Consider the following 113,261-nt stretch of genomic DNA (forward strand, 5'->3'; position numbering starts at 1 on the left):
TTTCCTTAGGTTTCTTTGGCGAAGCAAAGAAAAGTAAGTCGCCCGCCGGGGCGAGTCCCGGCTTGTGGGCAAACCAGATGATCAGAATCCACCCCATAAGCCCAAAAAAACACTTCCCTCTAGAATCACAAGGTGACCCCCGCCGCCCCCCTCTTCCCTTTGCGGCCGCCCCGCCGCCCCATCCGCGAACTTCCCGACGAGCTGATCAGCCAGATTGCAGCCGGCGAGGTCGTGGAACGTCCGGCTTCCGTCGTGCGGGAGCTGGTCGACAACGCGCTGGACGCCGGCGCCAGGCAGGTCACGGTGCGCTTGCTGGCCGGCGGTGTGCGGCTGATTTCGGTTGAGGACGACGGCCTGGGCATCGCGCGCGAGGAACTGGCGATTGCGCTGCGTCGCCACGCCACCAGCAAGATCGCCTCGCTGCAGGACCTCGAATCCGTGGGCACCATGGGTTTTCGCGGTGAGGCACTGGCTGCCATCAATTCGATTGCCGACATGAGCCTGCTGTCGCGCAGCTCCGAAGCCTCGGCCAGCGGCGACGCGGCGCACGCCTGGCAGCTCGACGGCCGCTCCGGCGAGCTGACACCGGCCGCGCGCGCGCGCGGCACCACGGTGGAGGTGCGTGAGCTGTTTTATGCCACGCCGGCGCGCCGCAAGTTCCTGAAAACCGACGCCACCGAGCTGGCGCACTGCATCGAAGCCGTGCGCCGCCACGCGCTGGTGCGGCCCGACGTGGGTTTTGCGATCTGGCACGAGGGCAAACTCGTTGAACAGTGGCGCGCCTGCAGTGGCGAGAGCGCACACGACCAGCGCCTGGCCGATGTACTCGGCAGCGAACTGCTGGCGCATAGCGTGGCGGTGGACTACAGCGCCGGCGCACTGCGCGTGACCGGTCGCGCCGGCATTCCGGATGCCGCGCGTTCGCGGGCCGACCAGCAGTTTGCCTACGTCAACGGCCGTTATGTGCGCGACAAGGTGATGACCCACGCCGCGCGCAGCGCCTACGAAGATGTGCTGCACGGCCACCGCCAGCCGGTTTATGCGCTCTACGTCACCATGGACCCGACGCGGGTGGACGTCAATGTGCACCCGACCAAGATCGAGGTGCGTTTTCGTGACAGCCGCGAAGTGCACCAGGCGGTGCGGCACGCGGTCGAAAACGCCCTGGCGGCACCGCGTGCAGCCGCGGCCGCATTGGCAGCAGCCAGCGGCACATCAGCACCAAACTTCGAATCAAATCAGCCTCCGGCCCTTTCCCCCTGGGCGCAGCCAGCTATCAATTTCGGAGCGACTCAGGCTTACCGCCAGGACCCGCGTGTCTCCGACTTCGAGGCGATGTGGCCTTCGCCGACTGCCGGCCTTTCCACCGTTCGCCCTGAGCCTGTCGAAGGGCCTTATGCGGCCACGGCTTCGACAGGCTCAGCACGAACGGGAAATACGGGCACGGACAACACCGACCTGCCGCCCGGCGACTGGCCGCTGGGCCGCGCCGTTGCCCAGCTGCAGGGCATTTACATCCTGGCCGAAAACATCCAGGGCCTGGTGATTGTGGACATGCACGCCGCCCACGAACGCATCGTCTACGAGCGGCTGAAAAGCCAGCTCGACAGCGCCAGCATCGCCAGCCAGCCCCTGCTGATTCCGGCCACCTTCGCCGCCACGCCACAGGAAGTCGCCGCTTCCGAGGCGCACACCGACACGCTGAAGGCACTGGGCCTGGAGATCACGCCGTTCTCGCCGCGCACCCTGGCCGTGCGCGCGGTGCCGACCAGCCTGGCCCAGGGCGATGCGGTGGAACTGGCGCGCAGCGTGCTGGCCGAGCTGGCGCAACACGACGCCAGCACGGTGATCCAGCGCGCGCAAAACGAATTGTTATCGACCATGGCCTGCCACGGCGCGGTGCGTGCCAACCGCAAACTCACCATCGACGAGATGAACGGCCTGCTGCGCCAGATGGAAGCCACCGAACGCTCCGACCAGTGCAACCACGGGCGTCCGACCTGGCGTCAAATCACAGTCCAGGAACTGGACAACCTGTTTTTGCGCGGACGCTGAGCCGCCGGCACTCAGCCGGCACGCAGCGCCAGCGCTCCTGCCAGGCAACAAGGCAGGGCCACCGCGCTGAGTTGCAGGCGCAAACCCAGCCAGGCCGCAGCACCGGCCGCCGGGTAAAGCCAGCAGTCCACCGCCAAACAGGCGGCAATCAGACCGGCCAGCAGGGCCAGCCCCGCATCGGGCGCCAGCAGGAGGCCGGCCCACCCCGCCAGGCTGGGCAGCACGCCCCAAACGAGGTGGCGCGAGCGCAGCGGCGAACCGCGCATGGCCAGCCCCCAGTGGATGCCACCCAGAAAACTGGCGATCAGCGCCGCGTAGGCCACCAGCGCCGTGCCCGCCAGCGGGCGCCAGCCCGGATCGCCCCACCAGAGCATGCCGGCGCCCGCCAGAAACGGCAGCAAACCGGCCAGACCCAGCGCGCGGGCCACGGTGTCGGGGGCTGCCAGGGTGGGCAGGGGCGTGGGAATTGTCATGGGCAGCGAGTGTACGGCGCCTGTGGCAGGCCCGCAACGCGAGGGACATCGCGGCAGGGCGTTGAACTTTTCAGGCGCCCGGCGACTCATTCATGGCTATGAAACGCTGGACCCTGCTTGCCGCCACCGCCCTGTCACTGCTGATTGCCGTTCTTGCCGGCTGCAGCACACTGGACGAGAGACAGCGCGCCTGGATCTTCCAGCCCAGCGACCGCAGCTGGAGCGGCGGCCTGGCCGCTGCCGAAGGCATGGACGACGTCTGGATTGGCTTCCAGGCCAAAGCCAGCGGCGAGCCGGCCACCCTGCACGGGCTCTGGCTGCCCTCCGACCGGCCCGGTGGCCCCATTCTTCTTTACCTGCACGGCGCCCGCTTCAATGTGACCGGTTCCGCCCCACGCATGCGCCGCATGCAGGAACTGGGCTTTTCGGTGCTGGGTGTGGACTACCGGGGCTTCGGCAAAAGCACAGCCGCCCTGCCCTCGGAAGAGTCGGCCTACGAGGACGCGCGTGCCGCCTGGGACTGGCTCGCCCGGAAATACCCGGACCGGCCCCGTTATGTCTTCGGCCACTCGCTGGGCGGTCCGATAGCCATCAACCTCGCCACCGAGGTCAGCGACGAAAGCGGCACGATTGTCGAAGGCACCTTCACCTCGATTGCCGACGTGGTCAGCACCTCCAAATGGGGCTGGATGCCGGTGTCGCTGCTGATCACCCAGCGTTTCGAGGCCGCCCGCAAGGTCGGCAAGATCGGTTCGCCGCTGCTGGTAGTGCACGGCGGCGAAGACCGGCTGATTGCCCCCGACCTCGGGCGCAAGCTGTTCGAGGCCGCCGCGCAGCCCAAGCTGTTCATGCTGGTCGAGGGCGGCTCGCACCACAACACCAACTCCGTCGGCCAGGCCCAGTACCGCCAGGCGCTGGCGCAGCTGTTCAGCCTGAAGTAGGCCGGCGCCGGCGCGGCCTGCGCCCCTGGCCGCCACCGGGCGGCGGCTATCTGATACGCTCAGATCAATGTCCGCCACGCCCCCTGCTCCTGCCTCGGTTGCCCCCGCGGTGACCGCCGAACCGCCTGCCATGTCACCCGCCTTGATTGTCCTGCTGCTGTCGCTGCTGCTGGGCATCCAGCCCATCACCACCGACCTGTACCTGCCGGCGCTGCCGGCGCTCACCGAGGGTTTTGCCGCACCCATGGCCCAGGCCCAGCTGACCCTCACCGGGCTGCTGCTGGCCTTCGGCGTGTCGCAGCTTTTCTGGGGTCCACTGTCAGACCGGTTCGGGCGCCGGCCCATCCTGCTGTGGGGCCTGGGGGCCTACGTGCTGGCGGCCATAGGCGCTGCGCTCGCGCCGTCCATGGCACTCCTGATCACCTGGCGCATCGTGCAGGGTGCGGCCATGGGGGCGGCCGTCATGTGCGCGCGTGCCATCGTGCGCGACCTCTACACCCCGCTGGCCGGCGCACGTGCCATGTCCCGGGGCCTGAGCGGGCTGGGCCTGATTGCCTGCCTGAGCGCGCCGCTGGGCGGCCTGCTGTCCGACGTTTTCAACTGGCGCGTGGCGCTGCTGGCGCTGGCCGTGTTCGGCGCGGCGGCGCTGGCCATGATTGCCCTGCGCTTCGAGGAAAGCATCCAGCGCAAAAACCCGCGCGCGCTGGAGCCCGCCACGCTGATACGCACCTGGTGGACGATTGTGCGCAACCCGACCTTTGTCGCCTTCTCGGCGCTGTCCACGGCTTCCTACGGCGGGCTGTTCACTTTTCTGGCCGCCTCGTCCTTTGTTTTCATCAAGGTGCTGGGCCTGTCCAAAACCCAGTACGGCCTGGTGATGTTCTCGATGTCCTTTGTGTATGTGCTGGGCACCTTCTGGTGTCGCCGGCTGCTGCCGCGCTTCGGCGTGCGCCGTTCAGTGGCGATGGCCGGCGGGCTCACGCTCAGCGGCGGCTTGTTGATCAGTACCCTGGCCTGGGCCGGAATCCATAACGTCTGGGCCCTGCTGTTGCCGTACTACCTTTTTGTATTTGCGCACGGTGTGCACCAGCCCTGCAGCCAGAGCGGCGCCGTCGGGCCGTTTCCGGGGGCAGCGGGCGCGGCCTCGGCGCTGAACGGCTTTCTGATGATGCTGGCGGCCTTTGCCATGGGCGGCTGGCTGGGCAGCCACCTCGACGGCACGGTGTACCCCCTGGCCTACGGCGTGTTGTTCTGGAGTGTGTGTATCGCGCTGATAGCCTGGACGCTGGTGCAGCGCCATGGCGAGCCGACGGCGCTGGCGGTGCCCGCACGCCCATGACAACTTCACGCTGGATCGGCCTCGCCGGCCCCACCGCGTCGGGAAAAACGGCGGCTGCCTTCGCCATTGCCAGGCATCACCCGGTGGAAATCATCAGCGTGGATTCCGCCCTGGTCTACCGCGGCATGGACATCGGCACGGCCAAGCCGACACCGGCCGAACTCGCCCTTGTTCCGCACCACCTGATCAACATCCGCGACCCGCTGCAGGCTTACAGCGCCGCCGGGTTTATGGCCGACGCCACGCGCCTGATCGACGAGATCACGGCGCGCGGCAGGCTGCCGCTGCTGGTCGGCGGCACCATGCTTTATTTCAAGGCGCTGTTCGACGGCCTCGACGACATGCCCAAGGCTGACCCGGCGATTCGCGCCACCCTGCTGGCCGAGGCGGGCGCGAAAGGCTGGCCCGCGCTGCACGCCGAGCTGGCCACGGTGGATGCGGTGACCGCCGCACGGCTGGCGCCCAATGACTCGCAGCGCATCTCCCGCGCGCTGGAGGTGTTTCGCCTGACCGGGCTGCCGTTGTCGTTTTTCCAGAAGAAGATTGCTATCGAAAAAGTAGCTGGTGGCGCAGGCTCCATAAGGGCTGGAGCCCTGATTTCCCTTGAACCCCAAGACCGCGCCTGGCTGCACGAACGCATTGCCCAGCGCTTTGACGCCATGCTCGCGACCGGTTTTCTGGACGAGGTGAAGGCCCTGCGCGCGCGCGGCGACCTGCACCCCGAGCTGCCGTCCATGCGCTGCGTCGGTTACCGCCAGGCCTGGGAAGCGCTTGACGGCGTCTTCCCCCTGAGCGAACTGCGTGAACGCGGCATTGCCGCCACGCGCCAGCTCGCCAAACGCCAGATCACGTGGTTGCGCTCCATGCCGGACCGCCAGGTGGTGGCCTGCGACCATCCCGGCGCCGTACAGCAGGTGCTGGACCTGGTGAAGCAGGCCCTATGAGCCTCATCGTCCAGAACCTCGGCAAACACTACGGCGACCTTGCCGTGTTCAGCCACGTCTCGCTGCAGGTCGCGCCCGGCGAATTTGTCGCCATCGTCGGCGAGTCGGGTGTCGGCAAGTCGACGCTGCTCAACTGCATGGCCGGGCTGGACAGCTGGGACGCGGGTTCGGTCAGCCTGGACGGTGTGGACCTGGGCACGCTCAGCGACGACCAGCGCGCCCTGCTGCGCCGCGAAAAAGTCGGCTTCGTCTTCCAGGCTTTTCACGTGTTGCCGCACCTGGACGTGGCGCAAAACGTCGCCCTGCCGCTGTTGCTGCTCGGCCAGCACGACGATGCACGGGTGCAGGCCATGCTGGCCGCCGTCGGCCTGGCAGGCCTGGGCGCGCGCCTGCCGCAGCAGCTTTCGGGCGGGCAGTTGCAGCGCGTGGCGATCGCGCGCGCCCTGATCCACCGTCCCAGCCTGCTGCTGGCCGACGAGCCGACCGGCAACCTCGACCCCACCACCGCCGCCAGGGTCATGGACGCGCTGGTGGCGCAAACCCGTGAGCACGGCGCCGCGCTGGTGCTGGTCACCCATTCGGAAACTGCGGCCGCGCGTGCCGACCGGGTGCTGCACCTGAGCAGCGAAGGCATCACGGGCTGACGCCAGGCAGGCCTTCCCGAAGACAATGACTTGTCAAAGCCTCCATCAGCCCCAACTGAATCCTGATGAACGCCTCATCCTTTGAAACCCTTGAATTGCTCCCCGCAACGGCGCCGCGCCAGTTGTTTGTGCTGCTGCACGACGCTGGCGGTTCGGCCATGGACATGATGGCGCTGGCCACACTGATCGGCGAGTCCTTCAGTGAAGCGGCCATCGTGATGCCGGAAGGCGTCGAAGCCATCCACCTGGGCAAAACCGAGCGGCAGTGGTTTCCGACCTTTGAACTGACCGATGCCAACCACCCGGAACGCGTGGCTCGCGCGGTGCCGCCCCTGGCGGCATTCATTCGCCAGCAGCAGGAGCGTTTTGGCATTTTGCAGTCCGACACGGCGCTTGCCGGTTTTTCGCAGGGCGCCACCATGGCGCTGGCGCTTTGCGACCGGCATGACGGCCTGGTCGGCCGCGTGCTGGCCTTTTCGGGGCCTTACGCGGCCTGGCCCGACAAGGCCCCCGCGCTCACCACCATCCACCTGCTGCACGGCCAGCTCGATGAGGTCGTGCCGGCGCGCTTGGCACAGCAGGGTTATGCCGAGCTGATGGCGCTGGGGGCTGATGCCACCTGCGACATCGCTTCCAGCATCGGCCACGAGCTGCACCCGGCATTGATGGCGCAGGCGGTGCACCGGCTGCAGACCTGTGTGCCGCTGCGTTTCTGGCGCTCCGCCTGAAGCTGTTCAGCGAGTAGCCAGCAGCTCGGCGTAACGCGCCAGGTCCACATTGCCGCCGCTGATGATCACGCCGACGCGAGCACCCTTGATCGCCGCCGCGTCCGTGCAGGCGCCGGCAAACGCCAGGCAGCCGGTCGGCTCCACCACCATCTTCATGCGCTCCGCAAAAAAGCGCATCGCCTCGACCAGCTGCGCATCCGTGGCGGTGAGGATGTCGTCCACATCGCGGCGGATGATGCCGAAGGTGTACGCACCCAGGTGCTGGGTCTGCGCGCCGTCGGCAATGGTCTTGGGCACCGGAATATGCACAATGCGCCCGGCACGCAGCGACTGCTGGCCGTCGTTGCCGGCTTCGGGCTCGACGCCGTACACCTTGCACTGCGGCGCCAGCGCGCGGGCGGCCAGTGCCGAGCCGCTGGTCAGCCCGCCGCCGCCGGTGCACATGTAGAGGCGGTCCAACGGGCCGGTTTCCTCGAACAGCTCCTTCGCGGCCGTGCCCTGGCCGGCGATGACGTCGGGGTGGTCGTAGGGCGGAATCAGCGTCATGCCTCGCTCGACCGCCAGTCTCAGGGTCAGCGCCTCGCGGTCTTCGGTGAAGCGGTCGTACAGCACCACCTCGGCGCCGTAGCCGCGCGTGGCGGCCAGCTTGGCGGCGGGCGCGTCCTGCGGCATCACGATCAACGCCGGCATGCCCAGCAGCCGCGCCGACAGGGCCACCGCCTGCGCATGATTGCCCGATGAAAACGCGATGGCGCCGGCCTGGCGCTGCGTCGCATCAAACTTCGACAGCGCATTGAAGGCCCCGCGGAACTTGAAAGCACCCATGCGCTGGAAGTTCTCGCACTTGAAGAAAAACTGCGCGTCCCAGCGCGCGTCGGCGGTGGCGGAGCGCAGCACCGGCGTGTGGTGCGCATGGCCTTGGATGCGCGCGGCGGCGGCAACAACATCGTCGTAGGTAGGAAGCTGCATGGCGAGTGGGCTTTCGTTGAATGACTGAGGAACAACGATAGCCCAGAACCTGACCGCCATCACCGCCGGCAATGTGAAAGGCACAATCAGCCCATGCTCGCCCTTCTTTCCACCTTCTCCTGGCAGGAGCTGCTGCACCACAAGTGGCGCAACGCGGCGGCCGTGGTGGCCGTCATGCTGGGGGTGGCGCTGGCGTTTTCGGTGCAGCTGATCAATGCCTCGGCTCTCACAGAGTTTTCGCAGGCCGTGCGTTCGGTCAACGGCCAGCCCGACCTGGAGCTGCGCGCGGTGCGCGGCGGGTTTGACGAAGCGGTCTACGCGCGGGTCGCGAATCACCCGCAGGTGGCGCTGGCCAGCCCGGTGCTGGAGTTCAGCACCTACGCCGTCGCCCCCGGCGGCCAGCGGGTGGCCCTGCGCGTGGTCGGTGTCGATGCGCTGGTGGTGGCTTCGCTGGCCCCGGCGCTGATGCCGGTACCCTCGGCCGGCGCCGAACGCCTGGCCCTGCTCGCCCCCGGCGCGGTTTTTCTCAACGCGGCAGCGCGGCAAAACCTGCCCGGCGACCGGCTGCAGCTGCAAAGCGGCCTGCAGCTGCTGGACGCCCGGGTGGCCGGCAGCATCAGCGCCGGGGGTGCCGCGCTGGCGGTGATGGACATAGGCGCAGCGCAGGACCTGTTCGGCCGGCTCGGCCAGCTCTCGCGCATCGACATCCGCCTGCAGGCCGGTGCCGACCGCGCCGCCTTCATCAGCGCGCTGCAACTGCCGCCCGGCATCACCGCCACCGAACCAGGCGACGACGCGCAGCGCGTCAGCAACCTGTCGCGCGCCTACCGTGTCAACCTCACCGTGCTGGCGCTGGTGGCACTGTTCACCGGCGCCTTCCTGGTCTTTTCGGTGCTGTCGCTGAGCGTGGCCAAACGCGCGCAGCAGTTCGCCCTGCTCGGGGTGCTGGGCCTGACCGGCCGCGAGCGCCTGCGCCTGGTGCTCTGGGAGTCGGCGCTGCTGGGCATGGTCGGCAGCGCCGCCGGCATCGCGCTGGGCACGGCGCTGGCCGCGCTGGCGCTGCGGGTGCTGGGCGGCGACCTGGGCGGCGGCTACTTTTCCGGCGTGGCCCCGGCCCTGCAATGGAATGCGGGCGCGGCCGCGGTCTACGGCCTGCTCGGTGTGGCCGCGGCGCTGGTGGGCGGCTGGTGGCCGGCGCGCGCCGCACAAAAACTGCCGCCGGCGCAGACCCTCAAGGGCCTGGGCGCACCGCCGGCCGGCGGCACGCCGTACCGGCTCAGCCTGCTGCTGGTGGCCGCGAGCGGCTTGCTGGCCTTGACGCCACCGGTGGCCGGCATCGCGCTGGGCGCCTACCTGTCGGTCGGGCTGCTGCTGGTGGGCGGCATCAGTGCGCTGCCCTGGCTGATCGCCCTGCTGTACGACCGCATCGCGCCGCATGTGTCGCGCCGCCTGTTGCCGCTGCTGGCGGTGGAGCGCGCGCGCCGTGTGCGCGGCAGCGCGGCGGTGGCCGTCAGCGGCGTGGTCGCTTCGCTGAGCCTCGCGGTGGCACTGACGGTGATGGTGGCGAGTTTTCGCGACTCGGTCACCCACTGGCTGGACGTGGTGCTGCCGGCCGACCTGTACGTGCGCACCGCCGGCAGCACCGCTGCCAGCGACACGGTGTTTTTCTCGCCCGCGTTTGTGCAGGCGCTGGCGCAGCTGCCCGGCGTGGCGCGCCTGAGCACCTTGCGCGTGAGCTCCCTGCTGCTGGACGCCAACCAGCCCGCGGTGGCGCTGATAGCGCGCGACCTGCAGGACCCGGCCGGCAGCCTGCCGCTGGTGGGCAGCGCGCTGCCGGTGCCGGCCGGTCACGTGGCGATTTATGTGAGTGAACCCATGGTCGACCTGTACGGTGCCCGTCCCGGCGCTGTGTTTTCCCAGCTTTCGGCGTCTTTTGGGGCTCTAGCCCTTGATACACCGGCGCCAGCAGCTATGAATTCAGGAGCACCCCAGGCGAGCCCCAAGTTCTATGTCGCCGGCGTCTGGCGAGACTACGCGCGCCAGTTCGGCGCCATCGCCATGGACAGGCGCGACTTTGAAGCCCTCACCGGCGACCGGCGCGTGAACGACCTCGCCTTGTGGCGCGCCCCCGGCGCGGGCGACGCGCAACTGCAGCAGGCGGTGCGCGCGCTGGCGCAGGCGCAGGCGCAGACGGGCTCGGGCGAGCTGATCGAGTTTGCGTCCAGCGGCCAGATCCGCGCCACCTCGCTGCGCATTTTCGACCGCAGCTTTGCCGTTACCTACTGGCTGCAGGCGGTGGCGATTGCGATCGGCCTGTTCGGTGTGGCAGCCAGCTTCAGCGCGCAGGTGCTGGCGAGGCGCAAGGAGTTTGGCCTGCTGGCCCACCTGGGCCTGACGCGCCGGCAGATCCTCACGCTGGTCGCCGGCGAAGGTGCCGCCTGGACGCTGGCCGGCGCGCTGGCCGGGCTGGGCCTGGGGTTGGCCGTATCGCTGGTGCTGGTGCATGTGGTCAACCCGCAAAGCTTCCACTGGACCATGGACCTGGCGCTTCCCTGGGCGCGGCTCCTGGGCCTGTGCGCGGCCGTCATCCTGGCCGGCACCGTCACCGCCTGGCTGGCCGGGCGCGCAGCGGCGGGCAAGGACGCGGTGCTGGCCGTCAAGGAAGACTGGTAGGCCGATACGCCGGCCTGCTCCCCGCTATCCAGCCGCAGCGGGCGATGCGCGCTTTCGTTTGCTTACCAACATGACGCTTTGAAGGCGGCATTGTCATCACAACGCCGCATGAGCGGCCTACGATGGGCACATCACTTACACAAGGCATTCACCATGGCGCCCGCTCAATACCGCATTGAAAGCCGGAACACGCTAAGGGGCAGCCTGCTGCCACCCAACGCCCTCCGGCAACTCTACACAGACCGCTCGCTGGCCGTGGCCGTGGCGGTCAAAAGCCTGGCCGACCCGACCTGCCAGGACATCCGCGTGGTGCACGTGCCCAGCGGCGAAATTGTTTTCCAGACGGCGCCGACGCACTAAGGAAGCGCTGGAGGAGTCCTTGCGGAGGCGCGGCAGCCGGATCGGGACGGGATGCAAGGCGGATTTCGCAGCCAATAGCCGACTATTGGCAAGAAATTCAACGCCGCAGACCGCCCGAGCCCGGCTGATCGCGCGCCGCAGGGGACTTGTTCAGCGCTTCCCTAAGCCCCGTCACACCTGACGGAACTGCGCCAGCGTCAGCAGCAGGTTGCGCGTGGCGCCATCCACCGCTTCAAGCGGCCTGTGCACCACCGCCGTGTGGCGCGTCAAGGCGGGCCTGAGCGGCACCACCTGCACGCCCTGGTGCAGCTGCTCGCCGGCATGCTCCAGCGGCAGCACCGCAGCGCCGTAACCCGCGGCCACCAGGCTTTTCATGGCCTCGTTGTAGTTGAGCTCGATGCGTGTGCGCGGGCTCAGGCCGGCATCGGCAAACCACTCCATGGTCAGGCGGTACATCTGCGTGGTCGAGTCGTTGAAGATCAGCGGCCGCGCGGCCAGCCACTGCGGCGTGATGCGTTTGGGCACAGTCCATGCCCGGGGCACAAAGGCCATCATCGGGTCGCTGCGCCAGTGCGTCAGGACAATGCCGGGCCGGGCCGGTTGCGGCAAGGCCACCAGCCCGACATCCAGCGTGCCCTGGGCGAGCCGCTCCATGGCCTCTGCCGAGCCCAGGATGCTGACCTCGACATCGATGTCCGGGTGGGCGCGCTCCATGGCCTTGAGCACCTCGGGCAGCAGGTAGACCAGCACGCCGGTCGAGCTGCCCAGCCGCACGCGGCCGATGCGGCCCTCGACGTGGCGCTGCACGGCGTCCACCGCATCGTCGGCATCGCGCAGCAGGCGCCGGGCGCGCTCGACCAGCACCGCGCCGGCCGCCGTGGGCTCCACCTTTCTGCCACCACGCAGCACCAGCGTTGCCCCAAGCCGGCTTTCCAGCTCGCTGATGTGCAGGCTCACGGTGGGCTGGGCCAGGTGCAGTGCACGCGCCGCCGCCGAAAAGGTGCCCAGGTCGGTGATGGCCACCAGGGTGCGGAGTTGGTCAAGGTTCAGTTCACGCATCAGGGTTCGCGCATCAGGATTCACGCATCAGATATCCTGATAATTTCGATCAGAAAACTCAACTTCCACAATACCACGATCCATCGCACCATCGGGGACTTCCACTTCAGGAGTACCCCGCCATGCCGCACAAGACCCTCGTCATTCCCTTCGCCGCCCTGGCGCGCGGACTCGCACAATGGCTGCAGCCCGGGCCACACGGGCCGGTGCCAGACAAGGGCTTGCAACAAAGCCGCGCCGAGCTGGCGCAGATGAGCACGCGGGAGCTGAACGACCTGGGCATCAGCCGTGGCGACATTCCCGCCCTGCTCGACGATCCGGTGGGCTGGCGCAGGGACAGGCCCGGTTGATGGCCGACGGCCGGTCACTGGGTGATGGCCACCAGCACGCTGCAGGGTGCGTGTTCAATCAGCGACTTGGACACCGAACCGCGCCACCAGCGCGCCGCCCAGCCATCCAGATGTTTGTGACCCACAACGATCAAGTCGGCGTTGATCTTCTTCGCGTACTTGGTGATTTCGTCGACGGTTTCACCGACCACCACCTCGCCTTTGGCCTGGCGGCCCGCCCCGGCGAGCTGGCTCAAACCCTCGTCCAGAATGGCGGTGTATTTTTCCTTCTCGTGTTCGGCCAGGCTTCTGTCGTACACGCCGCCTTCCACACCTATCAAATCCATGTAAAGCGGCGTCACGGCAATCAGGGTAAGCGAGGCCTGGCTCCACTGCGCAATCTCCTGGCAGTCCAGCAGCGCCTTCTGCCCCGCCTTGGAGCCGTCATACGCCAACAAAATTTGCTTGTACATGGGTGCATCTCCTGCAGAAAGTCAAAGAAAGAAAAGGGTTTCAGCAACGGTTCAAGGATAGACCTTACACCCCGGCCTCGCAACCCGGAGTTGTCCGGCACAACCGGCGCGCTTGCTGCGAGAATGATTCGATGCGCCCACCCACCCCACCGTTCCAGTTGCCGCAGAGCCCCGCGCGTCGCCGCCTGTTGCAGGCACTGGCCGCGGGCATGGTTGCCGGCACCGGCCCGGCGCTTGCGCTGCCCGCACGGACGCTGCAGTTTCCGCGCGACTTTGGTGCACACCCCGACTTTCGCACCGAGTGGTGGTACATCACCGGCCATGCCAACGCGGGCCCACGCGAGTTTGGTTTCCAGCTCACCTTTTTCCGCTCGCGCGTGGATGGCACGCAGGGCATGGCCTCGAAGTTTGCCGCCAGACAATTGATTTTTGCGCACGCCGCCGTGACCGACGTGGCGGGCAACAAACTCTGGCACGACCAGCGTATTGCGCGCGAAGGTTTTGACATTGCCAGCGCCGGCACACAGGGCATGGCCCTGAAGCTGCGCGACTGGTCGCTGCAAAGCCAGGGCCGCACCCACAGCGCCCGCCTGCCCGCCACCGACTTTGCGCTGAACCTGCAGTTCACCGAAACCCAGCCCCTGTTGCTGCAGGGCAAGCAGGGGTTATCGCGCAAGGGTCCGGAAGAAAAGCAGGCCAGCTACTACTACAGCCTGCCGCAACTGGCCACCCGCGGTAGCTTGCAGGTCAAGGGCCAGAACTTTGAAGTGAGCGGCAAGGCCTGGCTGGATCACGAGTGGAGCGAAGAGATATTGCACCCCAGCGCCGCAGGCTGGGACTGGATAGGCATGAACCTCGACGACGGCAGCGCCCTGACCGCCTTCCGCCTGCGCGACAAGGCCGGCAACGCCCTGTGGGACGGCGGCTCCTTTCGATCCGCCAAGGGCGATCTCTTTCCGTTCAGCCCCGGCGAAGTGATCTTCAAACCCGTGCGCCGCTGGAAAAGCCCGCTGAGCCAGGCCAGCTACCCGGTTGAATGGATAGTGCGCACGCCGGCGGATTTCTACACCGTCAAGGCCGTCATCGACAACCAGGAACTCGACAGCCGCCAGTCCACCGGCGCGATTTACTGGGAAGGGCTGAGTGAACTGATTGACAGCAATGGCAAACGCGTCGGGCGCGGGTATCTGGAGATGACGGGGTATGCGCAGCCGTTACGAATGTAGCGTTGAGTGGGATTGGCTGGTTAACGGCACTCTGTACTTCTCGACAGCTACCGAATTGAATAGCAATCGCCAAAGAAGGGGCTGAATCGTTTAGGCCTCCAGCCCTTCACTGGCGGGCGCAAGCTACTGGCGCGCGACAGCGCTGTGCAGGACATGCGGCGCCAGACCCGGGCCAGAACGCACCCGATCAACGCGAGCCGGCGCGCCACCATGCTGAGGTGCAGCGCAGGACCCGTTCAAGCACCACCAGGGCCAGACATGCTGAGGCCAGCAGAAACACCGCGAAGAAATAGTCGAGCACGCCCATCAGGGTGGCCTCCTGCGCGACCCACAGTCCGACGTGTGTCGCCGCCAGGCGCGGCGCGCTGACTGCGTCATGCGTTGTGGCAAAGTAGCGCGTCAACTGCTCCAGTGTCTGCTGCAGGGCCGGGTTCCACGGCGACAGGCTTTCGCTTAAACGCGTGAAGTGAAGGCTGCTACGCCACTGCAGGCACAGCGTCGCCAGCGCCATGCCCGCGGCCAGACCGAACTGGGCCAGCATGTTCTTCACCTGGTTGGCGTGCGAAAACGTGCTGTCATCCTGCGGCAGGGTCTGGAAGGTCTGCATGGCCGTGGCAGACAGCACCGTGATCACGAACACGCCATTGCACAGCAGGGCGGGCACGACACTTTGCATCGGGTTGGCCGATTCACTGAGCCCGGAGAGCTGATAACCACACAGCAGCAGCGCACCGAAGCCCGCGATGTAGTAGCGCGTTGGCCCCGGATACCGGGGCATCAGTCTCGCCAGCACGATCCAGCTGGCCACGCTGGCCAGAGCGCCCATTCCCAGGTAGCGACCAACCACCTCCAGGGGCAAATCGAGAGTCCTTTGCAGCAACACGGGAAGCATGGTGTTGTTCGCGCCGAGGACCACATAACACACGCCAAAGATACCCAGACCCAGAAGGTAGCGTCGCCGCGCCAGACGATGGAATCCGATCAGCGGTCGTGCGCGCCGGCCGTTCAGATGCACAAACAGCCACAAAGCCGGAAGGGAAAGAGCCAACCCCGCGTACAGGGTCGTGGGATCGCTGAAAAAGTCAAAGCCGGAACGCTGCAGCACGTACAGCAGCAAAAAACTGCCGCCCATCAGGACGAACAGGCCCGTTGGATGCGACTGGGAGCGGATTTCGCGCGTCGGCAACTCATCGCTCAGCGCGAAAGACGAAAGGACGATGATCAGCAAGGCGGGGACGAGCATGGCAAGGAAAGCCGCGCGCCAGCTCTCCGACGACAGCGCCATCGAAGCCAACAGCGGCCCCGCGACGCCGCCCCACGCCAGTCCGGCAGCAAGAAACTTGATGCCGGTGAAGCGCTGGGGCGAAGGGGGTATGTGATTCACCAGCAGACGGCCCGAGGTCAGAAACGATGCGCAGCCTGTAGCCATGAGAATCCTTCCCAGGGCGAAGCTGGTCAAGCTGCCACTGAACCCACATACCAGCGCGCCGAGAGCGAACAGCACGCCGGAGACCTGAACAAAACGCCGCCAGCCCAAGCGCTCGACCAGCCAGCGATGCATCGAGATCATGCCAATGGCGACCACGGCATAAAGTGTGGCCACCAGGCTGTATTCCTCCGGGCTCGCAGCGAGCTCACCCATGACCGGCGTGGCATTGAAAGCCACGATGCCGACCTGCAGGAAGTCGCTGAACGGCAGGCTCGCGATCAATAAGTACAGCAGGAGCTGCCGCCGTCGGGTGTCGGCCTGGAATGCTTGTGTTGTCGGCATGCTCATCTTGGTTGCTCCTGGGGCTGTTACTTCGGCAGAGGCTCCTTGACCTTGCCGCCTTCATCCATCACCAGCCAGGCCAGCAGTCTGGCGGGCCGGGTGCTACTGGCATTGCGCGAGACCAGGTGCGCGGCGCGCGGCGGCTCGTACCAGGACTCGCCGGCCTTGTAAGTGACCGGCGGCCGACCGCCCAGTTGGGACACCACTTCGCCTTCGAGGACATAGGCGAACACCGACCCTGCATGCAGATGCGGCAGCGAGGCTTGCCCCGGCGCGTAGCTGACGATGGCCATCACCACTTGCTTGCCCGGGACGTCGGGCAGGTTCTGCAGTTGCATCGGGCTGACTTTTTCCTCGCCGGCGCCCACGTCATGGGCGAAGACCCAGGGATGGACCAGCGCCGCGGCGGCCAGCATGGCGATGACGGGTTTTCTGACATTCATGGCCCGCTCCTCAGGCTGTGAGCGTCTTGCGGAAACCCACCGACAGGCGATTCCAGCTGTTGATCAGGCCGATGACCAGCGTCAGGTTGACGCATTCAGCTTCGGTGAAGTGTGCAAGCAGCCCTTCGTAGTCCGCATCTGGCACGTGGGTGTCGGCTACGCGGGTAACCGCCTCGGTCCAGGCCAGGGCAGCCCGTTCGCGTGGCGTGAAAAACGGTGTGTCGCTCCAGACCGACACGGTCTGGATGCGGCGCTCGCTGTCGCCCTTCTTGCGCAAGTCGCTGGCATGCAGCTCGATACAGAAGGCGCAGCCGTTGATCTGCGATGCGCGCAGCTTCACAAGATCGAGCAGGGCCGGCTCGAGGCCGAGTTTTCCAACGGCGACATCAAGCGCGATCAGCGCCTTCATGGCATCGGGGGAAGCTTTGTAAAAATCCAGTCTCTGTGTCATGTCAACTCCTTCGGGTGGTTAAATGGTGCCTCTATGCTAGGGACGGATGCCCCGGCCTTTGGCGGCCAATCCGGACCTTTTTCAGGAGTCCAATTGATGGAACTGCACGTGGTGATCGACGGCAACAAGGACCTGACGGGGCAGTTGTACCGGCAGCTCAAGGAGGCCATCCGCTCAGGACGGCTGGCCCCGGGCGAGAAGCTGCCACCGTCGCGGCTGCTCGCCGAGCAGCTCAGCCTGTCGCGCAAAACCGTGGCAGAGGCCTATGCGAGGCTCACCTATGACAAGCTGCTGGTTGGACGTGTCGGTAGCGGCACCTTCGTCGGCGAAGGCGTGCAAGCCAAAACGCCGCCGGGCCCCGGCCCGGGCCTGGCCGGCCCGGCGGTGACCGAGCATTGGCGCAGCATGAAGACGCCGCTGCGCCACCCGGCCCCGGCGGGCAGTTCGCGCTATGAGTACATCGGTGGCGCGCCGGCCAGCGGCCTGTTCCCGCATGCTGACTGGCGTCGCTGCGTCCTGTATGCGTTGCGCCAGGGCACACGCTCGCGCGGACTGTACGGTGACGCCGAGGGCCTGCCGGCGCTGCGCGATGCCACCGCCCGGCACGTGGCCTTTTCACGAGGGGTTCGATGCACCATGAGCGACATCATCGTCACCAACGGTGCGCAGCAGGCCTTGGACCTGGTGGCCCGGGTGTTGATCGAACCCGGCTGCACCGTGGCCGTCGAGGAGCCTGGTTATCCACCCGCACGGCAGCTGCTGGCAGCGCAGGGCGCGCGTGTCGTCGGCATACCGGTTGATGCCGAGGGGCTGCTGGTGGAGCAAATTCCTGACGGCACGCGACTCATCTATGTGACGCCGGCCCACCAGTTTCCACTCGGCATGCCGATGAGTGTGCGTCGCCGCGAGGCGCTTCTTGCGCGTGCGCAGGCGCTCGGCGCCATCATCCTCGAGGACGACTACGACAGCGAGTTCCGTTACGAGGGGCGACCCACCGACTCCCTCCAGAGCATGGACAGCCACGGCACCGTGGCCTTCGTGGGGACCTTCTCAAAAACACTGTCGCCCGAACTGCGCCTGGGCTACCTGATCGCGCCTCCGGCGATCTTGCAGGCGGTCAGTACCGCCAAACACCTGAGCGACTGGCATACCGCCACGCCGGCCCAATGGGCCCTCGCAAAATTCATCGGGGATGGCGACCTTCTCAAGCACATCCGTCGCTGCCACGCAATTTACGCAGAGCGGCGTGAGCGCATCATGCACCGCTTCGGGAGCGAACTGTCGGCCTGGTTTGACCTGGTTCCGGCCAGCGCGGGCATTCACATGGCCGCACTGGCCAAGCGGCCCATCGACATGGACACGCTCCTCAAGCTGGCGCGTCGGGTGGACGTCGGGCTTTATACGCTGGAAGGCTTCTACCACGATTGTGTTCCGCTGCAGGGGCTGATGCTCGGCTATGGCGCCATTGACAGCGCCGATATCGACCCGTCGCTGGACCGGCTGCGCGACATCCTGACGCAGATGGGGTGAGCGGGCGCCATCTGCCCCGTCTTTTTCCTACAGCTTTCGTCAAAACGTGCGGACAGGGCCAGCGGTCCGCATCCACCACGATCAATCTCTTGCGGCACGGCTCATGCGCGACTCATGCAGGCTCATGCAGTCCGCGGCCATGGTTCGTGGTTGTTTCTGTCAGAAGAGGATTTCAGATGAAGGCTTATCTCAAATTCGGCGCGATGATTGCTACCTCGACCATCGTGATGTTCGGGCTCATGTACCTGAACACCTACGCGCTGGATCACATTTTCTTCAGCCAGACGCGGGCCTGGATGGCCCTGCTGATGGGCGCCGCCATGGCCATGGTCATGCTGGTGTTCATGTGGCCCATGTACCCGAACCGGCGCGTCAACACGGGCGTGCTGCTGGGCAGCGTGCTGGTGTTCGCGCTGTCGCTGTGGCTGGTTCGCAGCCAGCAGACAGTTGACGAGGTCTCCTGGATGCGGGCCATGATTCCGCATCACTCGATTGCCATCCTGACGAGCGAGCGCGCCCACATTTTCGATCCCCGTGTCAGGCGGCTCGCGGACGGCATCATCGAGACCCAGCGCCGGGAGATTGCCGAAATGAAACAACTCATCGAGGAACTCAGGCCGGCCCGCTGAGCGCGGGCAGCCCCATCGCATGCCGAATGATGGGCGGTGCGGGGCCTGCCAGCACCTTGCGTTTATCAACGATTTTGGCCTCCAGCCCTTATGTGGCGGGCGCCAGCAGCTATCAAATCAGCAGCAACTGTGGACTGACTGCCTCAGTCGCCCTGCAGCCGCTGGCCCGTCAGGTCCTTGAGCGCGACACCGGATCGTTGTTGCTTGCGCATCTGATCCAGCAGCCAGGCGATTTTGGCCGCCGCCGCTTCAGGCGCCAGGCCTTGCGGCCGGATATTGGAGACGCAGTTACGGTCGGCGTCGGACGTACCGGGGCCGGGTGCCCAAGTGATGTAGGCGCCCAGGCTGTCGGGGGAGGACAGGCCCGGCCGCTCGCCAATCAGCACCAGCACCGCCTCGGCCTGCAGCGCGCGCGCCACCTTGTCGCCGGCGGCGACGCGGCCGTTGTGCAGCAGCACCACAGGCGCGACCGCCCAGCCCTGCGCCACCAGCAGCGGCAGCAAGGCCTGCAGCAGCGGCAGCGTGTGGCTTTGTGTGGCTTGCGCCGACAAACCATCGGCCAGCACGATAGCCAGGCCTCCGCGCGATGCACTGGCCTGCAGCAGGGCCAGCGAAGCTTGGTCGAGCTGACGCCCCTGGTCGGGCCGCATCAGGTAAGTGCGTCTGTCGTTGGTAGCGCTGCGGCACACCAGCGCGGGCAGATCAAGCGCGGCCAATGCCGCCTTCAAGGCATCGCTGTCGAGCGCAGCGCCGACCGCGTCACGCGCCCGCGCATGCGCCAGCCGGAAGTCCAGCAGCGCCGGCGTCGCGAGCGAGGCGCCGGTGCGCGGCAGGCCGATGCGCGCCGCGGTCAGCGGTCGCAGCGCGGCCCACATCTCGTTGACCAGGACCGCGGTATCCCGCGCCGCGGCGGAAGGTGGGGTATCTATCATGACGGCCTGCCCAGCAGTTGCCGCATCGGCCCGGGCACACCCTCAGGCCGCACCCGGCCCTGCGCATCCACCAGCCCCTGCGTCGCCAGCCATGCCTCGAACTCGGGCGCAGCCCGTTTGCCGAAGAGATCGCGCATGGCCAGCGCATCATGAAAAGATGTGCTCTGGTAACCCAACATGATGTCGTCGGCGCCGGGCACACCCATGACGAAGTTGACGCCCGAGGCCACCAGCAGGGCCAGCAGCGCGTCCATGTCATCCTGGTCGGCCTCGGCGTGGTTGGTGTAGCAGACGTCGCAGCCCATGGGCAGGCCCAGCAGCTTGCCGCAGAACTGGTCTTCCAGCGCGGCGCGTGTGATCTGTTTGCCGTCGTACAGGTATTCGGGGCCGATGAAACCGACCACGGTGTTGACCAGAAAGGGCTTGAAGTGGCGCGCCACGGCGTAGGCGCGTGCTTCCATGGTCTGCTGGTCCACGCCGTGGTGCTGGCCGGCCGACAGCGCGCTGCCCTGCCCGGTCTCGAAATACATCGCGTTGCTGCCGACGGTGCCACGCGCCAGCGACTGCGCGGCGTCGTGCGCCTCCTTGAGCAGCGCCAGGTTGATGCCGAAGCTGCGGTTGGCGCCCTCGCTGCCGGCGATGGACTGGAAGACGAGGTCCACCGGCGTGCCGCGCGCGATCAGGTCCAGCGTGGTGGTGACATGCGCCAGCACACAGCTTTGCGTGGGAATGGCGAGCTTGCTGCGCACTTCGTCGAGCAGGCACAGCAGCGCGTGCGCGCTGCCCGGGCTGTCGGTGGCGGGGTTGATGCCTATCATCGCGTCGCCGGCGCCCAGCAGCAGGCCGTCGAGGATGCTGGCCGCGATGCCGCGCAAGTCATCGGTCGGGTGGTTCGGCTGCAGCCGCACCGAAAAGCGCCCGGGCAGGCCGACGGTGTTGCGAAAACGCGTGATCACGCTGCATTTGGCGGCCACGATCATCAGGTCCTGCAGGCGCATGAGTTTGCTGACGGCGGCCACCATCTCGGGCGTCAGGCCGGGCGCCAGGGCGCTCAAGACGGCGGTGTCGGCGGTGTCACTCAGCAGCCAATCGCGCAGGCCGCCCACTGTGAGGTGCGCCACGGGCGCAAAGGCTGCCGCATCACGCGTGTCGATGATGAGCCGGGTGACCTCGTCGGTTTCATAGGGCACGAGGGCGTGGGTGAGAAAGTCTTTCAGCGGCACGTCGGCCAGCGCAAACTGCGCCGCCACCCGCTGCTCGGCCGAAGTGGCGGCCAGCCCGGCCAGCACGTCGCCGCTGCGCAGCGGCGAGGCGCACGCCATCAAGGTGGCGAGGTCGCTGAAGACATGGATTTCTTGACCAACCGGCATACGGTACATCGCTGTGGGCCCAGGTTGCGGCGGCCGCACCGGAACGGGGGTGCGTTTGTCGCCAGCCTCTATCGTAGGGGAAGCGCGATGGATGCACAGCCGCGCGCGGTCTTGCGGGATCCGCAGCACCCCCCAAAGACACGCCGGAGCAAAGTTCATGCATGTTTTAGCCCCCCAGCCCTTGCTGTATATGCGCAAGCAGCTATCAAATACATAGCTTTTCCCTGCACTCCTTTGTGTGGGAACCTTCAAATCTGCACACGGGTCCCCAGTTCGATCACGCAGTTGTTGGGCAGACGGAAAAAGGTGGCCACGCTGCCTGCGTTGCGGGACATGATGGCAAACAGGGCTTCACGCCAGTGCGCCATGCCGGCGCCCCGGGTCGGCACCACAATCTCCCGGCTCAGAAAGTAGGACGTTTCGAACAGGTTGATGGGCAAACCCTGGGCCTGACAAAGCGCCAACGCCTTGGGGATATCGGGTGTGTTGATGAAGCCGTAGTTCACCTGCAGCCGCCAGAAGCCCGGCACCAGCGTCGTGACCTGGACCCGCTCCTCGAAAGGGATCCACGGTACATCGTGGAACACCACGGTGAGGATCAGGTTGCGCTCGTGCAGCACCTGGTTGTGTTTCAGATTGTGCATCAGCGCCTGCGGCACCGTGTCGGGGTTGGCCACGGCATAAACGGCGGTGCGCGGGATGCGGCGACCCTTGTCTGCAGCGAGAGCCGTGATGAAGGGCAGCAGTTCGGGGTCGTCGCGGCGCATGCTTTCGATCAGCAGCTCCCGGCCACGCCGCCAGGTCGCCATGACAACGAAGATGGCCGCGCCCAGCACCAGGGGGAACCAGCCGCCCTGCCAGAACTTGAGCGAGCAGGAAATCACCAGCAGCAGGTCGAGCGCCAGAAACGCGCCGGTGGCCGCAAGCGCCACCGGAAGCGGGTAGCCCCAGGCATGGCGCACCACAAAAAACGTCAGCACGGTGGTGACCAGCATGGTCACCGTCACCGCGATGCCATAGGCCGAGGCCAGCGCCGACGAGCTGCCAAAGCCCACGACGGCCAGCAGCACCGCCACCAGCAACAGCCAGTTGACCTCGGGCATGTAGATCTGGCCCGCCTCTTTGGCCGAGGTGTGCTGCACCTGCATGCGCGGCAACAGCCCCAGCTGCATGGCCTGCTTGGTCATGGAATAGGCGCCCGAGATCACCGCCTGGGAGGCGATCACCGTGGCCAGGGTGGCCAGTACCACGGCCGGGATCAGCCAGCTTTGCGGGAACAGGTGATAAAACGGGTTCTCCAGCGCGGACGGGTCGCGCATCAGCAGCGCGCCCTGCCCCATGTAGTTGATGGTCAGGGCCGGTAGCACCAGGCCCATCCATGCGAACTGGATGGGCCGCTTGCCGAAGTGCCCCATGTCGGCGTACAGCGCCTCGGCGCCGGTGAAGGCCAGCACGATGGCGCCAAACGCCACAAACATGTGCCAGCCCTGCGCACGCAGGAAAGCGAACGCCTGCAGGGGGTTGAGCGCGGCCAGAATGGCGGGTTGCTGGATGATCTGCAACAGGCCGGTGAAGGCCAGCACACCAAACCACACCACGATGATGGGCCCGAACAGCTTGCCCACCGTGCCCGTGCCGTAACGCTGCATGGCAAACAGGCTGATGAGCACCGCGATGGAAACGGGCAGCACATAAGGCTTGAGCACCGGCGTCACCACCTCCAGCCCTTCGACCGCGCTGAGCACCGAAATGGCCGGCGTGATCACGCTGTCGCCGTAAAACAGGGCCGCCCCCAACACACCGGCCAGCAGCAGGATCACGCGCCGCTGCGGCGTCTTGCCGGCGGCCTTGGCGGCCAGTGCCGTCAAGGCCATGATGCCGCCCTCGCCACGGTTGTCGGCGCGCAGGATCAGCAGCACGTATTTGAGCGTGACGACCAGCATCAGGCCCCAGAAGATCACCGACGTGGCGCCGATGAGATGCGCCGCGTCCAGCGTTATGCCGGTGGCGGGGCTGAAAATTTCCTTCATGGTGTACAGCGGGCTGGTACCGATGTCGCCGTACACCACACCCATGGCGCCCAGGGTGAGCGCCGCCATGCTTTCGCGGCCGGAAGTCTTGGTCATAACCATCCATCAACAGTGAACAAGGCTTCACTGTCGCCGCCGGGGCATCAGGAACGCATAAGTGCGCAGCGGGTCAGGCAGTCGCCAGGCGGTAACCAACCCCGGTTTCGGTCAGCAGATGGCGCGGCTCGGCCGAGTCGCGTTCTATCTTGGCGCGCAGCTGGCCCATGTAGAGCCGCAGGTAGTGCGTGTGCTCGGTGAACTCGGGCCCCCAGACATCGGTCAGCAACTGCCGGTGCGTGACCACCCGGCCGGCGCTGCGCACCAGCCGCGCCAGCAACTTGTATTCGGTCGGCGTCAGGTGCACGGGCTGGCCGTCGCGCAGCACCACATGCGACTGCAGGTCGATGTGCAGGTCGTCCAGGGCATGCTCGGTCACCGCGGCGGCCAGGGCCGTGCCGCGATGCCGCAGCGCCACCCGGATGCGCGCCAGCAGTTCGCCGACGCTGAAGGGTTTGGTCAGGTAGTCATCGGCGCCGGCATCGAGCAGCAGGATCTTCTGCGCCTCCTGGTGGCGCGCCGACACCACGATGACGGGGATGGCCCTGTGCCTGCGCACCTCGCGCACCAGCTCGACCCCGTCGCCGTCGGGCAGGCCGAGATCAAGCACGATCACATCGGGCGGGTGGTGGCGGAACATGGCCCCTGCTTCGCTCAGTGACACGGCGGTCTGCACCTCGAAGCCCTCCACCGACAGCGACGACTGCATCAGCGCGCGTATTTCACGGTCGTCCTCGACCACCAGCACACGAAGCGTCATGGCCCCTCTCCCTGAGAGGGCTGCACCTCGATCGGCAGGGCCAGCGAAAAACTGCTGCCGCCGCCCTGGCGGCGCCTGAGCGTCAGGCGCCCGCCGTGCGCCTGGGCAATCGCGCGGCACACCGCCAGGCCCAACCCGGCGCCACGCGGGCCTGCCTGGTCGCCCCGGGCATAGGGTTCAAAAACGGTGGCCTGTTCGGCGTCGGGAATGCCCGCACCGCGGTCCTTCACAGAGACCACGAGCTCCCTGCCCTCGACGCTCACCGTCAGGTCAATCGCACCTTCGCTGTACTTGAGGGCGTTGTCGAGCAGGTTGCCGAGCAGCTGCGCGAGCAGTACCGGATCGGCCTTGACCAGCGGCAGCCCTTCGGGCACCCTGGACCGGATGCGGCGGCCCGGGTCGCGCTGGCGCACCCGCGCCAGCACCGCGCCGACAATTTCTTCCATGGACTCCCAGTCGCGCCTAAGCTCCTGCGCCGAACTGCCCAGGCGCACGAGTTGGAGGGTGTTCTCGGTCACCGCGGACAGGTAGGCGGCCTCGCCGGCAATGCTGCCCAGCAGGCGGTCCTGCTCGGCCGGGCTGAGCTTGTCGCGCTGGGTCTGCAATGACGAGGCTGCACCCACAATCGCGGCCAGCGGCGTGCGCAAGTCATGCGATATCGCCGCCAGAAAGGTGCTCTGCAATTGCTGCTGCTGCGCCTCGCCTTGCGCAGCGAGCATGGACGCGGTCAGGCGCAGGCGCCACACCGCCTGTGCCAGCAGCGAACACAGCGCCTGCGCATGCTGGCGGCCGTCTTCGTCCCTGGCCAGGGCCGGCTGCACACAGGCGGCCCCTGTCACACGGCCTTTTTCACCCAGAGGCAGGTACCAGGCATTCAGGCCCGGCCAGCGCCCGGTGCCAGGCCCCAGCAGCGCCGCGTCGGCCACGCATTGCCGCATGCCATCGCGCACCGAAGCATCCAGCCCCTCGGCGTGCTCCAGCTCGTTGTCGGCAGTTGTGAGCACCAGGAAGCAGGGTCCGGCAAAGGCGGCGTCGAGGGTCGCCCGACCCACCGTCAGCACTTCTTCCCGGGAGTTGGCCCTGGCAAGCGCCGCGGCCAGAGCCTGCAACTGGCGCGCGCGCTCCTCGTTGAGGCGGGCGAGCGCCGTCTCGCGGCGCAGGCCCGTGGCCAGCCGGCTGATGACCAGGGCAAGCACCAGCATGGTGGCCAGTGCAATCAGGTTCTCCCGGTTGTCAACCTCGAAGGTCCAGCGCGGCGGGATAAAAAAGAAATTCAGCGCCGTGACCGCCCCCACTGCGCACACCGTCGATTCGATCCAGCCCAGCCGATAGGCCGCAATCACCACCGCCAGCACGTACACCATGGCCAGGCTGGTCAGCGTCACATAACTGTCCAGCAAAAGCCCAACCGCTGTGGCCGCCGCCAGCAGCAAAACCACGGCGAGCCAGCTGCGGGCTGAAGGGCTCCCACTTTGCGATGTTCCCAGAGTATTCATGCTGAAGCCAGCGTACCACCTGCCGCATCAGGATCGCATCAGGATGGCGCCAGCCGCTGCGCAGGGGTGAGGTCGATATTCAGTTCACGACCAGCCAGGCTGCCCGCACGGCAATTCAGGAAAGAAAGAACTAAAAAGCATTCATATCCTGAGATCCTCATGCTGCTAGTGGATTACGATGGTCCGCACTGCCCTGCTTTCTGAACCGCCCGTCTGGAATCCTCATCGCCCTCACTTCCCTTCTGAGCCCCCTGCCGACCGGTGCAGGCCAGGTTTTGCGCAAACGTTCCCTTCTGCTGTTGGTTCCATGTTCCGTGTTGCCCTGGGGTCATGCCTGGGCTTTGTGCAACGGTGGGGTCACGGTGACGTCAACACTCACCATCAGCACAAGCTGTTCCAACGGCGGCGTCAAACCGCTGGGAATGGACACCGGCGCCAACCTGACAGTCAATGCCGGCGTGACTGTTTCCAACGACGCTGGCAGCGGAAGAAACGGGGATCCCATCTCGATTCTGGTGTCGGCCACCACGTCCAACCTGACCAACAACGGCACGATTTCCACTGGTCAGCAAATTGGCGTCATCGTCAACGGCACTCTCAACAGCCTGGTCAATACCGGCAGGATTTCGTCGAATGTCAGACGGGGCATTGTCATCAATGGCGTCACCGGCAAGATCGGTGTCCTGACCAACACCGGTGCCATTGTGGGTCCCTTTGCCGGCATCACCAACAACTCCGGCGGCCTTCTCCAGACCTTCAACAACCTGCAGGGCGCGGGCCATGCCAATGGCGCCGTCACCTACACGGGTGAGCTGCCCACCAGCTACAACATCATCATCAACAGCCCCGGCACCTACGGCAAACTCAGCGGCGCCGGTGTGACCGGCAGCATGGGTTTCGGCATCTACGGCACGTCCACCGTGGCCCTCGGGTCCTACACCGGGGTGTTGAGCGGGTTGACAGCCAGCAATCTCTCAGGCGCAACCTCCGGAAGCTTCGGCGGACTGAACTGGGTATTGAGCCTGGCGTCGGGAAGCACCACGCTCTGGGACCTCATTTTTTCTGCGGGCAGCGCCAACATGACTGCGGGCAACAGCTACACCCTGGCGAATGTGGGCGGCTCCGCCAACCCGGTGTTTGACGGCGGAACACTGACCTTGCTGGCCGGCGCCAACTCCACCCAGGCGTTTACGCTGAATGCGTCGGGCGGCACGTTCACCAGCCCCGGCAACGGCTCGGCCCAGCTCTCCGGGCCCGTTTCCGGCGTGGGCGGGTTGACCGTCAATGGCACAGGGACGCTGGTGCTGACCGGCAACAACAGCTACTCGGGCGGCACCACCGTCAGCTCGGGAACACTGACGGTCGGCGGCAGTTCGCCGCTGGGCACCGGGCCGGTTTTTGTGGCCGCTGCCGGCACCCTGATGGGCACCGGCACCATCCGCGGGCCACTCACGGTGGCAGGCACGCTGAAACCCGGCAACTCGCCGGGTTTCCTGGCGGTGAACGCCACGACCACGATGAACGCCGGCAGCACCTACCAGCAGGACATTGCAGGCACCGTGCAAGCCAGTGCGGCCAGCCCGGTGGGCGCGGCCGGTTACTACTCCTTCATGAATATCACGGGTGGGCAGTTCGTGATCCAGCCCAACGCCACCCTGAGGCCGCGTCTTTCGGGACTCTTCACCCCCGGCGAATCAGGTTACGGCAGCACGCCCTACACGCCGGTGCTTGGCGACCGGTTCCGCCTGGTGACAGCCGACGGCGGCATCTCCGGCCGCTTCAGCACCCTGACGCAGCCGGCAGAACTGGCTGCCGACACCCAGTTCGTGCAGTTCTACAACGTCGCCGGCAGCAAGAGCCTGGACCTGGCGGTGATCCCCACGTCGTACACCACCACCCTGGGCGCCCAGAACGGCAACACCCGCTCCGTGGCCGGCGCCCTGGACAGCATCGTGCGGGCCAACCAGGGCGGCTCGGCCACCAGCCTGCAGGATCAGCTGCTGTATGCCGCGTCGGGCCAGAGCGCCGCGAGCCTGCCTTCCTTCACACGTGCGCTGGCCGGCGAGGTCTATGGCGCAACCCTGGCCACCGTTCCCCGGACCACGCTGCGTCTGCAACAGGCGGTCATAACGCACCTGGCAGGCGCGAGTCCTTCCGCGATGGACAGCGCCTCCAGGCTGGCCAGCGGCACGCGCGGCGTACTGCTGGCCAGCGCGGGTGGCGACCAGAACCCCGGTATCCCCATCGGCCACGCTGCCGGCAGCACCAACAACGCAGCAACCGCGCAAGGCGCGGCCTGGGGCGAGATCGCCTACCAGCGCGGTCGCCGCCCCGGCGACGGCCAGGCCAGCGGCTTGAGCACCCGCCTGTACCAACTGGTGCTTGGCGCCGACACCCATGCCGCGCACGGCATCACGACAGGTGGAGGAATGGCGCTGTCAGCCACCGAGGTCAGCGCCGCTCAGGGACAAGGCACCGTGCAGCAAGGCGCCCTTTTCGCGTACGCCCGGCTGCCTGCCGGCGCCTGGGAAATCGACGCCATGGGCAGCGTGGGCCTGCACGCCGCAGACCCCACCCGCACGGACCCGACGGGTTTCACCGCGGGTCTGGGTGCCAAGGTGCGCGGCAGGGACGCCCTGCTCAGCGCGGGCGTGAGCCGACCCATGGAGGCAGAAGGCACCCGCTTCACGCCATATGCCCGCCTCAGCTGGCAACAGGTGCACCAGTCCTCGTTGAACGAAGGCCCCTCTGCGGCTGCACTGAACGTCAGCCGCTTTGACGGGCAGGGATTGCGCGCGGTGATCGGACTGACCGTCGCCTCCCGCACCATGGACCCCGTGAAAGACCAGAACACTTACCGCTTCAATGTCGCGGTCGGCGCCGATTCCCCGAAGCTGATCAACCCCGTGCTCGACGCCTCGCTGGCCGGCCTGCCGACCACCCTCCGCACACCGCGTGCCGGCTCCGGCTTTGTACAGGCCGGCTTCGAGGGTACGACCCGGCTTGCCCACCAGGCGTATGCCTATCTAGGCGTGTCGGGCGAGGCACGTCGCGGGTCGGTGCAAGGCAGTGTCAACGCCGGGGTGCGGCTGGAGTTCTGACCGGGTCATCTGCCCGCAGCGGCAATCAGCCGGCTATTGGAGACGATGCCGTTGCCGGCGGCTGATGTCAGGGTCGCGGCTTGAATCCGCAACCGGGGCATGCCCCGATCAGCGTGGGGACACAGCAGGGGCCTGCCTGTACCGCGCAGCTACCGAGGCCGGCCGCAAGCACATGGGCTGTGCTCCAGCGTCCAGATTGTCGCGCCGATACTCAGCAGCAATCTGACTTCGCCTTCGTAGTAAAGGCTCGTCTTGTCCAGGCGGTCGATCAGGGTTGCAAGATGGGAGACGGCATCTTCAGGCGAGGCCGCCCCGCCTATGCGCGCCATCTCGATGATCGCCAGCATCGCGTCAGTGCGGGTCATGCCGGGGAGCTTTCTGGGGAAATCGGCAGGATTGAGGTGTGTCATTCTTCTGGACGGATCAAGCAGGCGTTCACCGGCGCGCCTTGGGCGCAAGGCGTCGCAGGCCAGGTAAATTTTCTACAGAAGGGATCGCTGGAAATAGTGGCGAACCCGGCTCGGTTCACTGCCCACGGTATACACGGCCGCACGCAGCTCGCGTTCGGTGCACTTCAGTTCGGAGCGCCAGGCAAGCACAACGTGCGGATCGACCAGGCAAATACGGTCGATGGTGGTGGCTCCGGCAGAAAATGGATGGGTCATGAATACTCCCCTTTCAAGTGGGACATTTCATTGTGACCAATCGAAGCGCAGCAAGACAGCGCCTTGAAGCGTAACCGGCGTAAGGAATTGCGCCGTACCGTCCGGGTATCTTCCCCGACATGGCGGGGTGCAGGGCGGCTTCGGTGTCGTGCAGATGCCGCGTTTACGCACGCAAGCTTCCACATTTCCCTGAACACCGGCCCAAACGGGAAGGACGTGGCTATATTGCTGCCATGACCACTGCAAGCCGAAACCACGGCAACCTCATCAGCCGCATCCTCCGGCGCGGCCGGGAAGAACGCCTTGCCCAAGCGGCGGGTGGCCTCACCTTCACGATGGCGGTGTCCATGGTGCCGCTGCTGGCGGTGAGTTTTGCCCTGTTCGCGCGGACCCCTGCCTTGCGTTCGACCGGAGAAGCGATTCGCGAGCACCTGCTGCGCGGCCTGCTGCCGGCTGACATCGCCAGGACGGTTCTGAAACACCTGGCGCAGTTCGCGGGCAATGCCGGCGGTCTCACCCAGGTGGGCTTCGCGGTGCTGCTGGTGTCGGCCCTGAGCCTGCTCCTGAGCGTGGAGAACACGCTCAACCGGATATGGCGGGTGAAGAAGCCGCGCACGGTGCTGCGCCGGCTGGCCCTGTACCTTGCCATGCTGCTCACCGGCCCGGTGATCATCGGTGCGAGCCTGTGGGCCGCGTCCTATCTTCTGGCTGCCTCCAGCGGGCTGGTGGGAACACGACCGGCCTGGCTGCCGCATGCCCTGAACCTGGGACCGGTGGTTCTGAGTGTCGCCGGCTTCGCCTGCCTGTTCCGCTTTGTGCCGCATACCGTGGTGCGCTGGCGCGATGCAGTCGCGGGCGGCCTGCTGGCCGGCATGGCGTTTGAACTGGGCAAACACGGTTTCGCGATTTACCTCGCCAACGTGCCGACCTACCGCACGGTTTACGGCGCCTTCGCGCCTTTGCTGGCTTTCCTGGTGTGGGTGTATTACTCGTGGCTCGTCACCCTGGCCGCGGCGCTGGTCAGCGCCAACTTGCCGGGTGCCAAGGCGCCAACGGCACGGCGGCTGTCACGGGCATAGCCGGCCCGGCCAACCGGCCAGGCCGGACAACAGGCGAAGGCGACACTATGTTCCGAGCATGTCCACGGCCATATCCAGCAAGGCCTTCAGTCTCGCTAGGCGTCGCAGGTCGCGGTGATACCCCACCCACACATCGCGGCCGGGTGGCGCTTCGCCCAGGTCCAGCAACTTGAGGCCGGGGGTCGCGTCGCCCAGGGGGCGGGGAAGCACGGCCAAACCGATGCCGGCAGCGCACATCCGCGCCTGAGCCTCGCGATTGTTGCTGCCGAATACCGTGTGGGCGTGCGGCAGCACACGCTGCAGCCAGGTGACGTCCGGCAAGCCGCCGAAGGCGGTATCCATGGTCACCAGCGCAAGGCCCCGGCCCTGAGCGTTGCGCGGAATCCTGGCACCGCGCGCCGCGTACAGGCCATAGGGCATGTGCATCAGCTTGCGTTGCACGATGTCCGCCTCCTCAAACGGCCGGATGCGAAACACCATGTCAGCCTCTCTTCGTGACAGGCTGAAGAGGCGGGCGTCCGTGATGAGTTCAATCGTGACCCCGGGATGCTTTTTGCTGAAGCTCGCGAAGACAGGCGTCAACATGTGGACACCGAACCAGTCCGACGAGGAAATCCGTATCAAGCCCTCCAGGCCGGCATCGCGTCCTGACAGTTTCCTCTCAAGTCCCAGCACTTCCTCCTCGATACGCTCCGCGTGGACCAGCATCACGGCCCCTTCGGGCGTCAACACAAAACCTTCCTGGGTCCGCTGAAACAGGGCATCGCCCACCGCCGCCTCCAGGGTCTTCAGCCTGCGCCCCATGGTGGGCTGCGTCTGGCCAATGCGCTTGGCTGCACCCGCGAGCGTACCGGCGCGTGCGATCGCCAGAAAGATCTTGAGGTCACTCCATTCCATGCGGCACTATACAAAATTGCATGAACAAATGTCAAAGTTGTTGTTTGCAATTCATTGCTGCACGTACCAATATTCGCTCCTGGCCTGCCCATTGCGCAGTCCATTCATTTGCTCATCAACTTGTTTACTCATTCAGGAGTGCGACCATGACAACGACCATGCAGGCTCTGGTACTCGAAACCCACCAGGCGCCCTTCAAACTGACAGAGATTGCCAAGCCTCTGGCTGGCCCCGGCGAGGTGCTGGTGCGGATCATGGCCAGCGGCGTCAACCCGCTGGACACGAAGATTCGTTCGGGCAACGCGGCGCATGCCCGGCACCCCCTGCCGGCGGTCCTGGGAATGGATCTGGCCGGCACGGTCGAGGCGGTCGGCGCCGGTGTGACGGCGTTCAGGGTGGGCGACGAGGTGTACGGACTGACGGGAGGCGTGGGCGGCCTGCAGGGATCGCTCGCGGAATACGCAGCGGTTGACGCCAGGCTGCTCGCAAAAAAACCCCACAACCTGACCATGCGCGAGGCAGCCGCCCTCCCGCTCAGTGTGATCACGGCGTGGGAAGGGCTTGTCGACAGGGCCCAGGTCCAGCCTGGCCAGACGGTTCTGGTTCAAGGCGGTGCCGGTGGTGTCGGGCACGTCGTCGTTCAGCTGGCGGTAGCCAAAGGCGCCGAGGTTTTCGCTACCGGAGCGGCAGCCCAGAAAGAAGTGATCGAAGTCTATGGGGCCGTGGCGATCGACTATGAAAAAACCGGGCCGGCGGACTATCTGGCCCTGCACACGGCCGGACAGGGTTTCGACGTGGTGTACGACACCGTCGGCGGCCCGGTGCTGGACGCGTCTTTCGAAGTCGTGCGCATGTACGGCGGGCATGTGGTGAGCTGCCTGGGATGGGGCACCCACAAACTGGCTCCGCTTTCTTTCCGCGCGGGCACCTACTCCGGCGTATTCACGCTGATACCGATGATCACCGGGCAAGGCCGGGCCCACCATGGCCGGATTCTGGCCGAAGCGACGGCCCTGGTGGAGGCCGGCAAGCTCGTGCCGCGGCTGGACCCGCATCGTTTCGGGTTAGCCACCGCTGGCGAGGCGCACGCGCTGGTGGCGTCCGGGCGTCCAGCGGGCAAGGTGGTGATTGAGGTTCAGTCTGCCTGAGGGGGAAAAGCAGGCTGTCACAGCCCGGCCGAGGCCGCTCTCGGCTTGCCTGCATCGGGTTCGAAGAAGGACCAGCGCAGACCCGGAAAACGGACCTGCATCCGCTCTTCCACGTCGTCGATGGCCGCAACCAGCGCCTCGGCGCTGGGCATCGCGACCATTTTTGCCTTGACCGCGACGGCGACCTCGTCACCCAGCTGGAAAGTGATCAGGTTGACGATGCGCTCCACCTCCGGCTGGGCGGCGACGAACTCGGTGATGGCTGTGCGCATCTCGGGCGATGCGGACTCGCCGGTGATGAGGCTTTTGACCTCGATGGTGACGGCGAACGAGACGCCGATCAGCAGCAACCCGACAGCGATCGAGCCCAGGGCATCAAAAATCGGGTTTCCCGTGAGGGCGGTCAGCAACAGCGCGACAAAAGCCAGGCTCAGGCCGGCGAGGGCCGCGATGTCCTCACCGGCAATCACCAGCAGTTCAGATTGCCGCGTCTCGCGAAACCAGCGCCACAGGCTCTTGTCGCCGCGTTCCGGCGCCAGAGCCTGCAAGGCGCCGCGCAGGCTCACGGCTTCAAGGGCCATGGCCACCAGCAGCACGCCCAGGGAGGGCAGCAGGTACTTGACGGGCTCCGGGTGCAGCAGCGCCCGGCTCCCGTGCCAGACCGAAAACAGGCCGCCGATACTGAACAGCAGGACGCCGACCATCATGGACCAGAAGTAGACGACGCGGCCGTAACCCATGGGGTGGTCGGGCGTCGGTGCCTGCTTCGCCTGCCTCATGCCGACCAGCAACAGGACCTGGTTGGCGCAATCTGCAAAGCTGTGCAGGGCCTCGGCCAGCATCGCCCCGCTGCCGGTGAAGAAGGCAGCCACGGCCTTGGCCAGCGCAATGCCGCCGTTGGCGCCCAGCGCATAGAGAACGGCCTTGAGTGAGCCGGCGTTTTTGGGCATGTGATTTTTCCTGTGAAGCGGCGCCTTGCAGGCATGGAGCCCGGCGTCAACGTTCGAGGATAACAAGACCGGCTACCCGGCGTGAGCCGCCCGCGGAGTCGCGCACGGAATGGCCAGGCGGCTGCGGGCGCATACCCGGCGTCACGCCGGAACTTCAAGCCTTTCAGGCCTGCAGCCCTTTCCCGTCAAGCGCGGACAGCTATCGAATAAATAGCAAAGCGTCGATGGTTTCAGCGCGCCAGGTAGCCGCCGTCAACCGGATAGTAGGAACCGGTCACAAAAGAAGCCTTGTCCGAAGACAACCAGGCCACCAGTTCGGCCACTTCCTCGGCGCGGCCCAGGCGCCCTATCGGATGGGCGCCGACCAGCATGGCGTTGATGGCGGGGTCTTCTTCCAGGCCGCTGATCATGGGGGTGTGGATGAAACCCGGCCCGACGGCGTTGACACGCACGCCGTGTGCGCTGTATTCGAGCGCGGCCGCTTTGGTCAGCCCCAGCACGCCGTGTTTGGCGGCGGTGTAGGCCGGGGCGCCGGCAAAACCGACGGCGCCGAGGATGGAGGCCACGTTGATGATGGAGCCCCCACCGGTCTTGAGCATGGCGGCAATCTGGTACTTCATGCCGTAGAACACACCCGACAGGTTGATGTTGATGACCTGGGCCCAGCCGTCCAGCGGGTAGTCGGCGGTGGGGGCCTGCGGGCCGCCTATGCCGGCGTTGTTGCAGGCGATGTCGAGCCGGCCGTGCAGCGCCAGGGTGCGCGCCACCAGCGCCTCGCCGTCCTGGGGCTTGCCGACGTCGGCCGCCACAAACACGGCGTCACCGCCCAGCGCCCGCACCAGCGAGGCGGTTTCCTCGCCGGCCTGTTCGTTGATGTCCGACACCACCACCCGGGCACGCTCACGCGCCCAGACCAGCGCAATGGCGCGGCCAATGCCCGACGACGCACCGGTCACGAGTGCTACCTTGTTTTTCAGCATGTGTTTTTCCTTCAAGTGTTGCGCGGCCCGGTGCCGCTTCCCTGCAGCCCGACAACCCGGACGCTGCGCCCGGTGAAACTGCGTCGTTCATTGTGAGCCGATCAGGGTCGGAAGGCTTGATTTAAAACAAGCTGGAGAAATGGGCGGCGGCGCCGGCGGCGCCACATAAGCCTTAATGCGCGCCGGCCGCCGCGTCCAGTCCGCCGGTCACGGCCTTTTGCGGATGGGTGAGCCAGACCAGCGGAATCAGGGCCAGGAAAAGCATGGACGAGATCCAGAAGATGTCGTTGGCGGCCAGCATGAAGGCCTGCTGGTCCACCAGCCGGTTGATCTGCGCCAGGGCCTGTTCGGTCGTCATGCCCGACGCGGTGAGCCCCGACAGCGCCGCCTGCGCCGCGGTGCTGCCGGCATTGACGGTTTCCGCCAGTTGCGCGTGGTGCAGCGCGGCACGGCTTTCCCACAGCGTGGTGGCGATCGAGGTGCCCATGGCGCCGGCCGTGATACGCACGAAGTTGGTCAGGCCCGAGGCCGCCGGCATGCGGTCCGGCGACAGGCCGGACATGGTGATGGTCATCAGCGGAATGAAGAAGAAGGCCATCGCCACGCCCTGGATAAGGGTCGGGATCAAAATCGTTCCGAAGTCGGCCTGGGTGTTGAAGTTCGAGCGCATCCACAGCACCAGCCCGAACACCATGAAGGCGAAGGTGGCATAACGGCGCGGGTCCACCCGGCCCACGGTTTTCCCCACCACCGGCGAGAGCACCAGCGCCAGCAGGCCCACCGGCGCCATGATCATGCCGGCGTCGGTGGCGGTGTAGCCCATGAACTGCTGCAGCCACAGCGGCAGCAGCACCACGTTGCCGAAAAAGAGACCATAAGCCACCGAGGTGGTGATGGTGCCGGCCCAGAAATTGCGGCGTGCAAACAGGCGCAACTCGACCACCGGGTGCTCGTCGGTCAGTTCCCAGATCAGGAAGAAGGCAAAACCCACGGCGGCCGTCACCGCCAGCCCGATGATCAGCGGCGAGTGGAACCAGTCGTTTTCCTTGCCCAGGTCCAGCATGATCTGCAGCGCGCCTATCCAGAGCACCAGCAGCGCCAGCCCCACGGTGTCAATCGGCAGCTTGCGGGTGACGCTTTCGCGCTTGTGGTACAGCGCCCACGAGGCCAGCGCCGCAGCAATGCCGACGGGAATGTTGATGTAGAAGATCCAGGGCCAGGAGATGTTGTCGGTGATCCAGCCGCCCAGCAGTGGCCCCATGACGGGCGCGACCAGCGTGGTCATGGCCCACATGGCCATCGCCAGCCCCGCCAGCGCGCGCGGGTAACTGGCCAGCAGCAGCGACTGCGACAGCGGAATCATGGGCCCGGCGACAAACCCCTGCAGCGCGCGAAAGGCGATCAGCGTGGTCATGTTGGGCGCCAGGCCGCACAGCCACGAGGCAATGACAAACAGGATGACGCTGCCGACAAACAGGCGCACCTGGCCAAAACGCTGCGACAGCCAGCCGGTCAGCGGGACGGCAATCGCGTTGGCGACGGCGAAGCTGGTGATGACCCAGGTGCCCTGGTTCGGGCTGACCCCCAGGTCACCGGCGATGGCGGGCAGCGAGACGTTGGCGATCGAGGTGTCCAGCACGTTCATGAAGGTGGCGGCGGACAGGGCAATCGTGCCCCAGGTCCGCGCGGACCCCGTGAGCGGCTCGTGCGCTACATGCGTGGCGGCGCTGGCCATGCTCAGTGCGCGATGGCGGCTGCAGGCGCCGCGGCCAGGGCCGGCGCGGCGCTCACCGGGGCGTCCGCCGCCGGCTTGCCTGCGGCGGCGCGGCTGCGGCCGATGTTGGCGGCAATCACCCGGCGCACCTCTGCGTTGGCGCCGCTGTCCAGCGAGGCATAGACCTGGGTCTGGGAAGTGGCAGCCGTGCGCGGTGCGTCGGCCAGCATCTTGCCGTCCTTGTTGCTGATGTCGATCTCGGCGTCCATGGACAGGCCCACGCGCAGCGGGCTGGCGGCAAGCTGCTGTTGGTCAAGCGCGATGCGCACCGGCACACGCTGAACCACCTTGATCCAGTTGCCGGTGGCGTTTTGGGCAGGCAGCAGCGCAAAGGCGGCGCCCGTGCCCACGCCGAGTCCGGCCACTGAGCCCTTGTATTCCACTTTCTTGCCGTACAGGTCAGCGGTCAGTTTGACGGGCTGGCCGATGCGGATGTTGCGCAGCTGCACTTCCTTGAAGTTGGCGTCGACCCAGACCTGCTTGAGCGGAATGATGGACATCATGGGTGTGCCGGCGGCCACGCGCTGGCCCAGTTGCACCGTGCGTTTGGCCACATAACCATCGACCGGCGCGGGCATGGCGGCGCGCTGCGTGGCGAGCCAGGCCTCGCGCACCTTGGCGGCGGCCAGTTGCACGCTGGGGTGCTGCTCGACGCTGGTGCCTTCGGTCAGCGCCTGGTTGCTGGTGAGCTGTTCACGCGCGGCCAGCACACCGGCCTGGGCCGCAGCCAGGGTGCTTTTGGCGTTGGCCAGCTGCGTCTGGGCGTGGTTGAGCTCTTCGCGCGACACTGCACCGTTGCCACTCAAGGCCTGGCGCCGGTTCAGGTCGTCGTTAGCGCGCGCGATCTCGCTTTGCGCGCGGGCGACGTCCGACTGGCGCAAGGTGATCTGCGCGGCGAGCGAACCGTTGTTGGCGTACAGCGTGCGCACCTGGCGCACGGCCTGCGCCAGCGCGGCCTCGGCCTGCTCCAGCGCGACCTTCGCATCGGCCGGATCGAGCTGCACCAGCGGTTGGCCGGCTTTCACAAAATCGGTGTCGTCGGCCATGATGGCCATGACGGTGCCGCCGATCTGCGGCGTGATCTGGATCACGTTGCCCTGCACGTAGGCGTTGTCGGTGGATTCATAGTGGCTGGCCACCAGGAATTCGTAGGCGGCCCAGCCCAGGCCGGCCACCACGACGACGCTGGCCAGCGCGGTCAGCGCTTTCCTGCGGGTCGCATGGCCCGCAGGACGGAAGGACGAGGCACTCGCCGGCGCCGGGACGGCGGCCGCTGCAGGCGAAAGCTGGGGTTGAGGCTGGTTTTGATCTGCGTTCATGTTGTTGCTCTTGAAAAGAATCGGCGATGCGGGATGTCGGTGCGGGACCTGGTTCAGCGGATGGCAACGGCCGTGGCGGGCGCGGCATAACCGCCACCCAGTGCGCGCGCCAGGCCCACCTGGGTGTCGAGCGCGCGCGCGGCCAGATCCACCGCCAGGCGGCGCTGGTTCAGCACGCTGCTCTCCGCCGTCAGCACATGCAGGTAGTTGCCCAGACCGGCCTTGTAACGCTGCACGGCAATCTCATAGGCGCCCTCGGCGGCCTCCTGCGCGGCGCGCTGCTCGGTCTGCTGGCGCGTGATGGACTGGGATGAGGCCACCTGGTCGGCGACGTCACGCACGGCATCGATCACGGCGGCGTTGTAACTTTCGACGGCACCATCGAGGTCGGCGGTCTTGCCGCGCAGGTTGGCGCGCAGGCGGCCGGCGTCAAAAATCGGCAGGCGCAGCGCCGGGCCGACGCCCCACTGCTGGCTGCCCGCCTCGAACAGGCGCCCCAGGCCGATGCTGGAAAAGCCGGCGAAGGCGACCAGGTTGACGTTGGGGTAGAACTGGGTTTTGGCGTTGGCCACGTCCCTGGAGGCGGCCTCGACACGCCAGCGCGCCGCGGCGATGTCAGCCCGGCGGCCCAGCAGGTCGGCCGGCAGTTGTGCCGGCATTGCTACTTTTTTTATAGCTGGCAGCGCAGACGGAACAAGGGCCAGAGCCCCATCGGGCTGCCCAATCAGCGCGCCCAGCGCGTTGCGGCCCAGCGCCAGCTGCTCCTGCAGGGTTTCGATCTGCAGGCGCGCCTCGGGCAGACCGCCTTCGCTCTGGCGCAGCTCGAGCTGGGTGTCCAGCCCGGCGTTGACGCGGTCCTGCACCAGTGCCAGGGTTTCCTGGCGCTGTGCCAGCGTGCGGCGTGCCACCGTCAATTGCGCCTGGGTACGCGCGAGCTGGAAATAGCTGCGCGCCACATGGCTGGCAAGCAACACGCGGGCAGCGTCGGCGTCGGCCTGGGCGGCGCGGGCACTGCCCAGGGCGGCTTCGAGGGCGGAGCTGTATTTGCCGAAAAAGTCGATCTCCCAGCTGGCGCTGAGCTGGGCCATGCCGCTTTCGCGGATGGAGCCAGCCAGAGGCGGCGGCACGGCGCCGTTGGCGCTGTACTTCTGGCGCGTCAGGTCGAGCTGGCCATTGAGCTGCGGCAAGGTGGCCGCATCGGCCACCTCGGTCACGGCCTGCGCGCGTGCCAGCCGCGCCTGAGCCAGCTTCAGGCTGGGGTTGTTCTGCAGCGCCTGCGCGACCAGGGCATTGAGTTGCTCGTCGCCGAAGTCGCGCCACCATTCGGTCGCCACGCCGGCCGGTGCGGCAATGGCGGACGTGGCAGGCGCAACAGGTGCGGCGGCCAGCCCCAGCGTGGAGGCATCACGCAGGCTGGCCTGCGGGTGGATGCCGGACATGTCGGCGCAACCGCTGAGGCCGGTCGCCATCAGCCCGGCGGCAATCAGGCCGGCCGCGCTGACCACGGCCATGCGAAACGAGGCTTGCCATACCGGCAGCGGGTTCGGGGCAGACGCAGCGCGCTCCTCGAGCGTATTGAGTTTATCTGTCATTTTTTTCAGCCGATGCATGCAGGGTTTGGGCGGTGTCGAGAATGCGGCGCAGGTAACCCTTGAGGGTTTCCCACTCTTCCTTGGTGAACCCGGCCAGACACTCGTTCTGGATGTTGCTGAGCACGACGGGAATGGCCTTGGCGGCCTCGCCGCCCTCTTCCGTCAGCTCCAGGTTGACGACCCGGCGGTCTTCGCTGGACCGCACGCGGCGGCACAGGCCCTTGGCTTCAAGACGGTCGAGCAGGCGTGTCATGGCGCCGGCGTCAAGGTCGCAGGTGCGGGCGAGTTCGGCCACAGAGCTGGCCTGTCCCTGCTGCAACTTCAGGAGCGGGACCCATTGGGCATTGGTCAGGCCATTGGGCTCCATGCGGCGTTCAACTTCCTGCGCCAGGTGGTTGACGATGCGGCGCATCAGGTAGCCCACACTTTCCTGCGCGAGGTAACCCTGCGCACGGTAAAACGATGCTGGCGCAGCCGCTGTTGGTGCAGGAATGTTGTCGGATTTCATAGCTTCAAATATTACATGCCTAGACAAATAATGTCAAGGCTTTGTTTGTGCAGGCAGCTTATTGAGGCTTTATTGACTAAACTACCCGCATGGCTACTTCCCCTCCTTCTGACGCGCCCAAGGGCTCGCCGCGCTCCCTCTCCGGCCTGCTGCCCTTTTTGCGTCCTTACCGCGGCCGCATTGGCCTGGCCATCTTTTTTTTGGTGATGGCGGCGGTCGCCACGCTGGTGTTTCCGCTGGCCTTGCGCGGCCTGATCGACGGCGGCCTGGGCGCGGGCGACAAAGGCGCGCAGCTGATGGCACTGCGTACCCATTTCTTCGAGCTGTTTGCAGTGGCGGCAGCGCTGGGCCTGTTTTCGGCCGGCCGCTTCTACATGGTCAGCTGGCTGGGAGAACGCGTCACGGCCGACCTGCGCAACGCGGTTTATGCCCACGTGGTGCGGCAAAGCCCGGAGTTTTTTGAAACCACGCAGACCGGCGAAGTGCTCTCGCGCCTGACCGGCGACACCACGCTGGTGCAGACGGTGGTGGGCTCGTCGCTCAGCATGGGCCTGCGCAACGCCGTGATGGGCATAGGTGCGCTGGGCATGCTGGTGGTGACCAACCCCTACCTGATGGTGCAGGTGCTGGGCGGGCTGGTGCTGATCGTCGTGCCCTCGGCCTGGTTCGGCCGGCGCGTGCGCAAGCTTTCGCGCGCCAGCCAGGACCGGGTGGCCGACTCCAGCGCGATTGCGGCCGAGGTGCTCAATGCCATCCCGGTGGTGCAAAGCTACACCGCCGAAGCACGCGAGGCCGCACGGTTTGACCAGTCCACCACCGACGCGTTCAACACCGCCGTGCGCCGCACCGCCGCACGTTCGGTGCTGGTGGCCTTCATCATCATCGCCACCTCGGCGGCGCTGCTGTGGGGCCTGTACAGCGGCACGCAGGCGGTGATGCGCGGCGACATCACGGCCGGCCACCTGGGCCAGACGGTGGTGTACGTGATCATCCTGGCCAGCGCCACCGCGGTGCTGGGCGAGGTGTATGGCGACCTGCTGCGCGCCGCCGGCGCCACCGAGCGGCTGATGGAGCTGCTGGAAACCCGCTCCCCCGTGACATCACCATCAAATCCGGTGCCAGCCCCCGTGGTGCGGGCGGGAAGTGCTATCAAATTCGAAGCAGTGAATTTTCACTATCCGTCGCGCCCCTTGCAGGCGGCGCTGAGCGACTTCTCGCTGAACGTGGCGCCCGGCGAAACCGTGGCCATCGTGGGACCCAGCGGCGCGGGCAAAAGCACGGTGTTCCAGCTGCTGCTGCGTTTTTACGACCCGGCCTCGGGCCGCATCGAGCTCGACGGCGTGGCCACCCGTGACCTGGCGCTGCATGACCTGCGCCAGCGCATCGGCATCGTTCCGCAGGACGCGGTGATTTTCTCGACCAGCGCGCTGGAAAACATCCGCTACGGCAAACCCGGCGCGAGTGACAACGAAGTCCGGGCGGCGGCGCAGGCGGCCTTTGCGCACGAGTTCATCATGGCGCTGCCGCAAGCGTATGACACCTTTCTGGGCGAACGCGGCGTGCGCCTGTCGGGCGGGCAACGTCAGCGCATTGCGATTGCACGCGCCATGCTCAAGAACCCGCCGCTGCTGCTGCTGGACGAAGCCACCAGTGCCCTCGATGCAGAAAGCGAACGCATGGTGCAGGCCGCGCTGGAGTCGGCCATGCAGGGCCGCACCACGCTGGTGGTGGCGCACCGCCTGGCCACCGTGCAGAAGGCTGACCGCATCCTGGTGCTGGACCACGGCCGCCTGGTGGAGCAAGGCACGCACGCTGAGCTGGTGAGCCGCGGCGGGATCTATGCGCGACTGGCCGCGCTCCAGTTCAACGCCTGAGGCCGTGCATTTCCCCGGGGGCCTGGCGCAGATGGCCTGCGCTGCGGAACCAGGGCTTTCAAACCGAGAATCTCAGTTATGCGCTTTATGCATAACAACCCATCAACCCGGCCTTGGACAGTTGGACACGGCGAGCCTAAGCTCTGCGCATTGATCTTCCACCAGGAGTTTTTCATGTCGCAAGCTTCCAGCCCCGCCGCCCCCCCCGGCGCCCCCGCCCTGTTGCACCCCCTGCCCTCCTATCTGCAGGCCGACAAGCTCGGCCCCTGGGGCAATTACCTGCAACAGGTCGACCGCGTGATTCCGCACCTGGGCAGCCTGGCGCGCTGGGCCGAGACGCTCAAGCGTCCCAAGCGCATCCTGATTGTGGATGTGCCCATCCACATGGACGACGGCACGGTGGCGCATTTTGAAGGTTACCGCGTGCAGCATAACGTCTCGCGCGGTCCGGGCAAGGGCGGCGTGCGTTTTCACCAGGACGTGACGCTGTCGGAAGTGATGGCGCTGTCGGCCTGGATGTCGATCAAGAACGCCGCGGTCAACGTACCCTACGGCGGCGCCAAGGGCGGCATCCGCGTGGACCCGAAGAAACTCTCGCACGGCGAACTCGAGCGCATGACGCGCCGCTACACCAGCGAGATCGGCATCATCATCGGCCCGAACAAGGACATTCCGGCGCCCGACGTCAACACCAACGAGCAGATCATGGCGTGGATGATGGACACCTACTCGATGAACACCGGCTCGACGGCCACCGGCGTGGTCACCGGCAAGCCGGTGGACCTGGGCGGCTCGCTGGGCCGGCGCGAAGCCACCGGCCGCGGCGTGTTCACCGTGGGCGCGGAAGCCGCCAGACACATCGGCCTGGACATCGCGACCGCCCGCGTGGCGGTGCAGGGTTTTGGCAATGTGGGCGGCGTGGCCGGCAAGCTGTTTGCCGAAGCCGGCGCACGCATTGTGGCCGTGCAGGACCATGGCGGAACGATTTACCGTGAAGCCGGGCTTGATGTGCCTTCCCTGCTCAAACACGTGGCCGAGACCGGCAGCGTGGGCGGGTTCGCCGGCGCCGAAACCCTGGCCGATGACAAGTTCTGGGAGGTCGACTGCGAGATCCTGATCCCGGCCGCGCTGGAGCAGCAGATCACCAGAGACAACGCCGGGCGTATCAAGGCGCGCATGATCATCGAAGGCGCCAATGGGCCCACCACCCCCGAAGCCGACGACATCCTGCAGGAACGCAATGTGCTGGTGCTGCCCGACGTGATTGCCAACGCCGGCGGCGTGACCGTCAGCTACTTCGAATGGGTGCAGGATTTCTCGAGCTTCTTCTGGGACGAAGCCGAAATCAACGCCCGCCTGGTGCGCATCATGAAGGAGGCCTTCGCCGGCGTCTGGCAGGTGGCGCAGGACCACAAGGTCAGCCTGCGCACGGCGACCTTCATCGTGGCCTGCAAACGCATTCTGCACACGCGTGAATTGCGGGGTTTGTACCCCTGATCGAACGGGCCTTTGAGCCCTGACGGTTACAGTACCGAATGCTCGCCTGTCGCCGTCCCATCACTGCACTCGTTCTGGGTGCCTTGCTCGCAAGTCTTGCCGCCTGGGTCGGGCCGCTACTCGATGCGCCGGCGATTGCACGCTGGACAGTCCAGACCTATGAGGAAAATCATTTCCGCGCCGCGTATGCGCTGGTGGCCATCCGCCACCTGCCGGTGTTCCTGCTCGCGGTTGCCGCGGGCAATGGGATCTTCCGCGTACTCAGGAACCCGTCGCCCGGCCTGCTGACGGCCTGTGCCCTGCCCTGGCTGCTTTATGTCGTGGTGACCGGCGTGGTGGAATCCGTCGCCGTCGGCGACGGCCCGTTCAGCTGGGTGATTTACGAGCCGGCCTATTTCATCTGGCCGCATTTCATCGCCGTTCCGGCCGGACTTTATGCTTCCAGCCGAATGGTGAAGCGACGCCGCCGCTCACAGGAAATACGAGCAGGGTTGCCGAGCGCGCGATGACGCGGGCTTTACTGCAGCGTTTCCTTGAGCGCCGCGGGCAGGGGTAAAGGCATCACGTCGATGCCCTCTTCCAGCAACTCGACCGCTTCGGCCCGGCTGGCCTGTCCGCGGATGCTGCGCTGCTCGGCGTCGCCGTAAAACATGGCGCGCGCCTCGTCGGCGAACCGTTCACCCACGTCTTCGGTGTTGGCCATCACGTGGCGCAGGGCCTTCAGGAACTCGGCCTGCACGGCCGGGCTGCCGCCGGCGGCCATCACCTCATGCGACGGACTGCCGGCCGGCGCGGCCGCTGGCACCGACAGTTCGCGGGAAGCTCCTGCCGGCGCCGCGGCCGCGGTCCCCAGATTGAGCCGCGGGGCACTGGGCATTTTCCGCACGGCCGGGTCGGCGCACAGCGGACAGCTCACCAGACCGCGTGCCAGCTGGCTCTGAAAATCATCTTCCGACGCAAACCAGCCTTCAAAGGCATGCTGGTGCGAACACTGGAGGTTGAGGACTTTCATGGGGCGATTATCGGCCTGACGCCCAGTGCGCCGCAGTCTGCCAGTCCAAAGTCCATGCACCGGACAGCACGTTCTGCAGCCACAAGGCACCGGTCAATGTCTTGCCGTCGGTGACACGGCCGTCGCGGCACCACTGCAGCAGTTCGACCGGCGCGGCCGTGAACACGTCGAGAAACTCGCCCGCGTCGAGCTTGCGCGCCCCGAGGGTCAGGTCTCTGGCGAACCAGATGTCGATGAACTCGGTCGAGTAGGAGATCACCGGATGCATCACACCGGCGTGGGCCCAGGAAGCCGCGCTGTAACCGGTCTCCTCGCGCAACTCGCGTTGCGCACAGGCCAGCGGTTGCTCGCCGGCATCGAGTTTGCCGGCCGGAAACTCCAGCATCACGGCCTGCACCGGGTAGCGGTATTGGCGCTCCAGCACCAGGCGGCCGTCATCGAGCTGGGCAATGATCATTACCGCGCCCGGATGGCGCACATATTCACGCGACGCTTCGCGCCCGTCCGGCAGGCGGACCGTGTCGCGAAAAGCGTGGAGGAAATGGCCGTGCAACAGCTCCTGGCTGTGGACCTTGTGCTCGATCAGATGGCTGTCAGCCGGATCATTCGGCTCGGCGGGATGCTCAGGCATGTCGGAGGACCGGACGGACGCCGCGTTTCAACGATGTTTGAACAGGTAACGAAACACGAAGCCCGGAAAGGCAAAGGTGATGAACAGGGTGGCAGTGATCGCGTAGAACTCCCAGCCTTGCGGCGCAATCTGTCCGGCGCGCTGTTCCAGCAGCAGCGCGATACCACCCACCGCGAAGTACCAGAACACCATCTCGCCAAAACGCACCGCCAGGTTCTTGGGGTTCTTCAGCCGGTACACCAGCAGCACGCGGTTGCTGATGAAAGGCAGGTTGGCGGCCAGCAGCGCCAGCGCCACCACCAGCCATACCGAGACAGTCTGGTTCATGCCCCGAGGGACTTCACAACGCTGGCAATCGCCTGCTGGCAAAGCGTCATCAGGCCGCCGGGCATGACGCCCAGCAGCAGCACCAGCGCGCCGTTGACCGACAGCACCACGCGGGCATCGGCCGAGGCCACGATGGCCGTGGGCATGCCGACGTTGGGCGCATCAAAATACATCACCTTGACGACACGCAGGTAATAAAAGGCGCCCACCAGCGACATCAACACCGCAAACACCGCCAGCACGATGTAGCTGGTCTGCTGCGACGCCACCAGCGCCTGCAGCACCCCGAGTTTGGCGTAGAAACCAACCACAGGCGGCACACCGGCCAGCGAGAACATGCTGATGGCCATGACGCCGGCAAACAGGGGACTGCGCTGATTCAGCCCGGCCAGGTCGGCGATTTCCTCGGACTCGTGGCCAGCGCGCGCGAGCAGCAGGATGATGCCGAACACCGCGAGTGTGGTCAGCACATAGGTGACAACGTAGAACATGGCCGCGCCGTAGGCGTACTCGGCATTGAGCGGCCTGCCGGGAACCACAGCGGCCAGCAGCGCCAGCAGCAGGAAACCCATTTGCGAGATGGTGGAGAACGCCAGCATGCGCTTGAGGTTGGTCTGTGCCACCGCCGCGAGATTTCCCACCAGCAGCGAACCGATTGCCATCAGCGCCAGCATCTGCTGCCAGTCGATGGCCAGCGGCAGCAGGCCCTGCACCAGCAGGCGGATGCAGATGGCAAAGGCGGCAAACTGCGGTGCCGCACCAATCAGCAGCGTGATGGCCGTGGGCGCTCCCTGGTACACGTCGGGCAGCCACATGTGAAACGGCACGGCACCGAGCTTGAAAGCCAGGCCCGCCACGATGAACACCAGGCCGAACACCAGCACCTGGTGGTTTACCTGGCGGCTGGCAATGGCCCGGTAAACCTCATTGACGTCCAGCGAGCCGGTGGCCCCGTACATCATGGACAGGCCGTAAAGCAGGAAGCCCGAGGCCATGGCACTGAGTACAAAGTATTTCATCGCGGCCTCGGTCGCCGTTGCATTGTCGCGGCGCAGCGCCACCAGGGCGTAGCTGGAGAGCGTCATCAGTTCCAGGCCCATGTAGAGCACCAGGAAGTTGTTGCCGGAGACCATCACGAAAATGCCGAGCAGCGCAAACAGGCCCAGCGTGAACAGCTCGCCGCCGCGCAGCATGTCGCGGTCTGCCGCATATCCACGGCCATACACCAGGGTGACCATCATCGCGATCGAGGCGAAACACTTGAGCCAGTTGCCCATGGGGTCGCTCACCACCATGTTGCCGAAGCCGTAAAACGTGTTGCCCTTGACGGCGTAAACGGCCTCCAGTGCAGCCACGGCAGCCAGCGTCAGCAGGGTCAGCACATATGTCAGGGTACGCTGCGGGCTTTTCACACCGAGGTCGACCAGCGCGATCACGCAGGCCATGACCAGGAGCACGATTTCCGGGTACACCGATAGCCAACTGAGTTTGTCAATCATCTGGATTCTTTGAAAGGGTTGCTTATTGCAGTTTGGAAGCCGCGACGTGTTTGAGCAGGTCGATGACCGAGCTGTCCATCACATCGGTGAAGGGCTTGGGATAGACACCCATGAACAACACGGCAATGGCGAGCAGGGCCAGCATCAGGAATTCGCGGCTGTTGATGTCGGACAGGCCTTTGACGTCGTCGTTGGCGACCGGTCCAAGGTAGACGCGCTTGAACATCCACAGGGTGTAGGCCGCGCCGAAAATCAGCGCCGACGCCGCCGCCGCGCCAATCCAGAAGTTGAACTTGACCGCGCCCAGGATCACCATCCATTCGCCGACAAATCCGGCCGTGGCGGGCAGCCCGCAGTTGGCCATCGCAAACAGCAGCGCAAAGGCCGTGAACTTGGGCATGGTGTTGACCACGCCGCCGTAGCTGGCGATCTCGCGCGAATGCACGCGGTCGTACAACACGCCAATACACAGGAACATGGCGGCGGAGACAAAGCCGTGCGCAATCATCTGCACAATGCCACCGGACACGCCAATGTCGTTGAAGATGAAAAAACCCAGAGTGACAAAACCCATGTGCGCCACCGACGAATATGCCACCAGCTTTTTCATGTCCCGCTGGACCATGGCCACCAGGCCGACGTAAATCACGGCGATCAGCGACAGGGCAATCATGAGGCCAGCCCATTCACGCGCAGCGTCGGGCGCAATCGGCAGCGAAAACCGCAGGAAACCATAAGCGCCAAGCTTGAGCATGATGGCTGCCAGCACCGCCGAGCCGCCGGTAGGTGCCTCGACGTGCACGTCGGGCAACCAGGTGTGAACCGGCCACATCGGCACCTTCACGGCAAACGCCGCCAGGAAAGCGAAGAACAGCAAGGTCTGCGCGGTGGCGCCCAAAGGCAGCTTGTACCAGACAGCGAGGTCAAAACTGCCACCCGATTTGACGTACAGGAAGATCAGCGCGATCAACATGAGCAATGAGCCAAGCAGCGTGTACAGAAAAAACTTGAAGGCGGCGTAAATCTTCCTTGGCCCACCCCAGACGCCGATGATCAGATACATCGGGATCAGCGTGGCTTCAAAGAACACGTAAAACAGCATGCCGTCGAGCGCTGCGAACACACCAATCATCAGGCCGCTGAGGATCAGGAAGGCGGCCATGTACTGGTTGACGCGGGTGGTGATCGACTCCCAGCTGGCAATGACAACCACGACGTTGATGAAAGCCGTCAGCAACACAAACCACAGGGAGATGCCGTCCACGCCAAGGTGGTAGTTGACGTTGAAACGCTCAATCCACGAGCCCTTCTCGACAAACTGCATGGCCGAGGTTCCGATTTCGAAACCGCCGTAGAGGGGAAGGGTCACAAGGAAACTGACGACGGCACCGATCAGGGCGATCCAGCGCACGCTGCGCGCCTGATCGTCACGTCCGAGGGCCAGCAGGATGACGCCGAAAAAGATCGGCGTCCAGATGGCAAGGCTCAACAATCCCATTTTTATTCTTCTCCTAGTACGCTGGTTACGCTTATTTGCCGAGCAGGTTCTTGATCAGGGGCCAGGTCGAGAAATAGCTGACCAGGATGAAGATACCGACGATCATGGCCAGCGCGTAGTGGTAGATGTAGCCGGTCTGCACCTTGCGCACCACACCCGAGACCCAGCCGACCAGCTTCCAGGAGCCGTTGACCAGCGCGCCGTCGATCAGCTTCTCATCGCCGCCCTTCCACAGGCCAACGCCCAGGGCGCGTGCACCACGTGCAAGAACGTTCTCATTGAACCAGTCCATGTAGTACTTGTTCTCGAGCAGCGTGTAAAGGGGCTCGACACGGCGCTTGATGGCCGCCGGCAGGGCCGGGTTGACCATGTACATGTAATACGCCATGGCCACACCGGCAAGTGCCAGCCAGAACGGTGCGGTCTTGAGTCCATGCAGGGCCATTTGCGCCGGGCCATGGAACATTTCCGCGAGTTCGGCCATGGCCGGGTGCTTCTCGGCGTTGACGATGATGGCGTCTTTCAGGAAGTCGCCAAACAGCATGGCGTCAATGCTCATGAAACCGATCACCACAGAAGGGATGGCGAGTAGAACCAGCGGTGCGGTCACCACCCAGGGCGACTCGTGCGGTGCGTGCGATCCGTGATGCGCGTCATCACCATGGTGGCCGTCATGGTGCGCATCGGGGTTCTGGTCAAACCGTTCCTTGCCGTGGAACACCAGGAAATACATGCGGAAGGAATAAAAGGCCGTCACGAACACGCCGGCGAGCACCGCAAAATAGGCAAACCCCGCGCCGGGCAAATGGCTTGCATGCACTGCCTCGATGATGCTGTCCTTGGAGTAGAAACCGGCAAACAGCGGCGTACCGATCAGGGCCAGCGAACCAAGCAGCGCGGTGATCCAGGTGATGGGCATGTACTTGCGCAACCCGCCCATCCAGCGAATGTCCTGGTTGTGGTGCACACCCATGATGACGGAGCCCGCCGCCAGGAACAGCAGCGCCTTGAAAAAGGCGTGGGTCATCAGGTGGAAGACGGCCACCGAGTAGGCCGAGGCGCCCAGCGCCACCGTCATGTAGCCGAGTTGCGACAGGGTGGAATAGGCCACCACGCGCTTGATGTCGTTCTGGATGATGCCCAGAAAACCCATGAACAGCGCCGTGATGGCGCCTATCACCATGATGAAGCTCAGCGCGGTATCGCTCAGCTCGAACAGCGGCGACATGCGGGCCACCATGAAGATGCCGGCCGTGACCATGGTGGCGGCGTGGATCAGCGCGGAAATCGGCGTCGGGCCTTCCATGGAATCCGGCAGCCAGACATGCAGCGGGAACTGGGCCGACTTGCCCATGGCACCGATGAACAGGCAGATGCAGATCACGGTGATCAGCATCCAGTCGGTGCCAGGGAACCCGAGCTTGGCGATGTCGCCCGACTTGGCGAACACCTCGGAGTAATTGAGCGTGCCGGCATAGGCTGCCAGCAGGCCGATGCCGAGGATGAACCCGAAATCGCCGACGCGGTTGACCAGGAAGGCCTTCATGTTGGCGAAGATGGCGGTCGGCTTGTTGAACCAGAATCCGATCAGGAGGTAAGACACCAGGCCCACGGCCTCCCAGCCGAAGAACAGCTGCAGCAGGTTGTTGCTCATCACCAGCATCAGCATGGAGAAGGTGAACAGCGAGATGTAGGCGAAGAAGCGGTTGTAGCCTTCGTCTTCTTCCATGTAGCCGATGGTGTAGATGTGCACCATCAGCGAGACAAAGGTCACGACACACATCATCATGGCCGTCAGGCCGTCCACGAGGAAGCCGATTTCCATCTTCAGGCCGCCAACGACCATCCAGGTGTAAAGCGTTTCATTGAAACGCGCACCGTCGATCGCGACACTCTTGAGTGTCATGGCCGAGACGATGAAGGCCACCAGCACGCCGACGATGGTCAGCGTGTGCGACAGGCGCCGGCCTATCCAGTTGCCCCCGAAGGTGGTGCCGAAAATGCCGGCCAGCAAGGCGCCAGCCAGGGGTGCCAGAGGAACAGCCAGCAGGGTTGAAGCGTTGAGGGTGGATGCCATATCAGAGTACTTTCGCCAGGCGAGTTGCGCAGGCAAACAAGGAAACCATGCCAAGGCCGCCACGGAACCGGCTGTGCCGGGCCGTCAGCGGCGCCCCCTTGAGGGGGAGACGGCCGACGGCCGTTTCGGGGGGGAGCGTCATCTTCATCCCTTGAGCGTGTTGAGTTCGTCCACGTTGATGCTGGCCTTGTTGCGGAACAGCAGAACGAGAATGGCCAGTCCGATGGCCGATTCGGCGGCCGCGACGGTCAGGATGAAAAACACGAACACCTGGCCTGCGAGGTCGTTGAGGTAGTACGAGAAGGCCACAAAGTTCATGTTGACAGCCAGCAGCATGAGCTCGATCGCCATCAAAATGATGATCAGGTTCTTCCGGTTCAGGAAAATGCCAATGACCGACAGCGCAAACAGCATCGCGCCCAGTGTCAGGAAGTGTCCGAGCGAGAGCATCATGCCTTTTCCTCCGGTGCAGCAACCACGGGTGCCGCCTGCGTTGCCTTCATCTTGACCAGACTGACGCGATCGCCGCGCTTGACGCGGATCTGGTCGGCCGGGTTGGTGTTCTTGGAATCCTTGCGCGCGCGCAGGGTCAGAGCAATAGCAGCAATGATGGCCACCAGCAGAATGACTGCCGCGATTTCAAGCGGATACAGGTACTCTGAATACAGCACCTTGCCGATCTCTTTGGTGTTCGAATACTGCGCGATGACCTGCCCTGCCTGCACCGCAGACTTCGGCGCCTCGCTCAGGCGGAAACCGCCCATCAGCACGGCAGACATCTCCAGCGTGATCAACGCACCCACGCTGGCAGCCAGCGGGAAATGTTTCCAGAACCCCTTGCGCACCCCTTCCATGTTGATGTCCAGCATCATCACGACAAAGAGGAAAAGCACCATGACGGCGCCGACATACACCAGCACCAGCGTGATGGCCAGGAATTCGGCCTTGAGCAGAATCCACAGGGCAGACGCCTGGAAGAAGGCCAGCACCAGGTACAGGGCGGCATGCACGGGATTGCGCGCCGTGATCACCCGGAATGCGGCAAACAGCAGCACCAGGGCGAAGAGATAAAAGAGACCTGTTTTAGCGTCCATGTTCTGCGAATCTTTCTTGAGCCAACAGCCGTGAGGCGGTGTCAGCGGTACTTGGCATCCGCGGCGCGGTTGGCAGCGATTTCTTTTTCGTAACGGTCACCCACAGCCAGCAGCATGTCCTTGGTGAAATACAGGTCACCGCGTTTTTCGCCGTGGTATTCGAAGATGTGGGTCTCGACGATGGAGTCCACCGGACAGCTTTCCTCGCAGAAGCCGCAGAAGATGCACTTGGTCAGGTCGATGTCGTAACGCGAGGTGCGGCGGCTGCCGTCTTCGCGCACGTCCGATTCGATCGTGATGGCCATGGCCGGGCAGACAGCCTCGCACAGCTTGCAGGCAATGCAACGCTCTTCGCCGTTTTCATAACGGCGCAGCGCATGCAGGCCGCGGAAACGCGGGCTCAGCGGCGTTTTTTCTTCCGGAAACTGGACCGTGATCTTGCGCTTGAACATGTACTTGCCGGTCAGGGCCATGCCCTTGAACAGCTCGGTCAGCATGAAGCTGGATACGAAGTCTTTGACGGAGGCAACTGCACTCATGATGATGTCCTGAGAGCTGGGCTAAGTGAGCGAACGTGGGGGCCAGGTTTTTCCGACGGGCCGCCCCTAGGAAAAACGCGTCCCCTCGGGGGGCAGAGAGCTACACGAAGTGAGCGAACGTGGGGGCTCATATTCATTTCCAGAGGCTGTACGGGGTCTGCATCCAGGCACCGATAACCACCAGCCATACGAGGGTGACAGGAATGAAGATCTTCCAGCCCAGACGCATGATCTGGTCATAACGGAAGCGCGGGAAGGTGGCGCGCACCCACAGGAACAGGGTGACGACCACAAAGGTCTTCAAGCCCAGCCAGATCCAGCCCGGCACCCAGTTGAAGAGCGCGCTGTCGATAGGCGACAGCCAGCCGCCGAGGAACAGGATCACGGTCAGGATGGACACCAGAATCATGTTGGCGTATTCGGCCAGGAAGAACATGGCAAAGGCCATGCCCGAGTACTCGACCATATGGCCAGCCACAATTTCGGACTCGCCCTCGACCACGTCAAACGGGTGACGGTTGGTTTCGGCCAGGCCGGCAATGAAAAACACCACAAAAATCGGCAGCAGCGGCAGCCAGTTCCAGGACAGGAAGTTCAGGCCCTTGCTGGCCGCCATGCCGACGGACTGGCCCATCACGATGTCGGTCATGTTCAGGCTGGCCGACACCATCAGCACCACCACCAGGCAAAAACCCATGGCGATTTCGTAGCTGACCATCTGCGCCGACGCCCGCATGGCGCCCAGGAAAGCGTATTTGGAATTCGACGCCCAGCCGGCGATGATGACGCCGTACACCTCGAGCGAGGTGATGGCCATCAGGAACAGCAGGCCGGCGTTGATGTTGGCCAGTGCCACGTCGGGACCGAAAGGCACCACCGCCCAGGCCGCCAGCGCCGGCATGATGGTCATGATGGGGCCAAGCACAAACAGTCCCTTGCTGGCCGCCGTCGGGATGATGATCTCCTTGGTCAGCAGCTTGAGCGCATCGGCAATCGGCTGCAACAGGCCAAAGGGGCCGACGCGGTTCGGGCCCAGTCGGATCTGGGTAAAACCGATCGCCTTGCGCTCCCACAGCGTGAGGTAGGCCACGCAAAGCATCAGCGGCACCAGCACCACGACAATCTTGATCAGGGCCCAGAGCACCGGCCAGATCGTGCCGGGCCAGATGCCGCCCATCAACCCCTGGCCAAAGCCGAAAATGGTGTCAATCATGCGGTGGCTCCTTCTTCGTGCGCGGCCTGGCGCGCATCGGCCGTCAGCTGCAGCGAGGTGGCGCGCCGGACCAGGCTGTCGAGCTGGTAAATACTGGCGACAACAGGCGCCGCGCCAGCCGCCGCGAGCTTCACCGCCGCCTGCGTCGCATTGCCAAGCCGCTGCGCGGGCACCATCGCGCCGTCGGCGCCGGGAATTTGCCGCAGCACATCCTGCGCGGACTCAAAGTCAAAGCCGGACAGGCCGAGCAGGTTGGCCAATACGCGCAGCACCTTCCAGGCGGGGCGTGTTTCACCGAGCGGTTTGACCACGGCGTGAAAACTCTGCAAGCGGCCTTCGGCGTTGACGAAGGTGCCGGGTGTTTCAGTGAACGGTGCAATCGGCAGCAACACGTCGCTGAAATCCATGTTCGCCTTGAAGGGGCTCAGCGTCACCACCATGTGCGCGCCGCCCAGTGCGGCCCTGGCCGAAGCGCCGGTCGCCGAATCGAACTCCGGCTCGTTGTTGAGCAAAATGACTGCCTTGAGCTTGCCCGCCAGCATCTGGCCGGCGTCCAGACCGTTGCCCGCCGGGAACGCCCCCGCGAGCTGGGCGCCCACGGTGTTGGCCGCTTCCGTGAGGTAACCGACGCTGGCACCGGTCTGCTCGCCGATCCAGTTGGCCAGGCCCAGGAGACTGGCGGCGTTGGCGTGGTGCGCGGCGGCGTTGCCCAGCAGGATGGCCTTGCGCTCGCCGCCCTGCAAAGACTTGGCCACCGCTTTGGCAGCGTCCGTGGCCTGACCGGCGGCAGGCGCCGCCATACCCTTGTCCGCTGCAATCGCCGCGGCCACATCGGCCAGGGCCTGCGCCCAGGCCCCCGGCTCGGCCAGGACAGCATGGGCCACCGGCATGGCCCAGGCGCCGGCCGAGGTCAGTTCCGCTTCGGAATTGATAGCACTCAGCGCACAGCCTTTGCGGACAGACTGCCGAATCCGCTGTGCAAACAGCGGGTGGTCCTTGCGCAGATTGGAACCCACGACCAGCACACGCTGCAGGTTCGACAGTGAGGCGATCGAGGTGCCCAGCCAGCGCACGGCGGGCGATGGCGAAAATTCAGCATGGCGCAGGCGGTAATCGATGTTGTCGCTGCCCAGGCCGCGCATCAGCGAGGCCGCCAGGAACAGTTCTTCGAGCGTGCTGTGCGGGCTGGCCAGAGTGCCCACGCTGTCGGCACCGTGGTCCGCCTTGATCTGCTTGAGCCCGTTGGCGACATATTCGAGCGCGGTCTGCCAGTCCACAGCCTTCCACTGTCCGCCCTGCTTGAGCATGGGCGTGGTCAGGCGCTCGTCGCTGTTCAGGGCTTCGTACGAGAAACGGTCACGGTCGGCAATCCAGCATTCGTTGACGTCTTCGTTTTCGAGCGGCACGACACGCATGACCCGGTTGTTCTTGACCTGGACAATCAGGTTGGCACCGGTCGAATCGTGCGGGCTGACCGACTTGCGGCGAGACAGCTCCCAGGTACGGGCGCTGTACCGGAAAGGCTTGCTGGTCAGCGCGCCGACCGGGCAGATATCGATCATGTTGCCCGACAGTTCGGAGTCCACCGACATGCCGACAAAAGTCTCGATCTCGGCGTGTTCGCCGCGGTTCGACATGCCGAGTTCCATCACGCCGGCGACTTCCTGGCCAAAACGCACGCAGCGCGTGCAGTGGATGCAGCGGCTCATCTCTTCCATCGAGATCAGCGGGCCCACGTCCTTGTGGAAAACCACGCGCTTTTCTTCCTCGTAGCGCGAACCGCTGCTGCCGTAGCCGACCGCCAGATCCTGCAGTTGGCATTCGCCCCCCTGGTCGCAGATCGGGCAATCGAGCGGGTGGTTGATCAGCAGGAACTCCATCACGCCCTTCTGGGCCTTGATGGCTTTTTCGCTCTTGGTGTGCACGATCATGCCCTGCGTCACGGGCGTGGCGCAGGCTGGCATCGGCTTGGGCGCCTTTTCCACATCGACCAGGCACATGCGGCAGTTGGCCGCAATGCTGAGCTTCTTGTGGTAGCAGAAATGGGGAATGTAGGTACCGGCTTTTTCGGCTGCATGCATCACCGTGCTGCCTTCGAGCACTTCCACTTTCTGACCGTCGAGTTGGATTTCAACCATGGTGATATTGCTTTGAGGGAGGCGCTGTTATGCGTAAACCGGGACCAGGCAGGTCTTGTGGGTGATGTGGTGTTCGAACTCTGCGCGAAAATGCTTGATCATGGCGCGCACCGGCATGGCCGCGGCGTCGCCGAGCGCGCAAATGGTGCGACCCTGGATGTTGTCGGAGATCGAATTGAGCATGTCCAGGTCGCTCTCGCGGCCGTGGCCGTGTTCGATACGGTCCACCATGCGCCAGAGCCAGCCCGTACCCTCGCGGCAAGGGGTGCACTGGCCACAGCTTTCGTGCATGTAGAAGTAGGACAGGCGCAGCAGGCTCTTGACCATGCAGCGGGTCTCGTCCATCACGATCACCGCGCCGGAGCCGAGCATGGAGCCGGCCTTGGCAATCGAGTCGTAGTCCATGTCGGTGGCCATCATGATGTCGGCCGGCAGCACCGGCATCGACGAGCCCCCGGGAATCACCGCCTTGAGCTTGCGCCCGCCGCGCATGCCGCCCGCGAGCTCGAGCAGTTTGGCAAACGGCGTGCCCATCGGGATTTCGTAGTTGCCCGGGCGTTCGACGTCACCACTGATGGTGAAAATCTTGGTGCCGCCGTTGTTGGGTTTGCCGCAGTCCAGATAGGCCTGGCCCCCGTTTCGGATGATCCAGGGCACGGCCGCAAAGGTTTCCGTGTTGTTGATGGTGGTTGGCTTGCCATACAGGCCAAAACTCGCGGGAAACGGCGGCTTGAACCGCGGCTGGCCTTTTTTGCCCTCCAGCGATTCCAGCAAGGCGGTTTCCTCGCCGCAGATGTAGGCGCCGAATCCATGGGCGGCATGCAGCTCGAAGCTGTAGTTGCTGCCCAGGATGTTGTCGCCCAGCAGACCGGCGGCGCGCGCTTCTTCCAGCGCCTCTTCAAACCGCCTGTAAGTGGTGAAAATCTCGCCGTGGATGTAGTTGTAGCCCACGCTGATGCCCATCGCATAGGCGGCAATCGCCATGCCTTCGATCACGATGTGCGGGTTGTACTGCATGATGTCGCGGTCTTTGGCCGTGCCCGGCTCACCTTCGTCCGAGTTGCAGACCAGGTATTTCTGGCCTGGAAACTGGCGCGGCATGAAACTCCATTTCAGGCCGGTCGGGAAACCCGCGCCGCCACGGCCGCGCAGGCCGCTGCCCTTGACCTCGGCGATCACCTGGTCTTGCGTCAGGCCTTCGCCGCCGTCCTTGCCCAGAATCCTGCGCAGGGCCTGATAGCCGCCGCGCGCTTCGTAGTCTTTCAGGCGCCAGTTGGCACCATCGAGGCCCGCCATGATTTGCGGGTCGATATGGCGGCCGTGGAACGAGGTCTGGACGCCGGTGGCCTCGAACTGGGAAAGGATACTGGAAGCTGACATGGTTACTTTGCCTCGGCAGATTTAAGGCCATCGATCAGCTGGTCGAGCTTGTCGTTGCTCATGAAGCTGCACATGTGCAGATCGTTAACCAGCATGACCGGCGAGTCGGCGCAGGCGCCCAGACACTCGGACTGCTGCAGGGTGAACAGACCATCTTCCGTCGTGCCACCCATGGTCACACCCAGTTTGTGCTCGAGATAGGCCAGCGCCTGGGCGCCCTCGCGCAGCTGGCACGGCAGGTTGGTACAGACGTTGATCTTGTACTTGCCTACCGGCTTCTGGTTGTACATGTTGTAGAAGGTCGTGACCTCATGCACGGCAATCGGTGCCATGCCGAGGTAGGCGGCGACCAGCTTTTCGCTCTCCGCGCTCACGTAGCCCTGCTCTTCCTGCACGATGGCCAGGCAGGCCATGACGGCCGACTGCTTCTGGTCGGCCGGGTACTTGGCGACCTCGCGGGAAAAACGGTCGAGGGCCTGTGCTAACAGCGCAGACGTGCGGGTGGGGTTGGATTCAGAAGTCATGGTTCTTCAGCGGTCAATTTCGCCAAACACAATGTCCATCGTGCCAATGACGGCGACCGCATCGGCAATCATGTGGCCTCGCGACATTTCGTCCATGGCCGCCAGGTGCGAAAAACCCGGAGGACGGATCTTCAGGCGGTACGGCTTGTTGGCCCCGTCACTGACGATGTAGATGCCGAACTCGCCCTTTGGATGCTCGACCGCGGCATAGGCTTCGCCTTCGGGCACGTGGAAACCTTCGGTGAAGAGCTTGAAATGGTGAATCAGCTCTTCCATGTTGGACTTCATGGACTCGCGGTCGGGGGGAGCCACCTTGTGGTTGCTGGTGATCACCGGGCCGGGGTTCACGCGCAGCCAGTCGACACACTGCTTGATGATGCGGTTGGACTGGCGCATCTCCTCGATGCGGACCAGGTAACGGTCATAACAGTCGCCGGTTTTGCCGACGGGGACGTCGAAGTCCATCTGGGCGTAGACGTCGTACGGCTGCTGCTTGCGCAGGTCCCAGGCAAAACCGGAGCCCCTGAGCATCGGGCCGGTGAAGCCCAGGTTCAGCGCGCGCTCGGGTGAGACCACGCCGATGCCGACCGTGCGCTGCTTCCATATCCGGTTGTCGGTCAGCAGGGTTTCGTACTCATCCACGTAACCCGGAAACTTGTTGGCGAAGTCCTCAATGAAGTCCAGCAGGGAACCCTGGCGATTTTCGTTGAGCGCCTCGATGGCCTTGGCGTTCTTGATCTTGCTGACCTTGTACTGGGACATGGTCTCGGGCAGGTCGCGGTAAACACCGCCCGGCCGGAAATAGGCCGCATGCATGCGCGCACCGGAGACGGCCTCGTACATATCGAACAGCGCCTCGCGCTCGCGGAAGCAGTAAATCAGGATGTTCATCGCGCCGCAGTCGAAACCGTGGGCGCCCAGCCAGAGCAGGTGGTTGAGCAGGCGTGTGATCTCGGAGAACATCACGCGGATGTACTGCGCGCGCACCGGCACGTCCACACCGATGAGTTTCTCGATGGCCAGGCAGTAGGCATGCTCGTTGGACATCATCGACACGTAGTCGAGGCGGTCCATGTAGGGCAGCGACTGGATGTAGGTCTTGCTCTCGGCGAGTTTCTCAGTGGCACGGTGCAGCAGGCCGATGTGCGGGTCGGCGCGCTGGATCACCTCGCCGTCGAGTTCGAGGACGAGGCGCAGCACACCGTGGGCGGCAGGATGCTGCGGCCCAAAATTGAGCGTGTAGTTTTTGATTTCAGCCATGGGATATCTCTTGCTCGCTGCTTACTGCAGTCCGCCGTAGTTGTCTTCACGGATCACGCGGGGGGTGGTTTCTCGCGGCTCGATCGTCACCGGCTGGTAAATCACACGTTTCTGCTCGGGGTCGTAACGCATCTCGACATGGCCGGTGGTCGGGAAGTCCTTGCGGAAAGGATGGCCGATGAAGCCGTAGTCGGTCAGGATGCGGCGCAGGTCGTTGTGACCTTCAAAGATGATGCCGAACAGGTCGAACGCCTCGCGCTCGAACCAGTTGGCAGAATTCCACACCTCGGTGAGCGATGCCACCACCGGGAAATCGTCGTCGTCGCAGAAAACCTTGAGCCGCACGCGCTGGTTCAGGCTGACCGACAGCAGGTGCGTCGCCACACAGAAGCGGCGGCCGTCGTAGCGGCCATCAGCGTATTCAGAGTAGTCAATGCCGCACAGGTCGATCAGCTGTTCGAACTGGCAGCCCGGGGCGTCGCGCAGGATCATCGCAGCGGCTGCATAGTCGGGCGCGGCCACAACGACCGTCAGTTCGCCCAGCGCAACGCTCACGCGCCCGGCTTTTTCACCGAGGGCGGCAGCAACAGTAACTGCGAGTTGTTCAGCAGTAGCAGGATGCAGAGGACCCATCAAGCCCTCGCAATGGTGTTGGTGCGGCGGATCTTCTGCTGCAACTGGATGATGCCGTAGAGCAGCGCTTCGGCCGTTGGCGGGCAGCCCGGTACATAAACATCGACCGGCACAATGCGATCACAGCCGCGCACGACTGAATAACTGTAGTGGTAATAACCGCCGCCGTTGGCGCACGACCCCATGGACAGCACCCAGCGCGGCTCCGACATCTGGTCGTAAACCTTGCGCAGCGCCGGCCCCATCTTGTTGCACAGCGTGCCGGCCACAATCATCAGGTCGGACTGGCGCGGGCTGGGACGGAACAACATGCCAAAGCGGTCGATGTCGTAACGCGCGGCGCCGGCGTGCATCATCTCGACGGCGCAGCAGGCCAGGCCAAAGGTCATGGGCCAGAGCGACCCGGTCTTGGCCCAGTTGACCACCGAGTCGTAACTCGTGGTCATGAAGCCTTCATTGAAAACACCTTCTAGTGACATACCCGTCCCTTTGTGGCGGCTGCGCGGGCAGCCGCTGAGTCTTGGTGAGCTATTCCCAGTCCAGGGCGCCTTTTTTCCACTCGTAGGCAAAACCGACGACCAGAATGCCGAGGAAAATCATCATGGACCAGAAACCGACCGGTCCGATTTCCTTGAGCGCCACGGCCCACGGAAACAGGAATGCGATTTCGAGGTCGAAAAGAATGAACAGGATGGCGACGAGGTAATAACGCACATCGAACTTCATGCGGGCATCTTCAAACGCCTCGAAGCCGCATTCATAGGGGGAGTTTTTTTCGCTGTCCGGCTTGTTCGGACCGAGCAGACGGCCCAGCACCTGGGGCACCACGCCGACAGCCACGCCCACCAGGATAAACAACAGGACGGGGAGGTATTGGTCGAGGTTCATCGTCGATTCAACTTCTGCAAGCCGCTTGTGCTCAATGCCGGTTTTGCCGTTCAAGGCCCTGAGCCCTGCCTGTGCAGTACTGACCAGTGCCCGTAGGTGGTGCGGACGGCGAGACTCGAACTCGCACAGCTTTCGCCACTACCCCCTCAAGATAGCGTGTCTACCAATTTCACCACGTCCGCGGTTTTTATCTGTCCGGATTGCATGAGGAACCTTGCGGTTTTTGGCTTTCCGGTCAGTCTCAGAGTTTACCCTGAATTTGTACCGTTCCCTGAGGAGAACGGCACCTTTGTCCTGCTATTTCGTCGGGATCTGACCTGCGCCAGAAGCTGCTGGCGCAGGCGGCACCGCCACTGCACCGGCTGTCGGTGCAGGGCTTGCCGTGCCGGGGATCTGACCGGCGCCCGAAGGAACCGGCGCTGGCGCGGTGATGGCTGCACCTTCCAGCACGCTGGTGCCGGTCTGCGGGCGCGCGTTGCCGAAGTAGGCCAGCAACAGGGTACACGCAAAAAACACGGCCGCCAGTACGGCCGTCGTGCGCGACAGGAAGTTGGCACTGCCGCTGGCGCCAAACAGGCTGCCGGAACCGCCGCTGCCAAAAGCCGCGCCCATGTCGGCACCCTTGCCGTGCTGCACGAGGATCAGGCCGATCATGCCCAGCGCGGTGAGCATCTGGACCGCCAGGACAATGGTTAACAAAACGTTCATGTTTACTCCTAATTAAATAGCATGCGCCGACCGTCAAACGGCGGCTGCAGCAATAATCGTCAAAAAATCGGGGGCCTTGAGCGACGCGCCGCCGATCAAGCCGCCGTCGATGTCAGGCTGGCTCAGCAGCGTTGCGGCATTGGCCGCATTCATGCTTCCGCCGTACAGGATTTTCACGCGCGCGGACTGGTCCGTCGCCGCCTTGAGCTGAGCCCTGAGCACTGCATGCACGGCCTGCGCCTGCTCGGGCGTCGCGGTCCTGCCGGTGCCTATCGCCCAGACGGGTTCATAGGCCACGACGATCTCGCTGATGCAATGGCCGTTGGCATGAATCACCGCTGCCAGCTGGCGTTTGACGACGCTCTCGGTCTGCCCTGCTTCGCGTTCAGCCAGCGTCTCGCCGACACAGACAATCGGCGTGATGCCCACGGCCAGCGCCTGCTGTGCCTTCTCGGCCACCAGCGCATCGGTCTCAAAGTGGTATTGGCGGCGCTCCGAATGGCCAACGATGGCGTAACGGCAGCCGAAGTCCTTCAGCATGGACGCGCTGACTTCACCGGTGTAGGCCCCGGAGGCCTTGGCCGAGACGTCCTGCGCCCCCAGATCAATGGCAGCCAATGCCGGCAAGGCCTGGGCCAGCGCCTGGAACTGCGCCAGAAACGGCGCCGGGACACACACCGCCACCGCACACGCCGGCTGCGCCGGCAAACCGGCCGCCAGCGCCTGCAGCAAGGCTTCGTTGGCAGCCAGGCTGCCGTTCATCTTCCAGTTTCCTGCGATGAGTTTTTTCATGTTGCGGGCGCCTGCCAGGTCAGGACGATTTTGCCGATGTGCTGGTTGGACTCCATCAGCGCATGGGCCTGGGCGGCATCGGCCGCGGCAAAGGTGCTGTGGATCACGGGCTTGATTGCACCACTGGCAATCAGCGGCCAGACCTTGTCCCGCAGGGCCGCGGCAATCGCGGCCTTGAACTCGATCGAACGCGGCCGCAGGGTCGAACCGGTGATGGTCAGGCGCTTGCGCAGCACGAGACCGGCATTGAACTCGGCCTTGAGGCCGCCCTGCACGGCAATGATCACCAGACGGCCGTCTTCGGCGAGGCACTCGACCTCACGCGCCACGTAGCTGCCGGCCACCATGTCCAGAATGACGTTGACGCCCTTCCCGTTCGTGAGCTTCTTCACTTCTTCCGCGAAGTCACTGGTCTTGTAGTTGATCGCGTGGTCGGCACCGAGGGCCAGACAGGCGGCGCACTTGTCGTCGCTGCCGGCCGTGACCAGCACCGTGGCGCCCAGCGCCTTGGCCATCTGGATAGCCGTCACGCCGATGCCGCTGGAGCCGCCCTGGATCAGCAGGGTCTCGCCCTTCTGCAGACGCGCCCGGTCGAAGACATTGCTCCAGACCGTGAAAAAGGTTTCGGGCAAGGACGCCGCCTCGACATCGCTGAAGCCGTGCGGCACGGGCAGGCACTGACCCACCGGTGCAACACACAACTCGGCATAACCGCCGCCAGCGACGAGTGCGCAGACCCGATCACCGACCTTCAGGCCGGCCTGCGCCATGGCCGCGGCGTCGCCGCCCACGACCACGCCGGCGACTTCCAACCCCGGAATATCCGACGCCCCGGGCGGCACCGGGTAGTTGCCGGTGCGCTGCAGGACATCGGGGCGGTTCACGCCCGACGCAGCAACACGGATCAGCAATTCGCCGCTACCCGCAACCGGTTCGGGCCGTTCGCCCAGGCGCAGAACCTCAGGCGCCCCAAAAGTGGTGATTTCGACTGCTTTCATGGATTTCTCAGATCATTTGTGGCTGCAGCCCACGCCGGACGTGCGCAAGCAGCTACAAAATCAATAGCAGATCAGCCCTGATCCTGACCCTGGGCCGGACGATCCAGCAGCGCCTTCATGGACAGCTTGACGCGGCCTTTTTCGTCGGTTTCCAGAACCTTGACCTTGACGATCTGGCCTTCGCTCAGGTAGTCGCTCACACGCTCGACACGCTCGTGAGCGATCTGGCTGATATGCAGCAGGCCGTCCTTGCCGGGCAGCAGGTTGACCAGCGCACCGAAGTCGAGGATCTTGGTGATCGCGCCTTCATAGACCTTGCCGATTTCGACTTCGGCGGTGATCTCGGCGATGCGGCGCTTGGCTTCGTCGGCCTTGGCGCTGTCGTTCGACGCAATGGTGATGGTGCCGTCTTCCTCGATATTGATCTGCGTGCCGGTTTCTTCGGTCAGCGCGCGGATGACGGCGCCGCCCTTGCCGATCACGTCACGGATTTTCTCGGGGTTGATCTTCATGACATACAGGCGCGGTGCGAAGTCAGAAACCTCGGTCTTGGCTTCGCCCATGGCTTCCTGCATCTTGCCCAGGATGTGCATGCGGGCTTCCTTGGCCTGGGCCAGCGCGACCTGCATGATTTCTTTCGTGATGCCCTGGATCTTGATGTCCATCTGCAGCGCGGTGATGCCGGCGGTGGTACCGGCCACCTTGAAGTCCATGTCGCCCAGGTGATCTTCGTCACCCAGGATGTCGGTCAGCACGGCAAAACGGTTGTCTTCCTTGATCAGGCCCATGGCGATGCCGGCCACGTGGGCTTTCATCGGCACGCCGGCGTCCATCAGCGACAGGCAGCCGCCGCAGACGGATGCCATCGACGAGGAGCCGTTGGACTCGGTGATCTCGCTGACCACACGCATGGTGTACGGGAATTCTTCCTTGGTCGGCAGCACGGCGATCAGCGCGCGCTTGGCCAGGCGGCCGTGACCGATTTCGCGTCGTTTCGGGCTGCCCACACGGCCGGTTTCGCCGGTGGCGAACGGAGGCATGTTGTAGTGCAGCATGAAGCGGTCTTCGTAGTCGCCCGACAAGGCATCGATGCGCTGTGCATCGCGCTCGGTGCCCAGCGTGGTGATCACCAGTGCCTGGGTCTCGCCGCGCGTGAACAGGGCCGAGCCGTGGGTGCGAGGCAACACGCTGTTGCGGATTTCGATGGGGCGCACGGTGCGCGTGTCGCGGCCGTCGATACGCGGGTCGCCGGCCAGGATCTGGCTGCGCACGATTTTGGCTTCGATGTCGAACAGCATGCCGTCTACAGCCACGCCGTCGAATTCGACGCCTTCGGCTTTCAGGCCCATCTTGGTCCAGGTGGTCACTTCACGGGTGGCGTGGGTGCGGGCCTGCTTGTTGCGGATCTGGTAGGCAGCCACCAGCTTTTCTTCGGCTAGCGCAACCACCTTGGCAATCAGCACTTCGTCCTTGGCAGGCGCGCGCCAGTCCCAGACCGGCTTGCCGGCATCACGAACGAGTTCGTGGATGGCGTTGATGGCGATGTTGCCCTGCTCATGGCCAAACACGATGGCGCCGAGCATGATTTCTTCGGACAGTTGTTTGGCTTCGGACTCGACCATCAGCACGGCGGCCTCGGTACCAGCCACGACCAGGTCCATGCTGGAGTCCTTCAGCTGGGTCTTGCCGGGGTTCAGCACGTACTGGCCGTCGATGTAGGCCACGCGGGCCGCGCCGATCGGGCCGTTGAACGGAATGCCGGAAATGGCCAGCGCGGCGCTGGAAGCGATCAGCGCAGGAATGTCGCCTTCGATTTCAGGATTGAGCGACAGCACATGGATCACGACCTGCACTTCGTTGAAGAAACTTTCAGGAAACAGCGGACGGATCGGGCGATCGATCAGACGCGAGGTCAGCGTCTCGAACTCGCTGGGACGGCCTTCACGCTTGAAAAAGCTGCCCGGAATACGGCCGGCGGCATAGGTTTTTTCAAGGTAGTCAACGGTCAGGGGGAAAAAGTCCTGGCCCGGCTTGGCGTCAGCCTTGGCGACCACGGTGGCCAGCACCACAGTGCCATCCATATCCAGCAGCACGGCGCCGCCGGACTGGCGTGCGACTTCGCCGGTTTCCATCGTGACCTTGTGCTGGCCCCACTGGAAGGATTTGGTGACTTTGTTGAAAATGCTCATGGTTTATCTCCACTAGTTTCAAGCACTTGAGGCAGTGCAGGAGCCCGGAGGGGTGGCTGGCAGAACACGATGCCATTCCACAAAATGCCTGCGACAACAGGTCTTTTCTTGTGGAATGACACAGCGCGTGATCGTTTTGCCTTGCTCCGAAGTCAATCATCGGCGCCGATGGCGCTTCTGAAATTGTTTTTTTCCGCTATTTAAAGTGCAAAACGCCTGAGCTAGTGAACTAACTCAGGCGCTTTCTGTTGGGTTTACCGCTTATTTGCGCAGGCCAAGTTTCGCGATCAGTGCAACATAACGGGCCGCGTCCCTGGACTTCAGGTAGTCCAGCAGCTTGCGACGGCGGCTCACCATGCGCAGCAGGCCACGGCGACCGTGGTGGTCCTTGGCGTGGGTCTTGAAATGGGGCATCAGTTCATTGATGCGGCCGGTCAGCAGGGCCACTTGAACTTCAGGGCTGCCGGTGTCGCCGGCGGCGCGTGCGTTGGCCTGAACGATGTCGGCCTTGATGGATTTCGCGATCATGGGTTTTCCTTGAAATGACTTGCGAGCGGTACAGTGTTCCCGACGTGGGAGTTGACCGTGGCCGCCGTGTTCTGCAAGGTGCTGCTTCATGAATGAAAAGCACGCCTTTGGGCAGAGCCTTGGATTATAGCCCAGTCTCCGGGCCCGCTCAGGCGCCCGGCAGCCAGCGGGCCAGGCGCTCCACGCCCTGCCCCAGCCTGGCGACGTCCCGGCTCGCAAAACACCAGCGCAGCCAGCCCTGGGCCTCGGGCGCCGGATTGACCATGAAGGCATTGCCGGGAGCCAGCCCGAGCCCAGCCTCCACCACCAGGCGTTTGGCAGTGGCCAGCGAATCACCGAAGCGCGTCTGGTCCGACAGCCGGAAAAATGCATACATGCCGCCCCGGGCCGGGGCCACTTCCACGCCCGGCAGCGCCTGCAGCAGCGGCACCAGCGTGTCGCGGCAGGTTTTCAGGTGCGCCACCAGCTGCGGCGTGACGTCATCGGTCCTTGCCAGCGCCACCAGGGCGGCCCGCTGGACGAACACCGGGGCGCACGAGGTATTGAACTCCACCAGCTTGCCCATGTGCGGCGTCATGCCGGGCGGCATCACCAGCCAACCCAAACGCCAGCCGGTCATCAAAAAGCTCTTGGAAAAACTGTGCACGACCACCAGCCGGTCGTCCGGGGCCGCGATGTCCAGGAAGCTCGGCGCGCAGCCGTTCTCGGCAGGCTCGTAATAAAGCCGCTCGTACACCTCGTCGGCCAGAATCCAGGTGCCGGTGCGGCGGCAGTGCACAAGCAGGGCTTCCTGCTCGGCGCGGCTCAGGGTCCAGCCGGTCGGGTTGTTCGGTGCATTGACGATCAGGAGCCTGGTCTGCGGTGTGATCGCGGCCAGCAACTCGTCCATGTCGAGTTGCCACTGGCCGGCCACCGGCCGCAGGCTCACGCAGCGAAGCCTGGCACCCATGATCAGCGGCTGCGCGGTCAGGTTGGGCCAGACCGGCGTGACCGCCACCACTTCATCGCCGGCATCGATCAGCGCCTGCATCGCCAGCATCAGCGCGTTCACGCCGCCCGAGGTGACGGCAATCCGGTCCGCATCAATCGCTGCCGCGCCGGGGCAGCGCAAGCCCGTGGCGTAACGCGCAATCGCTTCGCGCAGCTCCGGCAGGCCCAGGTTGTGCGCGTAAAAAGTCTCGCCCTCTTGCAGCGAGGCGATGGCGGCGTCGCGGATGAAGGCGGGGGTGACCTCGTCACTTTCACCAAACCAGAACTTGAGCACATCGCTGCGCCCCATGCCGGCATTGGCCACCTGACGGATCATTGATTCTTCAAGGTCTAGAACGGCTTGTCTCATGCGTGTCTTTCAGCGTTGTGGGCGGGATGGGTGACGGCCTGCGGTTCAGGGCCGCTGCATCCTGCAGTTATGCGGCTGGCTGGAGCGCGCCGCATCAATGACCTTGATCACGCGAAAGCCGTAACCAGAGCCCTCCACGTCGAACCGCACGCCGGGCGCACCCTGCTTGTCCATCACGGCCACCAGCAGCGGCTGCTGGAACTGGTGGTCGGCGCCGCGCATCACGCCTTTGTGCCCGGCAAACAGCACTGTCGCCTTTTCCAGCTGCGCGGCAAGCGCGCCGGACTCCACGGTGCGGGCTTTTTCAATGCTCTGCGCCAGGGCCTCGACCATCAGCTGCATGCGCATGTGCACATAGTCGTCCTGGGGTTTCGGAAAACGCTGGCGGAACGACTGGTAAAACGCCTCCGACGCGGCACCCGCCTCGTTGGGAAACCAGTCGGCCACGGCGATGACCTTGCCGACGCCGGCATCACCCAGCGCGGCGGGCACGCCCAGCGCATTGCCGTAAAACGTGTAGAAGCTGCCTTCAAAACCCACTTCCCTCGCGGCCTTGACCAGCAGGGTCAGGTCGTTCCCCCAGTTGCCGGTCAGCACAGCCTGTGCGCCGCTGGCCTTGATCTTGGCGGCGTAGGGCAGAAAGTCCTTGACGCGGCCCATCGGGTGCAACTCGTCACCGACGATCTGCACATCGGGGCGTTGGGCACCCAACTGCCTGCGAGCTTCACGCAGCACAGCCTGGCCGAAACTGTAGTCCTGGCCAATCAGGTAAATGCTCTTGACCGCCTTGTCGTCCTTGAGCACATCCATCAGCGCGGCCATGCGCATGTCGGCGTGGGCATCGAAGCGAAAGTGCCAGTAGCTGCATTTTTCATTGGTCAGCACCGGATCCACTGCGGAATAATTCAGGTACAACACGCGCCGGGCCGGCTGGCGCTCATTGTGTTTGTTGATCGCATCAATCAGCACTGCGGCCGTCGACGACGAATTGCCCTGGGTCACCAGTGTGATCCCGTCGTCCAGGGCAGAGCGCAGGGCCGAGAGGGCCTCCTCGTTCTGACCCTTGCTGTCGTAGCGCTCGAAAACCAGCGGGCGATTGCCGCCGGGCAGCTTGAGGCCGCCGCGTGCATTGACACGCTCGGCCGCCCACACCAGGTTGCGGAACACGGCTTCGCCGGTATTGGCAAACGGCCCGGACAGGCTCTCGATCAGCGCGACGCGGACCGGGGCGGGCGCCGCCACGGGCTGCTGTGCGGACACACCGGCCGACCACAGGCAGGCGCCCGCGCCTAGGGCCAGTACGGCACGTTTCAAGATCCGATAACTGAAAAAATACATTCTGGAGTTTCCTTGAAATACGCCCTGGCACGCTTACCTGCTGTGCATGCGGCGCTCACGATTGGGAGCCGCGAAGTGTAAGGGGAAAATTTTCCCCGCCCAACCCAAAGGAGTCCTCATGTTTTATTCACTTGCCAGCCGTCCTGCACGCAGCCTGCAGCGCCCCGCCTCCTCGCTGGTCAGCAATGGCGCACTCGACCAATTCCTGAACGACACCCTGGTCTCCCTGTCCGACAGCCGTCCCGCCCAATCGGCGTCGGTGGAAGACGGTGACAAGGCCTATTCACTGCAACTGGACGTTCCGGGTCTGGCCAGGGAACAGCTGGACATCGGTATCGAAGGCGACGTGGTGCGTATTGCCAGCAAGGCCGACGCCGCGCGCAAGGTCAAGGCGGCCTACCGCTTTCCGGTGGAAATCGACGCCTCGGCCAGCACCGCGAAACTGGAAAACGGCGTGTTGACCCTGACGCTGGGCAAAAAGGTCCCGGTCAGCAACGTGGTCAAGTTGACGATCCAGTAGAACCGGCCCCCACGCTCGCTCACGGCGTGTAGCTCTCTGCCCCCCCCGAGGGGGCGCATTTTTCCTTGGGGCGGCCCGGCGGAAAAACAGGGCCCCAGTTTGCTCACCGCCCTTGCGACAAACAAGAATCAGGCGGTGATTTCGGCCAGACCCCAGCGCGGCTTCACGTCAAAGGTGTAGCCGCGCTGCAGGCTTTCCAGCCCTGCCTGCAGCCGCATGCCGGCCGCCAGCGCGATCATGGCGCCGTTGTCGGTGCACAAATGCATTTCGGGGTAATGCACCCGTATCCCCTTTTTCGCGCCGGCGGCATTGAGCTGTTCACGCAGCAAGGCATTGGCCCCCACGCCGCCGGCCACCACCAGCCGGGTCAGGCCGGTCTGCTCCAGCGCTTTCAACGATTTTTTGACCAGCACCTCCACAATGGCCGCCTGCGTCGAGGCCGCCAGGTCGGCTCGGGCCTGCTCATCCATGAGGTCGCCGAGTTTTTTGGCCTGCGTCAGCACCGCGGTTTTCAGGCCGGAAAAAGAAAAATCAAGGTCGCCGCTGTGCAGCAGCGGCCGCGGCAACTTGAAGGCCTGGGCGTTACCCCCCTGCGCCAGCTTCGCCAGGTGCGGCCCACCGGGGTATGGCAGGCCCAGCAACTTGGCCGATTTGTCAAAGGCCTCGCCGGCCGCGTCGTCGATGGTTTCACCCAGCAGTTCGTAGCTGCCCACACGGTCGACACGCATCAGCTGGGTGTGCCCGCCCGATACCAGCAGCGCCACAAAGGAAAATTGGGGCGGATCAGAACTCAAAAAGGGCGAGAGCAAATGCCCCTCGAGATGATGCACGCCCATCACCGGCTTGCCCAGCGCCGCTGCCAGCGAGCAGGCCACGCCGGCACCCACCAGCAGCGCGCCCGCCAGGCCGGGGCCGCGCGTGTAGGCCACCACGTCCAAGTCGGCCAGCGAACGCTGCGCCTGGCCCAGCACCTCGCTGATCAGCGGGAGCACGCGCCGGATGTGGTCGCGGCTGGCCAGTTCGGGCACCACGCCGCCATAGGCCTGGTGCATGTCGATCTGGCTGTGCAACGCGTGCGCCAGCAAGGCCGGCACACCCTGGCCTGAGGCGTCCACAAGCGCCACGCCGGTTTCGTCACAACTCGATTCAATTCCCAGTACAAGCATGGCGTCCAGTGTAAAGCGCCGTGTTCCGCCCGCCCCGGATACGGGCCGGAAGCGGTGCGAGGCATGAATGTTGCTGGACAATGATGTCCCTCCTCCCCTTGACTGAAACGATGAAATCCGGATTGAGCTTTCTGATTGCTGCCAGGCGCTGTGAAATCAACGACCTCGAGCAACTCACGCGCACCAGCGCGCTCGTCAACGTGATTGGCCGGCTGGTCCACGCACTGCAGAAGGAACGCGGCATCTCCAATGTGTTTCTGGGCTCGCAGGGCGCCCGGTTCGCCGCGCAGTTGCCCCGCCAGGTGCTTGATTGCCAGCAGGTCGAGAGCGAGTTGCGGGCCAGCTTCGACCACCTGGACACCGATGCCGGCCACCTGAACAACGGCGCACGGCTGTTCAGCCGCATTGCCTTTGTCCTGCATGAACTTGACGCCCTGCCCGACCTGAGGACCCGCATCCGCGCGCAGGCCGTGGCCGCGTCCGGGGTCACTGCGGCTTTTGTCAAGCTGATTGCCGGCCTGTTGGCCGTGGTGTTTGAGGCCGCCGACAGCGCCACCAACCCCGAGATCTCGCGTCTGCTGGTGGCCATGTTCAACTTCATGCAGGGCAAGGAGTTTGCCGGCCAGGAGCGGGCTTTCGGCGCGGCCACCTTCGCTTCGGGTCAGACTGACAGCCAGCGGCAGCAGCAATGGCTGCACCTGATCCAGTCGCAGGAGCGTTGCGTACAGGTGTTCAGCGATTTTTCGACCCCGGCCCTGCGCGAACTCTGGCAGACCAGCCAGGCCACCGCCACGCTGGCAGACCTCGAACGCCTGCGCCGCATCGCCTGCTCGGTGGCAGCCGGCGCCCTCGACCCCAACCTGAGCCAGACCTGGTTTGACTGCTGCACCCACCGCATCGACGCGATGAAAACCGTCGAAGATCAGTTGGCGGCCGAGCTGCTGCAGCTGTGCGAGCAGAAGATCGTGCAGGCCCGCGCCGAACTGCGTGATCACCAGATGATTCTCGCCGCGCTCACGGCGCAGGGCGGCAGCCTGCCCGCAGGAACAGGCCCGGCTGGTCCCGCAGCCACGTCCTACGGGCCGCATCTGGACCGCTCCATTCTCGAGCTGGTCCAGGAACAGGCCAGCCGGCTGCAGGCCATGAGCGACGAACTCGAGACCGCCCGCGCCTCCCTCAACGAAAGAAAGCTCATCGAACGCGCCAAGGGCCTCCTGATGGCGCACCGCAAGCTCAGCGAGGAAGACGCCTACAAGATGCTCAGGCAAACCGCCATGAACCAGAACCGCCGGCTGACCGACGTGGCCGAGGCTGTTCTGGCCATGGCCGACTACCTGGCCGCCGGAACGCCCTGATCCCGGCCCGTCCGGGCCTTGCAGCGCACCGCGTTTGTACGGACTCGGCACGTTCGCACCATGATGGCGCGCCCGCACACGTCGCCGTAACCGCTGAGGTATCACACGCCCGCAGGTTTCTTCACGGGGAGAAACTGGTATTTGCGCTGCACCGCAGCATCCTGGCACGGTTGCTGCTTTAGTTCACGCATCAACGGTCCAACGGCGGTCCGTTTCAGAAGTCTGCAACGACTTCCCCGGACAACGGCGTCCATTTCCAGCTTGCTTGTGCAGGTCCGAAATGGGCGCCGTTTTCGTTTTCCGCCTTTTGAAATTTTTTGATCTTTTGATTTTTGTTCTTCCGTTCTTCCGTTCTTCCGTTCTTCTGTTCTCTCACTCAAGGAGTTCCACATGACGCCAACTTCCCCCGCTCCAGGCAAGCCGACACGCCGCGACTTCATCCGCAAAGCCGGTGCACTGGGAGGCGCCGCCACCTTCGGCATCGGTAACGCCGGCGCCTGGGCGGCCGGCTCCGATGCACCCGAGAAGAAGGAGGTCAAGATCGGCTTCATTCCGCTGACCGACTGCGCCAGCGTGGTCATGGCTTCCGTGCTCGGATTCGACAAGAAATACGGTGTCAAGATCATCCCCAGCAAGGAAGCCAGCTGGGCCGGCGTGCGCGACAAGCTGGTCAACGGTGAACTCGACATGTCACACGTGCTGTACGGACTGATCTATGGCGTCCACGTGGGCGTTGGCGGCCCCAGGAAAGACATGGCGGTGCTGATGGGGCTGAACCGCAACGGCCAGGCCATCACCCTGTCAAAAGCGCTGGCCGACAAAGGCGCGGTTGACGGCCCGTCGCTTGCGAAGGTCATGGCCAGGGAGAAGCGTGAATACACATTCGCCGGTACCTTTCCCACCAGCACCCACACCATGTGGCTCAACTACTGGCTGGCCGCATCCGGCATCAGCCCGGTCAGCGATGCCAAGGTCATCGTGGTGCCGCCGCCGCAGATGGTGGCCAACATGCGGGTGGGCAACATGGACGGCTTCTGCGTGGGCGAGCCCTGGGGCCAGCGCGCCATCATCGACAAGATCGGCGTGACGGCCATCACCACGCAGGACATCTGGAAAGATCATCCGGAGAAGGTGCTCGGCACACGCGCGGAGTTTGTCAAGGCCAATCCCAACACCTGCAGGGCCGTGATGATGGCGATTCTGGAAGCCAGCAAATGGATAGACGCCAGCCTGCAGAACAAGATGAAGATGGCCGATACGGTGGCTGAAAAGTCCTATATCAACACCAGCGTGGACGCCATCAACCAGCGCATCCTGGGCCGGTATGAAAACGGCATGGGGAAAACCTGGGACGACCCCAACCACATGAAGTTCTTCGACGATGGTGCGGTCAATTTCCCTTACCTGTCCGACGGCATGTGGTTCCTGACGCAGCACAAGCGCTGGGGCCTGATCAAGGAGCACCCGGACTACCTGGCGGCAGCCAAACAGATCAACCAGATCGATCTTTACAAGGAAGTCGCCGGCGCCATGAAGGTCAGCGTGCCCAAGGACGTGATGCGCACCAGCAAGCTGATGGACGGCACGGTCTGGGACGGCAAGGACCCAAAAAAATACGCCGACTCTTTCAAGGTGAAAGCGTGAGCGGCGAGGGGCCCCATCTTGGTGGGGATCGACGCCCCGGAGAACGCTTTCCGCTAACGAAACCCCACAAGCCCGATTCACCATTCGCTGCTGAGGCAGCGGGCCTGATCAGGCCGCATCAAGGAGTTCACCATGGTCAGTGCCGTATTTCACAGCCCGCTTGAAGCTGCCGCGCCGGCAGCCCGCGGCGGCGACAAACCCAGAGAGCCGAACGCTACACATTTGATAGCTGATGGCGCACATCCCACGGGCGCTACAACCAAAAACAGCATGAAAATCACTGTACCAGCCGCCGCGCCGGCAAAACCGCCGCGGGACGCCTCCGCTCTCTGGCTGACCATCCTGCCGCCGCTGCTGGGCTTGGGCCTGCTGGTCCTGGTCTGGGAACTGGTGTCCATGGGAACGGGGGCGAGCATCCCGTCACCAAAAGACACCTTCATCCAGGCCATCGAGATCTTCAAGGACCCGTTTTACAGCAAGGGGCCGAACGACCAGGGCGTGGGCTGGAATGTGCTGTCCTCTCTCAAACGCGTGGCCATGGGCTTTGGACTGGCAGCCGTGGTGGGCATTCCGGTGGGGTTCATGATCGGCCGTTTCACCTTCCTGAGCCGCATGTTCAACCCCTTGATCAGCCTGTTGCGGCCGGTGTCGCCGCTGGCCTGGCTGCCGATCGGCCTGCTGGTGTTCAAGGGCGCCGATCCGGCCGCCATCTGGACCATCTTCATCTGCTCGATCTGGCCCATGATCATCAACACGGCGGTCGGCGTGCAGCGCGTGCCGCAGGACTACATGAACGTGGCGCGCGTGCTCAACCTCAGCGAATGGAAGATTGTCACGAAGATTCTTTTCCCCGCCGTGCTCCCGTACATGCTGACCGGGGTGCGCCTGGCCGTCGGCACCGCCTGGCTGGTCATTGTCGCGGCAGAGATGCTGACCGGTGGCGTCGGCATCGGCTTCTGGGTCTGGGACGAGTGGAACAACCTCAACGTCAAGAACATCATCATCGCGATTTTTGTGATCGGCATTGTCGGCCTTGTGCTGGAGTTCGCGCTGATCAGGATCGCCACGGCTTTTACATTCGAAGAGGTCAAATCATGAACGACTCACTGACCACCAAATACATCGAGATCCAGAACGTCGAGCAGAGCTTCAAGACCAAAAAAGGCCCGTTCTGCGCATTGCAGAACATCAACCTCACGGTCGCCAGGGGCGAGTTCGTCGCGCTGATCGGCCACTCGGGCTGCGGCAAGTCCACGCTGCTCAACCTTGTGGCCGGCCTGACCACACCCACACAAGGCACGCTGCTGTGCGCGAACCGGGAAATCTCCGGCCCGGGCCCCGAACGCGCCGTGGTGTTCCAGAACCACTCGCTGCTGCCCTGGTTGACCTGTTTCGAGAACGTCTATCTCGCGGTGGAGCGGGTGTTTGCCGCCAAAGAGAACAAGGCGCAACTCAAGGCGCGCACCGACGCGGCGCTGGCCATGGTGGGCCTGACCGCTGCAGCGCAAAAGCGCCCCGGCGAAATTTCGGGCGGCATGAAGCAACGCGTCGGCATTGCCCGCGCGCTCTGCATGGAGCCCAAGGTGCTGCTGCTGGACGAACCTTTTGGCGCCCTCGACGCCCTGACCCGTGCCAAGCTGCAGGACGAGCTGCTGCAAATTGTCACCAATACGCAGAGCACCGTGGTCATGGTCACGCACGACGTGGACGAGGCGGTGCTCCTGTCGGACCGTATCGTGATGATGACCAACGGCCCGTCGGCCACCATCGGTGAAGTGCTGGATGTCAAGCTGCCGCGCCCCCGTGATCGGGTGGCCCTGGCCGAAAGCTCCGAGTACCTGCACTACCGCAAGGCGGTGATCGATTTCCTCTACACCCGCCAGGGGCACGTCGAAAAAGCCGCCTGACGGGACCCCGCAAGCGGGGAACCGCGCCCCGGCGGCGCTGTTAAGCTTCATGACATTGAGTTTTTTTTCAATGGAATGACCGACAGATGGCCCTGATTGTGGTGATCGACGACGACGAGGCGATCCGTACCCTGATTGCTGCCGCCCTGCGCTTTGAGGGTTATGAGGTCGCCGAAGCGGATAACGGCTCCGCCGGACTGGCTCTGGTGCGGGGCAACGCGCCGGACCTGGTCATCAGCGATGTCAACATGCCCGTGATGGACGGGTTTGCGATGCTGCAGGCGCTGCGCGCCGACCCCGCCATTCAGGCCACGCCGGTGATTTTGCTGACCTCGCTGCAGGAACGTGCGCATGTCCGCACCGGCATGACCAGCGGCGCTGACGACTACCTGACCAAACCCCTGGTTTTCGAGGAACTGCTGGAAGCGACCGCCACCCAGCTCAACAGGCAGCTGATGCGCCAGACCGTCCAGGAGCAGGCGGTCGACGCAGCGATCGGGCAGGCACTGAGGGAACAGGAAAAAAAGCTGGGCCGCCTCTACGAAAAAAAAATGCTCGCCGAGCTTGCCGACAAATGGCCCTCGGCAGAGACGCTGATCGAGGACCAGCGGTTTTCCAGCGCGAGCGTTCTCTTTGTCGACGTGGTCAATTTCCCGGCGCTGGCTGAAAAACTCTCCAGCACGGAACTCAGCGAGGTCGTGCGCGAGTTCTACAAGAACGCGGGTGACACGCTTTATCTTTTCGGCGTCTTCCACATGCAGTTTGTCGGCGAAGGACTGCTGGCCGTGTTCGTCGGCAGCACGGATACCGACACCGTGAACCACGGCCTGCGCGCCACCCGGGCGGCACTGGGTTTGATCGACGCCGCCCAGCGGGTGCAGGCTTTTCTGCTCAGCCATTTTCCGGGGCGCTCGCTGCCGCGATTTGAAATCTGTGTGGGCCTGAACAGCGGCGCCGTGACATTGGCCAAGCTGGAAGATCCACTGTGGGGCAGCGCGCAGGTTCTCCCGGTGGGCGACAGCGTCAGCACCACCCTGCAGCTGCAGAAGCAGGCCACCCTGGCCGGCTGGAAGATTGCGGCGAGCGCCAACTTGCTGCGCGAGGTTGCCGGTGCGGTGAAGACAGGACGGCGCAAGCGTTTTTCCCTGCCGGGCCGCAGCGGCGCGGTGGACGGCACCGAGGTGCTGGGCATCGCGCCTTAAGGTTTCTTCCGGCTTGCCTTGCGGCGCAGGGTCACCCCCTGCACCATGACGTGCCCTGTCCGCGCCCGCCTTTGGTGCAGATACCCGGCTCCCAGACCCCAAACGCCGGGGCACCACATCCGGCCTTACCCTGTCTGCACGCACCAGGGCCGCAGCCCGCGAGCTGCAGCAACACTGTCGTGTGGCACAACTTTTGCGTAAGTCTTCACGGGCGCAACGACGCGTCCACCCGTGGCCAGCACACTGCGGGTTCTGCGCATAACGACGTGCGTATTGGTGTCCCTCATACCGGCCACAGCCGGGTCCCTGTTCTGCAGGAGAGAGCATCATGGTTTTCACCCCTCATTTTTCGCAGGCCGGCATGGCTTTGGCGCTAGCGCCGACGGCACCGGCCCCCACCGGAGTGGCACGATGAAAAAATCAAGACTGGTCATGGTCGGCAACGGCATGGCGGGTGTACGCACGCTCGAGGAACTGCTCAAGGTCGCGCCCGATCTGTACGACATCACGGTGTTCGGCGCCGAGCCGCACCCCAACTACAACCGCATCCTGCTGTCCCCCGTGCTGGCCGGCGAGCAGACGCTGGACGAGATCGTGCTCAACAGCTGGGACTGGTACAAGGACAACCACATCACCCTGCACGCCGGCAAAAAAGTCGTGGAAGTCGACCGCATCCGGCGCGTGGTGCGTGCCGATGACGGCACCGAGGAGGAATACGACCGCCTGCTGATGTGCACCGGCTCCTACCCCTTCATGCTGCCCGTGCCCGGCAAGGACCTGCAGGGCGTCATCGCCTACCGCGACATCGCCGACACCAACGCGATGATTGACGCGGCAACAAAGTACAAAAAGGCCGTGGTCATCGGCGGCGGCCTGCTCGGCCTGGAGGCCGCCAACGGGCTGATGCTGCGCGGCATGGACGTCAGCGTGGTGCATGTGATGCCGACACTGATGGAGCGCCAGCTCGACAGCGTGGCCGGCAAGCTGCTGCAGAAGTCGCTGGAAGAGCGCGGGCTGACCTTCCTGATGGGTGCGCAGACGCAGGAGCTGGTGGGGGGACCGGACGGCCGCGTCACCGCCATCAGGTTCAAGGACGGCACGGAAGTGGCCACTGACCTGGTGGTCATGGCGGTCGGCATACGCCCGAACACGCAGCTGGCCGAAACCATGCGCCTGCACTGCAACAAGGGCATCGTGGTCAACGACACCATGCAGACGGTGACCGACGCCCGCATCTACAGCGTGGGCGAATGCGCCGCTCACCGCGGCATTGCCTACGGCCTGGTCGCGCCGCTGTTCGAGCAGGCCAAGGTCGCGGCCAACCACCTGGCGCAGTTCGGCATCGGCCGCTACACCGGCTCGCTGACATCCACCAAACTCAAGGTCACCGGCATCGACCTGTTTTCCGCCGGCGAATTCATGGGCGGCGAAGGGACGGAAGAAATCGTCATGAGCGACCCTTTCGGCGGCGTCTACAAGAAGCTGGTCATCAAGGACGACAAGCTGATCGGCGCCTGCCTCTACGGCGACACCGTGGACGGCTCGTATTACTTCAAGCTGCTGCGCGACGGCCGCAGTGTCGGCGACATCCGCGACAAACTCATGTTCGGCGAGTCCAACATCGGCGACGCCGGCCACGAGGGCCACAGCAAGGCGGCTGCCATGCCCATGGAGGCCGAAGTCTGCGGCTGCAACGGCGTGACCAAGGGCACCATCTGCAAGGCCATCAAGGAAAAAGGCCTGTTCACACTGGACGAGGTGCGCAAACACACCAAGGCCAGCGCCTCCTGCGGCTCCTGCACCGGCCTGGTCGAGCAGATCCTGATGGCCACCGCCGGCGGCGACTACTCCGCCACGCCCAAACTCAAGGCCATGTGCGGGTGTACGGACCACGGCCATCAGGCGGTGCGCGACGCGATCCGCGCCAACAAACTCCTGGGCATTGCGGAGGTCTACCAGTTCATGGAATGGCGCACTCCGAACGGCTGCGCGTCCTGCCGCCCGGCCGTCAACTACTACCTGACCAGCACCTGGCCCAAGCAGGCGAAGGACGATCCGCAAAGCCGCTACATCAACGAACGCAGCCACGCCAACATCCAGAAGGACGGCACCTACAGCGTGATTCCGCGCATGTGGGGCGGCGAGACCACGGCCAGCGAGCTGCGCCGCATCGCCGATGCGGTGGACAAGTACAAGATCCCGACCGTCAAGGTCACCGGCGGCCAGCGCATCGACCTGCTGGGCGTGAAGAAAGAGGATTTGCAGAACGTCTGGAAGGATATCGGCATGCCCTCGGGCCACGCCTATGCCAAGGCGCTGCGCACGGTGAAAACCTGCGTCGGCAGCGAGTGGTGCCGCATGGGCACGCAGGACAGCACACAGATGGGCAAGGACCTGGAGCGCGCCATGTGGCGCATGTACGCGCCGCACAAGGTCAAGTTCGCGGTGTCGGGCTGTCCGCGCAACTGCGCCGAGTCGGGCATCAAGGACGTCGGCATCATCGGCGTCGATTCCGGCTGGGAGATGTACATCGCCGGCAACGGCGGCATCAAGACCGAGGTGGCGCACTTCTTCACCAAGCTCAAGACTGCCGCCGAGGTGCTCGAGTACACCGGTGCCTTCTGCGAGCTCTACCGCCAGGAGGGCTGGTACCTGGAGCGCACGGTGCACTACGTCAACCGCGTCGGCCTGGACTACGTGAAGAAAAAAATTCTTGAGGACCACGAGGGCCGCAAGGCACTGTGGGAGCAACTGCAATTTGCCCTCGACGGCGAACCCGATCCCTGGTTCGAGCTCGACAAGGCATCTGTCGATGCGCGGCAGTTTGTCAAACTGGAAAGTGCTGGGCAGGAGGCATGAAGATGAACGAATGGACCGTGATTTGCCGTGTTGAGGACATTCCCGTGCTGGGCTCGCGCCGGGTGGCGCGGGAGCGCGGCATCGACGTCGCGGTGTTCCGCAATACCGAGGACCAGGTGTTTGCGCTGCTGGACCGCTGTCCGCACAAGGGGGGCCCGCTGAGCCAGGGCATCGTGTTCGGTACCAGCGTGGCCTGCCCGCTGCACAACTGGACGATCGGCCTGGCCGACGGCTGCGCCCAGGGCGCGGACGAAGGCTGCACACCCAAATTTTCATGCAGGGTGGAAGGCGGCCAGGTGCTGCTGGACCCGGTCGAACTCGCCACGCTGGCGCTGGACCTGGCGCCGCCGCGCGCCGGACCTCGGGTCCTGTCCCCTCTCCCTCTGGAAGAGGGTTAGGGTGAGGGCAGCTGTATGAGCACGGGCGGAACAGGGAGCCCTCACCCCGGCCCTCTCCCGGGGGGAGAGGGAGTCAAGCAAACCAGATCCACCTGCCCCTACTGTGGGGTGGGATGTGGGGTGATCATCGAGTCAGCGGGCGACGAGATCACCGGGCTGCGAGGCGACCCCGACCATCCGGCCAATTTCGGGCGGCTGTGCACCAAAGGCTCGACGCTGCACTTGACCGCGTCCCACGCCGTCACTCGCCAGACCCGCTTGCTGCACCCGATGCAACGCGCGCAGCGCGGCGGCGTACCGCAGCGCATCAGCTGGGACAGCGCACTCGATGCGGCCAGCGAAGGTTTCACCCGCATCATCCGCGAACACGGACCGGACGCGGTCGGTTTCTACATCTCCGGCCAGCTGCTGACCGAGGATTACTACGTCTTCAACAAGCTCGCCAAGGGCCTGATCGGCACCAACAACGTCGACACCAACTCGCGCCTGTGCATGAGCAGCGCGGTGGCGGGCTACAAGCAGACCCTGGGTGCGGATGCACCGCCCAGCTGTTACGACGACGTCAATCATGCGCAGTGCATCTTCATCGTCGGCAGCAATACGGCGTACGCCCACCCCATTTTGTTCAGGCGTATCGAGGACGCCAAAGCCGCGAATCCGGCGATGAAAATCATCTTCTGCGACCCGCGCCGCACCGACACCGCGGGCACCGCCGACCTCTACCTGCCGGTGCAGCCAGGCACCGATGTGGCGCTGTTCAACGGCATGCTGCACATCATGCTGTGGGAAGGCTGGACGCAGGCCGCTTACATCGCCGCACACACCAACGGCTTCGAGGCGCTGAAAACCACGGTGCGCGACTACACACCCGACCTGGTGTCGCAGACCTGCGGCATCACCAAAGACGATTTGTTCACCGCCGCGAAACTTTTCGCGACATCGGCCGCGACCCTGAGCCTTTACTGCCAGGGCCTGAACCAGTCGAGCAGTGGTACCGCCAAAAATGCGGCGCTCATCAACCTGCACCTGGCCACCGCGCAGATCGGCAAACCCGGTGCCGGACCCTTTTCGCTGACCGGCCAGCCCAATGCCATGGGCGGGCGCGAGGTCGGCGGCCTAGCGAACCTGCTGAGTGCGCACCGCGACCTGGCCAACCCGCAACACCGCGCCGAGGTCGCCGCCTTGTGGGGCATTCCCGCGGTGCCCGAAAAACCCGGCAAGACCGCCGTGGAAATGTTCCAGGCGGCGGCCGACGGCGAGATCAAGGCCTTGTGGATTGCCTGCACCAACCCGGCACAGTCCATGCCGGACCAGGCCACCGTGCGCCGTGCGCTGCAGCGTGCCGAACTGGTGGTGGTGCAGGAAGCGTTTGCCACACCGGCCACCTGCGATTACGCCGACCTGCTGCTGCCGGCCACCACCTGGGGCGAAAAAACCGGCACCGTGACCAACAGCGAACGCCGCATCAGCCGCGTGCGCCCGGCCGTGGCCGCACCCGGCGAGGCGCGCCACGACTGGGCCATCGCCGTGGCCTTCGCCCACCGGCTGGAAAAATTATTGCCGGTACAGAAAATCAGCACGCTGTTTCCCTGGTCTGTCGACGACGAGACTGCCGCGGTCGAAAGCATCTGGAACGAACACCGCGAATCCACACGCGGCCGCGACCTCGACATCACCGGCATGAGTTACGCGATGCTGGAGGCCGCGCCGCAGCAATGGCCATTAAAAGTAGGTGAAAGCACCGGCAAAGTGCGGCTCTACGAAGATGGCATCTTCCCGACCGAAGACGGCAAGGCACGTTTCGTCAACACCGTCTACAAGCCGGTGGCTGAGCCGCGCGAATCGCGTTACCCCTTCTCGCTGACCACCGGCCGCCTGCGCGACCAGTGGCACGGCATGAGCCGCACCGGCACGCTGGGCCGGCTGTTTGGCCACGTCGCCGAACCGTCCCTCCAGATGAATGCGCAGGACATGGCGCGGCGCCTCCTGAAGGATGGTGACCTGGTGCAAGTCACCTCCAAACGCGGCTCCATCGTGGTGCCGCTGCAGGCCTCGCCCGAAGTGGCCGTCAGCCAGGCCTTCATGGCGATGCACTGGGGCAGCGAATACCTCAGCGGCCTGTCGAGTACCGGCGAGCGGCTCGCCGGCGTGAACGCGCTGACCACATCAGCCTATTGCCCCAGCTCGAAACAGCCCGAGCTCAAACACGCGGCCGTGAAGATCCTCAAGGCCGAACTGCCCTGGTCGCTGCTGGCCATGGCCTGGCTGCCCGAGGGCCAAGCCCTTGCGGCGCGCGAGCAACTCAGGCCCTTGATGGCAGCCTTTGCCTTCAGCAGCTGCGTGCCTTTTGCGAACGAGGTGCCGCTGGGCGAAGCAGGCCGGCAGCGCACCGGCGTGTTGTTCCGCGCTGCCGGTTTTGAGGCGCCCCCCGAAGGCATGCTGGAAAAAATCGAGTCCATTCTGGGTCTGGATGGCACGGACGCCCTGCGTTACGTGGACAGGAAGAAAGGCCAGCACCGCACGGCGCGGCTGGTGCGCAAGGACAAGCACCCCGACGAAGCCGACCTCGCCGGTTTTGTGCTGGCAGGTGATGTCAGTGCGCAGTCCTGGATCAAAACCCTGCTGCAGGACGAACTGCCGGCGCAAAGTTACGGCCGGTTGCTGCTGCTGCCCGGTGCCAAGGCCCCGGTGGCCCTGCCGTCGCGCGGCAAACCGGTGTGCACCTGTTTCAGCGTCACCGATGCCGAGATCGGCGCTTGCCTGACAGAGATCACCCACGCGGTCGGTGGCGCGGGTTACCTGGCCAGCGACCAAGACCGCCTGGTGATGCTGCAGGACAGGCTCAAATGCGGCACCAACTGCGGCTCCTGCGTGCCAGAGATCAGGCGCATCATCCGGACCGCCGCTGAAACCCGGCCCACGGCGGCCCACGGTGGCCGCACCGTGATTCCGATCAAGGTACTCGCCTGAAAGACGCCGGCGTATTGATCTTTTCCAAATGCACGACAGTGAATTGGACCGCTCTCACCCTCGCCCTCCGGGAGAGGGTCGGGGTGAGGGATTGAGCGTTCCGACTGTCCCAAGTTTTGAAACGCTCAATAAGCTCATAACGGCAGGTTATCTGCCTTCGCCGACAATCACGCATGTCCATCGCCCAGTACATCAAGGTCATAGGCCGCGGCAAAGACGGCGCCAAGCCGATCACGCGTGCGCAGGCGGCCGACCTGTTCGGCCAGGTGCTCGACGGCACGGTGACCGACCTCGAGATCGGCGGCTTTTGCCTGGCCATGCGCATCAAGGGCGAAACACCGGAAGAAATGGCCGGTTTTCTCGACGCCACTTACCAGCGCATGTTGCGTTTCCCCGCCAGCGAGCGGCCGGTGGTGGTGCTGCCCAGCTACAACGGCGCGCGCAAGCTGCCGGTGCTGACGCCGCTGCTGGCGCTGCTGCTGGCGCGCGAGGGCCTGCCGGTGCTGGTCCACGGCACGGCCACGGAGTCCAGCCGGGTCTTTACATCAAATGTGCTTGCAGCCCTTGACATACCTGCGCTGACAGCTATAAAAACCATAGCGGATGGCGAGGTCGTTTTTGCACCGACGGAACTGCTTTGCCCCGGGCTCAAGCGCCTGCTCGATGTACGTCGCGCCGTCGGCCTGCGCAACCCGGCGCACAGCCTGGTCAAGATCATGAACCCCTGCCTGGGCAAGGCGCTGGTGGTCAGCAGCTACACGCATCCCGAATACGCGATTTCCATGGGCCAGACCTTTGAACTCATCGAAGCCAATGCGCTGCTGCTGCGCGGCACCGAAGGCGAGGTCGTGGCCGATGCGCGCCGCACGCCGCAGATGGAGGCTTTCATCGCCGGGAAACGCACCCTGCTGCAGGAAGCGCAGCCCGGCACGCTGGCCAGCGTGCCGGACTTGCCCAACGCCATCGACAGCGACAGCACCGCCGCCTATATCCGCGCGGTGATGTCCGGCTCCCACGCCGTGCCGGCATCGATCACGCGGCAGGTGGAACATATCTTGCATTTGACCCGTCAACTATGACAAGCAGCCCAAACAACCTCTCTTCAAGCGGCCAGTGCACCCTGGTCGGCGCAGGCCCGGGCGACCCGGAACTGCTCACGCTCAAGGCGCTCAAGGCGATCCAGGCCGCCACCGTGCTGCTGGTCGACGACCTGGTCAGCGACGAGATCGTCGCCTATGCGCGGCCGGGTGCGCGCATCGTGCATGTCGGCAAACGCGGTGGCTGCAAGTCCACGCCGCAGGAGTTCATCGAAAAGCTGATGATCATGGCCGTGCGCGAAGGCGAAAACGTGGTGCGGCTCAAAGGCGGCGACCCTTTCATCTTCGGCCGCGGCGGCGAAGAGGTCGAACACCTGCAGGCCGCCGGCATCGCGGTCACGGTCGTCAACGGCATCACCGCCGGCCTGGCCGCGGTGAGCTCCCTGGGTGTGCCGCTGACGCACCGCCGGCATGCGCACGGCGTGGTGTTTGTCACCGGCCACGCGAAACCGGGCGACGAAGGCACGGACTGGCGCGCGCTGGCAGACACCGCCTGCAAGGCCAAACTCACGCTGGTGATCTACATGGGTGTCAGCGGCGCCGGCCGCATTCAGAACGAATTGCTGACCGGCCTGCCGGCCACCACCCCCGTGGCGGTGATCCAGAACGCCTCGTTGCCCACGCAGCGTCACATCACCACCACCCTGGGCCAGCTGGCCACAGCGCTCGGCGAGTCCGGCCTGGCCAGCCCCTCGGTCATCGTCGTCGGCGATGTGATTAGCGGCGTGGCCGCAGCGGCGGAGCTTCCCGCCCAATTTCGCGCCGCCTGAACCTCACGGGCGCCCGGGAAGGCCCGGCTACACTCCGGTGTCCCGGTCGGGCCAGAGTGCTACATCTTTCATAGCTGCTTGCGCCCGTCCCTATTGGGCTGGAGGCCGATTTGACCCATAAATTTGACGTGGTAGTGGTAGGCGCCGGCGCCGCCGGGCTGTTCTGCGCCGGGTTGGCCGGCCAGCGCGGCCTCAAGGTGCTGCTGCTGGACCACAGCGAGAAGGTGGCGGAGAAAATCCGCATCTCCGGCGGCGGCCGCTGCAACTTCACCAACCGCGACGTCACCCCCGCCAACTTCGTCGGCGAAAACCCCCATTTCTGCCGTTCCGCCCTGTCGCGCTACACGCCGCAGGACTTCATCGCCCTGCTGCAGCGCCACGGCATCGCCTTCCATGAAAAACACAAGGGCCAGCTGTTCTGCGACAACTCGGCCGAAGACATCATCCAGATGCTGCTGGCCGAGTGCGACGCAGGTGGCGTCACGCGCTGGCAGCCCTGCCGGGTTTCAAGCATCAAATATGCCTCGAGCGCTGACGGCGCGGGCGCGGGCAGCTATCAGATCGAGAGCGACCGGGGCACGATCGAAGCGCCGCAAGTCGTCATCGCCACCGGCGGTCTGTCGATTCCCAAGATAGGCGCAACCGATTTCGGCTACCGCATCGCGAAACAGTTCGGCCTGCGCCTGGTCGAGCCGCGCGCCGCGCTGGTGCCGCTGACCTTCGACGGCGAGGCTTGGGCGCCCTATGCCCAGCTGGCCGGTCTGGCGCTGCCGGTGCTGATCGAAACCGGCGCGCCCGACGCGACGCCCAAACAGCGGAAAAAAGCCGTGGTCTTCGCCGAAGACCTGCTCTTCACCCACCGCGGCCTGAGCGGGCCGGCCGTGCTGCAGATCTCCAGCTTCTGGCGCGAAGGCCAGCCAGTGCGCATCAACCTCGCGCCCGGCGTGGACCTGCCCACCCTGCTGCTGCGTGCCAAGGCCAGCTCGAAAAAGCTGATCGCCAATGAGCTGGCCACCCTGGTACCCAGCCGCCTGGCCGACGCCTGGGCCAGCCGCGACCCGGCCTGGCAAAAACCCGTCAGCGAGGCCACCGACAAGGCCCTGGCCACCCTGGCCGACCGCCTGGCCGACTGGCAATTGACCCCGACGGGCACTGAAGGTTACAAAAAAGCCGAAGTGACGCTGGGCGGCGTCGATACCCGGGATTTGTCGTCCCAGACAATGGAATCGAAGCAACCCGGTCTGTATTTCATCGGGGAGGTGGTGGACGTGACCGGCTGGCTCGGCGGTTACAACTTCCAGTGGGCCTGGGCGAGTGCCCATGCCTGCGCGATGGCATTGAACACCCCCGTCCAGGCTCACTTCGTGTAGCCTGTTCCCCCCTCAAGGGGGCGGCGCCTGAGGCCCGGCAAAGCCAGGCCTCGGCCCCCGCTGATAAATACCAGAGTGAAGCTGGATGGAACTCATTAATTCAAGCAGGGGCCGCGGGTCCGGCTTCGCCGGCCCGCAGGCGCAGCGGCCCCCTCGGGGGGCAGCGCAGTACACGTAGTGACAAGCGTGGGGGCTGGTATATAATCCAAGGCTTTGCTAGCAAACCCGCGTCCGGCCTGATTCTGATCAGATCACTAAGGGCGCAAAATTTTGGATCACTTCATCAATGACGACTATTCGTGTAAAAGACAATGAGCCCTTCGACGTGGCTCTGCGCCGTTTCAAGCGCACCATCGAAAAACTCGGTCTGCTGACCGACCTGCGCGCGCGCGAGTTCTACGAAAAGCCTACCGCCGAACGCAAGCGTAAAAAAGCTGCTGCTGTCAAGCGCAACTACAAACGCATCCGCTCCATGCAGTTGCCCAAGAAGCTGTACTAAACCAGTACACGCCTTCCGGCACCTCACCAAGCCCGCTGAAGGACGCTCCAGCGGGCTTTTTACTTTTTTACTGTTGGAGAAACCCATGTCCCTCAAAGACCAGATCACCGAAGACATGAAAACCGCCATGCGCGCCAAGGACAGCGAGCGCCTGGGCACGATTCGCCTGCTGTTGGCCGCCCTCAAGCAAAAAGAGGTTGACGAACGCGTGGTGCTCGACGATGCCGCCGTGGTCGCCATCGTCGACAAGCTGATCAAGCAGCGCAAGGACTCGATCGAGGCCTTCCAGAAAGCCGAACGCAAGGACCTGGCCGACAAGGAAGCCGCCGAACTGGTCGTGCTGCAGGCCTACCTGCCGGCCCGCCTGAGCGCCGAAGAGGTCGCGGCGGAGGTCAAGGCCATCGTCACGGAACTGGGCGCCAGCGGCCCCGGCGACATGGGCAAGGTCATGGGTGCGGTGAAAGCCAGACTCGCCGGCAAGGCCGACATGGGCCAGGTCTCGGCGGCGGTCAAGGCTGCTCTCGCGGGCTAATTAAGCCCCCAGGGTCGCTCACTGCGTGTAGCTCCCCCCAGAGGGGGCCGCTGCGCCTGCGGCCCGGCAAAGCCGGTTCCGCGGCCCCTGCTTGACTTAAAACGTCGTCCGTCAGGATCCGGCGACCTTCATCCGGTTGATGAGAATCGAACCGACACTCTTGGCCCCATAGTTGTAGACATCGGCGCCCACCGCCTGGATGCCCATCAGCATGTCCTTGAGGTTGCCGGCTATCGTGATTTCTTCCACCGGAAAGGCGATCTGCCCTTTCTCGACCCAGAAACCCGAAGCGCCGCGCGAGTAGTCACCCGTCACGTAATTGACGCCCTGGCCCATCAGTTCGGTGACGAACAGGCCCGTGCCCAGCTTCTTCAGCATGGCGTCGAGGTCGTCACCAGCGGCCGTCTGGCGGCTGCTCAGCACCAGGTTGTGCGAGCCGCCGGCATTGCCTGTGGTGCGCATGCCGAGTTTGCGCGCCGAGTAGGTGCTCAGGAAGTAGCCGCGCACAATGCCGGCCTCAACCACCTTGCGTGCACGCGTTTTCACGCCTTCGTCGTCAAACGGCGCACTGCCCTTGCCCTTGCGCAGGTGCGGGTCTTCGCTGATGTCGATGTGGGCGGGAAAAGCCGGCTTGCCCAGGCTGTTCAGCAAAAACGTGCTCTTGCGGTACAGCGCACCGCCGCTGACGGCCTGCACAAAACCACCCAGCAGGCCCGCGGCCAGCGGTGACTCGAACAGCACCGGGCACTGCACGGTCTTGATCTTGCGGCTGTTCAGGCGCGCCAGCGCGCGTTCGGCGGCGTAGCGGCCGACCGCCTCGGGGCTGGCCAGTTCGCTGGCGTCGCGCATGGAGCTGTACCAGGCATCCCGCTGCATCTGGCTGCCCTTGCCCGCGATCGGCGCGACGGAAATGCTGTGGCGCGAGCTGGCATACCCACCACGGAAACCGCGTGTATGCGCGCTGAAAAAATGGCTTTGTTGGGCCGACACCCCCGCTCCCTCGCTGTTGGTGATGCGCTTGCTGGTGCCCAGCGCAGCCGCCTCGCATTGCAGCGCCAGGCGCGCCGCGCCTTCCGAGTCGATGGCCCAGGGGTGGAACAGGTCCAGCTCGGGGTGCACGCGTGCGATGTCGCGATCGGCCGGCAGGCCGGAGGTTTTGTCTTCGGCGGTGAAACGCGCGATGTCGTAGGCCGCTTTCACGGTCTGCTCGATCGCTGCCTTGGAAAAGTCGCTGGTCGAAGCGTTGCCGCGTTTCTGGCCCACATACACCGTGATGCCGAGCGACTTGTCGCGGTTGCGCTCGACGTTTTCGAGTTCACCCTTGCGCACGCTGACGCTCAGACCGCAGCCTTCGGAAGCCTCGGCGGCGGCATCGGTGGCACCGATCTTTTTGGCGTGCGCGAGGGCGCTGTCCACCAGTTCCTCGAAAAAATCACGGTGGTAACTGAAGCCCTTTTCAGGTTGGGGCGAGAGCCGGGCCGCCTGTTTGGCGCCGGAGGAGGTCTTGGAAGTCTTGAGGGTCATATGGGTAGCTATGATACTGACTGCTATGAACAACAAGACTCCCAAGGCTATCAAGGGCTACTGGTCCCACGGCCGCTTCGTGAAACCCGAAGAAATTGCGCTGGAAGAAGTGGGCCCGCCCAGCAAGACCCAGCTCAAGGCCGAAGCCGACGAAAAACAGGCCCTCGGCGAAGCCCTGCTCACCCTGCGTGCCGACCTGATGGCCCGGCTGGACCTGCCCGACAAACTGATCGACGCCATCGCCCAGGCCAAAAAAATCACCAACTTCGAGGGCAAACGCCGGCAAATGCAGTTCATCGGCAAGCTGATGCGCCCGCTCGACACCGAACCGATTCGCGCCGCGATTGACGAGCAGAAAAACGGCTCCGCGCAACTCACGCTGGCGCTGCACCTGGCCGAGCAGTGGCGCGACAGGCTGATCGCCTCCGACGATGCGCTGGGCGACTGGCTGGCAGAACACCCGGACACCGATTCGCAGCAGCTGCGCGCGCTGGTGCGCCAGGCCCGCAAGGACGCCAAGCCCGAAAAACCGGGCGAAGCGCCGCGCCACGGCAAGTCCTACCGCGAAATTTTCCAGCTGGTGCGGCAAACGCTGGCGCCGGAGGCCCCCTGACCATGGCCCACGACGCAGTGAAAATCGGTATTGTCTCGGTCAGCGACCGGGCGTCCAGCGGCGTCTATGAAGACAAGGGCCTGCCCGCGCTGAAAGATTGGCTGGGCCGCGCACTGCGCAATCCGGTTGAATTTATCGAGCGCCTGATTCCCGATGAACAGGCGAGAATCAGCGCCACCCTGATCGAGCTGGTCGATGCCGGCTGCGCGCTGGTGCTGACCACCGGCGGCACCGGTCCGGCCCTGCGCGACGTGACGCCGGAAGCGACGCTGGCCGTGGCGCACAAGCAGATGCCGGGGTTTGGCGAGCAGATGCGCCAGATCAGCCTGAAGTTCGTGCCCACCGCCATCCTGTCGCGCCAGGTCGCCGTGATCCGCGGCCAGAGCCTGATCCTGAACCTGCCCGGCCAGCCCAAGGCAATTGCCGAAACCCTTGAAGGCCTGAAAAACGCCGACGGTTCGCAAGCGGTCGCCGGCATTTTTGCCGCCGTGCCGTATTGCATCGACCTGATTGGCGGGCCCTACCTGGAAACCGACGAGGCGGTCTGCAAGGCGTTCCGGCCGAAATCGGCGATTCGGGCGACTTCCGCCTGATTCAGCATCAAATCAGCCTCCCGCCCAAGGCTGGAAAGCGCAGGCAGCTATTAATTTGATAGCATTATTTGCATCACGCTGCTTCTGCGGCTTGTCCCGGACAGTAGGCATAACTCCCCACTCCCAACCCCCCGCCCTTCCCTCGCCCCGCTGGGCGAGAGAAGGGAGCCTCATCTGGCCGCGTGTGCTGCACTCGCGTGCAAACATGACTGTCTATTGGGATTCCCGTGCAGGAAGCGCTGCGCGCTTCCTGCACTCCGGATCTCTTCCCCGCATTGGTTTTCTATCCCTAACCCGTCGGGCTGGGCCGAGGAGCGCAGGCAAAAGCGGATCAGGGCTCGCGATTGTCTGAGCCGAAGGCGAGTTCGAGCGAGACCCCGCTTTTACCGAGCACCGGAGGTTGCCCGTAGCGAAGCGAAGGGACCCAGACCATCGGGTCGCCTTTCTTTTGGGTACTTTTCTTTGGCGAAGCAAAGACAAAGTGCCTCGCCCGCCGGGGCGAGACCCGGCTTGCTGGAAGACCCACCGAAGCGCAAGCTTGCAAAGGCTTCGACCCTTCGACAAGCCCAGGACAGGCCAGGCTCAGCCCAAACGGTGGAGGCCATCGGCCATGGATCCCGAATCAAGTCCGGGATGACAGAACCGGGAACTGCCCCCTACTTCCCCATCAACTGGTTCAGTTTCTCAGCCTCAAAGGTCTCCTGCAACGCCGCATCGTCCGGCACGCAGTCCCGGTGCGCCCGGCCGCTCTCGGACAGCTTCTCGATCGCCTGCCAGAGCAGCGCAATCTGGTGCTCCTGCGAGGAAGCGTTGTCGATCAGGCCCTTCATGGCCTGCGACACCGGGTCGTCTTCCAGCGTGATGCCGTAAGCCGAGAACTTGTTCTGCGCCGTCGTCACATCGGCGCTCTCGCCGGTTTTGGAAGGAATGATGCGCGCCGGAATGCCGACCGCCGTCGCGCCCGCGGGCACCGGCTTGATCACCACCGCGTTGCTGCCGATCTTGGCGCCGTCGCCGACCAGAAAACCGCCCAGCACCTTGGCGCCGGCGCTCACCACCACGTTTTTGCCCAGGGTCGGGTGGCGCTTTTCGCCCTTGTAGAGCGAGGTGCCGCCCAGGGTCACGCCCTGGTAAATCGTGCAGCCGTCGCCAATCTCCGCGGTTTCCCCAACCACCACCCCCATCGCATGGTCGAAAAACACGCGCTCGCCGATGACGGCTCCGGGGTGGATTTCAATGCCGGTCAGCCAGCGCGCGATCTGCGAGATGAAACGCCCCAGCCATTTGAGCTCGTGGGTCCAGCACCAGTGCGCGCCCCGGTGAAAAATGATCGCGTGCAGGCCGGGGTAACAGGTCAGCACTTCCCAGCCGCTGCGCGCGGCCGGGTCGCGCTCAAGAATGCACTGGATGTCGGAGCGGAGTCTGGAGAACATGCTGCGAGTTTATGGCTTGACGCTCGTCTCTGCTGGCGCGCTGTTTTCAGAGCCCCCACGCTCGTCAGTGCCTGTACTTCGCTGCCCCCCGAGGGGGCTCGCCTCGCTTGGGGCGGCCCTGCGCTCCGGCGCGACCGCAGCCGGCAAGGCTTTTTGCGACATGGCCTTGGCGATACCGCGCAGGATGTGGATCTCCTCAGGGCTCAGCTGCGCGCGGTTGAACAGCTGGTTCAACCGCGGCATCAGTTTTTTCGGTGAGGCCGGGTCCAGAAAACCGATGTCGGCCAGCGCCTGCTCCCAGTGCCCCAGCATGCCGGCCACGGCGGCGGCATCGGCCAGCCGGGGTTCGGGCGCGGCCGCGTGCACGCCAAAGCCGCCCAGCGCCTCACGCCAGTCATAGGCAATCAGCTGCACCGCCGCGGCAAGGTTGAGGGAGCCGAAGTTCGGGTCGGTCGGAATGCTCAGTGCCACATGGCAGCGGTAGACGTCTTCGTTCTGCATGCCAAAACGCTCGGAGCCGAACAAAAAGGCCAGGCCTTCTGGTTTTGCAGCCAAATCGGCCTCCAGCCCTCTATCGCCGGGCGCAGCCAGCTCCTGAATTGATAGCGATCCGGTACCGCCCAGCAGGGCCGCAAAGTGCTCGCGCGGCGACCGTGTGGGCGGGCCGAAGTCGCGCGGGGTCATGGCTGTGGCGCACAAATGGGTCATGCCATCCAGCGCCTCGTCCAGCGTGGCGACGATGCGGGCATTCTTCAGCACGTCCAGCGCCCCGCTGGAACGCTGGATGGTTTCCTCGCGCCTGAGCACATTGTCCCAGCGCGGCGCCACCAGCACCAGGTCGCCGAAGCCCATGACTTTCATGGCACGCGCGGCGGCGCCGACGTTGCCGGCGTGGCTGGTGTTGATCAGGACAAATCGGGTATGCATGGGGCTGTATTGTCTTACGCCGGTGGCTTCAGGAGCCTGATCAGGGCCTGAATCTTCGGCGACATGGCCCCTTTGCGCCAGATCAGGTCGGTTTGCGCGCAGTCGCTGCCCCGCGGCAACGCGTGCACGCTCAGCCGGTCGCGCTCAGGAAAGGTCGCCAGCACACTGCGCGGTACCAGCGAGATACCCATCCCCACCACCACACAGCCCAGCATGGCATGGTAGGAGGTGATCTCGATGGTCTGGACCGGCATGCTGTTTCTTTCGGTGTACCACTGCTCAAGGCGGGCACGGTGCGGACAGCCTTTTTCAAACGCGACGATGGCGCGCGGCGGCATGTTCTTTTTCGAACCGATCCGCGGATGACCGGCCCTGGCCACGATGACCAGCTCCTCCGTGTAGATGGGTTCGCGTTCAAAAGGCCCATCGACGATGCGTCCGGTCACCAGCGCCGCATCCATGTCACCGCCCAGCACCGCCGCGGCCAGTTGTTGCGGGTTGCCTGTTTTGAGCGTCAGACAGACCTCGGGATGCTGCTGCACAAAGTCGCTCAGGGGACCGGGCAAGCGCACGGCAGAGGTGCTCTCCATGGCGCCCAGCACCAGCGCCCCGCGGGGCCGTCCATCACGCACCGCATCGCGCGCCTCGTCCGCCAGCGCCTGCAGGCGCTTCGCATAGTCCAGCAGGATCTGGCCAGCGGGCGAAAGATGCAGCCGCTTGCCCTCGCGGATAAAGAGTGTGGCACCGAGCTTTTCCTCCAGCTGGCGAATCCGCGTGGTGACATTGGACTGCACCCGGTGCAGGCGCTCGGCCGCACGCGTGACGCCTCCGGCTTCCACAACCGCGCGAAAGATCAGCAGATCACTGAGTTCCATCATCTCTCCTGAAGATGAAAATTATCTCAATTATTCATTTTTCAGGATCAATTATCACTGCTATCGTCCACTGCTTCATCCCCTCCCACTTCCATTTTCAAGGAAACACACATGGCCAAGGCTTACTGGATCGTCCGGGTTTCGGTACGCAACCCCGCGGAATATCCCGCCTACCTGACGGCGGCGCGGCCCGCGTTCGAAAAATTCGGCGCCCGCTTTCTGGTGCGCGGAGGGCCTTTTGAATGCATGGAAGGCAGCGCCCGTGAACGCAATGTCGTCGTGGAATTTGCCGACATGGCAACCGCCCAAGCCTGCTACCAAAGCGCCGAGTACCAGCAGGCCAGGGCCATACGCCAACAGCACGCCGACACGGATTTCATCATCGCGGAAGGCGCCTAGCGTCACGGGGCGCGGCTACCGGCCGGGACATCCCCAGCCCGCGTCCCGTTTATGGGAAAATACCGGGATTGCCCGCCGCCCGCATCGCCGGCGCCGGTTTATCCCGCTCTTCCCTACAAATCATGTCGTCCCCCAATCTACACCCCATGCTCAACGTGGCCATCAAGGCTGCGCGCGCCGCCGGCGCCATCATCAACCGTGCTGCGCTTGACGTGGAATCGGTCCGTGTTTCCGCCAAGCAGACCAACGACTTCGTCACCGAAGTCGACCATGCTGCAGAAGCCGCCATCATCGAAACCCTGCTCACCGCGTATCCCGGCCACGGCATCCTGGCAGAGGAGTCGGGCAACGAACACGGTGCGAAAGACTCGGATTTTGTCTGGATCATCGACCCCCTGGACGGCACCACCAACTTCATTCACGGATTTCCCGTCTACTGCGTCAGCATTGCGCTCAGCGTCAAGGGCAAGATCGAGCAGGCGGTGGTTTACGATCCCTCCCGCAACGACATCTTTTGCGCGACCAAGGGCCGCGGCGCCTACATGAACGACCGCCGCATCCGCGTGGCCAAACGCACCCGCCTGCAGGAATGCCTGATTTCCACCGGCTTCCCTTACCGCCCGGGCGACAAACTCAAGCCCTACCTCCACATGCTCGGCGAAGTCATGAGCCAGTGCGCCGGCGTGCGCCGCCCGGGCGCAGCCGCCCTGGACCTGGCCTATGTGGCCGCCGGTTTCAGCGACGGTTTTTTTGAAAGCGGCCTGCAGCCCTGGGACGTGGCGGCCGGCTCGCTGCTGGTCACCGAAGCCGGTGGCCTGATCGGCAACTTCACCGGCGAATCCGACTTCATGGACCACGGAGAATGCGTGGCCGGCAACCCCCGCATTTACGGCCAGCTGGTGACCACGCTTGGCAAGTACAGCAAATTTGCAGGCGCCGGCGACAAGGCCAGCGTACGCCAGGCGGTGCTCGATGCCGCCCTGCCGGCCGAGGCCGCAGCGCCCACCCAGACCCTGTCGGTGCCCCGCGCCCCGCGGGCGGTCAAATCCGGCGACAGCGAGGCGGGCTGAACCGGTCCGGCCACCCCCGCTTCCGGGGCACTTTTACGTCTTGTTTCGTTTCGGTCTGACACACTCCAGGGGCGGCCGCCTACAGCGGCGTAGCGTGTGAAAAACAATGTCAGTTACCATCAAAACATCACTGAACCGCGGGGGTTGGCAGCACCGGCGCAACGCCCCGACACCCTGAAAATCCATGTCTACAACCACGATGCCAGAATCCTCCCTCCAACCCTCAGCGGCGCCTGCAGCCGATGCTGCACTGATGCGTGAAGTGGCCGAACTGGTGGTCACTTCCCTGAATCTGGAAACCGCCGCCGCGGACATCCTGCCCGATGAGCCACTGTATGGCGAGGGCCTGGGGCTCGACTCGATCGACATCCTGGAAATCGCGCTGGTCCTGTCCAAGCGTTATGGCCTGCAGCTGCGCGCGGACCATGAGGACAACACCGCCATCTTCCAGTCGCTGCGCAGCCTGAGCGACCACATCGCGCTGCAAAGAACGAAGTGAAACCCGGCTTGACGGCAAAAGTGCTGCGCGGCGTCCGCTGGGCAGCCATTGCCGCTGTCTGCGCCGCCTACCCGGTGCTGGCGCACCTGGCGTCAGCCGACCCTCACCCCGACCTGCTCGACGCGGCGGTGGCCATTGCGCCACTGATCGCGCTGGCCCTGGTGCTCGCCTGGCGCTCGCCGCAGCGCCCCCGGATGCTGCTGCTGTGCCTGGCCGGGTGCGCCCTGCTTTATGCCATGAGCGGCTGGCTCGTGTTGCATTACAACTGGGTGTTTTTGCTGCAGCATGCCGGCATGCAGGCCCTGCTGGGCCTGGCTTTTGCGCGTACCCTGCGCGCCGGCCAGCAACCCATGGTGTCGCGGTTTGCCGCCATCATCCACGGCAGCCTGTCGCCCGCCCTGGCCCGTTACACCCGGCAGGTCACCTGGGCCTGGACCCTGTATTTCGCCGTCATGACCACTCTGTCGCTGCTGCTGTTCTGGCTCGCACCGGTCAGCGTCTGGTCGGCGTTTGCCAACCTGCTGAACCTGCCACTGCTCGTCGTGATGTTTACTGCCGAATACGCCGCGCGCCTGGTGCTGCTGGCCCCGTCCGACCGGTCCGGTCCCCTGGAGGCGATCCGCGCCTACCGGCAAGCCAGCGCGGGCGGGCTGCCGCCCTCGTCCTGACCGGCCGTCGCGCTTCCGCAAAGTCTTTGCCTGCCCAAGTCCTCGTCCATGACCACCTACGCGCTCATCAGCCACAACCGTGGTGACGACATCCTGGCCTGGCGCTACGGGGAAGTCATCACGGTCCGCCAGTACCTGGGCGATGTGAAACACCTGGCCGCGTCGCTGCCGCCGGGCCAACACATGCTCAACGCCTGCAGCGACCGCTACCATTTCGCGGTGGGCCTGGGCGCCGCCTTGCTGACGCAGAAAATCACCCTGCTGCCGCCTACCCACACGCCGCAGATGATGCGTCAGCTTCTCAGCCTGGCGCCCGACGTGTTCTGCCTGGCGGATGCACCCCACGGCATCGACCTGCCCGGCTTTGCCTACCAGGATGCATTTGCCGGCGGACCGTCGCAGGCGGACCCTGAAGCGCCCTGCGACATCCCCCTGCTCCATGGCGAACAGGTCGTCGCGGACGTGTTCACCTCGGGCTCGACGGGCCAGCCGCTGCCACACCGCAAGACCTGGGGCTCGCTGGTGCGCGGCGCGCGCGGCGAGGCACTGCGGCTGGGCCTGGACGATGCAGCCCCCTGCAACGTCATCGGCACGGTGCCCCCGCAGCACATGTTCGGCTTCGAGTCGACGGTCCTGCTGCCCATGCAAAGCGGCGGGGCATTGCACGCCGGCCAGCCGTTCTACCCGGCAGACATCGTCAGTGCCGTCAAGGCGGTGCCCCGCCCGCGCATGCTGGTCAGCACCCCCGTGCATCTGCGCGTGCTGCTGGCCTCCAACATCGAGCTGCCCGCGCTCGATCAGGTGGTGTCGGCCACGGCGCCCATGGCTCCGCAACTTGCGCAGAGCTGCGAAGCCCGTTTTGATGCTCCGCTGTTCGAGATTTACGGATCCACCGAAACCGGCCAGATCGCATCGCGGCGGACCGCGCAAACCGCCGAGTGGGAGCTGTTTCCGCTGGTGACCCTGACACCGCACGATGACCGCATGTGGGCCTGCGGCGGCCATGTCGAACAGGTGGTGCCGCTCAACGATGTGCTGCAGACCATCGACAACCGCCACTTTCTGCTGCACGGTCGTCTCGAGGACCTGGTCAATATCGCCGGCAAGCGCAACTCGCTGGCCTACCTGAACCATCACCTCAACAGCATCCCCGGCGTGCTCGATGGGGCGTTTTTCATGCCCGACGACAGCGGCCACGAGGCCGTGGTGCGTCTGATCGCGTTTGTTGTGGCCCCGGGCATGACGGCCGCCGCCGTGCAGGCCGCACTGAAGGAACGAATCGACGCCATCTTCCTGCCGCGGCCACTGGTCCTGCTCGACGCCCTGCCACGCAATGCCACCGGCAAACTGCCGCGCGACGTTCTCGCGGGACTGGCTCGCTTCCACCAGGGTGCCACTGCCCAGGAAGGCGCGCCCCGTGCAGAGTGAACCCACGACGGTCTGTTTTGCCGCCGGTCATCCCGCTTTTGCCGGGCATTTCCCGGGTCGGCCGATGGTGCCGGGCGTTCTGCTGCTCGATGCTGCCTTGCACGCCGCTGTGCAGGCCCGCCAAAGCGCGGGGGAAGATCGGGGCCGTGCGGTGCACTGCCAGATTGCCTCGGCCAAATTTCTCAGCCCGGTGCTGCCCGGTGAACCACTGACAATTGTCTGCACACCCACTGCTGCGGGTCACACCCGTTTTGACATTTCCGGCATTGGTCGGCCGGTGGCCACCGGCACCTTTGTCTTCCAAAGCGTCCCGTGAGCCAGGCACCCACCGGTCCGTCCAGCGCGCATCGCCAGGCCACCTGGCGGGACCGCCCGGAGCGCAGCAACATGCTGATGCTGCGCGTGATGACCTGGATTTCGCTGCGCCTGGGCCGCAGCGCGGGCCGCCTGGTGCTGTACGGCATTGCCGCCTACTTTCTGGTGGCCAACGCGTCCGCCCGCCGCGCATCGCGCGACTACCTGTACCGTGCGCTGGCACTGCCGACGGGAGCGCGGGTCGCCTGGCGCCATGTGTTCCGGCATTTTTTCAGTTTCGCCTCCGTGATCCACGACCGGGTCTACCTGATCAACGACCGCTTCAGCCTGTTTGACATCCGCATCCACCAGGAGCACCTCGTGGCCGAACTCACGGCGGACCACAAAGGTGTGTTTCTGATGGGCGCGCATGTCGGCAGTTTCGAGGTGCTGCGCGCGATCGGCCGGCGGCAACCGGGCCTGCGCGTGGCCATGGTGATGTACGAGGAGAACGCGCGCAAGATCAATGCGGCCCTGAGCGCCATCAACCCGGCGGCGCAGCAGGACATCGTGGCACTCGGGCATGCGGATTCGATGCTGCGCGTCCACGAACTGATCGAGGCTGGCAGCGTGGTCGGCATGCTGGCAGACCGCTGCCTGAACCGGGACAGCACGCGGCCCGTGCCCTTTCTCGGCGAGTCCGCCGAGCTTCCGGTGGGGCCGTTTCGCATGGCCGCCATCCTGCGGCGACCGGTGCTGTTCATGGTCGGCCTGTATGGCGGGGGCAATCGCTACGATATCCATTTTGAAACGCTGGCCGATTTCTCCAACATCCCGGCGGGCGGGCGCGAAGCAGCGGTGCAGGCGGCCATGGTGCGTTACGCCGAACTGCTGGAGCAGCATTGCCGCGCGGCACCCTACAACTGGTTCAATTTTTTCAATTTCTGGCAGGCTGGCGAATCGTCACCTGCGCCCAACCCGGTCCGACCCCATGACTGATACACCACGCCCGGCGACCCCATCACGCAAGATCTGGCTGGCCGGAGCGAGCCTGCTGCTGGCCCTCGGCAGCAGCCCCGCCTTCGCCGCCTGGGATGTGACCCAGCTGATGCAGGGCCTGGCGAAAAACAAATCGGGCCGCGCCAGCTTTGTCGAAAGGAAATACATCGCCCTGCTCGAGGCCCCCGTGGAGTCGTCCGGCGAACTGCTCTACACCGCGCCCGACCGGCTGGAAAAACGCACACTCAAGCCGCGGCCGGAGTCTTTGCTGATTGAAGGCGGCAGCCTCACCGTCGAGCGCGGCAAACGCCGCATGGTGCTGCGCCTGCAGGACTACCCGGAACTGGTGGCGTTTACCGAAAGCATACGCGGCACCCTGGCGGGTGACATGGTCGCCCTGCGGCGCGTCTACAACCTCGACCTCGAAGGTTCCGAGGAACGCTGGACGCTGACCCTGCGTCCCATCGAAACAAAAATGCTGGAAGTGGTGCAGCGCATCCGCATCGCTGGCAGCCACGCCGAGGTCCGGACCATTGAAATCGAGCAGACCGACAAGGACCGCTCGGTCATGGTGATCGACAAGCTGGCTGCAAAATGAATCGCTTGCTTCGCCGCCAGTTTCTGCCGGTCTGGCTGTGGCTGGGCTTCTTGCTGGTCTGCGGCGCCATCATCAGCCGTACCCAGATCACCACGGACCTGTCGGCCTTTCTGCCGCGCAACCCGACGTCTGAACAGCAACTCCTGATGGACCAGTTGAAAGACGGCCTGGCCTCCCGCCTGATCCTGGTCGGCATCGAGGGAGAGGACGGGCCAGCCCTCGCCCGCCTGTCCAAAGAGATGGCCCGCAGCCTGCGCGCCGACCCGGCTTTTGTCGCTGTCAACAACGGCGAGCCCGTCAACAAGGACCGCGACCAGACCTACCTGTTCAACAACCGCTACCTGCTCAGCCCGCTCGTCACCCCGGAACGCTTCAGCACCGACGGCCTGCACGCGGCCCTGGCCGAAAGCATAGACCTGCTGGCCTCACCGGCCGGGCTGATGGTCAAGTCGCTGTTGCCGCGCGACCCGACCGGCGAAATGGTGCAACTGCTCGGGCAACTGGACGCTGGCACGCAGCCGCGCCTGGTCGGCGGCACCTGGGCGTCACGCGACGGCGCCCGCGCCCTGATGCTGATGCAGACACGCGCCGCGGGCTCCGACACCGATGCGCAGCAAAGCGCGATGGCCGCCATCCAGCAGGCCTTCGACACGGCACGCCGGGACAGCGCTGCCGCCAGGCTGGTGATGACCGGGCCCGGTGTCTTTTCAGTGACCTCGCGCGACGCCATCAAAACCCAGGTCAGCCGCCTCTCGCTGATCAGCGTGGTGATCATTGCCACGCTGCTGCTGCTGGTGTACCGCTCGGCGACCGCGCTGGCGCTGGGTTTCCTGCCCGTCCTCAGCGGTGTGCTGGCCGGCGTGGCCGCCGTCAGCCTCGGCTTCGGCGCGGTGCACGGCATCACGCTGGGTTTCGGCACCGCGCTGATCGGCGAGGCGGTGGACTATTCCATCTACCTGTTTGTGCAATCCGAGCAGGCCGACGCCGGACCGGACAGCTGGGTCAGGCGCTTCTGGCCGACGATCCGGCTGGGTGTGCTGACCTCGATCTTCGGCTTTGCTTCGCTGCTGCTGTCGGGTTTTCCGGGTCTGGCGCAGCTTGGCCTGTATGCGATTGCCGGGCTGGTGGCCGCCGCGGTCATGACACGTTTTGTCCTGCCTCACCTGCTGCCGGCGAAGTTCCGCATCCACGACGTCTCGGCGATCGGCCGCGTGCTGAGCCAGCTCACGCGGCGCGCCGCAGTGCTGCGCTGGCCGGCGGCCATACTGCTGCTGGCGGCCTGTGCCGTCCTCGCGACCCACCGCGACACGCTGCTCAACGAAAAAATTTCCTCGCTGAGCCCGGTGTCACAAGCCGACATCGCCCTTGACGAAAGCCTGCGCGCCGACATGGGCGCCCCCGATGTGCGTTACGTCGTGGTGATCTCCGGCGCCAGCCGCGAATCGGTGCTGGTGTCTTCCGAGCGGGTGTCCGCGCTGCTGCAGACGCAGGTGGACCAGGGCCAACTTGCGGGTTTCGAAAGCCCCAGCCGCTACCTTCCCAGCACAGCGACACAGCGTGCGCGCCAGGCCAGCCTGCCGTCGGCAGAGGTCTTGCGGCCGCGCCTGGCGCAGGCGGTGCAGGGGCTGCCGGTGCGCGCCCAGGTGTTCACCCCCTTTCTGGCCGACGTCGAGACCAGCCGCAGCCGGTCCCTGCTGCAGGCGGCCGACCTCGAACAGACCTCCCTGGCCATGGCGGTGGATGCGCTGCTGCTCCAGCCATCGCGCGGTGGCTGGACGGCGCTGCTGCCGCTTCGGGCACCGGAAGGCGCGGGCATCCAGGCCGACCGGATTCGGGCGGCGCTGGGCAGCGACTCGCCGGATGTGCTGTTTGTGGACATGAAAGCCGAATCGGACCGCCTGTATTCCGGCTACCTGCGCGAAGCCACGCTGCTGTCGCTGGGCGGGCTGCTCTCCATCGTCGTCCTGCTGCTGCTGGTCTTCCGCTCACCAACGCGTGTCCTGCGCGTCATCGCCCCTCTGGCCGCCTCGGTCATCACGGTCACGGCGGGGCTGGCCCTGGCCGGCCAGCCGCTGATCATTCTGCACCTGGTGGGTTTGCTGCTGGTGGTGGCGGTGGGGTCGAACTACGCGCTGTTTTTCGACCGGGCCGACCCTTTCGCCCCCATTTCGCACCGCACCCTGGCCTCGATGGCGCTGGCCAACCTCACCACCGTCGCGGGGTTTGGCCTGCTGGCATTTTCAAAAATTTCCATCCTGCAGGCCATGGGCGCCACGGTGGCGCCGGGTGTCATACTGGCACTGGTGTATGCGGCGATTTTTGCGAGGCAGCCCCGTGCGCCCCAAGGCTGAATTGCGCTGGCACGCCAGCCCGCTGATGCGCATCTCCTTCGTGGTGCATGGGCTGGCGCTGGTAGCTGTTGTGGTGGCCCCCGCGCTGTGGCCTTGGGCACTGGCCGTCGTCGTCGCCAACCACGCGCTGCTGGCAGGGGTCGGACTGTGGCCACGCAGCCACTGGCTGGGTCCAAACTGGTCGAGCTTGCCCGAGGCCGCGACAGCGAGGAACGAAATCGCCCTGACCATCGACGACGGGCCCGACCCGCAGGTCACGCCGCAGGTGCTCGACCTGCTGGACCGTTACGCCGCCCGGGCCACGTTTTTCTGCATTGGTGACAAGGCCGCGCGTCACCCGGAGCTGTGCCGGGAGATCGTTCGCCGCGGCCACGCGGTGGAGAACCACAGCCAGCACCATCGCCACCACTTTTCCGTCATGGGCCCGCGCGGCATGATGCGCGAGCTGCAGGCCGCGCAGGACACGCTGGTCGCTATCACCGGCCGGCGACCACGCTTTTTCCGCGCGCCGGCCGGTCTGCGCAACCCCTTTCTCGAGCCGGTGCTCGCCCGCATGGATCTGCGCCTGGCCAGCTGGTCGGTACGCGGTTTCGACACCCGGGTCGGCGACGCAGGGCGCGTCACCCACAAACTGCTGCGTGGCCTGAAGGCCGGTGCCATCGTGCTGCTGCACGACGGCAACGCCGCCCGCACGCCAGCTGGCATTCCGGTGATCCTCGAGGTGCTGCCCGCCGTGCTGGCGTCCGCTGCGGCGGCCCGCCTCAAGCCGGTGACCCTGTCCGAGGCCCTGGCATGAGCAGGCCCACCGTCAACCGGCAAGCCCTGCCCTGGTACCGCCAGGCCGCACAGTTGGTGCCCCGTGACGTACTCCTGAAAAGCATAGGCATCCCCGCTTTTATCGCGGTGTTTTTTGCCGCCTATTTTTATGTGCTCAAGCACCCGGCCTATCCCGTCACGGTGATGCCGGTCACCTGGCTGGACCGGTTGATCGGCTTCGAACCCATGGCCCTGTCGCTGTATGTGTCCCTGTGGGTGTATGTGTCGCTGCCGCCGGCCTTCCTCGCGAGCCGGCGCGAACTCTATCTGTACAGCCTGACCATGGCCGGCACCTGCCTGACAGGGCTTGTCATTTTCTATTTCTGGCCAACGACCGTTCCAGTGGCTGACATCGACTGGAGCCTGTACCCGGGGGTGGATTTCCTCAAAAACATGGATGCCGCGGGCAACGCCTGCCCCTCCCTGCATGTCGCCACCGCCGTTTTTTCAGGCTTCTGGCTGCATCACCTGCTGCGCCGTTTTGGCGCGCCGCCATGGGCACGGCTGCTCAATGCGCTGTGGTGCATCGGCATCGTTTACTCCACAGTCGCCACTCGCCAACATGTGGCGGTCGATATGTGGGCCGGGCTCCTGCTGGGAACCGCCACCGCCTGTTTGTCCCTTCGCCACGTGGTGCGCACCCGCGCCGACCACCATCGTCCCTACCTCGCTGCCTGACTGTCCGCCGCCACCCCCAAAGCAACTGCTTGATTTGCTAACATGACTTCACTTTTAGATCGGCTAGTTTTCTTCTGAACCCGCTCTGGCTCTCCCATTTCACCGCGACCAGCAGCATCGGTCGCGGCCTTCAGCAAACCCTCAGCGCCTTGCGCGAGGAGCGCGGCGGCCTCGTGCCCTGTGCGTTTGACACGGTCGATCTGCCCACCTTTGTCGGCGAGGTGACGGGAGTGGATGCCGTGGCGCTTCCTGCACCGCTGGCAGCGTTCGACTGTCGCAACAACCGCCTCGCGCTGCTGGGTCTGACGCAGGACGGTTTTACCGAGGCCGTGGCCGCCGCCAGCCAGAAATACGGTGCGCACCGCATCGGCATCTTCATCGGCACCAGCACCTCCGGCATCTTGCAGACCGAGCTGGCCTACCGCCGGCTCGACCCGTCCACCGGCGCCTTTCCTCCCGATTTCGCCTACCGGACCACCCACAACACTTTCTCGGTGGCCGACTTCACGCGCCACCACCTGGCCCTGGCCGGTCCGGCGGTGGTGGTCTCGTCCGCCTGTTCGTCCAGCGCCAAGGTGTTTGCCTCGGCGCGCCGCATGATGGCGGCCGGCCTGATTGATGCCGCGGTGGTTGGCGGCGTCGATTCGCTGTGCCTGACGACACTGTATGGTTTCAATTCCCTGGGCCTGACTTCCTCCCAGGCCTGCCGGCCATTTGATGTTGAACGCGATGGGATTTCCATCGGCGAGGCGGCCGCTTTCGCGCTACTCGAGCCCTTGCCGGAACATCTGAGCGACGACGCGGTTCTGCTGCTGGGCTTCGGTGAATCCAGCGACGCCCACCACATGTCCTCGCCCCACCCCGAGGGTCTGGGTGCGCGCATGGCCATGCAGGACGCCCTGGCGATGGCCGGTCTTGATGCAGCGGACATCGACTACATCAACCTGCATGGCACGGCCACGCCGAGCAACGACGCGGCCGAAACCAGGGCGGTGGCGGCGTTGTTTGGTCCGGCCACGCCCTGCAGTTCCACCAAGGGTGCCACCGGCCATGCCCTCGGCGCGGCGGGCGGGCTGGAGGCGGTGATCTGCGCCCTGGCCCTGCAGCATGGCCTGATGCCGGCCGGCCTGAACACGCAGGCGCTGGACCCGGCCCTGCCCCTGAACTACCTGCTGCACAACGTGGAGCAGCCCGTACGGCGCGTCCTGAGCAATTCCTTCGGTTTCGGCGGCACCAATTGCAGCCTGATTTTTGGCCGTGCCGGGTAAGACGACAATGACACACCCCGTATCAGTTGCGCCGTCCCTCACGGTTTATGTCGAAGGCATCGGCCTGCTGGGCCCGGGCCTGTCGGGCTGGACGCCAGGGCGCGAACACCTGGCCGGCAGCGCTCCTTACGAGGCGGTACGCTGCGTGCTGCCGCTGCCCATGGCACTGCCTCCGGCCGAACGCCGGCGCGCGGGCGCCGTGGTCAAGGTCTCGCTGGCCGTGGGCCAGGAAGCCGTGGCGGCCTCGGGCCTGTCCGCGGCCGAGCTGCCCTCGGTCTTTTCATCGTCGAGCGGTGATGCCATCAATTGCCATGAAATCTGCAGTGCGCTGGCCTCGGCTGACCGGCTGATCTCTCCCACGCGTTTCCACAATTCGGTGCACAACGCCTCTTCCGGCTACTGGAGCATTTCCAGCGGCTCCATGGCGACATCCTCCGTGCTGTGTGCCTACGATGGCAGTTTTGCAGCCGGCCTGCTCGAAGCGGTGACCCAGGCGGCGGTCGATCAGACGGCCGTCCTGCTGGTCGCCTACGACACCGACTACCCCGAACCACTGCACGGCGTGCGGCCGCTGCCGGACTCCTTCGGCGTGGCGCTGGTGCTGGCTCCGCAACGCAGCGAGCGCAGCCTGGCCCGGTGGACCCTGGCACCGGCCTGCCTCACAGGCGCCGGCGCCACCGCCATGGCCGACAGCGCGCTGGAGCAACTGCGCGCCAGCATTCCCGCGGCCCGTTGCCTGCCGTTGCTGCGCAGTGTGGCCACGCAGGAAGCCGGCAGCGTCGTGATTGATTACCTCGATGATCTGCAATTGTCCGTGCAGGTGGGACCATGCTGAGCACTGCGCATCTTCCCGCCACGCTGCGACACGCGGACATCGCGCGCCGCATCCCTCACCAGGGCGCCATGTGCCTGTTGGACAGCGTCACCGCCTGGGACCCCCAGCACATCATCTGCCAGGCCAGCAGCCACCGCGCGCCAGACCATCCACTGCGGGCCCACGACCGGCTCGGTGCAGCCTGCGGCGTGGAGTACGCCGCGCAGGCCATGGCCGTGCACGGTACGCTGGTGGCCGAAGCCCTGGCCGGCACGAACAGCGCCAACACGCCGCCGCGCGCCGGCTACCTGGCCAGCATGCGCAGCGTCACGCTATTCGTCGAACGGCTGGACACGGTTGCAGGCGAACTGAGCATCCGCGCCGACCGGCTGACGGGCGACGACAACACCGTGCTGTACAGCTTTACCGTGCAGGCCGGCAACCAGCCCCTGCTCAGCGGCCGCGCCGTGGTGGTGCTCGATGCATCGGCGCTGGCGCTGCCCTCCTCCACCCCACCGACCGCTGCAGCGGCGACACCCCCATGAACCCACCCCTCAAACGCGCTCTGGTCACCGGCGGCAGCGGCGGCCTGGGCTCCGCCATCAGCCGGCGCCTGGCGGCTGACGGCTTTTCGGTCATCGTCCACGCCAACCGCCACCTGGCCACAGCGCAGGCTGTCGCCGCCCACATCGTGGCCCAGGGCGGCCAGGCCCAGGCCGTCGCTTTTGATGTGACCGATGCTGCAGCCACCGCCCAGGCCCTGGAAGCCCTGCTCGACGGCGGCCCCATCCAGGTGCTGGTCAACAACGCCGGCATCCACGACGATGCGGTGTTCCCCGGCATGCAACTGGCGCAGTGGCAGCGCGTGCTGGACGTTTCGCTCAATGGGTTTTTCCACGTGACCCAGCCGCTGACCATGCCCATGATCCGTACCCGCTGGGGCCGCATCATCACCATCACCTCGGTCGCGGCCGTGGCCGGCAACCGTGGGCAGGTCAACTACTCGGCCGCCAAGGGCGCCCTGCACGCGGCCACCAAGTCGCTGGCGCTGGAAGTGGCGAGCCGTGGCATCACGGTCAACGCCGTGGCCCCCGGCATCATCGACACCGCCATGACCCAGGGCGCCTTCGGCAAGGACGTCATCGACCGCATGGTGCCCATGAAACGCGCCGGCAAGGCCGAGGAAGTCGCCGACCTCGTCGGCTTTCTGGCCTCGGAACGGGCGGCCTACATCAGCGGCCAGGTTATTTCCATCAATGGCGGCATGATCTGACCCCGAAACCAGCCCTTGTCTGATTGACGCCCGGCCGAAAGGGTCTGAAGCTGGCTGATGCAGCGTCAAAGGCCATTGCCCGCGGGGTGAGCGCACAAGCGCGCTGACCGAGTTGCCCCCGGGACACGCTGGCCGCGCTGCCCTTCCTCGCAGGCATCCGCCTGTTCCTCCCTGTGCCTTGCCAGCACGCACCCTTGACGGCCCCTCCAGCCGCGCGCCCAGCTGACGTTCCAGCCTGAAAGGTGACCACCCCATGAAAAATTCCGAACCTGTTGCTGCGGCACATGCACCGCATGGGCCACTCACCGATTACTACCGGACCGAGCAGGACAGGCAAGCCTATTTACGCCGGATTTTTGACAACACCGCTGCCGACTACGACCGCATCGAGGCCATGCTGGCCTGGGGTACCGGTTCTCGCTATCGGCGACAGGCCCTCATTCGCGGCGGCCTGAAAACGGGCATGCGGGTGCTGGATGTAGGGGTGGGCACCGGCCTGGTTGCGGCCCAGGCCTGCCTTCTGGCCGGCGACCCGGCACTGGTCACCGGCATTGATCCCAGCCCCGGCATGCTGGCGGCCAGCAAGCTGCCCGGGACCATGGTGCTGGTGGAAGGCCGGGCCGAATCATTGCCTTTTCCCGACAATCACTTTGATTTCCTGTGCATGGGGTATGCCCTTCGCCACATCAGCGACCTGGGGGTGGCGTTTGCAGAATTTCAACGGGTACTGAAACCCGGTGGCCGACTGTGCATCCTCGAAATCACCCAGGCCAAAAGCGGGCTGGGACAGTGGGTTCTCAAGACCTATATGCGGGGGGTGATACCGCTGCTGACACGGTTTGTATCCCGGCAGAAGGAGACCGCCACGATCTGGCGTTACTACTGGGACAGCATAGAAGCCTGCGTCCCGCCGGAACAAGTCATGGCCACGCTGAGCGCAGCCGGGCTGGTGCAGGTCAAACAACACCTGGAAGTGGGCGTGTTTTCCGAGTACCAGGCGATCAAGCCCGGGACCGCCGGTTTACCGCCTGCCGCCGAGAAGCGGGCGCCCTGAGCGGGGTCCCTCAAGAGTGCCCGGACCAGCGCCGCGCCAGCAGCACCGGCAGGCGCAGCAGAAAGCCGAGAAACAGGCGCGAATGCATCCAGCTCAGCAGCAGGTTGTCGCGCAGGTAGTTGAAGTGCGAGACACCGCCTTCGTCGGGGCGAAAATATTTGACGGTGGCCGGCAGGTTGACGGGCTTGACGCCCAGCCAGCACATGCGCACCACAGCCTCCGGGTCAAAGTCGAAGCGCCGCATCCAGCGCTGGCCGTGCATGACGCGCCGCAGCGGCGCGATCGGGTAGACCCGAAAGCCGAACAACGAGTCGCCGATGCCGGCCCACAGGGTTTCCAGGTTGGCCCAGCCGTTAGAGACCTTGCGGCCATTGACGCGCAGACGCGGCGCGTCGGCGGCAAACACCGGCATACCCAGCACCATGACCTCGGGCTGCGCACTCGAGGCGGCCATGAATTGCGGAATCAGATGGGCCGGGTGCTGACCGTCGGAATCCATGGTCAGCACATGGCTGAACCCCTGGGACGCCGCCAGGTCCAGCCCGTGCAGCACCGCCGCCCCCTTGCCAACGTTGTGCGGCAACACGACCACCCGCAATCCCTCGTCCTGCGCCGCCATGGCCTGCAGCCCTGCCACGCTGTCATCGGTGCTGCCGTCCACCACGACCCAGACCGGCGTCCACTGCGCGCGGGCCGCGCGTACGGTTTCATAGACCTTCGGCCCGGGGTTGTAGCTCGGTATCAGGACCAGATGCGTGCGGAACACGCCGGGAGCGGAAACAGTCATCGTGAGAGAACCTGGACAGGAAACGCCAGGCCACGATGTTCAGGCCGGCGGTGAAACGGGAAAGCCGGGCAACTGCGCGTGCGCCAGCTCGGACTGGAAATACTGCTCGAGCTCACTGACGAAACGCGCCGTGTGCTGCGGCGGATCAAAACGCTTGCCGAGACGAACCCGGTAAGTGATGGGCATTTTAGGGGCTCGCAGCAGCGGCCAGCCCTTGCCCAGAAAACCGGAACTGGTTTCAATAAACACCGTCTGCACCTGCACACCCGCACTTTTGGCTATCAGCCCGGTCGTGCCCTGCAAGCGGCCCACGGGAAAGCGCGTGGTGCGGGTGCCTTCGGGAAACAGCAGCAGATGGCTGCCTTGGTGCAGATCGTCCACCGCCAGCTGCACCATGGTACGCAGCGGCGTGTTGCGGATGTAGCCGGCCAGCCGCGCACCCGCACCATAAAAAACACTGTTGACGAGTTCGGCCTTCATGATGCAGCCCGCACCCGACAGGCGCGACAGAATCATCACCGCATCGAGCAGCGACGGGTGGTTGGGCGCGATAACCATGGGCGGCGCATCCCGCAGCGCGTCCAGCTCCGACAGGTCGAAGCGGGCGGCCCCGATCAGCACCAGAAACCGCAGGTAGCGCCGCGTTGCCACGGTCACCAGCCTGCGGCCCAGCCGTTTGCTCATCACCCGCGGCAGCAGTGCCCGCATGGGAAAGGCCAGCAGCGTGACCAGCAGGCTGATCAAGCCCAGCACCAGGTAGCCCAGATGCAGCCTGGCGGTTTCATGCAGGGCGCGGCGGGCCGACGGCAGCACCAGCGGCTCGGTCAGGAGGGCATTCGACTCGTGGTCCATGGTGTCTGCGCCTGCCGGTCTCAGCGCGCCGCGGACGCGGCGTCCTCGACCACGCGGATATTGGCCTTGCGCATGCGCATGGCCTGCAGGGTGCGCTTGTAGTTCAGGGCCGAGGAGATATAAAAAATTGCCTTGAGCACCGCCAGGGAACCCCAGATCGGCGTCTTGCCGAAAATGTCGCCCGCCAGCATGGACAGCAAGGCCTCCTTCACGCGCCACACATTGCGCGGCCCCATGAACATGTCACGCATGGCCGGGTTCGTCACGCGGTAGATGAACCACGAAAACTCCTTTGGCCCCTTGCGCACCTGGCGGTCAAAATGCGCCAGCGCGGCTTCGGCTTTCCCCGGTTCGCGCAGGCAGGTGTCGACCGTGTCGGCACCGACAAAACCGCCCTGCATGGCCAGCATGACACCCGACGAAAACACCGGGTCGATGAAGGTGAACGCGTCACCAATCATCACGTAATTGGGGCCATAGGTGCGCTCGCAGGCGTAGGAAAAGTTGCCGGTCGCCTCGACCTCGGACGACAGCGTCGCATGGGCCAGCCGTTCGCCGAGTGCCGGACACATCGCAATCGTGTCGAGAAAAAAGTCCTTTACGGGCTTGTTGCGGCTCTTGAGGTAATAAGGCCAGACAACCGCACCGATGCTGGTGGCGCCGTCGGCCAGCGGAATGAACCAGAACCAGCCGTGGTCGAACCAGAAAATCGTGATGTTGCCCTCGGCCTGGCCCGGGTGCCGCGTGGCGCCGGTGAAATGTGCATACAGGGCCGAGCTGTTGTGTTTGGGGTTGCGGCGCTTGATGTCGAACTGTTTGCCCAGCAGGGTGTCGCGGCCCGAGGCGTCCACCACAAACCGGGCACGCCAGTCGTGCAGGCGGCCGTCCTCATGCTGCGCGTGTACGGTGGCGCCCTTGCCGTCGGCCGCAAAAGCCACCTCGCGCACCCTGCAACCCTCCAGCACCTCGGCGCCCCGCCGGGCCGCATTGCGTATCAGGATCTCGTCAAGCTCGGAGCGCCGCACCTGGTAGGAAAACGGCATGGACTTGTCCCAGGCGTCGCCGAACATGAAGGTCTGGCTCTTGTTGTCGTGCCAGGGCGACACAAACTCGGCGCCCCATTTCTCGATGCCGATGGCCCGGACAGCATCCGCCACCCCGAGTTTTTCAAACAATGGAAGATTTGCAGGTAGCAGGGACTCGCCAATGTGGAAGCGCGGATGATGCTCTTTCTCCAGAACCACCACCTTGTAGCCCCGCTGGGCCAGCAACGCCCCCGCCGTGGAACCCGCCGGACCACCGCCGATGACCAGCACATCACATTCGCCCTGGACGACGGGGTCAGCGGTGGCCGGTGAATTCAGCTCGGTCATGGATCTTCCTTGTTGGACGTTGGCGCGCTTGTCTGAAACCTGCCAGGGCAAATAGGGGGAGGGTAGGCGCGCAAGGCGAGCCCAGACCCTTTGAGTCTACGTCGGGCTGTCGCCCGCTTTTGTAGTGAAATGTCTGATCTTTCAGGCTTTACAACTCGGCGCGCGGGCTCGCCTTGTTTCGTCTGGGGCAGCCATGGGGCAGTTTCCGCGAGGCCGCGGCAGCGGACAGGCCGGCAAGTGCTATTATTTTCCTGGTCCCCCGTTGCCAGCCGCTGCAGCCACCCTGAGTTCACCCGTGTATTCAGCCTTTTACTGCCCTTGCCTGAAACCCCCGTGAACCTTCCCCCACCCACCCTTGACATCCCCGATCCGGCCACCGCCGGCACCGGAAAACACACGCCCATGATGGTCCAGTACCTGGGCCTGAAGGCGGACTACCCCGACACGCTGCTGCTCTACCGCATGGGCGACTTTTACGAATTGTTTTATGCCGACGCCGAAAAAGCCGCGCGCCTGCTGGACATCACGCTGACGCGGCGCGGCCAGTCGGCCGGCGAGCCGGTGGTCATGGCCGGCGTGCCCTTCCACTCGCTGGAGGGCTACCTCGCCAAACTGATCAAGCTGGGCGAGTCGGTGGCGATTTGCGAGCAGGTCGGCGACGTTTCCACCGCCAAGGGCCCGGTCGAGCGCAAGGTGGTGCGGGTGGTCACGCCCGGCACCCTGACCGACACCGAGCTGCTCAGCGACAAGACCGAATCCATCCTGCTGGCGGTGCACCAGGGCGGGCGAAACACCTGCGGCCTGGCCTGGCTCAGCGTGACCCAGGGCGAAATCCACCTGGCGCACTGCGCCAGCGACGAGCTCGAGGCCTGGATCGCCCGCATCGCCCCCAGTGAACTGCTCTACAACGTCGATGTCACGCCCGCCTTCGAGCAGCGCCTGAAGGTACACCGCTGCGCCGTCAGCGCCCGCCCGGCCTGGCAATTCGACAGCGCGCTGGGCGCACGCCGCCTGCTGGCGCAGCTGCAGGTGGCCTCGCTCGCCTCCTGGAATGCCGAGGCCCTGCCCGAGGCCCACGCGGCGGCGTCTGCGCTGCTCGGTTATGCCGAACACACACAGGGCCGCGCGCTTTCCCATGTGCACAGCCTGCAGGTGGTGCGTTCGGGCGAACTGATCGAGCTGCCCCAGACCACGCAGCGCAACCTGGAACTGACCCAGACCCTGCGCGGCGAGGACGCGCCCACCCTGTTTTCACTGCTCGACAGCTGCACCACCGGCATGGGCAGCCGCGCCCTTAAAAGCTGGCTGCTGAACCCCCGGCGCGAGCGCAGCCAGGCGGCAGCGCGGCTCGAAGCCATCACCGCCCTGCGCACCGGCCTGCAGCAGACACTGCGCGCCCGGCTCAAGGGCAGCAGCGACGTTGAACGCATCACGGCCCGCATCGCGCTGCGCCAGGTGCGCCCGCGCGAGCTCATTGCCCTGCGCGACACGCTACAAAAAACGGAGCTGCTGGCGCCCAACCAGCAAGGGCTTCCGGCACTTTTGACCACTATTTTTACAGACCTGCAGGCGCCACCCGCCTGCGCCGCCCTGCTGCAGCGCTACCTGCTCGACGAGCCCGCTGCGCTGATCCGCGACGGTGGCGTGATCAACCACGGCTGCGACGCCGACCTCGACGAGCTGCGCGCGATCCAGACCAACTGCGACGACTTCCTGCTCGACCTCGAAGGCCGCGAAAAGGCCCGCACCGGCATCGCCAACCTGCGTGTGCAGTTCAACAAGGTGCACGGCTTTTACATCGAGGTCACCCAGGGCCAGCTCGACAAGGTACCCAGCGACTACCGGCGCCGCCAGACCCTGAAAAACGCCGAGCGTTACATCACGCCCGAGCTCAAGACCTTCGAGGACAAGGCCCTGTCGGCGCAGGAACGAGCGCTGGCCCGAGAAAAATGGCTGTACGAACAACTGCTCGATGAGCTGCAGGCTTTTGTGCCGGTGCTGAGCCGCCTGGCGCGCGCGCTGGCCAGCCTGGACGCCCTGTGCGCGCTGGCCGAACGCTCCCTCACACTGAACTGGACCGCCCCGGTGTTTGTGAAGGAGCCCTGCATAGACATCAACCAGGGCCGGCACCCGGTGGTCGAGGCGCGGCTGGCGGAAACCAGCGGCGGCGCCTTCATCGCCAACGACTGCAGCCTGAGCGGCAAAAGCCGCATGCAGATCATCACCGGCCCCAACATGGGCGGTAAATCGACCTACATGCGCCAGGTGGCCCTCATCGTGTTGCTGGCCAGTGTGGGCTCGTATGTGCCGGCCAGCGGCTGCCGCCTGGGCCCGATCGATGCCATCCACACCCGCATCGGCGCGGCCGACGACGTGGCCAACGCGCAGTCGACCTTCATGCTGGAAATGACCGAGGCCGCACAGATCCTGCACGCCGCCACACCGCACTCGCTGGTGCTGATGGACGAGATCGGGCGGGGAACATCGACCTTCGACGGCCTGGCGCTGGCCGGAGGCATTGCCGCCCACCTGCACAACAAGACCCAGGCCTTCGCCCTGTTCGCAACCCATTATTTCGAGCTGACCGAGTTCCCTGCGCGCCACCATGCCGCGGTCAACGTGCATGTCAGCGCGGTCGAGTCCGGTGCCGACATCGTCTTCCTGCACCACATCGAACCCGGCCCGGCCAGCAAGAGTTACGGTATTGCGGTGGCCAAACTGGCCGGCGTGCCGGCTGCGGTGGTCAACCACGCGCGCCATGCGCTGGATGCGCTGGAAACCCAGCAGACCGCCAGCCGCGCCCAGGTCGACCTGTTCGCCGCACCGCCCGAGCAGCCCGCCGCCGAGCCCAGCGCGGTGGAAAAAGCCCTGCACGGCATCGACCCCGATGCGCTGAGCCCGCGCGAAGCGCTGGACGCCCTCTATCAACTTAAAAAAATCGCTGCCGCCTGAGCAGCCCCACCCCCTCACGATTGCCCCCCATGACCTACTGCGTCGCCATCAAACTCAACGCCGGCCTGGTGTTTCTCTCCGACTCCCGCACCAACGCCGGGCTGGACCAGATCAGCACCTTCCGCAAGATGATCATTTATGAAAAGCCGGGCGACCGTTTCATGGTGCTGCTGTCGGCCGGCAACCTGTCGATCTCACAGTCGGTGCGCGAGATCCTGCAGATCGAGCAGCTCAAGGACCCGGAAGGCGGCCCGCCCATCACCATCTGGAACGCCAAAAGCATGTTCGACGCGGCGCGCGTGCTGGGCGCGGCGATCCGCCGCGTGCACGAGCGCGATGCCGACGACCTCAAACACGCGGGCGTCGAGTTCAATGTCTCGCTGATCTTCGGCGGCCAGATTCGCGGCGAGGCGATGCGCCTGTTCCAGGTCTACTCAGCCGGCAACTTCATCGAAGCCACGCCCGAGACGCCCTACTTCCAGGTCGGCGAATCGAAATACGGCAAGCCGGTGCTGGACCGCGTGATCACCCCCGAAACACCGCTGGACGAAGCCGCCAAATGCGCGCTGGTCTCGATGGACTCCACCCTCAAGTCCAACCTGTCCGTCGGCCTGCCGCTGGACATGGTGGTCTACGAGGTCAACTCGCTGCAAAGCGACAAGGTGGTCTGCATCGACCATGAGAACCCCTACTTCCGCATGCTGCACAACAACTGGGGCAAAAAGCTGCGCGAAGTTTTTGACAGCATCGAAGACCCGATGTGGACCGGCGGCGAAACGCAGGTGCCGCTGCTGACACCGCTGACACGCAACCAGCCCCTGAAAAAAATCACCTCGCCTGAAGAAAAACTGATCTAGTGCCCGCCTCCACCAAACCCCTCATCGTTTTTTCCCACGGCAACAGCTTTCCCGCAAGCACCTACGGCGTGTTGTTCCAGGGCCTGCGCGCGCGCGGCTTCCAGGTCAAAGCGATTGAAAAATTCGGTCACGACCCGCGTTACCCGGTCACCAGCAACTGGCCGCACCTGGTGCAGCAGCTCGCTGACTTCACCAGCGAACAGGTCGAAAAAACCGGCCAGGCGGCCTTCCTGGTGGGCCATTCACTGGGGGGTTTTCTGAGCCTGA

107 protein-coding genes and 1 tRNA gene (1 of these 108 running past the window's edge) are annotated in these 113,261 nt (G+C 64.9%); 53 read left to right on the forward strand and 55 right to left on the reverse strand.

All coding sequences use genetic code 11. The annotated features are described in order from the left end of the window. Window positions 1-132 precede the first annotated feature (132 nt). Window positions 133-2,055 (forward strand): DNA mismatch repair endonuclease MutL, encoded by a 1,923-nt coding sequence (gene mutL / locus PSV26_RS14730; RefSeq protein WP_300571793.1) that lies wholly within the window; start codon window positions 133-135, stop codon window positions 2,053-2,055. An 11-nt stretch (window positions 2,056-2,066) separates the two neighbouring features. Here mutL and PSV26_RS14735 read toward each other — a convergent pair whose 3' ends face one another. Then, window positions 2,067-2,528, reverse strand: coding sequence for a DUF3429 domain-containing protein (locus PSV26_RS14735; RefSeq protein WP_300571795.1), 462 nt, complete (start codon window positions 2,526-2,528; stop codon window positions 2,067-2,069). A gap of 98 nt (window positions 2,529-2,626) precedes the next feature. Between PSV26_RS14735 and PSV26_RS14740 the strand changes: the two genes are divergently transcribed. From PSV26_RS14740 to ypfH, 5 genes are all read left to right on the forward strand, one after another. Continuing rightward, window positions 2,627-3,469 carry an alpha/beta fold hydrolase gene (locus PSV26_RS14740; protein WP_300571913.1) on the forward strand — a complete coding sequence of 281 codons (843 nt, stop codon included), beginning with the start codon at window positions 2,627-2,629 and terminating at the stop codon, window positions 3,467-3,469. Between the two features lie 130 nt (window positions 3,470-3,599). Continuing rightward, the gene (locus PSV26_RS14745; RefSeq protein WP_300571796.1) at window positions 3,600-4,808 is read left to right on the forward strand and encodes a multidrug effflux MFS transporter; all 1,209 of its coding nucleotides are present in this window, start codon (window positions 3,600-3,602) and stop codon (window positions 4,806-4,808) included. Beyond that, window positions 4,805-5,752 (forward strand): tRNA (adenosine(37)-N6)-dimethylallyltransferase MiaA, encoded by a 948-nt coding sequence (gene miaA, locus PSV26_RS14750; RefSeq protein WP_300571798.1) that lies wholly within the window; start codon window positions 4,805-4,807, stop codon window positions 5,750-5,752. The genes PSV26_RS14745 and miaA overlap by 4 nt, the downstream gene beginning before the upstream one ends. After that, window positions 5,749-6,396 (forward strand): ABC transporter ATP-binding protein, encoded by a 648-nt coding sequence (locus PSV26_RS14755; protein WP_300571800.1) that lies wholly within the window; start codon window positions 5,749-5,751, stop codon window positions 6,394-6,396. The genes miaA and PSV26_RS14755 overlap by 4 nt, the downstream gene beginning before the upstream one ends. Window positions 6,397-6,461: 65 nt before the next feature. Further along, on the forward strand, window positions 6,462-7,124 hold the full coding sequence (gene ypfH / locus PSV26_RS14760; protein WP_300571802.1) for an esterase: 663 nt from the start codon (window positions 6,462-6,464) through the stop codon (window positions 7,122-7,124). 6 nt (window positions 7,125-7,130) lie between these two features. Here ypfH and PSV26_RS14765 read toward each other — a convergent pair whose 3' ends face one another. Next, a complete protein-coding gene (locus PSV26_RS14765; protein WP_300571804.1) occupies window positions 7,131-8,093 on the reverse strand; it encodes a threo-3-hydroxy-L-aspartate ammonia-lyase in 963 nt (320 codons plus the stop codon). A gap of 93 nt (window positions 8,094-8,186) precedes the next feature. Here PSV26_RS14765 and PSV26_RS14770 point away from each other — a divergent pair, with 93 nt between their 5' ends. Together PSV26_RS14770 and PSV26_RS14775 are read left to right on the forward strand one after the other, a co-directional pair. Then, a complete protein-coding gene (locus PSV26_RS14770) occupies window positions 8,187-10,766 on the forward strand; it encodes an ABC transporter permease (protein ID WP_300571806.1) in 2,580 nt (859 codons plus the stop codon). 153 nt (window positions 10,767-10,919) lie between these two features. After that, window positions 10,920-11,126, forward strand: coding sequence for a hypothetical protein (locus PSV26_RS14775; RefSeq protein WP_300571808.1), 207 nt, complete (start codon window positions 10,920-10,922; stop codon window positions 11,124-11,126). A gap of 171 nt (window positions 11,127-11,297) precedes the next feature. Here the strand turns inward: PSV26_RS14775 and PSV26_RS14780 are convergent, their stop codons facing one another. Continuing rightward, window positions 11,298-12,185: a LysR family transcriptional regulator gene (locus PSV26_RS14780; RefSeq protein WP_300518529.1), complete on the reverse strand. Its 888-nt coding sequence runs from the start codon at window positions 12,183-12,185 to the stop codon at window positions 11,298-11,300. A 122-nt stretch (window positions 12,186-12,307) separates the two neighbouring features. On the opposite strand from PSV26_RS14780, the gene PSV26_RS14785 reads away from it, so the two are divergent. After that, on the forward strand, window positions 12,308-12,535 hold the full coding sequence (locus PSV26_RS14785) for a DUF1127 domain-containing protein (RefSeq protein WP_300518526.1): 228 nt from the start codon (window positions 12,308-12,310) through the stop codon (window positions 12,533-12,535). 14 nt (window positions 12,536-12,549) lie between these two features. Here the strand turns inward: PSV26_RS14785 and PSV26_RS14790 are convergent, their stop codons facing one another. After that, a complete protein-coding gene (locus tag PSV26_RS14790) occupies window positions 12,550-12,987 on the reverse strand; it encodes a universal stress protein (RefSeq protein ID WP_300518523.1) in 438 nt (145 codons plus the stop codon). A 209-nt stretch (window positions 12,988-13,196) separates the two neighbouring features. Here PSV26_RS14790 and PSV26_RS14795 point away from each other — a divergent pair, with 209 nt between their 5' ends. Then, window positions 13,197-14,213 carry a lipocalin-like domain-containing protein gene (locus tag PSV26_RS14795; RefSeq protein WP_300571915.1) on the forward strand — a complete coding sequence of 339 codons (1,017 nt, stop codon included), beginning with the start codon at window positions 13,197-13,199 and terminating at the stop codon, window positions 14,211-14,213. A gap of 187 nt (window positions 14,214-14,400) precedes the next feature. Here PSV26_RS14795 and PSV26_RS14800 read toward each other — a convergent pair whose 3' ends face one another. From PSV26_RS14800 to PSV26_RS14810, 3 genes are read right to left on the reverse strand one after another with little or no spacing between them, the layout of a single operon-like run. Beyond that, window positions 14,401-15,990, reverse strand: a complete 1,590-nt coding sequence (locus PSV26_RS14800; protein ID WP_300571809.1) for an MFS transporter — start codon at window positions 15,988-15,990, stop codon at window positions 14,401-14,403. 20 nt (window positions 15,991-16,010) lie between these two features. After that, window positions 16,011-16,427 carry a cupin domain-containing protein gene (locus PSV26_RS14805; RefSeq protein ID WP_300571811.1) on the reverse strand — a complete coding sequence of 139 codons (417 nt, stop codon included), beginning with the start codon at window positions 16,425-16,427 and terminating at the stop codon, window positions 16,011-16,013. A 10-nt stretch (window positions 16,428-16,437) separates the two neighbouring features. Continuing rightward, complete coding sequence (locus tag PSV26_RS14810) at window positions 16,438-16,878, reverse strand: carboxymuconolactone decarboxylase family protein (protein ID WP_300571813.1); 441 nt, start codon at window positions 16,876-16,878, stop codon at window positions 16,438-16,440. 96 nt (window positions 16,879-16,974) lie between these two features. Between PSV26_RS14810 and PSV26_RS14815 the strand changes: the two genes are divergently transcribed. Together PSV26_RS14815 and PSV26_RS14820 are read left to right on the forward strand one after the other, a co-directional pair. Beyond that, window positions 16,975-18,408 carry a PLP-dependent aminotransferase family protein gene (locus tag PSV26_RS14815; protein WP_300571814.1) on the forward strand — a complete coding sequence of 478 codons (1,434 nt, stop codon included), beginning with the start codon at window positions 16,975-16,977 and terminating at the stop codon, window positions 18,406-18,408. A 176-nt stretch (window positions 18,409-18,584) separates the two neighbouring features. After that, a complete protein-coding gene (locus tag PSV26_RS14820; RefSeq protein ID WP_300571816.1) occupies window positions 18,585-19,037 on the forward strand; it encodes a DUF305 domain-containing protein in 453 nt (150 codons plus the stop codon). A 143-nt stretch (window positions 19,038-19,180) separates the two neighbouring features. Here PSV26_RS14820 and eutC read toward each other — a convergent pair whose 3' ends face one another. The 5 genes from eutC to PSV26_RS14845 all read right to left on the reverse strand — a co-directional run bounded on the left by eutC (window position 19,181) and on the right by PSV26_RS14845 (window position 25,721). After that, on the reverse strand, window positions 19,181-19,969 hold the full coding sequence (gene eutC, locus PSV26_RS14825; RefSeq protein ID WP_300571818.1) for an ethanolamine ammonia-lyase subunit EutC: 789 nt from the start codon (window positions 19,967-19,969) through the stop codon (window positions 19,181-19,183). Beyond that, window positions 19,966-21,348, reverse strand: coding sequence for an ethanolamine ammonia-lyase subunit EutB (locus PSV26_RS14830; RefSeq protein WP_300571820.1), 1,383 nt, complete (start codon window positions 21,346-21,348; stop codon window positions 19,966-19,968). Before PSV26_RS14830 ends, eutC begins: the two co-directional genes overlap by 4 nt. Before the next feature lie 239 nt (window positions 21,349-21,587). Then, complete coding sequence (locus PSV26_RS14835; RefSeq protein ID WP_300571822.1) at window positions 21,588-23,465, reverse strand: potassium transporter Kup; 1,878 nt, start codon at window positions 23,463-23,465, stop codon at window positions 21,588-21,590. A 73-nt stretch (window positions 23,466-23,538) separates the two neighbouring features. Next, a complete protein-coding gene (locus PSV26_RS14840; RefSeq protein ID WP_300571824.1) occupies window positions 23,539-24,225 on the reverse strand; it encodes a response regulator in 687 nt (228 codons plus the stop codon). After that, window positions 24,222-25,721, reverse strand: a complete 1,500-nt coding sequence (locus PSV26_RS14845; protein WP_300571826.1) for a DUF4118 domain-containing protein — start codon at window positions 25,719-25,721, stop codon at window positions 24,222-24,224. The genes PSV26_RS14840 and PSV26_RS14845 overlap by 4 nt, the downstream gene beginning before the upstream one ends. 362 nt (window positions 25,722-26,083) lie before the next feature. Between PSV26_RS14845 and PSV26_RS14850 the strand changes: the two genes are divergently transcribed. Further along, window positions 26,084-28,822: an autotransporter domain-containing protein gene (locus tag PSV26_RS14850; protein WP_300571828.1), complete on the forward strand. Its 2,739-nt coding sequence runs from the start codon at window positions 26,084-26,086 to the stop codon at window positions 28,820-28,822. Between the two features lie 149 nt (window positions 28,823-28,971). On the opposite strand, the gene PSV26_RS14855 is transcribed toward PSV26_RS14850, so the two are convergent. Both PSV26_RS14855 and PSV26_RS14860 read right to left on the reverse strand, forming a co-directional pair. After that, complete coding sequence (locus tag PSV26_RS14855; protein WP_300571830.1) at window positions 28,972-29,187, reverse strand: hypothetical protein; 216 nt, start codon at window positions 29,185-29,187, stop codon at window positions 28,972-28,974. Window positions 29,188-29,304: 117 nt separating this feature from the next. Then, window positions 29,305-29,487 (reverse strand): DUF3606 domain-containing protein, encoded by a 183-nt coding sequence (locus tag PSV26_RS14860; protein ID WP_300571832.1) that lies wholly within the window; start codon window positions 29,485-29,487, stop codon window positions 29,305-29,307. 233 nt (window positions 29,488-29,720) lie between these two features. On the opposite strand from PSV26_RS14860, the gene PSV26_RS14865 reads away from it, so the two are divergent. Next, entirely contained in the window at window positions 29,721-30,566 is an 846-nt protein-coding gene (locus PSV26_RS14865) for a YhjD/YihY/BrkB family envelope integrity protein (RefSeq protein WP_300571834.1), read from the forward strand. A gap of 45 nt (window positions 30,567-30,611) precedes the next feature. On the opposite strand, the gene PSV26_RS14870 is transcribed toward PSV26_RS14865, so the two are convergent. Beyond that, entirely contained in the window at window positions 30,612-31,463 is an 852-nt protein-coding gene (locus PSV26_RS14870) for a LysR family transcriptional regulator (RefSeq protein WP_300571836.1), read from the reverse strand. Window positions 31,464-31,609: 146 nt separating this feature from the next. Between PSV26_RS14870 and PSV26_RS14875 the strand changes: the two genes are divergently transcribed. Then, window positions 31,610-32,611 carry a zinc-dependent alcohol dehydrogenase family protein gene (locus PSV26_RS14875; protein ID WP_300571838.1) on the forward strand — a complete coding sequence of 334 codons (1,002 nt, stop codon included), beginning with the start codon at window positions 31,610-31,612 and terminating at the stop codon, window positions 32,609-32,611. Window positions 32,612-32,628: 17 nt separating this feature from the next. Here PSV26_RS14875 and PSV26_RS14880 read toward each other — a convergent pair whose 3' ends face one another. The 6 genes from PSV26_RS14880 to PSV26_RS14905 form a co-directional block, all read right to left on the reverse strand. Beyond that, on the reverse strand, window positions 32,629-33,561 hold the full coding sequence (locus PSV26_RS14880) for a cation diffusion facilitator family transporter (RefSeq protein WP_300571840.1): 933 nt from the start codon (window positions 33,559-33,561) through the stop codon (window positions 32,629-32,631). A 230-nt stretch (window positions 33,562-33,791) separates the two neighbouring features. Continuing rightward, window positions 33,792-34,541, reverse strand: a complete 750-nt coding sequence (locus tag PSV26_RS14885; RefSeq protein WP_300518472.1) for an SDR family oxidoreductase — start codon at window positions 34,539-34,541, stop codon at window positions 33,792-33,794. 172 nt (window positions 34,542-34,713) lie between these two features. After that, on the reverse strand, window positions 34,714-36,276 hold the full coding sequence (locus PSV26_RS14890) for a DHA2 family efflux MFS transporter permease subunit (protein WP_300571842.1): 1,563 nt from the start codon (window positions 36,274-36,276) through the stop codon (window positions 34,714-34,716). Between the two features lie 2 nt (window positions 36,277-36,278). Further along, on the reverse strand, window positions 36,279-37,634 hold the full coding sequence (locus PSV26_RS14895; RefSeq protein ID WP_300571844.1) for an efflux RND transporter periplasmic adaptor subunit: 1,356 nt from the start codon (window positions 37,632-37,634) through the stop codon (window positions 36,279-36,281). A 53-nt stretch (window positions 37,635-37,687) separates the two neighbouring features. Beyond that, window positions 37,688-39,145 carry an efflux transporter outer membrane subunit gene (locus PSV26_RS14900; protein WP_300571917.1) on the reverse strand — a complete coding sequence of 486 codons (1,458 nt, stop codon included), beginning with the start codon at window positions 39,143-39,145 and terminating at the stop codon, window positions 37,688-37,690. Between the two features lie 70 nt (window positions 39,146-39,215). Then, on the reverse strand, window positions 39,216-39,734 hold the full coding sequence (locus PSV26_RS14905) for a MarR family transcriptional regulator (protein WP_300571846.1): 519 nt from the start codon (window positions 39,732-39,734) through the stop codon (window positions 39,216-39,218). Window positions 39,735-39,823: 89 nt separating this feature from the next. Between PSV26_RS14905 and PSV26_RS14910 the strand changes: the two genes are divergently transcribed. The 3 genes from PSV26_RS14910 (at window position 39,824) to PSV26_RS14920 (ending at window position 43,614) form a co-directional block, all read left to right on the forward strand. Then, window positions 39,824-41,608, forward strand: coding sequence for an ABC transporter transmembrane domain-containing protein (locus tag PSV26_RS14910; RefSeq protein WP_300518461.1), 1,785 nt, complete (start codon window positions 39,824-39,826; stop codon window positions 41,606-41,608). 174 nt (window positions 41,609-41,782) lie between these two features. After that, window positions 41,783-43,105, forward strand: coding sequence for a Glu/Leu/Phe/Val dehydrogenase (locus PSV26_RS14915; protein ID WP_300571848.1), 1,323 nt, complete (start codon window positions 41,783-41,785; stop codon window positions 43,103-43,105). A gap of 83 nt (window positions 43,106-43,188) precedes the next feature. Then, window positions 43,189-43,614 (forward strand): hypothetical protein, encoded by a 426-nt coding sequence (locus PSV26_RS14920; protein WP_300571850.1) that lies wholly within the window; start codon window positions 43,189-43,191, stop codon window positions 43,612-43,614. 8 nt (window positions 43,615-43,622) lie between these two features. Here PSV26_RS14920 and PSV26_RS14925 read toward each other — a convergent pair whose 3' ends face one another. The 25 genes from PSV26_RS14925 to PSV26_RS15045 form a co-directional block, all read right to left on the reverse strand. Beyond that, window positions 43,623-44,117, reverse strand: coding sequence for a DUF1178 family protein (locus tag PSV26_RS14925; protein ID WP_300571852.1), 495 nt, complete (start codon window positions 44,115-44,117; stop codon window positions 43,623-43,625). A gap of 7 nt (window positions 44,118-44,124) precedes the next feature. Beyond that, window positions 44,125-44,748 (reverse strand): NUDIX hydrolase, encoded by a 624-nt coding sequence (locus PSV26_RS14930; RefSeq protein ID WP_300571854.1) that lies wholly within the window; start codon window positions 44,746-44,748, stop codon window positions 44,125-44,127. A gap of 27 nt (window positions 44,749-44,775) precedes the next feature. After that, window positions 44,776-45,075, reverse strand: a complete 300-nt coding sequence (locus PSV26_RS14935; protein WP_300518451.1) for a DUF2818 family protein — start codon at window positions 45,073-45,075, stop codon at window positions 44,776-44,778. Then, window positions 45,072-46,574, reverse strand: coding sequence for an NADH-quinone oxidoreductase subunit NuoN (nuoN, locus tag PSV26_RS14940; protein WP_300571856.1), 1,503 nt, complete (start codon window positions 46,572-46,574; stop codon window positions 45,072-45,074). Before nuoN ends, PSV26_RS14935 begins: the two co-directional genes overlap by 4 nt. Window positions 46,575-46,596: 22 nt before the next feature. Then, window positions 46,597-48,072 carry an NADH-quinone oxidoreductase subunit M gene (locus tag PSV26_RS14945; RefSeq protein ID WP_300518447.1) on the reverse strand — a complete coding sequence of 492 codons (1,476 nt, stop codon included), beginning with the start codon at window positions 48,070-48,072 and terminating at the stop codon, window positions 46,597-46,599. Between the two features lie 31 nt (window positions 48,073-48,103). Then, entirely contained in the window at window positions 48,104-50,149 is a 2,046-nt protein-coding gene (gene nuoL / locus PSV26_RS14950) for an NADH-quinone oxidoreductase subunit L (RefSeq protein ID WP_300518444.1), read from the reverse strand. A gap of 144 nt (window positions 50,150-50,293) precedes the next feature. Next, a complete protein-coding gene (gene nuoK, locus PSV26_RS14955) occupies window positions 50,294-50,602 on the reverse strand; it encodes an NADH-quinone oxidoreductase subunit NuoK (RefSeq protein ID WP_300518442.1) in 309 nt (102 codons plus the stop codon). Further along, window positions 50,599-51,243 carry an NADH-quinone oxidoreductase subunit J gene (locus PSV26_RS14960; protein ID WP_300571858.1) on the reverse strand — a complete coding sequence of 215 codons (645 nt, stop codon included), beginning with the start codon at window positions 51,241-51,243 and terminating at the stop codon, window positions 50,599-50,601. Before PSV26_RS14960 ends, nuoK begins: the two co-directional genes overlap by 4 nt. Window positions 51,244-51,284: 41 nt before the next feature. Beyond that, a complete protein-coding gene (nuoI, locus tag PSV26_RS14965; protein WP_300518437.1) occupies window positions 51,285-51,782 on the reverse strand; it encodes an NADH-quinone oxidoreductase subunit NuoI in 498 nt (165 codons plus the stop codon). 133 nt (window positions 51,783-51,915) lie between these two features. Continuing rightward, window positions 51,916-52,995: an NADH-quinone oxidoreductase subunit NuoH gene (gene nuoH, locus PSV26_RS14970; protein ID WP_300518434.1), complete on the reverse strand. Its 1,080-nt coding sequence runs from the start codon at window positions 52,993-52,995 to the stop codon at window positions 51,916-51,918. Continuing rightward, window positions 52,992-55,133, reverse strand: coding sequence for an NADH-quinone oxidoreductase subunit NuoG (gene nuoG, locus PSV26_RS14975; protein ID WP_300571860.1), 2,142 nt, complete (start codon window positions 55,131-55,133; stop codon window positions 52,992-52,994). Before nuoG ends, nuoH begins: the two co-directional genes overlap by 4 nt. Window positions 55,134-55,160: 27 nt before the next feature. Next, window positions 55,161-56,513, reverse strand: coding sequence for an NADH-quinone oxidoreductase subunit NuoF (gene nuoF, locus PSV26_RS14980; RefSeq protein ID WP_300518428.1), 1,353 nt, complete (start codon window positions 56,511-56,513; stop codon window positions 55,161-55,163). Between the two features lie 2 nt (window positions 56,514-56,515). Beyond that, the gene (nuoE, locus tag PSV26_RS14985) at window positions 56,516-57,037 is read right to left on the reverse strand and encodes an NADH-quinone oxidoreductase subunit NuoE (protein ID WP_300571862.1); all 522 of its coding nucleotides are present in this window, start codon (window positions 57,035-57,037) and stop codon (window positions 56,516-56,518) included. Window positions 57,038-57,043: 6 nt separating this feature from the next. Continuing rightward, window positions 57,044-58,297: an NADH-quinone oxidoreductase subunit D gene (locus PSV26_RS14990; RefSeq protein WP_300518423.1), complete on the reverse strand. Its 1,254-nt coding sequence runs from the start codon at window positions 58,295-58,297 to the stop codon at window positions 57,044-57,046. A gap of 21 nt (window positions 58,298-58,318) precedes the next feature. Further along, entirely contained in the window at window positions 58,319-58,930 is a 612-nt protein-coding gene (locus PSV26_RS14995) for an NADH-quinone oxidoreductase subunit C (protein WP_300571864.1), read from the reverse strand. Next, entirely contained in the window at window positions 58,930-59,409 is a 480-nt protein-coding gene (locus PSV26_RS15000; RefSeq protein WP_096665943.1) for an NADH-quinone oxidoreductase subunit B family protein, read from the reverse strand. Before PSV26_RS15000 ends, PSV26_RS14995 begins: the two co-directional genes overlap by 1 nt. A gap of 49 nt (window positions 59,410-59,458) precedes the next feature. After that, a complete protein-coding gene (locus PSV26_RS15005) occupies window positions 59,459-59,818 on the reverse strand; it encodes an NADH-quinone oxidoreductase subunit A (protein WP_293594538.1) in 360 nt (119 codons plus the stop codon). Between the two features lie 97 nt (window positions 59,819-59,915). After that, window positions 59,916-60,000, reverse strand: a tRNA-Leu gene (locus tag PSV26_RS15010). Between the two features lie 115 nt (window positions 60,001-60,115). Continuing rightward, entirely contained in the window at window positions 60,116-60,526 is a 411-nt protein-coding gene (secG, locus tag PSV26_RS15015; protein WP_300518419.1) for a preprotein translocase subunit SecG, read from the reverse strand. Window positions 60,527-60,559: 33 nt separating this feature from the next. Further along, window positions 60,560-61,318, reverse strand: a complete 759-nt coding sequence (gene tpiA / locus PSV26_RS15020) for a triose-phosphate isomerase (RefSeq protein WP_300571866.1) — start codon at window positions 61,316-61,318, stop codon at window positions 60,560-60,562. After that, window positions 61,315-62,316, reverse strand: coding sequence for an NAD(P)H-quinone oxidoreductase (locus PSV26_RS15025; RefSeq protein ID WP_300571868.1), 1,002 nt, complete (start codon window positions 62,314-62,316; stop codon window positions 61,315-61,317). The genes tpiA and PSV26_RS15025 overlap by 4 nt, the downstream gene beginning before the upstream one ends. A 71-nt stretch (window positions 62,317-62,387) precedes the next feature. After that, window positions 62,388-64,505: a polyribonucleotide nucleotidyltransferase gene (gene pnp / locus PSV26_RS15030; protein ID WP_300518411.1), complete on the reverse strand. Its 2,118-nt coding sequence runs from the start codon at window positions 64,503-64,505 to the stop codon at window positions 62,388-62,390. Between the two features lie 261 nt (window positions 64,506-64,766). Continuing rightward, window positions 64,767-65,033 (reverse strand): 30S ribosomal protein S15, encoded by a 267-nt coding sequence (gene rpsO, locus PSV26_RS15035; RefSeq protein ID WP_300518408.1) that lies wholly within the window; start codon window positions 65,031-65,033, stop codon window positions 64,767-64,769. 148 nt (window positions 65,034-65,181) lie between these two features. After that, window positions 65,182-66,372 carry a pyridoxal phosphate-dependent aminotransferase gene (locus PSV26_RS15040; RefSeq protein ID WP_300571870.1) on the reverse strand — a complete coding sequence of 397 codons (1,191 nt, stop codon included), beginning with the start codon at window positions 66,370-66,372 and terminating at the stop codon, window positions 65,182-65,184. A 45-nt stretch (window positions 66,373-66,417) separates the two neighbouring features. After that, window positions 66,418-67,710: a branched-chain amino acid ABC transporter substrate-binding protein gene (locus tag PSV26_RS15045; protein ID WP_300518402.1), complete on the reverse strand. Its 1,293-nt coding sequence runs from the start codon at window positions 67,708-67,710 to the stop codon at window positions 66,418-66,420. A gap of 118 nt (window positions 67,711-67,828) precedes the next feature. Between PSV26_RS15045 and PSV26_RS15050 the strand changes: the two genes are divergently transcribed. After that, window positions 67,829-68,230, forward strand: a complete 402-nt coding sequence (locus tag PSV26_RS15050; RefSeq protein ID WP_300571872.1) for an Hsp20/alpha crystallin family protein — start codon at window positions 67,829-67,831, stop codon at window positions 68,228-68,230. Between the two features lie 128 nt (window positions 68,231-68,358). Here PSV26_RS15050 and tsaD read toward each other — a convergent pair whose 3' ends face one another. Beyond that, window positions 68,359-69,396: a tRNA (adenosine(37)-N6)-threonylcarbamoyltransferase complex transferase subunit TsaD gene (gene tsaD, locus PSV26_RS15055; RefSeq protein WP_300571874.1), complete on the reverse strand. Its 1,038-nt coding sequence runs from the start codon at window positions 69,394-69,396 to the stop codon at window positions 68,359-68,361. A gap of 110 nt (window positions 69,397-69,506) precedes the next feature. On the opposite strand from tsaD, the gene PSV26_RS15060 reads away from it, so the two are divergent. Continuing rightward, window positions 69,507-70,751, forward strand: coding sequence for a nitrate regulatory protein (locus tag PSV26_RS15060; RefSeq protein WP_300518394.1), 1,245 nt, complete (start codon window positions 69,507-69,509; stop codon window positions 70,749-70,751). Between the two features lie 214 nt (window positions 70,752-70,965). Here PSV26_RS15060 and PSV26_RS15065 read toward each other — a convergent pair whose 3' ends face one another. After that, entirely contained in the window at window positions 70,966-71,127 is a 162-nt protein-coding gene (locus tag PSV26_RS15065) for a hypothetical protein (protein WP_300571876.1), read from the reverse strand. 14 nt (window positions 71,128-71,141) lie between these two features. Between PSV26_RS15065 and PSV26_RS15070 the strand changes: the two genes are divergently transcribed. From PSV26_RS15070 to PSV26_RS15125, 12 genes are all read left to right on the forward strand, one after another. Beyond that, a complete protein-coding gene (locus PSV26_RS15070; RefSeq protein ID WP_300518388.1) occupies window positions 71,142-72,395 on the forward strand; it encodes an ABC transporter substrate-binding protein in 1,254 nt (417 codons plus the stop codon). Between the two features lie 132 nt (window positions 72,396-72,527). After that, on the forward strand, window positions 72,528-73,493 hold the full coding sequence (gene ntrB, locus PSV26_RS15075; RefSeq protein ID WP_300571878.1) for a nitrate ABC transporter permease: 966 nt from the start codon (window positions 72,528-72,530) through the stop codon (window positions 73,491-73,493). Next, window positions 73,490-74,302: an ABC transporter ATP-binding protein gene (locus tag PSV26_RS15080; RefSeq protein WP_300518382.1), complete on the forward strand. Its 813-nt coding sequence runs from the start codon at window positions 73,490-73,492 to the stop codon at window positions 74,300-74,302. The genes ntrB and PSV26_RS15080 overlap by 4 nt, the downstream gene beginning before the upstream one ends. An 86-nt stretch (window positions 74,303-74,388) precedes the next feature. Further along, window positions 74,389-75,504: a response regulator gene (locus PSV26_RS15085; RefSeq protein WP_300518379.1), complete on the forward strand. Its 1,116-nt coding sequence runs from the start codon at window positions 74,389-74,391 to the stop codon at window positions 75,502-75,504. A 411-nt stretch (window positions 75,505-75,915) separates the two neighbouring features. Then, the gene (nirB, locus tag PSV26_RS15090; RefSeq protein ID WP_300571879.1) at window positions 75,916-78,363 is read left to right on the forward strand and encodes a nitrite reductase large subunit NirB; all 2,448 of its coding nucleotides are present in this window, start codon (window positions 75,916-75,918) and stop codon (window positions 78,361-78,363) included. Window positions 78,364-78,365: 2 nt separating this feature from the next. Next, complete coding sequence (nirD, locus tag PSV26_RS15095; protein ID WP_300571881.1) at window positions 78,366-78,761, forward strand: nitrite reductase small subunit NirD; 396 nt, start codon at window positions 78,366-78,368, stop codon at window positions 78,759-78,761. Window positions 78,762-78,776: 15 nt separating this feature from the next. Beyond that, entirely contained in the window at window positions 78,777-81,731 is a 2,955-nt protein-coding gene (locus PSV26_RS15100) for a nitrate reductase (RefSeq protein ID WP_300571883.1), read from the forward strand. 173 nt (window positions 81,732-81,904) lie between these two features. After that, window positions 81,905-82,810, forward strand: a complete 906-nt coding sequence (gene ybiB / locus PSV26_RS15105; RefSeq protein ID WP_300571884.1) for a DNA-binding protein YbiB — start codon at window positions 81,905-81,907, stop codon at window positions 82,808-82,810. Then, entirely contained in the window at window positions 82,807-83,598 is a 792-nt protein-coding gene (gene cobA, locus PSV26_RS15110; protein WP_300571886.1) for a uroporphyrinogen-III C-methyltransferase, read from the forward strand. The genes ybiB and cobA overlap by 4 nt, the downstream gene beginning before the upstream one ends. Window positions 83,599-83,708: 110 nt before the next feature. Continuing rightward, a complete protein-coding gene (locus PSV26_RS15115) occupies window positions 83,709-84,968 on the forward strand; it encodes an NAD(P)/FAD-dependent oxidoreductase (protein ID WP_300571888.1) in 1,260 nt (419 codons plus the stop codon). 286 nt (window positions 84,969-85,254) lie between these two features. Next, a complete protein-coding gene (rpsU, locus tag PSV26_RS15120; RefSeq protein ID WP_007872347.1) occupies window positions 85,255-85,467 on the forward strand; it encodes a 30S ribosomal protein S21 in 213 nt (70 codons plus the stop codon). Between the two features lie 85 nt (window positions 85,468-85,552). Then, window positions 85,553-85,999: a GatB/YqeY domain-containing protein gene (locus PSV26_RS15125; protein ID WP_300518359.1), complete on the forward strand. Its 447-nt coding sequence runs from the start codon at window positions 85,553-85,555 to the stop codon at window positions 85,997-85,999. 111 nt (window positions 86,000-86,110) lie between these two features. On the opposite strand, the gene pmbA is transcribed toward PSV26_RS15125, so the two are convergent. Continuing rightward, a complete protein-coding gene (gene pmbA / locus PSV26_RS15130) occupies window positions 86,111-87,523 on the reverse strand; it encodes a metalloprotease PmbA (protein ID WP_300571889.1) in 1,413 nt (470 codons plus the stop codon). A 25-nt stretch (window positions 87,524-87,548) separates the two neighbouring features. Here pmbA and yjgA point away from each other — a divergent pair, with 25 nt between their 5' ends. Further along, the gene (yjgA, locus tag PSV26_RS15135; protein WP_300518355.1) at window positions 87,549-88,136 is read left to right on the forward strand and encodes a ribosome biogenesis factor YjgA; all 588 of its coding nucleotides are present in this window, start codon (window positions 87,549-87,551) and stop codon (window positions 88,134-88,136) included. Window positions 88,137-88,138: 2 nt separating this feature from the next. Next, window positions 88,139-88,729: a molybdopterin adenylyltransferase gene (mog, locus tag PSV26_RS15140; protein ID WP_300571891.1), complete on the forward strand. Its 591-nt coding sequence runs from the start codon at window positions 88,139-88,141 to the stop codon at window positions 88,727-88,729. A gap of 656 nt (window positions 88,730-89,385) precedes the next feature. Here mog and cysE read toward each other — a convergent pair. From cysE to PSV26_RS15155, 3 genes are read right to left on the reverse strand one after another with little or no spacing between them, the layout of a single operon-like run. Next, entirely contained in the window at window positions 89,386-90,162 is a 777-nt protein-coding gene (cysE, locus tag PSV26_RS15145) for a serine O-acetyltransferase (RefSeq protein WP_300571893.1), read from the reverse strand. Between the two features lie 9 nt (window positions 90,163-90,171). Next, on the reverse strand, window positions 90,172-91,089 hold the full coding sequence (locus tag PSV26_RS15150) for an RNA methyltransferase (RefSeq protein WP_300571895.1): 918 nt from the start codon (window positions 91,087-91,089) through the stop codon (window positions 90,172-90,174). A 14-nt stretch (window positions 91,090-91,103) separates the two neighbouring features. Next, on the reverse strand, window positions 91,104-91,964 hold the full coding sequence (locus PSV26_RS15155; RefSeq protein WP_300571897.1) for a LysR substrate-binding domain-containing protein: 861 nt from the start codon (window positions 91,962-91,964) through the stop codon (window positions 91,104-91,106). A gap of 111 nt (window positions 91,965-92,075) precedes the next feature. Here PSV26_RS15155 and PSV26_RS15160 point away from each other — a divergent pair, with 111 nt between their 5' ends. The 16 genes from PSV26_RS15160 (at window position 92,076) to PSV26_RS15235 (ending at window position 106,173) form a co-directional block, all read left to right on the forward strand. After that, a complete protein-coding gene (locus PSV26_RS15160; RefSeq protein WP_300571898.1) occupies window positions 92,076-92,363 on the forward strand; it encodes a DUF1330 domain-containing protein in 288 nt (95 codons plus the stop codon). A 122-nt stretch (window positions 92,364-92,485) separates the two neighbouring features. Then, entirely contained in the window at window positions 92,486-93,433 is a 948-nt protein-coding gene (locus PSV26_RS15165; protein WP_300516029.1) for an inositol monophosphatase family protein, read from the forward strand. Between the two features lie 184 nt (window positions 93,434-93,617). Next, a complete protein-coding gene (locus PSV26_RS15170; RefSeq protein WP_300516032.1) occupies window positions 93,618-93,932 on the forward strand; it encodes a phosphopantetheine-binding protein in 315 nt (104 codons plus the stop codon). An 8-nt stretch (window positions 93,933-93,940) separates the two neighbouring features. Next, window positions 93,941-94,600, forward strand: a complete 660-nt coding sequence (locus PSV26_RS15175) for a hypothetical protein (protein WP_300571900.1) — start codon at window positions 93,941-93,943, stop codon at window positions 94,598-94,600. Window positions 94,601-94,648: 48 nt separating this feature from the next. Then, entirely contained in the window at window positions 94,649-96,028 is a 1,380-nt protein-coding gene (locus PSV26_RS15180) for an AMP-binding protein (protein ID WP_300516038.1), read from the forward strand. After that, entirely contained in the window at window positions 96,018-96,344 is a 327-nt protein-coding gene (locus tag PSV26_RS15185) for a hotdog domain-containing protein (RefSeq protein WP_300571902.1), read from the forward strand. Before PSV26_RS15180 ends, PSV26_RS15185 begins: the two co-directional genes overlap by 11 nt. A 71-nt stretch (window positions 96,345-96,415) precedes the next feature. After that, the gene (locus PSV26_RS15190; RefSeq protein WP_300516303.1) at window positions 96,416-97,321 is read left to right on the forward strand and encodes an acyl-CoA synthetase; all 906 of its coding nucleotides are present in this window, start codon (window positions 96,416-96,418) and stop codon (window positions 97,319-97,321) included. Next, window positions 97,314-97,919 (forward strand): LolA-related protein, encoded by a 606-nt coding sequence (locus tag PSV26_RS15195; RefSeq protein WP_300516042.1) that lies wholly within the window; start codon window positions 97,314-97,316, stop codon window positions 97,917-97,919. The genes PSV26_RS15190 and PSV26_RS15195 overlap by 8 nt, the downstream gene beginning before the upstream one ends. Continuing rightward, window positions 97,916-100,270: an MMPL family transporter gene (locus PSV26_RS15200; RefSeq protein ID WP_300571904.1), complete on the forward strand. Its 2,355-nt coding sequence runs from the start codon at window positions 97,916-97,918 to the stop codon at window positions 100,268-100,270. Before PSV26_RS15195 ends, PSV26_RS15200 begins: the two co-directional genes overlap by 4 nt. Before the next feature lie 25 nt (window positions 100,271-100,295). Continuing rightward, window positions 100,296-101,066 carry a polysaccharide deacetylase family protein gene (locus PSV26_RS15205; protein ID WP_300571919.1) on the forward strand — a complete coding sequence of 257 codons (771 nt, stop codon included), beginning with the start codon at window positions 100,296-100,298 and terminating at the stop codon, window positions 101,064-101,066. Beyond that, window positions 101,063-101,764 (forward strand): phosphatase PAP2 family protein, encoded by a 702-nt coding sequence (locus PSV26_RS15210; protein WP_300571906.1) that lies wholly within the window; start codon window positions 101,063-101,065, stop codon window positions 101,762-101,764. The genes PSV26_RS15205 and PSV26_RS15210 overlap by 4 nt, the downstream gene beginning before the upstream one ends. A 74-nt stretch (window positions 101,765-101,838) precedes the next feature. Beyond that, window positions 101,839-103,032, forward strand: a complete 1,194-nt coding sequence (locus tag PSV26_RS15215; RefSeq protein WP_300571920.1) for a beta-ketoacyl-[acyl-carrier-protein] synthase family protein — start codon at window positions 101,839-101,841, stop codon at window positions 103,030-103,032. A 7-nt stretch (window positions 103,033-103,039) separates the two neighbouring features. Then, the gene (locus PSV26_RS15220; RefSeq protein ID WP_300516050.1) at window positions 103,040-103,867 is read left to right on the forward strand and encodes a beta-ketoacyl synthase chain length factor; all 828 of its coding nucleotides are present in this window, start codon (window positions 103,040-103,042) and stop codon (window positions 103,865-103,867) included. Then, entirely contained in the window at window positions 103,861-104,391 is a 531-nt protein-coding gene (locus PSV26_RS15225) for a hotdog family protein (protein ID WP_300516052.1), read from the forward strand. Before PSV26_RS15220 ends, PSV26_RS15225 begins: the two co-directional genes overlap by 7 nt. Continuing rightward, complete coding sequence (gene fabG, locus PSV26_RS15230) at window positions 104,388-105,119, forward strand: 3-oxoacyl-ACP reductase FabG (protein WP_300516054.1); 732 nt, start codon at window positions 104,388-104,390, stop codon at window positions 105,117-105,119. Before PSV26_RS15225 ends, fabG begins: the two co-directional genes overlap by 4 nt. A gap of 253 nt (window positions 105,120-105,372) precedes the next feature. Next, window positions 105,373-106,173, forward strand: a complete 801-nt coding sequence (locus PSV26_RS15235; protein WP_300516057.1) for a class I SAM-dependent methyltransferase — start codon at window positions 105,373-105,375, stop codon at window positions 106,171-106,173. 10 nt (window positions 106,174-106,183) lie between these two features. On the opposite strand, the gene PSV26_RS15240 is transcribed toward PSV26_RS15235, so the two are convergent. From PSV26_RS15240 to PSV26_RS15250, 3 genes are read right to left on the reverse strand one after another with little or no spacing between them, the layout of a single operon-like run. Continuing rightward, entirely contained in the window at window positions 106,184-106,960 is a 777-nt protein-coding gene (locus PSV26_RS15240; RefSeq protein WP_300516059.1) for a glycosyltransferase family 2 protein, read from the reverse strand. A 39-nt stretch (window positions 106,961-106,999) separates the two neighbouring features. Further along, complete coding sequence (locus PSV26_RS15245; RefSeq protein WP_300571908.1) at window positions 107,000-107,812, reverse strand: 1-acyl-sn-glycerol-3-phosphate acyltransferase; 813 nt, start codon at window positions 107,810-107,812, stop codon at window positions 107,000-107,002. 20 nt (window positions 107,813-107,832) lie between these two features. Continuing rightward, complete coding sequence (locus tag PSV26_RS15250; protein WP_300571910.1) at window positions 107,833-109,185, reverse strand: NAD(P)/FAD-dependent oxidoreductase; 1,353 nt, start codon at window positions 109,183-109,185, stop codon at window positions 107,833-107,835. A gap of 402 nt (window positions 109,186-109,587) precedes the next feature. On the opposite strand from PSV26_RS15250, the gene mutS reads away from it, so the two are divergent. The 3 genes in view from mutS to PSV26_RS15265 are tightly spaced (at most 29 nt apart) and all read left to right on the forward strand, a layout consistent with a single transcriptional unit that may run on beyond the window. Further along, window positions 109,588-112,137, forward strand: coding sequence for a DNA mismatch repair protein MutS (mutS, locus tag PSV26_RS15255; RefSeq protein WP_300571922.1), 2,550 nt, complete (start codon window positions 109,588-109,590; stop codon window positions 112,135-112,137). A gap of 29 nt (window positions 112,138-112,166) precedes the next feature. Then, window positions 112,167-112,994, forward strand: a complete 828-nt coding sequence (locus tag PSV26_RS15260; RefSeq protein ID WP_300571912.1) for a proteasome-type protease — start codon at window positions 112,167-112,169, stop codon at window positions 112,992-112,994. Beyond that, window positions 112,994-113,261, forward strand: partial view of an alpha/beta hydrolase gene (locus PSV26_RS15265; protein ID WP_300516071.1) — the 5' portion only. It continues 563 nt past the right edge of the window; the window shows 268 of its 831 coding nt (coding positions 1-268); the start codon lies at window positions 112,994-112,996; its stop codon lies beyond the right edge, outside the window. Before PSV26_RS15260 ends, PSV26_RS15265 begins: the two co-directional genes overlap by 1 nt.

The sequence above is a fragment of the Polaromonas sp. genome (genome assembly GCF_029945685.1).
Taxonomy (GTDB): Bacteria; Pseudomonadota; Gammaproteobacteria; order Burkholderiales; family Burkholderiaceae_C; genus Polaromonas.

Bases quoted from the DNA above. Each gene is read 5' to 3' on its own strand.
- PSV26_RS14820 (WP_300571816.1), top strand. From the start codon at position 18,585: ATGAAGGCTTATCTCAAATTCGGCGCGATGATTGCTACCTCGACCATC.
- PSV26_RS14845 (WP_300571826.1), bottom strand. From the start codon at position 25,721: ATGAATACTCTGGGAACATCGCAAAGTGGGAGCCCTTCAGCCCGCAGC.
- PSV26_RS14905 (WP_300571846.1), bottom strand. From the start codon at position 39,734: ATGAAATCCGACAACATTCCTGCACCAACAGCGGCTGCGCCAGCATCG.
- PSV26_RS14840 (WP_300571824.1), bottom strand. From the start codon at position 24,225: ATGACGCTTCGTGTGCTGGTGGTCGAGGACGACCGTGAAATACGCGCG.
- PSV26_RS14740 (WP_300571913.1), top strand. From the start codon at position 2,627: ATGAAACGCTGGACCCTGCTTGCCGCCACCGCCCTGTCACTGCTGATT.
- PSV26_RS15100 (WP_300571883.1), top strand. From the start codon at position 78,777: ATGAGCACGGGCGGAACAGGGAGCCCTCACCCCGGCCCTCTCCCGGGG.
- PSV26_RS14790 (WP_300518523.1), bottom strand. From the start codon at position 12,987: ATGTACAAGCAAATTTTGTTGGCGTATGACGGCTCCAAGGCGGGGCAG.
- PSV26_RS15060 (WP_300518394.1), top strand. From the start codon at position 69,507: ATGAAATCCGGATTGAGCTTTCTGATTGCTGCCAGGCGCTGTGAAATC.
- PSV26_RS14785 (WP_300518526.1), top strand. From the start codon at position 12,308: ATGCCGCACAAGACCCTCGTCATTCCCTTCGCCGCCCTGGCGCGCGGA.
- nirB (WP_300571879.1), top strand. From the start codon at position 75,916: ATGAAAAAATCAAGACTGGTCATGGTCGGCAACGGCATGGCGGGTGTA.
- cysE (WP_300571893.1), bottom strand. From the start codon at position 90,162: ATGTTCTCCAGACTCCGCTCCGACATCCAGTGCATTCTTGAGCGCGAC.
- tsaD (WP_300571874.1), bottom strand. From the start codon at position 69,396: ATGCTTGTACTGGGAATTGAATCGAGTTGTGACGAAACCGGCGTGGCG.
- PSV26_RS14995 (WP_300571864.1), bottom strand. From the start codon at position 58,930: ATGGGTCCTCTGCATCCTGCTACTGCTGAACAACTCGCAGTTACTGTT.
- PSV26_RS14805 (WP_300571811.1), bottom strand. From the start codon at position 16,427: ATGAATGTCAGAAAACCCGTCATCGCCATGCTGGCCGCCGCGGCGCTG.
- PSV26_RS15210 (WP_300571906.1), top strand. From the start codon at position 101,063: ATGAGCAGGCCCACCGTCAACCGGCAAGCCCTGCCCTGGTACCGCCAG.
- PSV26_RS14865 (WP_300571834.1), top strand. From the start codon at position 29,721: ATGACCACTGCAAGCCGAAACCACGGCAACCTCATCAGCCGCATCCTC.
- PSV26_RS15245 (WP_300571908.1), bottom strand. From the start codon at position 107,812: ATGGACCACGAGTCGAATGCCCTCCTGACCGAGCCGCTGGTGCTGCCG.
- PSV26_RS15045 (WP_300518402.1), bottom strand. From the start codon at position 67,710: ATGTATTTTTTCAGTTATCGGATCTTGAAACGTGCCGTACTGGCCCTA.
- PSV26_RS14755 (WP_300571800.1), top strand. From the start codon at position 5,749: ATGAGCCTCATCGTCCAGAACCTCGGCAAACACTACGGCGACCTTGCC.
- ntrB (WP_300571878.1), top strand. From the start codon at position 72,528: ATGGTCAGTGCCGTATTTCACAGCCCGCTTGAAGCTGCCGCGCCGGCA.
- eutC (WP_300571818.1), bottom strand. From the start codon at position 19,969: ATGATAGATACCCCACCTTCCGCCGCGGCGCGGGATACCGCGGTCCTG.
- PSV26_RS14770 (WP_300571806.1), top strand. From the start codon at position 8,187: ATGCTCGCCCTTCTTTCCACCTTCTCCTGGCAGGAGCTGCTGCACCAC.
- PSV26_RS15220 (WP_300516050.1), top strand. From the start codon at position 103,040: ATGACACACCCCGTATCAGTTGCGCCGTCCCTCACGGTTTATGTCGAA.
- pmbA (WP_300571889.1), bottom strand. From the start codon at position 87,523: ATGACCCTCAAGACTTCCAAGACCTCCTCCGGCGCCAAACAGGCGGCC.
- PSV26_RS15260 (WP_300571912.1), top strand. From the start codon at position 112,167: ATGACCTACTGCGTCGCCATCAAACTCAACGCCGGCCTGGTGTTTCTC.
- nuoF (WP_300518428.1), bottom strand. From the start codon at position 56,513: ATGTCAGCTTCCAGTATCCTTTCCCAGTTCGAGGCCACCGGCGTCCAG.
- ybiB (WP_300571884.1), top strand. From the start codon at position 81,905: ATGTCCATCGCCCAGTACATCAAGGTCATAGGCCGCGGCAAAGACGGC.
- PSV26_RS14795 (WP_300571915.1), top strand. From the start codon at position 13,197: ATGGTTGCCGGCACCGGCCCGGCGCTTGCGCTGCCCGCACGGACGCTG.
- PSV26_RS14815 (WP_300571814.1), top strand. From the start codon at position 16,975: ATGGAACTGCACGTGGTGATCGACGGCAACAAGGACCTGACGGGGCAG.
- PSV26_RS14765 (WP_300571804.1), bottom strand. From the start codon at position 8,093: ATGCAGCTTCCTACCTACGACGATGTTGTTGCCGCCGCCGCGCGCATC.
- PSV26_RS15040 (WP_300571870.1), bottom strand. From the start codon at position 66,372: ATGAGACAAGCCGTTCTAGACCTTGAAGAATCAATGATCCGTCAGGTG.
- PSV26_RS15070 (WP_300518388.1), top strand. From the start codon at position 71,142: ATGACGCCAACTTCCCCCGCTCCAGGCAAGCCGACACGCCGCGACTTC.
- PSV26_RS15240 (WP_300516059.1), bottom strand. From the start codon at position 106,960: ATGACTGTTTCCGCTCCCGGCGTGTTCCGCACGCATCTGGTCCTGATA.
- nuoI (WP_300518437.1), bottom strand. From the start codon at position 51,782: ATGAGTGCAGTTGCCTCCGTCAAAGACTTCGTATCCAGCTTCATGCTG.
- nirD (WP_300571881.1), top strand. From the start codon at position 78,366: ATGAACGAATGGACCGTGATTTGCCGTGTTGAGGACATTCCCGTGCTG.
- PSV26_RS14745 (WP_300571796.1), top strand. From the start codon at position 3,600: ATGTCACCCGCCTTGATTGTCCTGCTGCTGTCGCTGCTGCTGGGCATC.
- nuoK (WP_300518442.1), bottom strand. From the start codon at position 50,602: ATGATGCTCTCGCTCGGACACTTCCTGACACTGGGCGCGATGCTGTTT.
- PSV26_RS14880 (WP_300571840.1), bottom strand. From the start codon at position 33,561: ATGCCCAAAAACGCCGGCTCACTCAAGGCCGTTCTCTATGCGCTGGGC.
- PSV26_RS15150 (WP_300571895.1), bottom strand. From the start codon at position 91,089: ATGCATACCCGATTTGTCCTGATCAACACCAGCCACGCCGGCAACGTC.
- nuoH (WP_300518434.1), bottom strand. From the start codon at position 52,995: ATGATTGACACCATTTTCGGCTTTGGCCAGGGGTTGATGGGCGGCATC.
- PSV26_RS14860 (WP_300571832.1), bottom strand. From the start codon at position 29,487: ATGACCCATCCATTTTCTGCCGGAGCCACCACCATCGACCGTATTTGC.
- PSV26_RS15080 (WP_300518382.1), top strand. From the start codon at position 73,490: ATGAACGACTCACTGACCACCAAATACATCGAGATCCAGAACGTCGAG.
- PSV26_RS15235 (WP_300516057.1), top strand. From the start codon at position 105,373: ATGAAAAATTCCGAACCTGTTGCTGCGGCACATGCACCGCATGGGCCA.
- PSV26_RS14910 (WP_300518461.1), top strand. From the start codon at position 39,824: ATGGCTACTTCCCCTCCTTCTGACGCGCCCAAGGGCTCGCCGCGCTCC.
- PSV26_RS15195 (WP_300516042.1), top strand. From the start codon at position 97,314: ATGACTGATACACCACGCCCGGCGACCCCATCACGCAAGATCTGGCTG.
- PSV26_RS15170 (WP_300516032.1), top strand. From the start codon at position 93,618: ATGTCTACAACCACGATGCCAGAATCCTCCCTCCAACCCTCAGCGGCG.
- PSV26_RS15200 (WP_300571904.1), top strand. From the start codon at position 97,916: ATGAATCGCTTGCTTCGCCGCCAGTTTCTGCCGGTCTGGCTGTGGCTG.
- rpsU (WP_007872347.1), top strand. From the start codon at position 85,255: ATGACGACTATTCGTGTAAAAGACAATGAGCCCTTCGACGTGGCTCTG.
- PSV26_RS14870 (WP_300571836.1), bottom strand. From the start codon at position 31,463: ATGGAATGGAGTGACCTCAAGATCTTTCTGGCGATCGCACGCGCCGGT.
- PSV26_RS14900 (WP_300571917.1), bottom strand. From the start codon at position 39,145: ATGGCCGTGGTCAGCGCGGCCGGCCTGATTGCCGCCGGGCTGATGGCG.
- PSV26_RS15000 (WP_096665943.1), bottom strand. From the start codon at position 59,409: ATGTCACTAGAAGGTGTTTTCAATGAAGGCTTCATGACCACGAGTTAC.
- PSV26_RS15190 (WP_300516303.1), top strand. From the start codon at position 96,416: ATGCTGATGCTGCGCGTGATGACCTGGATTTCGCTGCGCCTGGGCCGC.
- PSV26_RS15005 (WP_293594538.1), bottom strand. From the start codon at position 59,818: ATGAACCTCGACCAATACCTCCCCGTCCTGTTGTTTATCCTGGTGGGC.
- pnp (WP_300518411.1), bottom strand. From the start codon at position 64,505: ATGAGCATTTTCAACAAAGTCACCAAATCCTTCCAGTGGGGCCAGCAC.
- tpiA (WP_300571866.1), bottom strand. From the start codon at position 61,318: ATGAAAAAACTCATCGCAGGAAACTGGAAGATGAACGGCAGCCTGGCT.
- PSV26_RS15165 (WP_300516029.1), top strand. From the start codon at position 92,486: ATGTCGTCCCCCAATCTACACCCCATGCTCAACGTGGCCATCAAGGCT.
- PSV26_RS14885 (WP_300518472.1), bottom strand. From the start codon at position 34,541: ATGCTGAAAAACAAGGTAGCACTCGTGACCGGTGCGTCGTCGGGCATT.
- mog (WP_300571891.1), top strand. From the start codon at position 88,139: ATGGCCCACGACGCAGTGAAAATCGGTATTGTCTCGGTCAGCGACCGG.
- ypfH (WP_300571802.1), top strand. From the start codon at position 6,462: ATGAACGCCTCATCCTTTGAAACCCTTGAATTGCTCCCCGCAACGGCG.
- PSV26_RS14810 (WP_300571813.1), bottom strand. From the start codon at position 16,878: ATGACACAGAGACTGGATTTTTACAAAGCTTCCCCCGATGCCATGAAG.
- PSV26_RS14990 (WP_300518423.1), bottom strand. From the start codon at position 58,297: ATGGCTGAAATCAAAAACTACACGCTCAATTTTGGGCCGCAGCATCCT.
- PSV26_RS14890 (WP_300571842.1), bottom strand. From the start codon at position 36,276: ATGGCCAGCGCCGCCACGCATGTAGCGCACGAGCCGCTCACGGGGTCC.
- yjgA (WP_300518355.1), top strand. From the start codon at position 87,549: ATGAACAACAAGACTCCCAAGGCTATCAAGGGCTACTGGTCCCACGGC.
- PSV26_RS14895 (WP_300571844.1), bottom strand. From the start codon at position 37,634: ATGAACGCAGATCAAAACCAGCCTCAACCCCAGCTTTCGCCTGCAGCG.
- PSV26_RS14775 (WP_300571808.1), top strand. From the start codon at position 10,920: ATGGCGCCCGCTCAATACCGCATTGAAAGCCGGAACACGCTAAGGGGC.
- mutS (WP_300571922.1), top strand. From the start codon at position 109,588: ATGATGGTCCAGTACCTGGGCCTGAAGGCGGACTACCCCGACACGCTG.
- PSV26_RS14735 (WP_300571795.1), bottom strand. From the start codon at position 2,528: ATGACAATTCCCACGCCCCTGCCCACCCTGGCAGCCCCCGACACCGTG.
- nuoL (WP_300518444.1), bottom strand. From the start codon at position 50,149: ATGGCATCCACCCTCAACGCTTCAACCCTGCTGGCTGTTCCTCTGGCA.
- PSV26_RS14960 (WP_300571858.1), bottom strand. From the start codon at position 51,243: ATGGACGCTAAAACAGGTCTCTTTTATCTCTTCGCCCTGGTGCTGCTG.
- nuoG (WP_300571860.1), bottom strand. From the start codon at position 55,133: ATGGTTGAAATCCAACTCGACGGTCAGAAAGTGGAAGTGCTCGAAGGC.
- PSV26_RS15205 (WP_300571919.1), top strand. From the start codon at position 100,296: ATGCGCATCTCCTTCGTGGTGCATGGGCTGGCGCTGGTAGCTGTTGTG.
- PSV26_RS15025 (WP_300571868.1), bottom strand. From the start codon at position 62,316: ATGAAAGCAGTCGAAATCACCACTTTTGGGGCGCCTGAGGTTCTGCGC.
- PSV26_RS14830 (WP_300571820.1), bottom strand. From the start codon at position 21,348: ATGTACCGTATGCCGGTTGGTCAAGAAATCCATGTCTTCAGCGACCTC.
- PSV26_RS14835 (WP_300571822.1), bottom strand. From the start codon at position 23,465: ATGACCAAGACTTCCGGCCGCGAAAGCATGGCGGCGCTCACCCTGGGC.
- PSV26_RS15180 (WP_300516038.1), top strand. From the start codon at position 94,649: ATGACCACCTACGCGCTCATCAGCCACAACCGTGGTGACGACATCCTG.
- PSV26_RS14945 (WP_300518447.1), bottom strand. From the start codon at position 48,072: ATGGGATTGTTGAGCCTTGCCATCTGGACGCCGATCTTTTTCGGCGTC.
- PSV26_RS15225 (WP_300516052.1), top strand. From the start codon at position 103,861: ATGCTGAGCACTGCGCATCTTCCCGCCACGCTGCGACACGCGGACATC.
- PSV26_RS14780 (WP_300518529.1), bottom strand. From the start codon at position 12,185: ATGCGTGAACTGAACCTTGACCAACTCCGCACCCTGGTGGCCATCACC.
- rpsO (WP_300518408.1), bottom strand. From the start codon at position 65,033: ATGATCGCGAAATCCATCAAGGCCGACATCGTTCAGGCCAACGCACGC.
- nuoE (WP_300571862.1), bottom strand. From the start codon at position 57,037: ATGACTTCTGAATCCAACCCCACCCGCACGTCTGCGCTGTTAGCACAG.
- PSV26_RS14875 (WP_300571838.1), top strand. From the start codon at position 31,610: ATGACAACGACCATGCAGGCTCTGGTACTCGAAACCCACCAGGCGCCC.
- secG (WP_300518419.1), bottom strand. From the start codon at position 60,526: ATGAACGTTTTGTTAACCATTGTCCTGGCGGTCCAGATGCTCACCGCG.
- PSV26_RS14930 (WP_300571854.1), bottom strand. From the start codon at position 44,748: ATGCCTGAGCATCCCGCCGAGCCGAATGATCCGGCTGACAGCCATCTG.
- PSV26_RS14915 (WP_300571848.1), top strand. From the start codon at position 41,783: ATGTCGCAAGCTTCCAGCCCCGCCGCCCCCCCCGGCGCCCCCGCCCTG.
- PSV26_RS14800 (WP_300571809.1), bottom strand. From the start codon at position 15,990: ATGAGCATGCCGACAACACAAGCATTCCAGGCCGACACCCGACGGCGG.
- PSV26_RS15160 (WP_300571898.1), top strand. From the start codon at position 92,076: ATGGCCAAGGCTTACTGGATCGTCCGGGTTTCGGTACGCAACCCCGCG.
- PSV26_RS14855 (WP_300571830.1), bottom strand. From the start codon at position 29,187: ATGACCCGCACTGACGCGATGCTGGCGATCATCGAGATGGCGCGCATA.
- PSV26_RS15125 (WP_300518359.1), top strand. From the start codon at position 85,553: ATGTCCCTCAAAGACCAGATCACCGAAGACATGAAAACCGCCATGCGC.
- fabG (WP_300516054.1), top strand. From the start codon at position 104,388: ATGAACCCACCCCTCAAACGCGCTCTGGTCACCGGCGGCAGCGGCGGC.
- miaA (WP_300571798.1), top strand. From the start codon at position 4,805: ATGACAACTTCACGCTGGATCGGCCTCGCCGGCCCCACCGCGTCGGGA.
- PSV26_RS14925 (WP_300571852.1), bottom strand. From the start codon at position 44,117: ATGAAAGTCCTCAACCTCCAGTGTTCGCACCAGCATGCCTTTGAAGGC.
- PSV26_RS15250 (WP_300571910.1), bottom strand. From the start codon at position 109,185: ATGACCGAGCTGAATTCACCGGCCACCGCTGACCCCGTCGTCCAGGGC.
- cobA (WP_300571886.1), top strand. From the start codon at position 82,807: ATGACAAGCAGCCCAAACAACCTCTCTTCAAGCGGCCAGTGCACCCTG.
- PSV26_RS15085 (WP_300518379.1), top strand. From the start codon at position 74,389: ATGGCCCTGATTGTGGTGATCGACGACGACGAGGCGATCCGTACCCTG.
- PSV26_RS15050 (WP_300571872.1), top strand. From the start codon at position 67,829: ATGTTTTATTCACTTGCCAGCCGTCCTGCACGCAGCCTGCAGCGCCCC.
- PSV26_RS15155 (WP_300571897.1), bottom strand. From the start codon at position 91,964: ATGGAACTCAGTGATCTGCTGATCTTTCGCGCGGTTGTGGAAGCCGGA.
- PSV26_RS14935 (WP_300518451.1), bottom strand. From the start codon at position 45,075: ATGAACCAGACTGTCTCGGTATGGCTGGTGGTGGCGCTGGCGCTGCTG.
- nuoN (WP_300571856.1), bottom strand. From the start codon at position 46,574: ATGATTGACAAACTCAGTTGGCTATCGGTGTACCCGGAAATCGTGCTC.